Source organism: Microthrixaceae bacterium (assembly GCA_023957975.1).
Classification (GTDB): domain Bacteria; phylum Actinomycetota; class Acidimicrobiia; order Acidimicrobiales; family Microtrichaceae; genus JAMLGM01.
This window is the reverse complement of sequence record JAMLGM010000004.1, coordinates 173,015-288,357: the sequence shown is the minus strand read 5'-3', so window position 1 is coordinate 288,357 and position 115,343 is coordinate 173,015. Positions and strand designations below refer to the sequence as shown.

The following is a 115,343-nucleotide window of genomic DNA, read 5'->3' as shown; positions in this document are numbered from 1 at the left end:
GTCGAACCATCACATCTGGTGCATCGCCGGCGACGGCGACCTGTCCGAAGGCGTGAGCCACGAGGCCGCATCGTTCGCCGGCCACCAGCGTCTCGACAATCTGACGGTCATCTACGACGACAACCACATCTCGATCGACGGTCCGACCGAACTCGCGCTCGACGACAACGCGGTGGGCCGGTTCCGTGCCTACGGGTGGAACGTCGTCGATCTCGGCGAAGCGGCCGAGGACCTCGACGCCCTCGAATCGGCGCTCAACGATGCCCGTGCCCACCGTGGCGGTCCCACGCTGATCGTGGTGCGCAGCCACATCGGGTTCCCCTCGCCCACCCTCACCGACTCGGCCTCGGCACACGGCCTCGCCTTCAAGGCCGCCGACATCGAGGCCACCAAGGCCGTGATGGGGCTTCCGGTCGATGAGTCGTTCCATCTGCCCGACGAGGTGCTCGCCGCCTATCGCAACGCCGGCGTCCGAGGCGGCGAGGCCCGGGCGGCGTGGGAGGCGGCACTTCCGGCAGCGCTCGGCGACCGCCGCGACGATTATGAGTCGCGCCAATCCCTCACCGGTCTCGCCGGCTGGACAGATGCACTTCCCACCTTTGAGGTCGGTGAGTCGGTGGCGACTCGTGTCGCACTCGCGAAGGTCCTCAACTCCCTCGTCGATTCGGTTCCGGCAATCGCCGGTGGTGGTGCCGATCTCACCGGCAACACCGGCACCGAACTCAAGGGGCAGACGCCGATGTCGGCCGAGGCCCCCGACGGCCGTCAGATTCACTTCGGCGTTCGAGAGCATGCGATGGGCGCCACCATGAACGGCATGGCGCTTCACGGGGGTATCTTGCCGGTCGGCGGGACCTTCCTGGTGTTCTCCGATTACATGCGTCCGTCGGTGCGCCTCGCCGCGCTGATGGGAACCAAGGTGCTGTTCGCCTGGTCTCACGACTCGGTGGGCGTGGGCGAGGACGGTCCGACCCATCAGCCGGTCGAACACGTGGCCTCGCTTCGAACCATCCCCGGCCTCGACGTGATGCGCCCAGCCGATGCGAACGAGACGGCCCACGCGGTGCGCCTGATGATCGAGGGCGACGCACCCATGGCGCTGATCATGAGCCGTCAGAACCTGCCGGTGCTCTCGGGCACGAGCTACGACGGTGTGGCGAAGGGGGCCTACGCGCTCCTCGACCCGTCGGATGCGCAGATCACGCTGGTGGCCACCGGGTCGGAGGTGTCGGTAGCCATCGACGCGGCCGCCGAGCTGGCCTCGGCCGGGATCGTTGCCCGCGTGGTGTCGATGCCGAGTTGGGAGCGTTTCGAGGCCGCCGGGCGTGCGTATCAGGAATCGGTCATCCCCTCGGGGGTCCCGTCGTTGTCGATCGAGGCGGGCGTGACCTTCGGCTGGCATCGTTGGGTCGACGACGCGATCGGCATCGATCGGTTCGGCGCATCAGCCCCCGGTGATGTCGTCATGGATCGCCTCGGCATCAACGTCGCCAACGTCGTCGCTCGGGCCACCGAACTCGTCGGCAACTGATCCTGTTCCGCACAGATCTCGCCGCCATAACGCCCAGGAACGGAGCACTACATGGGTCGCCTACACGAACTTTTCGATGAGCAGGGCCAGAGTCCGTGGCTCGACAATCTCAAGCGCGAGTGGTTGCACTCCGGCGAGATCCAGCGTTGGATCGACCGCGGCGTGCGCGGCATCACGTCCAACCCGGCCATCTTTCAGAAGGCGATCGAGTCGGCCACCGAGTACGACGAACAGTTCTCGGCGCTGATCGCTGGTGGGGCGTCGGTGGAAGACGCCTACTGGGAACTCGTGATCAGCGATATCAACGATGCGCTCGGCCTGCTGCGCTCCACCCATGACGCCTCGGGTGGCGCCGACGGTTTCGTCAGCGTGGAGGTTTCCCCGGCACTGGCGCACGATTCTGCGGCGACCGAGGCGGCGGCGCGCGACCTCGCCGAGCGCATCGATGCTCCGAATCTGATGGTGAAGATTCCCGCTACCAGGGCCGGCCTGGCGCCGATCTCGACGATGATCGCCGAGGGCCACTCGATCAACGTCACGCTCATCTTCAGCCTCGAGCGTTACGCCGAGGTGATGGAGGCCTACCTGAGCGGGCTTGAGGCGGCGGTGGCGGCGGGGGTCGACGACCTGTCCACCATCTCGTCGGTGGCGTCGTTCTTCATCAGCCGGGTCGACACCGAGGTCGACAAGCGCCTCGATGCGATCGGCACCGACGAGGCGCTGTCGTTGCGCGGGCACGCTGCGTTCGTGCAGGGTCAGCTCGCCTATGAGATGTTCCGCTCGACGTTTTCGGGCGATCGCTGGGAGGCGCTCGCGGCGAAGGGTGCGCGTCCGCAGCGTCCCTTGTGGGCCTCGACCTCGACCAAGAACCCGGCCTATGCCGACACGCTGTATGTCGACACCCTGATCGGCCCCGACACGGTCAACACCGTGCCGGACGCGACCCTCGACGCGTTCGAGGATCACGGCACGGTGGCGCGCACGGTCGATGGGGATGTCGAGGGTGCACACCAGGTGTGGAAGTCGGTCGGCGCACTCGTCGATCTCGACGCGGTGGCCGAACAGCTTGAGCGCGAGGGCGTGGCGTCGTTCATCTCGGCCTACGACGACCTGCTCGCCGTCCTCGCCGCCAAGGCCCAGCAACTCACGTCCTAGCCCGCCCCGCCGCGAGGGAGAGCCTGCCCCGCCGCCCGTTCTCCGATAACCAGTGGTCGTGATCACGACCACTGGTTATCGGAGAACGGGCGTTTGGGGTGGTTTGCGGGCGCTTGGGCTGGTTGTTGGGGGTGGGTTTGTGAAACGAACCCACTCGGTTCGCTTTTCGAACTATGGTGCGGCCCGTGACTTCAGCTCCCACCATTCGGCCGGGTACCGCCCCGAACACCGGCCTCGACGACGTCGCCGAGATCGCGAACGTCGGCGAGGAATCCGAGGTTGATTGTTCGATCGCTCGCGCCCTCGGGGTGATCGGCGATCGTTGGACGATCCTGATCATGCGCGATGCCTTTCGCGGCATCCGTCGATTCGATGACTTCCGCACCGACCTGGGCATCGCTCGGCCGGTGCTGGCGGATCGGCTCAAGAAGCTCGTCGAAGCCGGGGTGATGGTGCGGCGCCAATACCAGACACATCCGCAGCGCTTCGAGTACCGCCTCACCCCGATGGGCATGGAACTCAGCCCGGCGCTCGTCGCGCTCATGCGCTGGGGCGACCGTTGGCTCAACGACGGGTCGCCGCCGACGGTGCTCGTGCATGAGACCTGCGGGCGCGAACTGGAACAGGGGTTCTGGTGCCGGACCTGCAAGACGACCTTCACCCCTCGCGACATTGCTTCGCTCCACCCCGACCACGACCTGTCCAACCACGAACTGTCCGACCGCTCCCCTGTCGCCACCGGAGACGCCGATGACCACTGAGTCGATGACCACCGAGTCGATCACGACTGAACTTCTTTCCCTGCCGCTTGACGAACTCCTCAAGCGCGCTGCAGCGGTGCGCGACCGACGCTACGGAACTCGGGTGACCTATTCGCCGAAGGTGTTCATACCGCTGACGATGCTGTGTCAGGACAAGTGCGGGTACTGCACCTTCGCCCAGCCGCCGGCCCGGCTCGAGGCGCCCTACCTCACCCCCGAACAGGTACTCGACATCGCCCGAGCCGGAGCGGCGGTCGGATGCCACGAGGCGCTGTTCACCCTCGGCGAGCGGCCCGAGTTGCGCTATCGGGTGGCCGCACAGTGGCTCGCCGATCACGGGTACGCGTCGACGGTCGAGTACCTGGTGGCGATGTGTCGGTTGGTGCGAGACGAGGTCGGGCTCCTGCCGCATGCGAACGCGGGTGCATTGAGCCGGGACGAACTGGCGCTGCTGCGGCCCGTTTCCGCAAGCCAGGGCATGATGCTCGAATCGCTCAACGCCGACCTCGATTGCCACCGAGGATCGCCGGACAAGGTGCCACAGCGTCGTCTCGACACCCTCGAGGCGGCGGGCGAACTGCAGATCCCGTTCACGACCGGAATCCTGTGCGGCATCGGCGAGTCCCGTCAGGACCGCGTCGATGCGCTCGTGGCGATCGCGGAGGCCCATCGCCGCTGGGGCCATGTCCAGGAAGTGATCGTGCAGAATTTCCTGCCAAAGGCCGGCACCGCGATGCACAAGTCGCCGCCCTGCCCTCACGACGACTACCTCGAAGCCATCGCGCTCGCCCGGTTGATCCTGCCCGAGGACATCCACCTGCAGGTGCCTCCGAACCTCACCGACGACTTCGGTGAACTGCTGAACGCTGGCATCGACGACTGGGGCGGCGTGTCGCCAGTGACGGCGGACCACGTCAATCCCGAGCGACCGTGGCCGGCGCTCGAACGTCTCACCGACGTCACCGAGGTGGCGGGACACGTCCTCGCTCCGAGGCTCACGATCTACCCCGAATTCGCGCTCGATCCCGAGCGGTGGTTGGCCGAGGACATGCGCTTTGGCGTCCTCGACCGCAGCGACGCCGAGGGCCTCGGCCGCGACCGCGACACCGCCACGGGCGATCCCTCCGCCGAGGTCTGGTATTCGGGGGCCGACACCGAACCGCCACTCGTCGTCGAGGCCCCAAATGTGTCTGCGACCGGCGCACTCGCCGAGTTGATGCGACCAGCCACCGCCGCCGCTGGCTCGGCGGTTCGGGGCGCGGTCGCCGAAGTGCTCGACGGGGTACGGATGGGTCAGGTGCCCGGCGAGGACGAGATCGTCACCCTGTTCGGCGCGCGTGGTCCCGAGGTACGTGCCGTCGCCGCCCTGGCCGACGAGTTGCGCCGCGAGATCGTCGGCGACGAGGTCACCTGGGTCTCGAACCGCAACATCAACTACACGAACGTATGCACCTTCAAGTGCCGCTTCTGCGGATTCTCCAAAGGCCCGCTGTCGCTCAACCTGCGCGGCAACCCCTACAACCTCTCGCTCGAGGAGATCGCCGAACGCGTCGTCGAAGCCAAGGCGCTCGGCGCCACCGAGGTGTGCCTCCAGGGCGGGATCCACCCGAAATTCGACGGCGACTATTACCTGGCGGTCACCAGGATCGTGCACGAGGCCGTGCCGGACATGCACATTCATGGGTTCACCGCGCTCGAGGTCACCGAGGGGGCCAAGCGCAACCAGGAACCCCTGGCCGACTACCTGCGCCGCATGAAAGTAGCCGGGCTCAAGACCCTGCCTGGCACCGCGGCGGAGATCCTCGACGACGAGGTCCGCCAGGTGCTCTGCGCCGACAAGATCAACACCGAGGAATGGCTGCATGCCCACCGCACGGCCCACGAGGTGGGGCTGCGGTCGAACGTGACGATCATGTTCGGTTCGATCGAACACCCCCGAAGCTGGGCCCGGCACCTGCTGATCACCCGGGCGTTGCAGGCCGAGACGGGCGGATTCACCGAGTTCGTGCCGCTGCCGTTCGTCCACATGGCCTCGCCGATCTACCTGCAGCGGGCCTCACGGCGGGGCCCGACCTTCCGGGAGGTGGTGTTGATGCACGCCATTGGACGCATCGTGTACCGGGGAGCGATCGACAACGTGCAGGCCTCGTGGGTGAAGCTCGGCCTTGGCGGGGTGCGCCAGTTGTTGCGCGCCGGAGTGAACGACCTGGGAGGAACGCTGATCAACGAGAACATCAGCCGAGCGGCGGGTGCTGAACACGGGCAGATGGCCACCGAGGCCGACTTCCGGGCACTGGTCGAACCGCTCGGTCGTCGACTGGTCCAGCGCACGACCCTTTATGGACGCGTCGACGACGCTGGCCATGCCCGCATCGACACCGAAGCGTCGCGGAACACCGGGTTGAACAGCGCACTGGTGGCCGGCGCATGAGTGAGCAACGTCATCGCCGCAATCCACCTCCCCGCACCGGCGATCCGACCGCCGATGCCGCCGTCCGCGACCTGGTTGCGGTCAGCGGGGTGCAGTCTGACAACGACCTGCTCACCGAGATGCTGGGCAATGTGGTGCGCCTGTGCCGAGACGGTGCGGACCGGGGCGAGTTGAAACTGATCAGTCTCGCTCTGCGCGACCTCCGCCGCGCCTCGGCCCAGTTCAAGCCGTACATCGGTCAGCCGAAGTGTTCGGTGTTCGGCTCGGCGAGGACGAAACCGGGTGAACCCGCGTACACCGCTGCGGTCGAATTGGGGGCGGCGCTCGCCGCCGACGATTGGATGGTCATCACCGGCGGTGGCCCCGGCATCATGACCGCCGCGGTGGAAGGTGCCGGTGCTGACAACAGCTTCGGGGTCACGATCCGCCTTCCGTTCGAACCGATGGAGGGCGGCGGCATCGTGCCCGACGAACGCCTGGTTCGGTTTCGGCACTTCTTCAGCCGCAAGCTGACCTTCATGCGTCAGTCGGCCGCGTACGTCGTGTTCCCCGGTGGTTACGGCACCCTCGATGAAACCTTCGAGTTGCTGACGCTGATCCAGACCGGCAAGGTGACCCCGGCTCCGGTGGTGTTGTTCGAACCGGATGGCGACGGCTACTGGAAGCGTTGGCGCGACTTCATCGAATACGAACTTGAGGACGCATCGCTGATCTCCCCCGACGATGTCGACCTCGTGTTCATCACCTCGTCGGTCGCCGACGCCGTGCGATATCTCGACGAGTTCTACCGCGTCTATCACTCGATGCGCTGGGTGGGCGACCAACTCGTCATCCGGCTGCGCCGTCAGCTGACCGACGAGGAACTCGCGGCGGTCAACCGCGAGTACGCCGACCTGGTCGTCGACGGGGCGATCGAGCGATGCGACCCGTTGGCACCCGAGGTCGACGACGCAGACCTGCTGCACCTGCCCCGGTTGGTGATGAAGTTCGATCAACGCAGTTTCGGACGGCTCCATCAGATGGTGCGCTCGCTGGGCCGCTGACAAACCGGGCCGAGCAGCGCACTGGGCCGAGCAGCGCGCTGGGCTTCACCAATCGGTGGCGGCAGACCCTGAGCCCCCGCTCTCGAGCAGATTGGCCGCCTTGAGCACCGAGCGTCGAGCCCGGCCGAGCAGCTTGTCGTCGACGGGTAGTTCATCGCCTCCGGCGTCGATGGCGTCGCGCAACCGAACGATCGACAACTCGGCCAACTCCTCGGCGATCTCGTGCAGACGTGTCGCGATCTGTTCGAATTCTCCAGCCATCAACCCACACTAGGCGCCGCTCGCAGTGGCGTAGATTCAACCCATGACCTCAACCGGTGCGAACCCCCATCTCGCTGTCGACGGATCGGTCCCCCTTCCCGTTCCGGTGCGAAGCGAGTGGATCAGCTTCGAAGACGAGGATCACACGACGTGGCTGTTCGACCTGTCCTTTCTGCTCAGCTCCTGGAGCTGCATCTTCGGCGCCGGCTGCCAGGGGGTGCTCGACGCCGACGCCACCGATCTCGAACAGGGATGTTGTTCCTACGGTGCACATTTCGCCGACAAGGCCGATCGCGACGTGGTCGTCCGTGCCGCCCGGCGCCTCACCGCATCGCAGTGGCAGTTCGCTGCGGAAACCAAGTCGGCCGGCGGGCCGATCGTCAAGAATGACGACGGGGCATGGGTGACCCGGGAGATCGACGACGCCTGCTGTTTTCTCAACCGCCCGGATTTCGCCCGCGGCGCGGGCTGTGCACTTCACATCGGCGCCCTCGACGCTGGCGAACGCCCCCTCGATTGGAAGCCCGACGTGTGTTGGCAGGTGCCCCTCCGGCTCATCTCGTCCACCGACGAGTTGGGCGCCGTCACGAACACGCTGCGCGATTGGAAGCGGCGCGACTGGGGCGAGGGCGGCGACGACTTTCACTGGTGGTGCACCGAGTCGCACACCGCCTTCGTGGGCAACGATCCCGTGTACGTGACGATGCGGGACGAGATCATCGAGCTCGTGGGCGAGGAACCCTACGCCTGGCTCGTCGAGAGCATCGAATCCGCCGACGCCGGTGCGATCAGGCCTCACGCGGCGGTCGAACGAGGCCGAGCCGAAGGCGTGTCGCTGCCCGATCCGGTACGCCGCAGGCGCGCCTGACCGTACCGCTGCGTCGCCGCGCGACAAAGGCGGCTCTGATGGGCCGCCTTCGTATCTCTGAGTTATGTTCGCTCGCCAACCTGTGGCGAGCGAACCGCACGGCAGCTGCGCTCGCGGCTGCTATTCAGCTTCAGGACTCACCCAACCGCCGGGTTGATATTCCTCGTAATCGTCATAGTCGTCGTCGGCGTCGTCCAAGGCCGAGGACGGCTCGTCGAGAATGGCCTCGATATCGATGTCGGGACCCCGTTTCAGGGCCCGAGCTTCTTCGAATCGACGGTGGCGACCCTTCTTCACGTTGTCTCCCAATCACTGCCGGATGACTCGAAATGCCATCCTACTGCGGCGGACCCCGCACGAACCAAAGCGCAAATATAGCCGATCGGGACGCTCGGATCAGGTCATGCCCTGTCGCCGGAACGGCGCTCCAGCACGAGTCCTTCGGCGGGGTCGAGGGCCAGGGATACCTCCCCCGAAACGAGGCGGCGCAACGGGGTTCCGACCAGATCACCGCGCCATCCGCTGAGCAGGCGACTCTCCGCGTCTCCGCGCAAAAACGCCTCGAGATCGGAGCGGGTGGCCAACAACGCCGGGTCGATCTGTTGGTTCTTGGCCAACTGAGCGACCCAGGCCGACACGAGTGGAACCGCTGGGCGCATGGCGGCGGGCAACTCGTTGTTCACCGGTCCGCGATCGCGCCGGGGGCGTTTGTCGGCCGCGGTTGCGATCACCTCGATGAGTTCGTCGACCACCGGGCGCAGCGCACGTTGATCGACGCCGCGTATGTCTTTGAGTTGGTCCGCGCCGGTCGGTTTGGCGACGGCCAGCCCGACGAGCGCAAGGTCGGCGAGCACATAACGCGGGGTCAGGTCGAGGTGCTGCGCGCGCCGCTCACGCCACGCGGCCAGATCCTGGGCGATCGCCAGGTCGGCCCCGCGAAGGTGGCGGGCCTCTTTGATGCGGCGCCACGCCTCCAACGGGTCGCGGGGACCACGGTATTCAGCCTGCAACTCATCCAGGGCCTCGGTCAGCCAGCCCATCCGTGACCGTGCCGTCAACTCGGCGCTTTGGCGGCGATGCAGTTCGCGCAGATTCGCGACGTCGGCCGCGGCGTAGTTGCGTTGGCGCTCGCTCAGCGGCCGGCGCATCCAATCGGTCAACCGGTCGGCCTTCGGCACCCGCACTCCGAGTTCGCTCTCCAGCAACGACGACAGCGAAGGGGTCGACAAGCCCAGGAAACCCGCTGCCAGCTGCGTGTCCCAGAGCCGTCGCGGCGCGGCGCCCACGGCGTGTTCGAGGACCTCGAGATCCTGGCGGGCCGCGTGAAGGACGGCGACGGCATCGGATTCGAACATGGGTCGCATCACGCGAATGTCGAACGCCAGCGGATCGATCAGGAAGATCGAGTCGTCGACCTGGATCTGGATGAGCGCAAGCTGCGGGAAATAGGTCCGCTCGCGGTGAAATTCGGTGTCGATCGCGTACTGACCCGCGGTGATCACGCGTTCCACCACGGTCAGGGCTTCGTCCGCCTCGCCGATCAGGACCGCGTCGAGGTCAGCGCTCATCGAATCGCCGCACCCCCGCCAGAACGATGCGACCTCGCCTCGAACCGGTCACGGCTGGTTGCCGGTGTTGACCTCGAATCCGGCCTCGATCCAAGCGAGCGTGCCGCCGGCCACGTTGACAACGTCGCGGCCCTCGCCGATCAGGAATTCGCCGGCTTTGGCCGAACGGGCCCCGGATCGACAGATCATCAGCACCTGTTCGCCCGCCGGAACCTCGGCGACGCGTCCTGGCAGTTCGCCGAGGGGGATGAGGCGCGCGCCGGGCACGTGGCCCTGTTCGTATTCGTCGACCTCGCGTACGTCGACGAGGGCGGCGCCGGCGGCGAGGCGCTGTTGGAGCTCTTGCACGGTGATCTCGGGCAGCGTGGTCATGGCTGCCACGCTACCGGAACTTCGCCGATCACCCGGGACCGCCGTGCTGTCGAAACGCCCCCTGCCCGTCGACCCACAGCACCGGGACCTCCGCGATGAGGTCCGAAACCGAAAGTGCGCCGTCGGCAAAGCGTGCCTCGAGCGTCGGCAGGAGCCTCATCGCATATACCCCGTTCGGAAAGCGCGCAGTGCCATCCTCTTTGACCATCACGACCTGCGGTTCAGTCGATCCCGAGGTGGATCGGGCGGTATCGATCAGCCGAGCCACCGCCGCCGAGGACACCGCGGGGAGATCACATGCGAGCACCACGACGGTGGACGCCCCGGACAGGAATCCGTGGTGAAGCGCCGTCAGGATCGCTCCGGCCGACCCCTCCCCCGGCCACACGTCATCGACCGGTTCGCCGTCGAGCGCCGCGGTGTGGGCGTCGGTGGCCCCGACGAGCATCACGCGTTCGATCCCGGCTCCGTGCAACGCGTCGAGCGCGATCGAGCCGATCGGAACCCCGTCGACGTCGACGAGTGCGCGCTCGGTGCCGTCGCTCGAGGGGTCACCGCCGACCAGTACGGCACCGATCCACCCGTCGAGCGCCATCACACGACCCCGCCATAGGTGTGCCCGGCACCCCGCGCCGGCGCGTGATCGCTCGCCGCCTCAGCGAGATCGGCGCAGAACGCGTCGACGACCTTGTCGTGACCCGGGGCCAGCATCAGGTGAAGCCCGCCCTGCTGGCGGTCGAGGTTCCAGCCGCGGTCGTCCATCCGGTCGCAGATTCCGTCCATGTCGTGCACGGTGGATCCGAACTCGAACACCGACATGTCGGGGTTCGAGAACACCTCGAGCCCGTCGATCGCGGAGATTCCGGCAATCATGCGGTCGGTGGCGTCGGCAACCCGGGCGGCGAGGCGAAGGTAGCCGTCGGCTCCGAGGTGATTGATCGTCGCCCACGCCGAGGCGATCGGGGGGCCCGGGCGGGTGCCGGCCGACGAGGCGCTGGCGTAGAGGCCGCCGGGCCAGTCGTCGAACATGAAGATCTGCCGCTGATACAGATCCGGGTCGGCGTACAGGACCACCGATGCGCCCTTGAAGGTGTAGCCGTACTTGTGGATGTCGGCCGACATCGAGGTCACCCCGGGCACCCGGAAGTCCCACGGCTCCACGTTCCGGCCCAACCGTTCCCACCACGGCAGGAGCCAGCCGCCCAGGCAGGCGTCGACGTGGCACAACACCCCGGCGTCGAGGGCGACCGCCGCAATCTCGGTGACCGGGTCGATGACCCCGAAGGGGTAACACGGCGTCGACGCGACCACGATCGCCGTGCGGTCGTCGATGGCCTCGCGATATGCGCTCGGCACCGCTCGTCCGTCGGGCCCGTGTGCCAGTCGGATCTCGGTGACCCCGAGGTAATGGCACGCCTTGGTGAATGCCGGGTGGGCGGTGTCGGTGCACAACAGCGTCGGCGCCGTGTTGCCCGATGCCCTGGCGTGTTCACGGGCCGTGTAGACGGCGAGGAAGATCGACTCGGTCCCGCCCGAGGACAACGAACCCGCCTGGGCGCCGACCAGTGCCTTGGCGTAGCCGATGACCTCGGTCTCCATCTGCAGCAGCGACCGGTAGCGAAACGGGTTCAAGGCGTTCTCGTGGAGGAACGACAACGCGACCTGCTCCTGGAGATGTTCGAGTTCGGGGTCGTCGTAGTTGTAGACGAGGCTGAACGCCTTGCCGCTTCGCCAGTCGATGTCGTGGGGTCGAAGCTCCGCCACCTCCGACAAGATGTCGTCGGCCGACCGGCCGTGCTGTGGAAACGCTGGTGGGGACTCGAGAGATTCGGTCATGACACGACTGTAGGAGCCCTTCAGCGGTTGTCGTCGCTCCACTCGGGATCGAGCTGGCGAAGAAACGTCGCCAACCGCTCGACCTCGTCGGTCTCACCGATCTCGTCGGCCGAACGCATCAGCCCGGCGAAGCACGCGAGGACGCCTCGGTTCGACGGATGACGCCAGCGCAAATAGCCGCTGCCGCGCCAGCCGTTGGCCCGCAGCGAGTCGAGGCCGCGGTGATAGCCCACCCGATAGGCGGCGTAGCGCTCGATGGGGTCGCGTCCCGCCGATCCCAGCGCAGCCCACGCCGCGCTCGACCGTGGGGCCCGGGCGACGACCGACGCGAGGGCGTCGCGGCGCTCGTCATCGGCACGCTGTTGCGCGGCTGTGATCGCCTCGGTCAGCGCTGCGGGCTCGTCGGGCAGGATGGTTTCGGGGATCCCCGACGGGATCAGTCGTACCTCGCTCATGGCGCCGATGCTACGTCGCCCCGGTCGGGGTCCCCGTCGTCGTGAGCGACATCATTGTCGTGGGCCGCGTCCGGGTCGACGAGCTCGGCGTACCCCTGTGAGCCGCGTGCCGAGCGGAGCGACGGCACCTTGTCGCGGAGTTCGTCGATGACCCGGCGGGTCTCGCGCCGGAGCCGTTCGGCGCGCACCGTCGTGGTCTCCTCGCGGTGGCGATCCTGGTGGGCGAAGAACTCGACGGCGTTCACGTAGCCCTGCTCGATGAGCGCCGCGGTCTGGCTGAAGTCGTCGTACTTCAGGTCCGGGCGTTCTCCGGGCGGGAGCACGAAGGCCTCGACGTGTGGCGGCAACGTGGCCAGGTCGCGGGCGAAGCGGCCGTTGCGGGCGATCCAGTAGGCGATCATCGCGGCGTCGACGGGCCGTTTGACGGTGTGGCTCGGCTTGCCGTGCTGGCCCATGTGCAACACGTAGATTCGCGTGGCCCCGAGTTCGATGGCGCGGTTGATCGGGACGTTGTTCAACACGCCGCCGTCGAGGTAGCGCCGACCCTCGATCGTCACCATGGGAAACACCGAGGGAAGCGCCGCCGAGGCCATGATGGCGTCGAGCAGTTCGCCGCTGTGGAACCAGGCCTCGGAATTGGAGTCGACGTCGGTGGCGACGCATTCGAAATGGACGGCCAGTTCCTCGAAGGTGCGCACTGGCCCCAGAAACATCTCGAGGCGCGAACGCATGTTGTCGGCCGACACGATCGCCGGGCCCTTCCGCAGCAGTTGGACCGGGTTCGGAATCCACGAACCGGGCAGAACAAGATCGGGCTGTCGGGCGAGGGCGTCCCATACCTCTTCGAGTCGAGCGACGCCGACGGGTCCGGGGTCGATCGCATAGCCAACCCCGTTCATCGCGCCAGCGGAGCACCCGACGATGAGATCCGGCGTGATGCCGCGTTCGGACAGTGCGCGGAGCTGGCCGACCTGCAGCGCTCCCAGGTTGCCGCCCCCGGCGAGTACGAACGCAACCCGGTGGCGCTTTCGAAGTGGATTCGACACCTTCGCCACCCGGCCACCCTACCGCCGTGCTGGTGGATGCCGCTTGGCGATTACCCGGGTGGCGGTTGGGGTGGGTCGTGTGGTTGGGGTGGTTGTCTGTAGCGGGCGATGTTGGTGATGGAGGTGCCGTCGGGTCGCGTGGCTTGCAGTGGTTGGTTGGGGTTGCCGGCTACGGTGGCGTGGCCGTTGTGGTGGTCGTGGTGGTGGCGACGGCAGCAGTTGGCGAGGTTGTTGGGGTCGGTGGTTCCGCCGTTGCTGTAGTGGGTGAGGTGGTGCAGGTCGCAGCCGAGCGGGTCGTGTTCACATCCCGGGAAGCGGCAGCCGCGGTCGCGGTAGGCGAGGATGTGGCGTAGTGGCTCGGGGGCGAGTCGCCGTGTCCGTCCGTAGGACAGGGGTGTGCCGTTGCGGGTGAAGGTGGGGATGATATCGGCGTTGGCGAGCAGGGCCCAGAGGGTGTCGTCGGTGATGTCGAGGTTGGTTTCGGTGTGGGCTGGGCCGGAGACGTCGGGTTCGCCGTGGCGCTCGCCAAAGAGTGCGGCGAGGCCTTCATGGGCGCGGTTGAGTTTGTCCAGGTCGAGGTGGAGGTAGATGCCGACGCGGCCGGGTTTTGTGGTGCCTGCGGCGGCGAGAAGGGCGTCGCGTAGGGCGTTGGCTCTGCGTTGGGCCATGGTGGGCCCGCGCTCAGGCTCCGCAGGTTCCGCCGGTTCGGGTTCGCCCGGTCCGGGTTCGGGCCCTGGCTCGTTGGTTTCGTTGGTTTGGTTGGTTTCGTTGGGGGCGGTGTGGAGTTGGCGGTTGATGAGATCTTGGAGGATGGTGGCGAGCAGCGCGCCGTCGTCGGCGGTGAGATCGCCGTGGAGGCGCCAACGTCCTCGAAACGTTTTCGACAGGGTGACTCGTGATGGGTCGGTGTTGGGATCGGCGGGACCGTCTTGGTCGAGACGGTCACGGACGCGTTTACAGAAGTTTTCGAACTGGTTGAGTGAGCAACGTGAAGCGGTGTCGAGCAGCACCGCTTCGATGTCGCGAACCGCGTGGATCGCAGCATCGAGACGTTCACCCGAATAGGCGCTTGGGATGATCGTCGCGATGGCATCGAGGTGTCCCAAGGTGATCTCACCGGTTTCAAACGCGGCACCGACCTGTTCGAAACGTTCAGCGGCCGTGTTGGCGCGTAGGAGCCGGTTGGCGTCGCGGCGGGTGATGCCGTGATGTAGAGCAAGCCAGTAGCCCATGGTGGGGACACGGTCATGCACATTGACGTGTTGACGTTGCGCCAGATCGACACTGGCCACATGAAGGCGTTGAGCGACATGGTTGATCCGCGCTGCAGTCAACGACAGTTCACGGGCGATCGCTTGACGCTGTTGTTCACCAGCACCGTTCGAGACCGCAGTATCGAGCGCTGCGATACCGGCAGCCACCTGTTCGACAACACCGGCCAATTCGGCCGCAACACACTCCCCGGCATCGATGGCCCCAGCGAGCACGGCCCAGCCATCGGCGTCGCCGCTGTCGGTGCCAGCGTGGTGTGATGCCCCGTCATGCTCAAACATGTAGTCATAATAGCGAACAGGTGTTCGTCTCGCAAGCCGAAAAACTGGAATGTTCAAACGAGAACGACACGTTGTTGCCGCGAACCCCGTGCCACCTCCACGCACACCCACCTCCCTGCGCACCCACCTCGGCGACGTGACGCCGCGGAGCCAGATGGAGCCAGATGGAGCGGGGGTCACCAGCTCTCGATGAACGCGGCGAAGGTCGCCGGTTTCGACAGGTGGATTCCGTGATCGGCACCGTCGATCTCGACGACGCGGGCATCGTTGAGCGATTCGGCCATGGTGATCGCCGAGCGGCGGTGGTTATCGCTCGACCGGCTGCCATAACCGATCAACACCGGTGCCGAGATCCGGTCGAACCGAACCACCGATTCCGCAGCGGCGCTGTGGCGAAGATCGGCCTGCAGCGCAGCCCCCTCAGCCCGACGTTGGTTGCGCATGGACTCGGGCAGCCGCTCCCAGAGTGGGTCGCCGATCATCCGACGCATGAACGACTCGGCCGCCTCGGATTCGGGTAACGACATCAGGTCGCTTCCCTTGGGCTCATACCACGGCTCCCACGCCATCGGCGCCTCCCAGATCACCGCGCCCAACACGTCGTGTTCGAGCGGTGGGGTCGCCAGCGCCCAAAGCGCGATCACGCCGCCGAGGCTGTGGCCGACGAGCAACGCCGGCTCCTCGACCAGGGAGAGCACGACCGCCATGTCCTCGAGGTGATCGGTGAGGCGGGATGCGACCGGACGCTCGCCCGAACGTGCATAACCGCGGCGGTCATAGGCCAGCACCTCGCGGTCCGGCAGATGCCCGATCGTGCGCCGAAAGCCAGCCGCTCGGTCCATGGTTCCGTGCACGATCACGATCGGCGGCCGATCGGGCCCCTCCACGACCGGTCGGTAGCGGTCGATCACCACCCCATCGTGTTCGAGGACCTCGGGCGGCCCGCGACGGATGTTACGGCTCACGCTCGACCCCGGCCCACGTTCGAACCCGGCCCACGCGCCAGCGCCTAGGGCACCCGGACCAGACGCATCTGGTCGGTCGCCTTGGCCCGGTTCACCTGGGAACCGCTGATGACGGCGACGATATCTCCCGAGCGGACATCGCCGTGGTCTCGGGCCGCGATCACCAGGCTCGTCATGAGATCCTCGTGATTCGCGGCCACGGGGTCATGAAGCGGCGTGGTGCCCCAACTCAGACACAGCTGCCGGGCGGTGCGTTCGTTCGGCGTGAACCCGAGGATCGGCATGCTCGGGCGGAACCTGGCGATCGACCGCACGGTGAACCCGGTGTCGCTGACCGCGATGATCGCCGACGCGCCGACCTCGGTCGCCGCGCGCCACGCCGCTCCGGTAATCGCGTCGGTGAGGCGACCGTCGCTGTCGTTGCTGTGGAACTTCCGAAGCGCCCGCAGGCGATGCGCCCACCCGTCGAAATCGAATTCGGTGTCGGCCTTGGCACAGATGCGCGCCATCGTGGCCACCGAGTTCACGGGGTCGACGCCGATGGCCGACTCTGCGCTGAGCATCACCGCGGAGGAGCCGTCGAAGATGGCGTTCGCCACGTCGGAGACCTCGGCCCGGGTCGGGGTGCCGGCGGTGATCATCGATTCGAGCATCTGGGTCGCCGTGATCACCGGCCGTCCGTACGCGATGCAGTCGCGGATGATGCGCTTTTGGATGTGGGGCAGGTCCTCGATACCCATCTCGATGCCGAGATCGCCTCGGGCCACCATGACCGCGCCCGATGCCTCGATGATGCCTTCGAGATTGTCGACCGCCGCACGAGTTTCGATCTTCGCCACGATGAGCGGGCCCCGTGGCGACGGTTCGGTTCCGACCCGGCGGATGTCGTGGGCCGACCGCACGAAGCTGACCGCGACCATGTCGACGCCCTCCTCCACGAAGGCGTCGAGTTTGTACAGGTCCTCTGCGGTCGGCGTGGCGAGACCGAGACGGTCCGACGGGACGTGCAAACCGGGACGGCCTTGCACCGTTCCGCCGTAGGTGACGACCGCCCGCGCCGAGGATGCGTCGACCGAGGTGACCTGAAGGCGAACGGTTCCGTCGCCGAGGGCCAGGTTGTCGCCGGGATGCAGGTCGGCGAGCAGATCGCCGTAGTCGACCCCCAGCGAGGTGGCGGTGGACGACTCCGCACCGGGGCACAACTCGACCTCGCCACCCACCGCGAGAACGGCACCGTCGTCGACGAACGAAGCGAGCCGGACTTTGGGTCCGGGGAGGTCGCCGAGGACGCCGATCTCCCGGCCGGCGTCCGCCGCCACGGCACGGATTCGCCGGTACCGCTCGATGGCGTCGCCGAGCGAACCGTGGGCGAGGCCGATGCGAAAGACGTCCGCTCCGGCGGCGATCATGCGCCGGATCACCGCCGGATCATCAGAGGCAGGTCCGATGGTGGCAATGATCTTGGTGCGTCTCGACATGACGTCGAATCTACCGACCCGGAGACTCAGCTCCGCGCCACTCGGCTCCAGGGGACGTCTTTGTCGACCCGCACGTCGCCCGGCAGGCCGAGTACCCGTTCACCCAGGATGTTCTTCATGACCTCGGTGGTGCCACCCTCGATGGAGTTCGCACGGGCGCGCAGGAAATTCACGCTGAGGTCGTCGCCGAACATCGCCTGCTTCGCCGGCGGGAAGTCATAGGTGGCGTACAACATCCCGGCGGCGCCCATCAGGTCGACCGCGAAGGAGTAGATCGCCTTGTTGAGTTCGGCCATCGCCAACTTGGCGACCGACCCCTCCGGGCCGGGGGTGCCGAGCTTTCGATTCTGTGACGCCCGGATATTGGTCAGGCGGTTGATCTCGGCTTGGGACCACAGCCTCATGAACTGGTCGCGGTCGACCACTCCGCGCTCGCCGGAGCGGTACAGGTCGAGGAGTTGCCCGATCGGTCCGCTGTTGCGCGGCGGTGTGCCACCCCCGATCGACACCCGTTCGTTCATCAGGGTCGTGAGCGCCACCGCCCAGCCGCGGCCCACTTCATCGACGCGCATCGAATCGGGGATCCGTGTATCGGTGAAATAGACCTCGTTGAACTCGGCGTCGCCGGTGATCTGGCGAATCGGACGGGTCTCGACCCCCGCCGCATTCATGTCGACAATGAACGCGGTCATGCCGGCGTGTTTGGTCTGTTCGGGATCGGTTCGTGCGATCAACAGCCCATAGGAGGAGATGTGCGCGAGGGTGGTCCACACCTTCTGTCCGTTGATGACCCATTCGTCGCCGTCCCGTTCGGCTCGACACGCCAAAGACGCGACGTCGGAGCCCGCACCCGGCTCGGAAAACAACTGACACCAGATATGCTCATTGCTAAACAGCGGACGAAGGAAGCTGCGGTGCGCCTCGTCGCCGTGTTCGAGGATGGCGGGGGCGCACATGCCGTAGCCGATGGGGTTTCGTACCCCGCCGATCGGCCCGCCGGCCTCGGACACCCGCCGGATGACGTTGCGCTGCAACTTCGGGCTGACCCCGAGGCCGCCGACGCCCTCGGGAAAATGCACCCACGCGAGTCCGAGGTCGTACTGGGCCTCCAGGAATCGCTGCGGTTCGGTGTCGGCAGGCGGGTGTTCGGCCAACAACTGCTCGAGACGCTCCTCGACCAGCGCCTCACTCGGATCCGGCACGGTCATCGTTCACACTCCCCTCATGGGCGAACCCACGACCCGCACCGCCCCCCGGCGGCGCTCCTGTGGTCAAGGTAGCTCAGTTGAGATTCGCCTGGAGACGCCGCAACAACAGCCAGTCGCGGCGGGTCGTCAACACGTTCTCCGAAGGATGGCGCTCGTCCATCACAACGCGAATCTGGCGGATCCCCTCAGCAAAGTTGCCGGAGCGCTCGAGGATCTCCGCATATCGACGTCGGGTGGCAACCGTCGCGCTCGGCAGTTCGACACGGAGGCGATACACCAACTCGAGACCCCGCGGCGCGCTGCGGCGCAGGTAGATCTGTTCGAGGTTGTTGAGGATTCGTTCGACGATGTCCACCGGCCCCACGGGCCACAACACCTCGGGGGCGGTCACGAGGCCCTCCTGGTTGGTCTCGCGCCAGAAACGATGCAAGCCATCGAGGTCGAATGAGCGCGATCGGTACGGATTGTGAAACCTTGCGGCAGCGGCGCCGTGTGGCCGCCGCCGGCCGACCGGTGGCGGATTGAGAGCTGGGGGTTCGCACACGAGCGATTCTCCGACGATGAACTCGCCGGGGACACCGATTCCGGTGAGCCCGAGGCCGTGGCGTCGCCCGATCTCGATGGCGACGATGCTGAGCGTGATCGGAATGCCCAGGCCGGTGCGCAACACCCGAGGAAGCATCGAATTGTCCGGGTGGTAGTACTCGCGGGCGTTCCCACGGAATCCGTGACGAGCCATCCACCGAATCAGATCGTCGCCGTTGCGTCCCCCTTCGGCGCCGAACCGGGTGGCGAGGCGGTCGAGTCGAGCGAGTTCGGCGTCGAGGTCGACACGCGGGTCGGCCACCCCGGCAAGCGCGATCGTCAGTCGATCCAGACGCGCTTGGCTGCCGTTGGACACCTCTTGTCGAAACGCCTCGAGGCAACGCATCGCCACGACGGTAACCCGTGAGGGGGCTCGCGTGCGTGCTGTCTCGCCGCGATGGGCCGGGATGTCTCGCCGGCGTTGTCGCCGCGGAGTAGAAAGAACCCGATGGCCAGCCGATTTGCCGTACTCGATCATCCTGGCCCACTCGCCTTCGCACACCGAGGGGGTGCAGGCGAATGGCCCGAAAACACCATGCCGGCGTTTGAGGGTGCGGTCAGCCTCGGCTTCCGCTACCTCGAAACCGACGTGCACCGCACCGCCGACGGTGTCCTGGTCGCCTTCCATGACGACCGCCTCGACCGTGTCACCGACCGGGCCGGGCTGATCTCGCAGCTCACCTGGGATGAGGTTCGCCGCGCCAAGGTCGGCGGCCGCGAACCCATCGTGCGGTTCGAGGAGTTACTGGAGGCGTTTCCCGCGGTGCGGTTCAACATCGACCCGAAGGCCGATGACGCGGTCGAGCCGCTTGCGAGGGTTCTCCGCGACGCCAAGGCCATCGACCGGGTGTGCATCGGTGCCTTCAGCGACGCCCGCCTGGCCGAGATGCGCGAGCGATGTGGGCCCGCGCTGTGCACCTCGCTCGGGCCGAAGCAGATCCTGCGCCTTCGTGTTGCTGCGACACGGGGGTTTCGATCGCTGGTGAGGCCGGCGTTCGTCCAGGGGGCCGCTCAGGTGCCGGTCTCCCACAAGGGGGTACCCCTCGTCACCCCAGCCTTCGTGGACACCGCCCACCGCCTGGGGATGCAGGTCCACGTGTGGACCATCGACGACCCGGTCGAGATTCACCGGCTCCTCGACCTCGGGGTCGACGGCATCATGACCGATCAACCCCTCGAACTCAAACGCGTACTGACATCTCGCGGGCAGTGGGTTCACCCCGCGCGATGACGCTTGCGGCGACAGTCCGGAGGGATCAGCCCGGGAGAATCACCCCGGGATTCAGAATCGATTGAGGGTCGAACGCCGCTTTGATCGCCCGCATGTGCGCGATCTCGGTGGCGGAACGGGCGAGATGAAGATACGGGACCTTGTGGACTCCGATTCCGTGTTCGGCACTGATCGACCCTCCCGCATCGACCACGACGCCGAACACCAGCTCATCGAGCGATCGCGGAGCCACCGTCGACTCGTCCACCCGCTCGGCGCCGTGTGCGACGCCGAGTTCTGGACCGGTGAGGTTGAGATGCACGTTGTCGTCGCACACGTGACCGAACCACCAGGCGGTGCTGCGCGGAGCGAGGCGGGCAAGTCCGGCTTCGGTGCGCTCCCGGACGTGGGATATCCGATCGTGAGGGACCGACACGTCGTACTTGTGGACGGTTCCCAGAGCCGCCAGCGCAATCGTGAGCTCGTCGCGCAGCCTCCACAATTCGCGTCGCTGCGATGGCTCGATACCGAAGGCGACATCGTCGGGCCGCGACCCGGCCGCGGCGATCCCCGCCGCCAGATCGTCGAGCGGCGCCACGGATGCGGCCGCCTCGACCAGGATCATCGCGGCGCCGCGAACCGGCAGGGCGACACGACGCGTCATGGCGACGAGATCGGCACAGGCCCCGTCGAGGTACTCGATCGCTTCGCTGCCGGGCACCCGCTGACGGATCTCCCAGGCGAACCCGATCGCCTCGTCGAGGTCGGCAAAGGAACACAACGCGACCACCGACTCGCCCACCTCGGGAATCAGCCGCAACCGGACCGCCGAAATGACGGCCAGGGTTCCTTCGGACCCGCACAGCAACGACTTCAGGTCGTAGCCGGTGTTGTCCTTCGCCATGGCGTCGAGGTGTCGGGCGATTCGACCGTCCGCCGCGACGTATTCGAGCCCGACGACTTGTTGGCGTGTCGACCCGTGCCGAAACACCCGGATCCCACCGGCGTTGGTGGCGACCATCCCACCGATCGTCGCGCTGTCGCGAGCTGCGAAATCGACGGCGAAACGCCAGCCTGAACCGCGCAGGGCCGAGTTGAGTTCAGCCAGCGTGACCCCGGCTCCGACCGTGATCTGGCCGGTCACCTCATCGATTGGGCCGATCTGGCGGCAGCGCCGGGTCGACAACACCAACGTGTCGTGGCGGTTCGGAACCGAGCCGCCCACCAGGCCGGTGTTGCCCCCTTGGGGGACCACCGCCACGCCGTGGGAGGCCGCGGCGTCGAGGCACAGCGCAATCTCCTCGGCGTTGGTGGGGCGTGCCACCACGGCGCGTTTGGGCCCGTAGCGTCCGGTCCAATCTGTGGTGTAGGTCGCCGCGACCTCAGGATCTCGAACCACCCCGGCGGACCCGATCGCCAACTCAAGGTCGGCGGCAAGCGATTCGAGCCGGGCTCCGAGACGGCGACCGCGCGGGTCTGCGGGTGGGTTTTGTCGTGGCACCACGTACGATTATCGCGCTCATGCGTTCGCGACTGCCGAGGTGCCACCGAGCGTGAAACCCGCCCACCGACCGCAGCGACGTACTCCCGGTCGTTCGCCCGCATACCTGGCCGGACGCGGCACGATCGCGGTGGTGTTGGCCGCGTCGCTCGCGGTCGCCACCAACCCGACGACAGCCGACGCGTCGAGCACCGTGCGCTCCCAGAGCGTGGAGGTTGACGATGCGACGCGTCCCACGCTGGCCGAGGTCGACCCGTTCGCTACGACCTCGACCACCACACCGGGGTCCGGCGCCAACGGGTCGGGCTCGCAGATCCCGTCTCCGGACACGACCGTGCCCGCTCCGGCCCGCCCGGTTCGCCCGCCGCGGCCGGCGGTACCGCCGGTGATCGGGCCGGTCGACGGCTCGGGACGCGACACCACCGGTCGCGTCGTCGCGATCTCGCCGGCACTCGGTGCGGTGCCCGCTCACAGCACCGAAAGCGAGGACCTCGACTCCCTGCATGAGCAGGAGACGACCCGGCTCGCCGATGCGTGGAACCGCTCGGCGTCCGCACAACAACTCCTCGCCGAAGCCACAGCCGACCACGCCGCGTTGGAGGATCTGCTCGAACGCAACCGCCGACGCAGCGGCAAGTACCACAAGTTCGAACAGCGTTGGGCCGAGGCGCGGCGCGAGCTCGCGGTGCGCTCGTACACCGGCGATCGTCTCGGTGAGCTGCTCAGCGTGTTGAGCGAGACGACCGAGGAAGGCTTCGAGCGGCTCCTCCAACAGGGTTTGACCGAGCGTGCGACCTCGATCGTCAACGCCGGGGTCGAGACGATGGACGCTCGACGCTCGGCACTCGACGACAAACTGGAACGGCTGTCGAGCGACCTCGACGAGTCGGCGGAGGTCGGCGAGGCGCAGGCTGCGGCGCTGGGTGTCGCGCAATCCGATGCCGAACGGCTGACGGTGACCATCGCCGATCTCGACGAACGAATCGCGGCGCAGCGGCCGAACTCGATCGTCGACGGCAGCGACCTACCGCTGTTGGCCCTCGATGCGTACTGGCGCGCCGCGAATTCCCTCGCCACCTCTGCCCGCGCCTGTCGCCTCGGCTGGTGGGCACTCGCCGGGGTGGGGCGAACCGAGTCGAACCATGGCCGCTTCGGCGGAGCGCATCTTCGGCCCGACGGATCGGTGTCGATCGAGATCATCGGAATTGCGCTCGACGGCACCAACAATACCCGTGCGATCGGCGATTCCGAGGGCGGGACCCTCGACGGCGACTCGACCTGGGACCGAGCGGTCGGACCGATGCAGATCATCCCCACGACCTGGAAGCGTTACGGCGCCGACGGGTCGCTCGACGGCGTGTCGGACCCCCAGAACCTCTATGACGCTGCGCTCGCCGCCGGTCGGTTGTTGTGCTCGGTCGGGGTCTCGTTGGACAACGCCGAGGGCTTGCGCCGGGCCTTTCGCCGATACAACAACTCGGGTTCGTATGTGGAGACGGTGTTGAGCCGATCCATCGCTTATGGCGAACTGCCGGTTCCGGTCGGCTTCGGTGCTCCGCCGATTCCGCCGCTCGCCGAGGTCGTCGAACCCACCGCCGTTTCGCCGTTCGTCGTCCCCGCCAACTGAGGTGGGGCGAACCTGCGGTTAGGGCTCCGGTCGCTGCCAGAGAAACTCGCGGTGAGGCGGGCGCTTTTCGAGGGCCGAATTGAACTTCTCGACCCGAAACCCGCGAAGCGTCGCAAGCCGCTCGAGGACCTCTCGTTCGAGGCCGACCCCGAGCGGCACCAGGCAGCCGAGTTGCGCCGTCTCGGCGAGGATCAGAAACGACGAGGCGCCATCTGCGGTCTTGACCGGGGTGCGCACCAACTCGACCGACTCCAGCGCCGACCAACGCGCCGACTCGACGCGACCGTCGCCGAGGGTCCGGGTCACCGACCGGTCATCCACCGTCAGGTCGGTCGTCGCGGCGGCGCTGTTGCGCAGGCCGCGCTGGCGGCGTCGGGGGGCGGCCGCCACCACGACGACGCTGACGAGAACGGCGACGAGGGCTGCTTCGGGCACGGTCGACATCGTAGGCCCGAAGGTTCTCCGTATCGTTGCGCCGACCCGCCGCGGCGATCCGCGCTGCTCCCCACCACCAACCGAGTTGCTACAGTGCTCCCCTACTTGATGTGCCGACCGTCACAAACGCGACGGGAAGCACACGGTCGCGGAGGGTGACCTCCCGAACCGACCTCGGCGCCGCCCCGGCGGCACGACCATCTGGAGATACAACGTGCAGAACCGATCACGGCGAAGCGTCCGAATCGCCGCTCTCCTCCTCGCCTCCTCGCTCGTCATGAGCTCGTGCGGCGGCAGCGACAGCGGAAGCGACGACGACGGCGACAACAACGAGACGACGATCGCCAACGGCACCCAGGATGAGGGCACCCCGACCCCGGGCGGGTCGTTGACCTACGCCATCGAGGCTGACGCCTCGGGTGGTTACTGCCTCGCCACGGCGCAGCTCGCCGCCGGAGGCATCCAGGTTGCGAACGCGATCTACGACTCGTTGTTCGCGCTCGACGAGAACTACGAGGTTCAGCCCTACCTCGCGGAGTCCTATTCCTGGAACCCCGAGTACACCGCGCTCAGCATCAAGTTGCGCGAAGGCATCACCTTCCACGACGGATCGCCACTCACCGCGGACGTCGTGAAACTCAACATCGATTCGTGGCGTGGCGATGCGGCGGCCAAAGAAAAGACCAACCTCAACTCACTGTTGTTCCTGTTCGTGTTCATGAACATCGCAGAGGTCACGGTCGATGATCCGCTGACGGTGACGATCCACACGAAGACCCCGTGGATGGCGCTGCCTCAGTTCCTCGCCGGCGGCCGCAACGGCATCATGGCCGAGTCGCAGATGGTCGGTGGCGAGGAGCACTGCAAGGAGAACCTCATCGGAACCGGACCGTTCAAGGTCGACAATTGGACACCGAACTCGGAAATGAAGCTGTCCAAGAATCCGAACTACTGGCGTACCGACGCCGAAGGCCGCCAGCTTCCCTACCTCGACTCGCTGACGTTCAAGCCGATCGTCGGTGGAACCGATCGTGTCGATGCGCTCGAAGCCGGGTCGATCGACGCCGGGCACTTCAGTGGCCAGGACCAGTTCGACTCGATCACCGACAACGATGCTCTCCAGCTGTTGAAGGAAGCTCCGGGGCACATGGAGATCGGCTACGGCTTGGTCAACAACGCCAAGGCCCCCACCGATGACATCGAGATCCGTGAACATCTGGGCATGGCGATCGACCGCGAGGAACTCAACGAAATCAACTCGGGTGGCAAGTTCCGAACCGCCGATCAGCCATTCGACACCGATGTCCTCGGCTACCTCGAGGACATCGAGACGCTCGAGTACGACCCGGATGCCGCCGAGGAGTTCTTCGCCGGCAAGAACCTCAGCGTGAGCATCAAGTATGCGACCGACCCGACGGTGAAGCTGCTCGCCGAATCGGTTGCGGCCCAGCTCAAGGACGTCGGCGTCGACTCCGTCGTCGAGGTCATGGACCAGGCGGCGCTCATCGACCAGGCCCTCGGCGGCAACTTCAACATCATCTTGTGGCGTAACCACCCGGGCCTCGACCCCGACACCGAGTACAACTGGTGGCATTCCGATTCCCCGGTGAACTTCGGCAAGATCAACGATCCTGCGATCGACGATGCCCTCGATCGGGGCCGGGTCTCGACCGATCCGGCTGAGCGCAAGACGATCTACGAAGACCTGAACCGGGCGTTCGCCAAGGGCCGCTACAACCAGTGGAACTGGTATACCGAGTGGGCCGTCGGAGCCTCGACGAAGGTGCACAACATCACCGGGTCGACGCTTCCGGACGGATCGGCCACCCCAGGGGTGACGTGGGGCTGGCATTCCCTCGCCGAGACCTGGGTCGATCAGTAGGTAAGGCGAGCAACGGGGTCTCCGAGGCCACTCCTCGGAGACCCCGTTTCTCCATCGGTGGCGATTCTTCGCCGCCCACGGTTCGAGCGTGAGGAACCCCACATGAGACTTCTGGGACGTCGCTTCCTGCAACTCATCGTCGTCATCTTCTTGTTGTCACTCGTCGCGTTCTTCTCGTTGCGTTTGATCCCCGGCGATCCCGCGGAGATCATCGGCCTCGGCGCCGACCCCGCGACGATCGAACAGATCCGCGACGACATCGGACTGAACGAGTCGGTGGTCACCCAGTACACGCGCTGGGCGGGCAACTTCGTTCGAGGCGACCTCGGCAAGTATTACCACGCAGCCGGCGACCCGGCCGCCGATGTCCGGCGCACGTTGCCGATCTCGCTGCAACTCATGGTGTACACGCAGATCGTCGCGTTGGCCTTCGCCATCCCGCTGGGGGTTTTCGCCGCATACCGCGCCGACCGCCTCTTCGATCGGATGTCGAACATCGGAGCGTTCTTCGCCATTTCCATCCCGGCCTTCGTCCTGGCCTACCTCGCCAAGCAGTACTTCGTCTTCAAATGGAACCTGCTGCCCGAACGCGGATGGCCACCCCTCAGCGAGGGGGTCGGCGATCATTTCCGCCATGCGGTGTTGCCGGTCGCCGTCATGTCGGTGGCCCAAATCGCGGTCTACTACCGCCTGTTGCGTAGCGACATGATCTCCACGCTCCAGGAGGACTACATCACCATGGCTCGGGCGAAGGGCCTCGGATCGCAACGCATCCTGTTTCGCCATGCACTACGGCCGAGCTCGCTCACCCTGCTCACCGTGGCAGGCCTCAACGTCGGGTCCATGATCTCCACGGCGGTCATCGTGGAGAAGATCTTCGGCATCGACGGAATGGGGCTCAAGCTCGTGACGGCGGTGTTCAGCCGCGAATACATCGCGGCGCAGAGCTTCATCGCCGTGATCGGCATCTTGTTCGTGCTCATCAATTTCCTGGTCGACCTGCTCTACACCGTCCTCGATCCCCGGATCCGACATGCCTGACACGATGACTGACCCTGCAGCCGAGACCGCCGTCGCGGTCAAGGCCTCGAAACAGAAACTCGGTGCGGTCGGCTGGGTGTGTGCCGCCTGGCTCATCCTGCTCGTCCTGGTGTCCCTCTTCGGCGGGCTCCTCAAGGCCACACCGATCGAGGAGGGATCACGAGCGCTGCGGGCGTGCGGCGATGGCAGCGGGCTGCCGATCTACGATCCACTCGGGTGTCGCGACACCAAGGCGGCACGCGAACAGCGCGACTCGGGCCGCGCCGAGGGAAAGGTGCGCCACCTCGCCGGGGTCGACGACGCCGGACGCGACGTGTTCAGCATGGTCTTTCTCGGCACCCGCACGACCATCACCATCGCCGTGGTGTCGATCGCCGGCGCCACGCTGCTCGGCGGGCTGCTCGGGATGCTGTCGGGGTATTTCCGCGGTCGTGTCGACACCGTCGTGTCGATCCTGCTCGACGTCATGATCGCGTTCCCTCCGTTGGTGCTGGCGATGCTGCTGGTCTTCAGTTATTCGGCGGGCGCCCCTGAACGTCGGGTACGCGCCATCATGATCGCCGTCACCGTGGTCGCCACACCGATCCTCGGCCGGATCGCTCGAGTGTCGGCGATGTCGTGGTCCCAGCGCGAATTCGTCATGGCGGCGAAGGCGCTCGGAGCCCGACCACATCGGATCATCCTTCGCGAGGTGCTTCCGAATGTCGTTCCGGCGATGATGTCGATCGCGCTGCTCGCGGTCGGCATCGCAATCGTGACCGAGGCAGGGCTTTCGATCATCGGCATGGGCGTGGGCGGCGACGATGTGAGTTGGGGTGCCGTCATCGCCGCTGGAGCCGACAGTTTCCGGAAGATGCCGCACCTGGTCTTCGTGCCGACCGTGCCGATCGTGGTGACCGTGTGCGCGCTGAACCTGCTCGGAGACGCGCTGCGCCGCAAGTTCAACGTCCGGGAGAGTGCGCTGTGAACGACGTCATTTCCGTGCCGGAACCCGCTCAGGCGCGCATCAAGGGCGATCACCTGCTCGAGGTCAAGAACCTGTCGGTGTTCTTCAACACCCCGCGCGGCAAGGTCCGTTCCGTCGACGACATCAGCTTCACCCTCGGACGAGGCAAGACCCTTGGCATCGTCGGCGAGTCGGGATCGGGCAAATCGGTGACCTCCAAGGCGGTCATGGGGCTGCTGCCCCGACGCACGCTCGAGATGTCGGGCAGCATCCTTTACGAAGGATCGGAGCTCGTCGGGCGCTCCGAGGCCGACTACCGCAAGCTGTGGGGCACCGAGATGTCGATGGTGTTCCAGGATCCGATGACCTCGCTGAATCCGGTCATGAAGATCGGTCGCCAGATCACCGAGTCGCTGCGCCTGAACCTCGGGATGGACCGTCAGACCGCCAAGGACACGGCGATCGCCCTGTTGAAGGCGGTCAAGATTCCGGCCCCCGAGAAGCGCTTCAACGAGTATCCCGGGCAGCTCTCCGGCGGCATGCGCCAACGCATCGTGATCGCCGTAGCGCTCGCCTGCGGACCGAAGCTGCTGTTCGCCGACGAGCCGACCACCGCCCTCGACGTGACGGTTCAGGCCCAGATCCTCGATCTGCTCGACGATCAGCAACGCGAGCGTTTCATGGCGGTCGTGTTGGTCACCCACGACCTCGGGGTGGTCGCGGGACGTGCCGACGAGATCGCGGTCATGTATGCCGGCCGTATCGTCGAACATGCGCCGACCCGGTCGCTGTTCGGACGCATGCGCCACCCCTACACCGAGGCGCTGCTCAAGTCGATCCCGACCCTCGATGCGCCGAGCCACACCCGACTCGCCGCCATCGGTGGGGCGCCGCCGGTGCTGATCAACCCGCCGGCAGGCTGCGCCTTCGCTCCGCGCTGCTCCTACGCGCAGGATCGTTGCCATACCGATCGGCCCCCGCTGGTTGCAGATCCTGCGGATCCCGACCACCTGTTTGCGTGTCACTTCCCCGTCGCATTCACACCGAAGCCGACGTCGGCTCCCCACACGGTCGGGGCCCCGGCAGGTCCAACACCGGGTGACATGGCATCGTCCGGTCCGGCACCGGGTGGTCAGGCGCACGGCGGCACCGCCATGACCGTGACCACCGCAGAGGCCGCATTCGCCCCGAACCCGACGACCGGAGGTCAGTGATGGCTGGCAGTGGAACCGCCCACCTTCGCGACGATGTGCTGTTGCGTGTCGAGAACCTCGTCATGGAGTTCGCCGTCAAAGGGACCCGCGACAAGGTCCAGGCCGTTTCCAACATCAGCTTCGATGTGGCCGACGGAGAAACCCTCGGGCTCGTGGGCGAATCCGGGTGCGGAAAGTCGACCACCGGCAAGGCCATCATGCAGCTTCCGAAGCCGACCTCCGGACGTGTGAGCTTCGATGGCGTCGACATGACGTCACTTCGCGGGGAACAACTGCGCTCGACGCGGCCGAAGATGCAGATGATCTTCCAGGATCCCATCTCCTCGCTGAACCCTCGACGCACGATCACCCAGATCGTGTCCGAACCCCTCCGGATCTGGAAGCGCGGATCCGACACAGACCGGGCAGCGAAAGTTGACGAGGTGCTTTCCGCGGTCGGCGTCGATCCGGCGGCCGCCGCGGTTCGCCGTCCCCACGAGTTCTCCGGCGGTCAGTGCCAGCGGATCTCCATCGCCCGGGCGGTGGTGACCGACCCGAAGCTCATCATCTGTGACGAACCGGTGTCGGCGCTTGACGTCTCGGTGCAGGCTCAGGTCCTCAACCTGCTCGAGGACATGAAGGCCCGCTATGGCCTGACGATGGTGTTCATCGCGCACGACCTCGCCGTCGTGAAGAACATCTCGGATCGGATCGCGGTGATGTACCTGGGCAAGATGTGCGAGGTCGCCGCTCCTGATGCCTTGTTCAGCGCACCGGCGCATCCTTACACCCGAGCGTTGATCAGTGCTATCCCCCACCCGGACCCGTCGCTGTCCATCGACACGACCTGGCGTCTGGAGGGCGACCTTCCGTCCCCGCTCAATCCCCCGTCGGGGTGCCGGTTCCGAACCCGCTGCCCGAACGCGCAGGACGTGTGTTCGTCGGTGGAGCCGCAGATGACCGCCGTGGCCAACGCCGACTCACCGCATTACGTGGCCTGCCATTTCCCGTTGCAGCCCGTCACCACCCCGGTGACCATTGGGCGCTGACCGCCCACGGCACTAGCGGTTCGAAAAGCGCGGTTCGCGTTTTTCGAAAAACGCCCCGACCGCCTCGCCGGTGTCCTCGGTGAACGAGGCCAGGATCTGGGTGCGGTTTTCCAGGTCGATCGCGGCGCGCATCGACGAGATCGCCTGATTCGCATAGCTGACCTCCTTGGTCATCCACACGCCGAAGGGCGAGTTGCGCCGAATCATCCTGGCGACCTCCACTGCCCGCTCGACGAGTTGATCGGCCGCCACGACGTCGGTGAGCAATCCGATGGACTGCGCTTCAGCCGCGTCGATGATGCGCCCCGTCAACATGAGCTCGTGCGCGCGGCCGGCGCCGACGATTCTGGGCAGCATCCAGCTCACTCCGACGTCGCAGCCACTGATGCCGATCCTCACGAAGGCATCACCGAATCGTGCGGATTGCGATCCGATCCGGATGTCGGAGGCCAACGCGAGGGCGAGTCCGCCGCCGACCGCAGCGCCGTTCACGGCGGCGATGACCGGCACCGGTTGTTCGCGCAACGCCAGCATCAACCCGGCGATGCGCTTTTGCAGCGCCATGCCGAGCTGAGCGCGTCCCGGCGGTTCTGCAGCGGCCGGGTCGAGGTGGGAATCCTCAGGCCGGACTTCCGACTCGAACGCAGCAGAGGGATCGATCGCCGCCAGGTCCAAACCAGCGCAGAATGCTCGCCCGGCCCCGGTCAGGATCACCGCACGGAGCCCTCGCATCCGGCCAAACGCCGCGAATCGGCGCTCGAGGTCGGCGATGAGCGCCAGGTCGAGGGCGTTGAGCGCATCGGGTCGATCGAGGGTGAGCTGGAAGATGCCGTCGTCGATCTGTTCGAATCGAGTGACGGACGATGAGGTCTCTGGCGTCGTCATGGCCACCATGTTCGCAGGCCGCTAGGTTCCGAGCCCGGCAGGTTGAAGCGGCCCTGCCGCCTTTCGATCCGACCGGCCATCACCGTGGAACAGACCTGGAGCTGACGTGGAGCTGACGTGGAGTTGAACATCGCCGACATGTGCGCAGCGATCGCGCAGGCCTACCCGGATCGTGACGCACTGCTGTTTCGCGACCGGCGGTTGTGTTGGGCACAGGTCGATGCCCGAGCAGCGGCCTTCGCCGAGACGCTCCACGGGGTGCGCCCCGGCCGCCGCCGGGTGTTCGAGGGTGCCAACGGATGGGAAAGCACCCAGGAACACGTCGCGCTGTACCTGCACAACGGAAACGAGTACCTCGAAGCGATGCTCGGCGCCTGGCAGGCATCGTGGGCACCCGTCAACATCAACTATCGGTACCTCGCCGCAGAGCTCACCTACGTCCTTGCCGACAGTCGTGCCCGCGTCCTGGTGTTCCACTCTGCCTTCGCCCCACTCGTGCAGGAGGTGCGCGCCGGGCTGGAACATCTCGAAGCGCTCATTCAGGTGGCGGACGAATCCAGCAACGATCTGGTCGACGGGGCCCGGTGGTACGAAGACGTGGTGACCCAACCCGCCTCGGAGGCGTTGAGAGCCCGCCTCGCGGATGAGCGCTCGGGCGACGATCTGTACGTGTGTTACACCGGCGGCACGACGGGACTGCCCAAAGGGGTGTTGTGGCGTCAGGCCGACTTCGTGGTCTCCGCGCTCGGACTTCGGCGCAAGGACCGAACCGACTTCGATTCGATCGACGAGATCGTCGCCGCCGCCGAACACAGCCGGTTGCGGGCGCTCCCGGCCCCACCGTTGATGCACGGGGCCGCCCATTGGAACGCCCTGAGCTGCTGGTTGGGCGGTGGGACGGTGATCATCCAGGATCACCCCGAGCACTTCGACGCCGCGGACGTGTTGGACTGTGTCGAGCGACACCGCGTCACCAGCCTGCTCATCGTCGGCGACTCCTTTGCTCGGCCGCTGCTGGACCAACTCGAGGCGAGCCGGCGCGCCGGACGGCCGCGCGACATGTCGAGCCTTCGCCACCTGCTGTCGGGAGGGGCCGTGCTCAGCCCTCACGTGAAGGCCGAACTGTTGGGTGCTCTCGACGGGGTCACCATCGTCGACGTGCTCGGCTCCTCCGAAAGTGGACGCCAGGCCGTGGCGACCTCGGCGGTGGCGAGCTCGGCTGCGGCGCCAGGCCCATCTCCAGCAGGCCCATCTCCAGCAGGCCCACCTCCAGCAGGGCCATCTGCGACAGGACCGTCGACGACAGGCTTTCGCTCGGAATCGACAGCCGTCGTGCTCGCCGATGGATTGGACCGTCCGCTCAACGCCGACGACCCCGCGGATGTGGGGGTGGCCGGGTGGCTCGCTCAGACCGGCCGCATGCCGCTGGGCTACCTCGGCGACGAGGCGAAGACCGCGGCGACCTTTCCGGTGATCGGCGGGGTCCGCCATGGCGTCGCCGGGGACCGTGCCGCGCTGCGCACCGACGGCACGATTGAGTTGTTGGGACGCGACTCGGTGTGCATCAACACCGGCGGCGAGAAGGTCTTCGCCGAGGAGGTCGAGGTGGCCCTCACCGCTCACCGGGCGGTCACCGACGCCATCGTGTGCGGGCGTGCGAGCGAGCGATGGGGTTCGGAGGTGGTGGCGGTGGTGTCGTTGCGACCCGACGCGACGGTGAGCGACGACGAGCTCATCGCTCACGTCAAGGCGCGCCTCGCCTCCTACAAGGCCCCGAAGTCGATCGTCCGGGTCGCCGGCGTTCGACGAAGCCCTTCGGGCAAGCCCGACTACGCCTGGGCGCGTTCGCTGGCCGAGGGCTGAGACGCCGCCTCCGCCACCTCCACCGGGCATCCACCGGGCATCCACCGGGCATCCACCGCCAAGGGGCCGTGTCCACAGTCCGCACCCAGGAAAGACCCAACGATGCTGCCCTGGTTCCCCACAGGCCTGCGGGTGCACGATGCCTACATGGCTTTCGAAATCACCCTCACCGACCATCACACCGAGGTCGTCGCCGACGCCGACACCTTCGCCCACGACAAGACCATGACCACCTTTTACCGCACCGGTAACGCTCGCCAGACGATCGACTGCTGGTCGGTTCCCGTCGCGAGTATCCGCACCGACAACATCTTGATGGTTCGCATGGTTGCCGGGGCCGATGTCGCCTGTGAACCGATAGCGAGCGTTCACCATCTCGCCACGGCGTGAGAACTAGCATCGGCTCTCGTGAATTCTGAGTCCGACCCCGTCGCCCCCACCGCCGAACCCGCCGCGCCATCGGGAGATGTCGTGATCATCGGCGCCGGGCCAGCCGGCCTCACCGCTGCCTATCAGCTCGGCAAGGTTCAACGTCACGCCACCGTGCTGGAAAGCGACGACATCGTCGGTGGCATCTCCCGCACGGTCGAACGCAACGGATGGCGTTTCGACATCGGTGGTCACCGTTTCTTCACCAAGGTTCCTGAGGTGTCGGCCCTGTGGCACGAGATCCTTCCCCAGGGCGACTTCCTGTTGCGGCCGCGCAAGAGTCGGATTTTCTACAACGGCAAGTACTTCGATTATCCGCTCAAGGCGATGAACGCGTTGACGAACCTCGGGCCGATCGAGGCGATCAAGTGCGTCGCCTCCTATGCCGTCGCTCAGGTCCGCCCACCGAAGGATCAGGACAACTACGAGGGGTGGCTCGTCGCACGGTTCGGTTGGCGCCTCTACCGCACGTTCTTCAAGACCTATACCGAAAAGGTGTGGGGGGTTCCGGTCAGTTCCATGCCCGCCGACTGGGCTGCGCAACGCATCAAGAACCTGTCGCTGTTCAATGCCATCGTGAACGCGCTGTTGCCGAACCGGAACCAAAAAGACATCGCCTCGCTCATCGAAGAGTTCGAGTACCCGAAGTTCGGCCCGGGCATGATGTGGGAGCGTTGCACCGATCTGGTCACCGAACAGGGTGGCGACGTGATCATGCAGACCCGAGTGGTGGAAATTCGCCATAGCGACGGTGTCGCCCACACCGTGGTCGCGGAATCGACCGACGGCGCCCGCACCGAGTACCCCGCCGAACACGTCATCAGCTCGATGCCCATGCCGGCGCTGCTGCGCTCGATGGACCCGCCGGTCGACGAGGTCACCCGGCGTGCCGCGGATGACCTGCAGTTCCGCGACTTCCTGACCGTGGCTCTGGTGGTCAAGGGTGAGGAGACCTTCGACGACAACTGGATCTACATCCATGACCCGAACGTGAAAGTCGGTCGAATCCAGAACTTCCGCTCGTGGTCTCCCTACATGGTCAAAGACGGCTACACCTGCCTCGGCCTCGAGTACTTCGTTTTCGAGGGCGACGGAATGTGGACCTCGACCGATGAGGACCTCATCGAACTCGCCAAGCGCGAGCTCGCCATCCTCGGACTCGCCGACCCCGCTCTGATCACGGAGGGCTACGTCGTTCGGATGCCCAAGGCGTATCCGACCTACGACGAGCACTATGCCGCCAACGTCGAGGTGATGAAGGCATGGCTCGCCGCCAACGCCACCAACGTCCATCCCGTCGGACGAAACGGCATGCACAAGTACAACAACGCCGATCATTCGATGCTCACCGCCATGTTGACCGTCGAAAACATCGCCCAGGGTGCCCACCATGACATCTGGGCGGTCAACGTCGAAGAGGAGTACCACGAAGAAAAGGCGGCGTCGTCGCCTCAGGGAACCGGGCGTGACGCTCCGGTGATCCCCTCGACCGCGCCCTCCCTTCACCAGCGCTGAGCCGACCAGGGGCCGCTGACACCGTGGCGAGCCACTCCTCGACCGGATCACCACCGAGGGGTTCGACCTCCGACCGCACCCGTGCGGATCACCCGCGCTCCGGCCCATCGAGCGCGGATCGACGTCGTGGCGATCCCAGCGGCCCATCGCCGAGCGCTGCTCGTCGCGCCCACACACCTCGGCGCGCGTCGTTACGCCACATCGCCGGCCTCGACGGGTTGCGCGGCGTCGCGGTGGCGGTGGTGGTGTTGTACCACCTGGGCCAGACCAACGACCTCGGTTGGTTTCACCGATTCACCCAGGGCGGATTCCTCGGTGTGTCAGCCTTCTTCACGCTGTCGGGGTACCTGATCACCTCGCTGCTGATCCTGGAGTTCGAAAGCGTCGGTTTCGTCAACCTCGGCGGGTTCTGGCCTCGGCGTTTGCGGCGGCTGATGCCGGCATCGCTGCTGACGCTCGCCGTGGTTCTGGTGTTGACCCCGTTGATCGGCACCGCCAGCCAACTGCAGGTCCTGCCCGGGCAGATCTGGTCGGCGATCGGCTACGTGTTCAACTGGCATCAGATCCTCTCGGGTAACGAATACGCCGCCTCGTTCAACGCTCCGTCGCCGCTGAACCACTTCTGGAGTCTTGCGGTCGAGGAGCAGGCGTACCTCGTGGTGCCGTTCGTTGTGGCGATCACCATGAAGCTCGCGCACCGGCGCAGCGCGGTGGCCGGAGTGTTCTCGGTGATCACCGCGCTGTCCTTTCTCGCCATGGTGGTGCTCGGGGGCGGCGAATACTCGAACCGGGTGTATCTCGGCACCGACACCCGCGTCGGCGAGCTGGCGATCGGCGGGGTGCTCGCGGCGCTGAGCCTCGGTGGCACCGGCAGACTCATCGACCGTTTCCGGTCGTTGCTGCCCGTAGCGTCGATCATCGCGACGGTCGGATTGGTGCTGTCCTGGTCGCTGGTGCCGATCGAGAATCCCTGGCTGTATCGAGGCGGGTTCTCCATTCACGGCGCGGCGATCTGCGTGATCATCGCGGCGATCACCTCGGGCACCTACCCCCTGGCGCGAATCCTCGAATCCTCGGCGCTGGTCGAACTCGGCAAGATCTCCTATGGGGTCTACCTGTTCCACTGGCCGATCATGTTGTGGCTCACCCCCGACGTCGTGCCGCTCGCAGCGGTCGTCATCGCTGTGATGCAGGTGGCGTTGACCATCTCGTTGGCCATCGTGTCGTACCACGTCTTCGAACGGCCGGTGCGTTTCAGCCGCCTCATCACCGGCAATCAGCGCGCGGTCGTGCCGCTGGTGGCGCTGGCCGTGCTCGCCGCAGGCGCAGCCGTGTTGCCCGACCCCGACGACAACGACCTCGTGGCGCTCGAGTCGGTCGGCGGGGTCGTCGATGCGGCCCCACAACAACGCGACTCCGCCGAGGCCGCCGCGGCGACCCGTCCGCTTCGCCTACTCGTCATGGGCGATTCCTTCGCCAAGTCGATCGGCATCGGGTTCGAGCAACTCGCAGCGCTCGATGCGACGGTGTCGGTGTACAACCGTGGCCTCGTCGGCTGTCCGTTCGGCACCACCGGTTGGAACCGCGGGATCGGCCTCGAACGACAAGCCGACCAGGAGTGTCTGGGCCGACCCGGAAACTTCGAGGAGTCGACCCAGCTTTTCGAACCCGACGTGGTGCTGGCCGCCGGCGGCATGTGGGACATCGCAGATCGTCGTCCCGATGGGTTCGCGGACTGGACCCATGTCGGCGATCCCGCCTACGACGACTTTCTCCGCCAGGAACTCGGTGCACGAATGGACGAGTGGTCGGCGCACGGTGCGATGGTGGTCTGGCTGACGGCGCCGACGTTCTCGCCGATCTACAACCCCGAGATGTACATGGCGAAGCCTCCCTACTCCGAGGCCGAGCCGGGTCGCTCGGAGCGCTTCAACGAGTTGGTGAACGAGGCCGCCGCGCTGCGCACCAACGTCGTGGTGGTCGACCTCGCCACGTGGATGAAGAACTCCCCCGGTGGTGAGTTCTCCCCCGACCTGCGCATCGACGGTGTGCACTTCACCCGCGCCTCCTCGGTGACCGCGGCGCGTTGGTTGCTCGGCGAGATCGAAACCGCATGGAAGGCCAAACACCCTGAGGGGCTGCCCACCGTCGAGTCCTCCGGCGATTGACGGCTGCCGGCTATCCCAAGTGGTGATGGAGGAAGGGTCAGGGCCGTGAGGCGAGTTCGACCAACTGCGGTCCCAACCACTCGGACACGCCCACGAGCGCCTCGTCGGTGAAGTGCAGTCCGTCGGTGAGATTGGCCGGGTCGACCATCCCGTTCGGACCGGTCTGCACCCCGGCGGCGAAGTCGACCACGCTCACGACCCCGGGGCGAAGTGCCGCGGCCTCGTGCAGCAGTTCGTTGTACCGGTCGACGCGGGCGTGTTCCGACTCCGGCAGGCCCTGGAAGCCCTTCTGGGCGCCGCTTTCGATGTAGTGATGGGTCAGCAGGGTGACCCGTGCCCCCTGGGAACTGAAGACGTCGATCGCGGTGAGCAACTCGCGCAGGAAATATGCATCGAGTACCGGATCGCCCATGTGGCGCCATTTGCGGTCACCCGGCAGGATGCGATCGACGATGTCCCAGACCCCGTTGAAGATCGTCACCTCGTGGGGCCGTGATTCAGCGACCCAGGTCAGGAACTGTTCCCCCCAGTCGCAGCGGTCGGGGAACTCGGCCACCTCGGTCTGGAAGCGATAGCTGCCGCCGCGGGCGATCGGACAATTGAACTGCCCGCGCTGCAGGAACTCCGCTGTGCCCGAGGCCGCGGCCCAGTTCTGCAGTGCGTACCCCAACCCGAAGGCCACCGAATCGCCCGCCACCATGATCCGGGGCCGCTCGTTCGGCGCCAGCGTCAACGGAGTCCACGCGGGGGCGGGCGGAAGATCGCCCGGGGTGAAGGGATCGACCATGCCGGTGCCGCCGAGTGCGCCGGCATCGATGACCCGGCTGATGCCGGCAACCTCCTCGAGCGCCCATGCGAGGACCTGGGCGGCGGCCGGCGGCGACAGTGCGGCGCCATCTGGGCGAATGGTCGGGTCGAACGGATCGCTACTGAGCGAGGCGATTTTGGTGGCGACATCGAGCACCCGTGCCCGCTCGCTCGACTCGACGACCTCGTTGAGGCGAGCGTTATAGGCACCCGCACGGGCCGGGTCGTTCTCGGGCACGAGTTCCGGGGGTAATGCAACCCCCGGCAACTGTCGACGCTGAGGGGCCATCGTCGCCCAGGCGACGGTCGCTCCGCCCGAAGCCAACTCCTCGGTGCGGCCGAACATCTCGGTGCCCAGGAAATCGTCGAAGGTCTGCTCCCCCGGATGGCGAATCGGGTCCTCGGACCAGAACTGCCGGTCGGTGACGTCCCAGAAACCGGCCATCACCACCACCACGTCCGGCTGAAAACTCGCGACCGCCTGCGACCAGACCTCGGCCGCCCCGGCACAGTTCGGCGGGTTGACGGCTTCGGTCGATTGCCCGCTCACCACCCGGGTCCCCCCGAACGACACGCCGCATCCGGGTGCGGTCGAGGACTCGACGACGACGTTCGCCGCGGCGATCACCCCGTCGGTGGTGGTCGGATCCGCGATCAGCGACGCGGCGGTCTCGTCGCCGACGATCAACACCCGTTGTGGTGGGGGCGGCGCGGTCGTGGTGCTGCGTTCGAGACCGGCGAGGCTTTCCTGCGCCGGTGCAGCCGTCGCGGCCACCAGGGTCGACGACACCAACAGCAACACCGCCGCGCCGCCGAGCACCGCGGCCAGCGTTCGTCCGCGCAGCGCGGTACCCGTCCGGATCGGGTGTTCGAGGAAGCGGTAGCTCACGACGGCGATCACGATCGTGATCGCCATGCGAACGCCGAACAGCGGCCACAACGTGAGTCCGGTTCGCCGCGGGGTCAACCACTGAAAGATCGGCCAGTGGTACAGGTAGAGCCCGTAGCTGATCGTGCCCACCCACGCGAGCGGCTTCCAGCCGAGCGCCCGGGCGAACGCCGAGGCCTGCATCGCCGACACGATCAACGCCGCGGTACAGACCGCCACCAGGAGGAATCCCCAGGGGTACATCCATTGGGTGGAAAACGTCGCGTTGGCGGTGATGAACCCCAACGTCGCCAACGCTGCGACGCCGACCAGCGTCGTCACCTGACGCAGCCACCAGTTGGTGATCTGGGTCCGGTAGAGCGTGGCGCATGCCAGCAGCGCTCCCAGCAGCAGTTCGGACATGCGCGTATCCAGACCGAAATAGGCCCGGTTGAGGTCGGTGCCGGCCAGGTGTGCGTTCCACCAGGCGGAACCGGCAGCCAACACCATCAACACCGCGACCAGCGGCGCCCGCCGTCGGCGCGCAACGGCCAGCAGGCCCGCCGCGAGCAGCGGGAACACCACGTAGAACTGCTCCTCGATCGCCAGGCTCCAGAAATGGTTGAGCGGCGAGGGTGCGGTGGTGGCTCCGGCATAGGAGGTGCCCTTGGCGATGAACACCCAGTTGAGTACCTGACCCAGGGCGCCCGGAACGTCGCTGCGAAGGGAACGGAGTTGGTCGCCGTCCCAGATTCCGACGGCTCCCATGACGACCACGAGTGCGATCGTGGCGTACCCGGCGGGCAGGAGACGGCGGAATCGGCGCGACCAGAATCGCCCGAGGTCGACTTTGCCGTTGCGGTCGAACTCGCGCAGCAGCAGCGAGGTGATGAGGAATCCCGACAGGGTGAAAAACATGGTGACGCCGACGAACCCGCCGGTCGCGAACGACATGTGAGCGTGGTAACAGAGCGCCAGGATGATCGCGATACCTCGAAGGCCGTCGAGGCCCGCCACGTGCCCGAACGGGGCGGGGGTGCGCGCCGTTGTCGGGGCGCCGGGATGGGTGGGTATGGGTTGATCTGGAACCGCTGGCATCGTGTATCGCTCAATCGCCGAAGCTGAACGGCCCGCTATCGGTCACCGTCGAGGCCGAGTTGCGGCGCCCGCCAGTCGCGCCAGAGACGAAGCAGTTCGGGGCCGAGAAATTCCAAGGCGACCGATTCCGCACCCTCCTTGTTGAAGTGGGATCCGTCGGCCCGAAGGCTCGTGTCATCGGTCTTGTCGGCCATGTAGGTATGCAGATCCAACAGCCGCGAAGTGTCCGGGAACTTCGCGGTGAGCCGTTCGAGCACAGCGTTGAACGCGTCGACCCGCGCCGGGTCGTGGCTCAGGCGCAGGTTGGCGTTGAACGACTCGCTGTCGAGGTTGCTGTAGTAGGGAAGGTTCACCCACAACACCAGCGCGCCGCGACGCGACAGCAACTCTTGAGCTGCCGACAGCTCTGCGAGCAGGTAGTCGTCGTAGATCTGATCTCCGACGTTGCGCCACACCTCATCGATCTGCGTTGGCACGGGGGTGCTCAGCAGCGCGGCGTCTTCGCCGACGACGGTGTGATTCATCCCGAGTGGGATACGGCGGTCGACCAGTTCCCACTGTCCCGTGTGCACCATGGCGATGTCGAGACCGTCGACGTCGGTGATCGGATACCAGCGCTGCGGCCAGTTGTCGCACTCGGCACGACGAGGAACCACCCCAAAGGAGCGTTCGTAGCCGCCGCGACCGATGCCACACCCGATCGTGGTGTCGCCTCCGAGGAAGAACCCACCCTGGGTTTCCACCGCCCAGGCGGCCAGCGGGAACGCCATGCTGAGGGCCACCGAATCGCCGAAGTGCATGATCGCCGGTGCGCGTTCGGCCTCGCGTTGCGCCTGGGCCGCGGCCAACTCGGACAACCCTTCGCCCGGCGAACCGTCGGCGGAGGTTCCGGACTCCCCTGACGTCGCTGCCGGAAGGCTGCCCATGACGAGGGTGTCGAGTTGAGCCGACGCGGCCTCGGCATCGAACACCAGCGAGGTGGTGGTGGGCATGATCAACGCCAACACCACGACGATGACCGCCGCGGCCGACGCCATCGTCGGCAGGGCGGGTTTCGGGAATCGACGGCGTCGCATCGGAATCTCGACGTGACGGCTGCTGAGGACCGCCAGCACCAGCGTCAGCGCCACGAGCACGACGAACCGCGGGAAATGGCCGAGTCCGGTGCGGCGTTCGGTCAGCAGCGCGAACAGCGGCCAGTGGAACAGGTACACGCCGTAGGAGATTCCGCCGAGCCACCGCAGCGGTCGCCATTCGAAGATGAACCCGATGATGCCGATGCCCATCGCGGCGTTCAGGATCAACGCCGCCGATCCAACGGCGATCAGCACCAGACCGCCCTTGAGGACGAACGCACTTCCGACCTCGACCCGGACGCAGGCCACCAGGAAACCCACCAACGACACGACCCCGGCCACCACGACGACGCTTCGCAGCACCCATCGTCGCAACAGATGCACCCTGGTCTTGGGGTGGGCGACCATCGCTGCCAGCAGTGCGCCGATGAGGATCTCGGCCGAGCGGGTGATGGTGCCGTAATAGACGCGATCGACAGAGTCAGCGGTCAACGTCGTCCACATCGACAGCGACAAGAGCACCCCGAGAACGCTCGCCAGCACGCTCAGCGAGCCTCTCGAGACCCGCAGAGCCACCCACACCAGCACCGGCAGCGCCACATACGCCTGTTCCTCGATTGCGAGGCTCCAGAAGTGCCGAAACGGAGACGGCGTGGAAAACAGGTCGTTGTAGGACGACCCGGTCGCCAGGAACCGCCAGTTGGCAACGTTCAACAACGAAGCGATCGCGTCGCCGCGATCCTGTGAACCGAACGCCGACAGCGCCGAGGCCAACACGACGGTGACCGCGATGGTGAGCCAGGCGGCCGGGAGCAACCGCCGGAAACGCCGAGCCCAGAACGAACCCAAACTGAGCGATGCCGTGCCGTCGTACTCGGTGATGAGCAGCGAGGTGATGAGGAATCCCGACAGGGTGAAGAACAGCGACACCCCCAGGAACCCGCCTCGCACCCACGACCAGTTTCCGTGGAACAGCACCACGACGACGACCGCGGCGCCGCGCAATCCGTCGAGCGCCGGCAGGTGAACGAGCCGGGACCGGTCACGGAATTGAACGAACGGGTGTAGCCGTGTCCGCGGCGGGTGCGTTGAGGTCACGGCGCTACGACCGAGTGGGTACGTCGTCGGCAGCTACGTCGGTGGGCGCGATCTCAACCATGGATGCGTCGACGGCGGGTTCGACGGCGGGTTCGGCCGGCGCCGGCTCGGTCGGAGTTGTCGGCGGGGTCGCACCGCTCGAGTCGGCGAGCCGCTCGCCCAGGCGGGTGGTGCGGAATCGTCCCGTGAGTTTCGGCGCGCGCCGACACAGACCCCACCACGTCACCATCGACATGGTCTCGACCATCGTCGGGATCGCCATCTTCGACTCGCCGACCGTGCGATCCCGAAAGATGATCGGCACTTCGGTGACCGTCGCCCCCGCGTCGCTGAGCCGAAATCCGGTCTCGATCATGAATCCATACCCATTGGCGCGAGTGGTGTGAAAGCTGATCTGTTCCAGAACCGGTGCGCGGTAGGCGCGAAAACCAGCGGTGGCATCGTTGAACACCAGCCCCAGCATGACCCGGGAATAGGTGTTGCCGTACTTCGACAACATCCGACGTCGAAGCGGCCAGTCCGGGGTGGCGCCTCCGGGCACATACCGCGACCCGACCGCGACATCGGCGCCGTCGAGGATCGCCTGACGAAGCCGGGGAAGCACCGCCGGGTCGTGGGAGAAATCGACGTCCATCTGCATCACGATCTCGTAGCCGAGGCCGAGAACGTGGGAGATTCCGTGACGGTACGCGGCGCCGAGGCCCTCCTTGGACGGTCGGTGCACCACGTCGATCCGGCCCAGTTCCTCAGCGACCCGCTCGGCCAACTCGCCGGTACCGTCGGGGCTGTTGTCGTCGAACACGAACACGTCGGCTTCTGGCAACGCCGCGCGGACCTCGCGCAGGAAACGTTCGATGTTGCCGGCCTCTTGGTAGGTTGGCACGACCAGAGCGGTACGCATTCGGGCAATGCTACTGATGCGCCCCACCCGATACATGCACCCACCGGATACATGCACCCACCGGATACATGCACCCACCGGATACATGCACCCACCCGTTGGCGGGCACAGGCGGGGTCACGTGGGGTCGGTCACGATCCTCGCCGGGTCCGGTCACAACGTTGAAGCAACCGGAACGGCGCTGCGTCGAGCACCTCGCAATAGTCCCGGGCGACGATTTCGTTCGGTCGTTCGTCGCCACGCTCGACGCTCGAGTTGGGTTCCTCCCAGCCGCTCCAGACGTCGGACAGGATCAGCCAGTCGTTGTTCGCCAACTCCTCGGCAAGTCCTGAACCCACCGCATCCGCGAGCCCCGGGTCCATTTCGATGTATCTCGTGCCGGGAACGAGTTCGGGGAACAGGTAGTAGAAGAACGCGTCGCTGTACGGCGTGAGCGCCAGATCATAGGGAGCGACGATCAGCCGTTGCCCTGCATTTGACTCCTCGTCGAGCCGGTCGACGATGCGTTGTGCGGACGCTGCCGCCTCCTCGCTGCCGTAGAAGAAGCGTCGGTCTCCGCGCACGATCTCGTAGCCGAACACGTTGTGGCCGAAGCTCTGCCCGACGAGGTCCGCGTAGGTTCGCAGCGGGTAGAACGGAATGACGGCCACGAGCACGAACAGAATCGGCAGCACGGCGGCCACCGGCCTGGCGAGCGACCGTCGAAGCGCCGGGACGAGGCCGACGATGCCCTGTTTCACCGTCACCCCGGAGGGGACCTCACCAGCGAGCGGGGTACGTATGGTCCACAGTTCCAGGATCGCGAGCGGCACGAGGGCGAAGCTCACACACGACACCCACGACAGGTGGGCGGTGTCTGGCCGTTGGAACGCCTGGGGCAACAGGCCGAGTGCAAACGCGGCGCCCACCGCGAGCCCCCGAGGCCGCAGCCGTTCGGGTTGCACCTTGCAACAACGCCATGCGGCGAACACCACGAACAGCACCGAAACCGGCACGAGCCAGAACCACAGCGCGATCTGTGGGCCGATCTCCAACATCGGCAGCGGCCACCTCGACACACGCAATCCCCCGGCCTTTTGCAGGTAGCCGTCGGGTTCCGACCAGCTTGGGGGAACCGGCAGCGTGCGTCCGTCGCGCAGGTCGAACACGGGTTGCAGGAACATTCCCTCGATGGCCCGTTCGAATCCGACGGCGATCAGGAACGGCACGATCAATGCCGATGTCACCACCGCTCCCGCCAGGCCGTACCACCGATCGCGGCGGGCGGCGGGGTCTCGGCCGAGCATCAGCCAGGCGATCACACAGGTCAGCCCGATCGCCACGATCATGTCGGGCCGGTACAGCAGTGCAGCGCCGAAGCACACGCCCGCCGTCGAAAGCCGCACCCGCCCGCCACCGTCGAGGCCGGGGACCAGCACCGCGATTCCCGCCATCGCCAGACCGAGCGCCCCGTTCCACGCCATGGCGCTCAATCCGAGCGGAGAGATGGTGATCACCAGGGTGATGAGGCCGGCGAACAACGCGGAGACCCGCCCCCAGGGCCTGGCGAACCAGAACATCGCGAAGATCAACAGGCAGTGCTGGACGATGCCGACGATGCGTTCGACCTCGAGGGTGTCTCCGAACACCTTGTAGACACCGGCGAGCACGTACAGCGATCCCGGCCCGTAGAGGTGCAGGAAGTCGACGTGGGGTACTGCGCCGGCGAGGATCCGTTGGGGGAAGGCCAACATGAACCCCTCCTCCATCGGCGGTCCCTGATAGCCCATGAGACCGGGTATGGGCAGCGCCACGGCGACGGCCAGCAACAGCAGGGCGATCGTGGTCTGCAGATCGAATCGGCGCCTCATGGTTCGCTTCCTTGCACGGCTGGCTCGGTTGGCAGGTCGTCGACCGTATCGGACCGGCCACGACGGTGAAGGTCCGCGCGGGCGATTGCGTAGCCGACCATCACCGCGAAAAACGGAGTCGTGGGCACCTTGAAACGGGCCTCGCCGAAGAAGGCGATCGGCAACACCGCCGACGCAGCACCCCCCACGAGGATCAACACTGCCAGCGACCGCTCAGGGTCGTTGCGCCGGATCGCCCCAGCCAACCCGACGGCGCCAACGACCACCCCGACCATCAGAACCACGTAGGTGCCGTTGCTGATCCACGTGAGTGCGGTGCGCGCCCCGGACGACAGAAACTCGTCGTCGCCAAAGGATTCGATGGCCTTGAGCGCGTCGTCGTCCCGGTCGTAGGTGTAGCGCAGCTTCTTGAGGCTCAGCAGCGGCAACTCCCCGGCATGGTCGATCGCCCAGGCTCGGGCGCGCCGGGCGGTCTCGGCGTTACGCCGCGCCTCGGCCTCCGGGCCGTCGATGTAAAACTCGCCGGTGTCGCAGTGCTCGGGTACGCCGAAATGCCCGGTCGCACTCGGGTTGAACCCGATGCAGAGGTTGTCACCGCCATTGGTCGACACGGCGACGAAGCGGTCGAACACGATGACGTTGCGAACGCTCCACGGCAGCACGACGACCGCGGCGATCAGGCAGGGAGCGACGATGAGAGCGATCCGTCCCCGCGCCGTTCGCCGGGTGGCGAACGCTGCGAGGCCCACGGCGACGACCACGGTGAGCACCTGCGGTCGGGTCAGCGTGGCCACCCCGAGTGCGACCCCGGCAATCGCGGCGTCGCCCCACCAACCGCGGGTCATCGTCGAACGCCCATCTGCCCGGTGGTCGCCGAGAAGACGGGCGAAGCCGAGCAGCGACACCGAAAAAGCGGCCACGAAGAGCCCCTCGGACAGCAGCACGGCGCTGTGCAACACCAGGTTCGGCCACAGCGCGATCACCAGGCCGGCACCCAACCCCGCCACGCGGGCGCATCGGCTCCGAGCGGGCCGTTGCGCATCGTGGCCGACGACGCGAGCTGCGACCCCGACGATCGCCCACGCGGCGATGCCGCCGAGCACCGCCTGGACAAAGCCCACGATCATCACAAAGTGGGCCTCGAGGCCCACCGCGGTCACGACATGATGCAGGACGCCGAGAAACCACGGGTACCCGGGCGGGTAGTACGAGGTCTTGTGGCCGTACCAACTGACGTAACCCTGGCCGTTGGAAATACCTTGAGCGAACCGCAGGTACAGCAGCGAATCGTGAAGGCCCTCAGGGGGACGCGACAGCGCCACGACCGCGCCGACTCGCACCGCGATCGCGCCGAGGGCGACCGCGAGCCGGGGACGGTCGAGGCTCCGATCACGCAACATCACGCGGCGAGGTTAGTTGGCACCGCATACGACTTCGTCGACCGGGTGCCACCGCGTATGCGCGACGTGGTCGACTGGTTCTGCGAGAATCGCGGTCGTGCCCGCACTGCCCTCACGGCCCCACCGCAGCGACCTCGTCGCGGCGGTGATCCTCGCCGCAACACTGCTGTGGGCCGCCCTGGCCGGTCGTCGGCTCTGGTTCTTCAGCGACGACTGGAACATCATCGCCCAGTTTCCGAGCGGAGACCTTCTCGAGCCGTTCAACAGTCACCTGTCGCTGGTTCCGATCGGGATCTACCAACTTCTGTTCCACACGGTCGGCCTCGAGTCGTACCTGCCGTACCGCGTCGTCGGCCTGGCCGCCTACGCGGTGCTGGGACTCATGGTCTGGCGCTATGCGAGTCGGAACCTCGGTGCGGTCGCCGGAGCCGCAGCGCTGACGTTGGTGCTGTGGAACGCGGCCGGGGTGACCAACGTGATGTTCCCGTTCCTCATGAACTTCTCGATTCCCGTCGCGGCGCTCGCAGCGGCCTGGTGGCATCTCGACCGCACCTCGCTCCGGGGCGAGGTCGCCGCCTCGGTCTGGCTCGGTGTCGCCTTGGCGACGAGTGGGCTCGGGTTGATGGTGGCGGCCGCCCTGGGTGCCGAACTGTTGTGGTCGCGTGCACCCGTTCGCCGCTGGCTGATCCTCGCCCCCGGGCCGGTGCTCTGGCTGATCTGGTATCTCGCTGCTGGCACCTCATCGCCGAGTTCGGGCGGGTTGCGCGCCGTCGCGATCTATGCCGCGCGAATGCTGATCGCCGGCGGAAACGGACTCACCGGCACGGCGGGGGTGGGCGGCTGGTTGGCGTGTGCAGCGTTGGGTGCGTTGTTGGCGACGTGTCTCGGTTTCGGGGTGCTGAACGGGCGCATCGTCGGGGCGTTCGTCGCGCCGATCGTGTTCGCCGTCCTGACGGCCTGGAGTCGCCTCGGCGTGGTCCCCGCCATAGCCCCCGATGAACTGCGATACCGCTGGACGATCGGTGCGTTCTGGGTCTTGGCGGCGGCGTCGATGCTGCACGCGTTGCGCGACCACCCGCGGTGGGAGCCGATTCGCGAGCGGGTTCAGGTTCGGGTCGCAGCGGTTGTGCTGGTCGCCGGCGGGGCGATCGCCGGTGCCGCCGTGCTGGTCACCACCGACGTGCCCGAGTGGGTCGATACCGTCGAGGCCTCGGTCATCGGCGTGCGGGCGAACCTCTGGGTCGCCGAACAGGCGGGCCGAGACGGCACGGTCGAGCGTTCCCGCGCATTGCCGGTGTCCTACGTCCGGGTGGAGGCCGGCGAATACCTCGATGCGGTCGCCGAACTCGGCAGTCCGCTCGTCGGATTCGAAGCCGACGCATTCTCGGGATCGGCGGAGTCCATCGTGGCTGCCAACGAGGCGTTCATCGCCCAGTTCGACCTCGGACTCGACCCGGTCAAGGTCGACCCGGTCAAGGTCGAAAGCGGCGATGTGAACGACGGCGGAGCCACCGACGGCGATGAGCCCGCGAACTGGCCGCCTCGTGGCTGTCGTCCGTCCGCCGTGCTGATCGATGGCACGCACGGGGCGACGGTGAGCGTGCCGTTCGGCGCCACGGCCCGGGTGGATGCCGACGACGACGCTGTGGTTGCGCTCGATCTGTTCTCGGATGGAGATCGAGCCGCCGTGATCCCGCGTCGAAGTCCTGGCGGCGATCACGACGTCGTGGTGAAGATTCCTTCACTCACCCGACCCGAGCCGATCGCCGACGCGACGATCTCCGTCGATGGCCATGCGGCCGTCACGATCTGCGTTCCCTGACACACCGCCAGATCCCACACCGGCAGATTCCACGGCTGCGGCGTCTCGTCGTGCCGACACGACCCGGCGTTCGACGAGCGCGTAGCTGATCGAAGCCACCGCAACCGACACGACCACGGCGACGGCGTAACGAAGCGGACCGTGCATGTCCGGCAGACCCCGTGCGAACCACACAAAGATCGGAAGGTGCCACAGGTACAGCGAGTAGGAGATCCGGCCAAGCGACCGAAGCGGCGCCCAACCGGCGATCGCTCCGATGACCGAACCGTCGGCGTCGACGACGTCGAGCGCCACCGCTGCCGAGGCCGCCGCGACCAGCGTGAAACCACCGGCGAACAGCCAGGCGCTGCCGGCGCTCGTCCACATCCAGGCTCCGAGCAGGAAGACCCCGCCGATGAGTCCACAGGTCGAAGCGACCCGCTTGGGAACCAGCCGAGCGCGCCACGCCACCGCGGCCATGGCGCCGATCACCATCGAATCCGCACGCACGTCGGTGCGTTCGTAGAGGGCCTCAAGGTCGTGTCCCATGCGAAACGACAGGTACCTCCAGGCCATCACGGCGGCTGCTGCTGCGCCCAGGGCCAACAGCACCTCGCGTGTGCGGTCCAACCATCGATGTGCGATAGCGACCGCCACACCGCACAGCACATAGAGCTGCCCCTCGACCGCGAGCGACCACAGGTGCACGAGATCGAACGGCGGGTGGTGGCCGAACGAGAGCTGCCAGTTCGAAATGAAGGTCAGCGCCGTGGCCGCCTGAATGGCCTCCTCGCGCAGCGAATCACCGATGACGGCCGTCACCGTCGCGTGGACGAGGAAGAACAGCACCAACGGCGGCAAAAGGCGGCGGGCTCGTCGGGTCAGGAACGCTCCGAGGCGCACGGTGCCGGTTCGGTCGCGTTCTCGCAACAGGGTCGCAGAGATCAAGAACCCCGACAGCACCAGGAACACGTCCACGCCGAGGAAGCCACCGCGAAGGAACCGATGTTCCGCCCCGGGCACCGCGAAGATGTAGTGGGTTCCGAGCACCGCCGCGATCGCCAGACCGCGAAGCCCATCGAGTGCCGGGGTCGCTCCGAGCAGGCGCGGGCGGGGCGCCGTCGCCGAACCATCGGCCGAACTGGCGCCGGTCGAACTGGCGCCGCTCGAACTCGAGCCGACCGGACTCGACAAGACCGGTGCCGTCAGCACCTTCGACAATGCCGGCAACGACCAACGCTCCACGGCGTGATAGGTCAACGCTGCAAGGGCCGCACTCACCGCGACGACCACGAACAGTGCCGTCGGAAACGGTGCGTTGAAGTCGGCAAGGTCGCGCCAGTCGAACCACCACTCGGTCACCACCTGATGCCACAGATAGACGCCGTAGGTGCCGAGGGCACCTACGCGCACCCACGACGCAAGGCGAACATCGAGCGCGCCCCACCTCCGCGAGGGGCCCTGCAAGGCCGACGGGGCGACCGCAAGGGTGGCGGCCACCGCGAACAAGCCGTGGCGCAAGACGGTCTGTCGGCCGTCGAACCCGGTGTGCAGGGGTGGAAGGTCGAGGCCGGTCGAGGCGATCAACAAGGCGAGGGTGGCGCCGAAATAGCACCACAACCGGGCCGGAATCGAGGCCACCCACGGCCTGTCCTCCACCCGCTTGACCAGCACGGTCTCGCCGAGTCGACGTCGCTCCAACAGCACCGCAAACCAGACTCCGGCTGCGAAGACGTCGAGGTGGTTCGGCAACCAGGTCAACAATGCACCCCGGAGGTCGACCGCGCTCGGATCCTCGTAGTCGTACACGTTCGTTCCGGCGATGACCGCCAATCGAAACACGAGTGCGATCAGCGCCCAACCGGCCAACGAACGTCCGATCCACCGCGATCGCTGCAACTGGTCGGTCACCGAGACCATGCGCCGCCGCATCCACCAGGCCCACAGGGGCATAAACGCGTAGAAGGAAATCTCGGAGGCGAGGGTCCACGACTGGGTGATCGGCCCGATCGCCCAACCGGGGACATAGATATGCACCAGCGCCATCGTCGCGACCAGCCGCTGGGGCGAGGGCGCCGCGCCGGCGCCGAACGCGAGGGTCGCCGCCAGCACGACCCAGTAGAGCGGAAAGATCCGAGCGAAGCGCCGCAAGGTGAACGTGGCGAGATCCGGCGGGTCGGTGTTGCGCACCAGCGAACGCACGAATGGTCGCCCGACGAGCAGGCCTGACAACACGAAGAACACCGGCACGCCAACGTCGAGGCGCGGCAGGATCAGTCGAAGCCACGAGTCCCAACGTTCGGGGTTGACCACGCCGGTCACGAACGCCACGTGGGAGATCAACACCGCGATCGCCGCCAGCACGCGAGCGATGTCGAGGCCGAAACTGCGCTCGCTGCCTGCTGTGCGGTCAACTGTCACATCGCTAGTGTGGACCAATTCGAGGACCTGATGGCTGACGCTGACCGACCGCACCCGACTTCCCCCCCGGACGAACCGGTCGAGCGCAGCGATCGCTCGCTTGCGCTCGATGCGGTCGATGGCCCCGGTCGAGCCCGGCGGGGCACCCTCGACCCCGTGCGATGGACGATGGTGGTGTTGATCGCCCTGGTCGTCGGGCTGGGGGCGGCGGCGTCGATCCGCGGATGGATTCCGGTCGGAGACAACGCGTTCTTGTCGTACCGGAGCCGCCATGTCGGGTCGAGCGATCCGATCCTGCTGAACAATGCGTCCTCGGGCGGCACCGACAACTCCGAGCCGTACAACCATCCGGGGGCGTTCCCACTGACCCTGATGGCCCCCATCACACTCATCGGTGGCCCCGGTTCGGTACCACTCGCTGCGGCGGTCTGCACCGCAGCGTCGATCGGGCTCATCTCCTCAACCGTGCGACGCGTCGCCGGACGTGGGGCACAGCTGTGGTCCCTCGTCGTCTCGGCGGGGTTGCTGGCCACCCAGTCGGTCACGATGTTCGCGGATCCGTGGAATCCCAACTTCGCCATGTGGCCCCTCGGCCTGGCGGTGATCGCTGCGTGGGCGGCGTGCCAGGGCCATCGTTGGTCGTTGGCGGTTGCCGGACTTGCCGCATCCGTCGCCGTTCAGAGCCATCTCGCGTTCATCGCTCCGGGCGCTGCCGCGTTCGCTGCCGGGTTGGCGGGAACCGCGATCGTGTGGCGTAGGGATTCCCGCCGGTTGCGCGTCGAACTGGCCGCCACCGCGATCGCGTTGTCGGTCGCCAATGCGCAGCTTCTCGTCGATCAATTCTTTGGCACCGGCAACCTCGGCCGCCTGCTCAGCGCGCGAGACGCGGGGGCCCAGCGGGTGAGCGTGCACGATGTGGGCGCGGTGCTCGTGTCAAAGCTGTCGCCCAGCGTCTTTCGCCGTGACGGGTGGTTCGCCCCCGTGTTTCCCGCGGATCGAGCCTCCCCTGTCGCCATCGTCGTCGGGCTGGGTGCCCTGGCCGTGTTGTCGATCGCCGCGGTCGCCTTCAGCCGTTCCGCCGATGACCTCGACCTCGCGGTCGACGTCGACAGCACCTCGCCGCACCGTCGCAACCATCGTCGTCTCCTCGCGACGCTTTTCGGCATCGTGGGGGTGACCGTGGTCGCCGGGTCGGTCCTGGCGTTGCGCTACCCGATGCGGATCGGAATTCCGTTGCCGTATTTCCGGTGGGTCTGGCCGCTCGGCGCCATCCTCACCGGAGCGCTCGCCGCCTCGGCGGTGCGCATCGGAAGCGAGCGTCTCGCCGCCCCTCGTGGCGGGCGGGTGACCACCGGTGGCCGCTGGCCGCTGGCCTTCGGCGCCGCGAGCGTCATGGTGCTCACCGGCGTTTCGGGGGTTCCCATCGGCGAGGAGATGTCGCCCAATCCCCAGCGGTACCAGGACCTCGCAGGACCGCTGTCGTCTGCGGCGATCGAGGCCCTGACCCGGTTCGACGACGGGCCGATAGGATCGGTCTTCGTCGAACAGAGCCACCTTCAGGCGGGACTGTGGGTCATTCCCGCGCTGATCGACCAACTCGATGCCGCCGGAATCGATGTCGCCGTTTCCGACCCGATTCTCGACCAACAAACCGGCGGACGACTCACCAGCGACTCGGCACCCCACACGCAGTTTCGGCTGATACTGCGCGGAGGTCTCGACTCCACCGACGACCTCGAATCCAACCCCGGAGCCCTCCGACTCGCCACCCCCGTGGAGCTTGCCGACCGCGAGATCGACGAATTCCACCGCCTGGTCGACGCGCTCGCACCGGTGATCTCGGACGGGGCGAACTTTCGGGCCGACGCCGACATCGTCGACGCGGAAGGACTCGCCCTGGTCGAGTCGCTGCGAACCGACCCGCCCGATCCTCAGTACTTTTTCAGCGCTCCGTCGATTCGCGACGCTTGGCAGCAGGGCTGGCTCGTGATCGACGGCGCCGATCGCGACGACCTCGAACGCGCCTTCGAACTCGGTACCCGCCTCGGGGCCATGTCGGTGACGTTGTGGCTCGTCGCGCCCGACGGCTGAGGCGGCGCCGTCGCTCTTGCGCCGTCGCGTTCCCGGAGCCGGTGTCGGTGTCGGTCAGAGTCTGGTGAGGACGACGATCGCCGTGAGGACGATAACGAATGCGATCGGACCCTGTGCCCCTTGCAGCCTGGCGCGGGTGCGAATCGGGGTTTCGATCCAGCGCGTGAGCGCAAACGCCACGGCGAAGGATGCGAGGATCCGGATGCCCAGCAGCGGCCAGCCGCCGAATCCGACGTTGTCCGGGCGCAGTGCGAGGGCGACGGGCCAGTGGCTGACGTAGACCGCGTAACTCATCTTGCCGAGCTCGACCAACGGGGGCCACGAGAACGCTGTGGCGAACCAACCCGTACCCGGTGCCGCGCCGAGAATCAGGCCGACGGTCAGCAGCGACATCGCCGACAGCCCGCCGCGCAACACCCAACGGTCGTGTTCGGTCACGGTCGACCAGAACCACAGCGTGCCGAGGAGCGACGCCCAGCCGACCCAACTCCATCGGGGTGAACTCGGCCAACCCCAGCGGTCGATCGCCAACGCCAACAGGCAGCCGACCACCAGCTCAGCGGCGCGGGTGTCGGTGCCGAAGAACTCGCGGTTCAAGGTCGACTCGATCGTGATCATCGACCACACCGAGTACGCCCCGACCACCACGAACGCCGCGGCCAGCCAGCGGCGCCAGTGGACACTGAACATCGCCAATCCGATGACGATCGTCATCCCCAGGTAGAACTGCTCTTCGATCGACAGCGACCAGAACGGTGACAGCGGCCCGAGCGTGCGCATGCCAGTTTCGGCATTCGAGGCGAAATGGATGTCCTGCCAGTTCTTGAAGCTGAAGATCGCCGCTAGGGCCTCGATCGTGCGCACCTCCCCCCACACACGCTCCACGACCTTCGGAGCCGCGACCGCCACCAGGACCACCGTCATCGAGGCCGGCAACAAGCGGCGGAACCGCCGACGCCAGAACCCGAGCCAGTCGACGCGTTCGTCATTGTCCTTTTCGACCATCAACAGCGAGGTGATCAAAAAGCCCGACAACGTGAAGAACGCCGTCGGCCCGATGAACGAACCCGGGGCGAGGGTGGTCATGTCTCCGGTGATCGAGAAATGGAACAGGATCACCGGGATGGTGATCAGCCCCCGGATTCCGTCCAAGGACACGACATAGGGGAAGCGCCGACGTTTCGGCGCGGCGGACGCCACGGACTCCACAACCACGACCAGAACCTACCTGCTCGACGCGACTACCTTTGGCCCGTGCCCGGCTCGACCCTCACACGAATTCGCGCCTCGCGCACCTTGCCCCAGATCGCGTTCGGCGACGTGCTTTTGGCCGTCGTCGCGTACGTCCCGTTGCTGTTGACCCATCGGGGCATGCTGGGAGCGGATACCAAGGCCTATCTCTATCTCGATCCCGGACGCCTGTTGTCCAAAGCCGTTTATCTGTGGGACTCGTCGGTCGCCTTCGGCACGGTCACCCACCAGAACATCGGGTATTTGTTTCCGATGGGCCCCTACTACTGGCTCATGGATGCGGTGGGGATTCCAGACTGGATCGCCCAGCGAATCTGGCTGGGTTCGATCATCTTCTTGGCCGGGTTGGGGGTGCGGTACCTGCTGAAGACCCTGTCGTGGGACGGCCCCGGGGTGACGGTCGCTTGTTTCGCCTACGCGCTCAGCCCGTACCTGTTGCATTACTTCTACAAGCACTCGGTGATTCTGTTGCCCTTCACCGCGCTGCCGTGGCTGGTGGCCTTCACGGCCAAGTCGCTGCGACAGCCCGGCTGGCGGTATCCGGCGATGTTCGCCCTCGTCGCGCTCGCCGCCGGCGGAATCAACGCCACCAGCCTGTTCCTCGTGCTGTTCGGTCCACTGCTGTGGGTGCTGCATGCGGTCTTCGTCGAACGCGAATTGAGTATCCGCCAGGCGATTCCTCCGCTGTTGCGCGTCGGCGTACTCGGGGTGGCGACATCGCTGTGGTGGGTCGTCGGCCTCATGGTGCAAGGCGGGTACGGCATCGACGTATTGAAGTTCACCGAGACCTATAAAACGGTGTCGGATGCGTCGTCGTCCACCGAGGTGTCGCGCGCTCTCGGATACTGGTTTTTCTACGGCACCGACTCGTTCGGCCCCTGGTTCAAAGCAGCCGACAGCTACACCCAGAACACCTGGGTCATCGCCTTGTCCTATCTCGTGCCGCTCCTGGCGGTGGCGAGTGTGTTGTGGACCCGCTTTCGATATCGGGTGTTCTTCATCGGGCTGGCGGTTCTGGGTCTGGTGGCCTCGGTTGGCGCATATCCGCTCGACGCACCCTCGCTGTATGGACGGCTGTTCAACTCCTTTGTCTCGAGCGGTGCAGGACTCACCCTGCGTTCGACCCCCCGTGCCATTCCGTTGTTGGCCCTCGCGCTCGCGGTGTTTCTCGGGGCCGGGGTCGCGGCGCTTTCCCGACTTCGCCCCGAACGCCGACTCGTGTTCGCGTCGGTCGCCATCGTGTTGGTGATGGCCAACCTGTCGCCGCTCTTTCTCGGTCGCATGATCGACCCGTATCTGGAGCGCCCCAACGACGTTCCGCGTTACTGGACCGAGGCCGCAGCCCACCTCGACCGCGGGGAACAACAGACCCGCGCCCTCGAGATCCCCGGAATCGACTTTTCCAACTACCGCTGGGGAAGCACCGTCGAACCGATCACCCCCGGGTTGATCGACCGCGATTTCGCCGCTCGCGAGTTGGTGCCATACGGCTCGGAGGCCTCGGCGAATCTGCTCAACGCCATCGACCTCCCCCTACAGAACCGAACCCTCGACCCCGATTCGTTGGCCCCGTTGATGCGTCTGATGAACGTCGGCGACCTCGTCGTGCGCAACGACCTCGAATACGAGCGGTACCGCACACCACGGCCGCGGGTCATGCAGCGTTGGTTGGCGCGAGCGGTCGGGTTCGGTCGGGTTCGCCATTTCGGATCGAACGCACCCAACGTCGCCGGATCCGGATCGCCACTCCTCGACGACCTCGAACTGTCGATTCCCGACGACGACCCCGACCCCTACAACGTCGACATCTACGGGGTCCAGCAATCGATCCCGATCGTGCACACCACCCCGACCGACCGGCCACAGGTCCTCGCCGGCGACGGCGACGGCATCGTCTCGGCGGCGGAGGCCGGGTTGGTCGACCCCTCGCGCCTGTTGGTCTACTCGGGCACCGTGAGCGGTGACGACCGTCTCGACGATCTCGCGGAGGCCGGTGCCGAATTGATCATCACCGACACGAACCGTAAGGCGGGTCGCCGCTGGGGCACGACCAAGGACAACGACGGCTACACCGAGTTGGCCGACGAAGTCCCCATCGATGACCCTGCGGATAACCGACTCGACCTCTTCGGCGGCCGCGGCACCGACGTGCAGACCGTTGCACGTCAGGTCGGCGGTCTCCGTGCGGTGGCCTCCGGCTACGGCAATCCGTTGTCGTTCACCCCCGGCGATCGTGCGTTTCACGCCGTCGACGCCGATCCGGATACCGCCTGGAAGGTGGGAGCGTTCTCGGACGTGATCGGCGAGTGGATCGACCTTCGCCTCGAGGACGAGTCCGCTCCCGGGTCGCTCACTTTGGTGCAGGCCCACCGCGACGTCAATCGCTGGATCACCTCGGTGGTGTTGACCTTCGACGACGCCGATCCGATGGTCGTCGATCTCACGGAGGACTCCCGTGGGGTCGGCCAGATCATCGACCTCGGCGATCGCCGGTTCACGACGCTGCGCATCACGGTACGCACCACCGACGCGGATGGACGTGGAACCTTCGCCAATCTCAGCGGCGTCGGCTTTTCCACCCTTCGACTCGGAGATATCCCTGCCAGCGTCGAACAGATCCGCCCGCCCACCGACCTCCTCGATGCCCTCGGGAGCCGTTCGGACGACCTGGCCCTGTCGTGGGTGTTTCGGCGGCGCACGGCTCCCGCCGACAGCGGGGCACGCGACGAAGAGACCCGCCTCGTGCGGGTGGCGACCATGGAATCGGCGCGCACGTTCGCCGTTTCGGGTGCCATGCGGGTGGATCCTGACGCCGACGACGCACGAATCGACGAACTCGTCGGTGTCGGTGGTGCGACGATGAATTCCTCGAGTGGACTGCGCGGCGACGCCGCCTCGCGGGCATCGAAGGCCTTCGATGGCCGGGCGGCGACCGCCTGGCAGTCGTCGTTGAACCCACAACCGGGCGAGTGGCTGTCATTTGTGACCGCCGAGCCGGTGACGGCGACGGTCAATTCCATCTCGGTCCTCGCCGATGGGCGCCATTCGGTGCCGACCGTCGTCCACTTTGAAGTCGACGGAGTCGCGCTTGCCCCGATACGCCTGCCCGAAGCCGAGGACGGCCCCCGAGGCACGGTGCGGCGGCTGGCCTTCGATCCGGTCGAGTTCACCGGACGCGACGTCCGTTTGGTGATCGACGAATTCCGGTCGGTCACCTCCCCCGACTGGCTCAGCAAGGCACCCACGACCCTTGCGGTATCGGTCGCTGAGGTCGGTTCGACCCAGCTGCGTAGCGCCGTCGTCGCCACCGTTCCCGGACTCGCGACCTGCCGAAGCGATCTCGTCTCGGTCGGGGGCACGGCGCTCGCGGTGGTCGCCGATGGTTTCGCCGACGGTGCCCGTCCCGCCGACGTGCTCGAGTCGGCCGAGCGCGGCGAACTCGTGAGGTTCAGCGCGTGCGACCCCTCAGGAGCCGGCGCTGTCGCGGTAGCCACCTTGGCCGAGGGCGAGACCATCGTGGAGACGTCCGAGGCGGCGGTGGGGGCGCTCAGCGTCGACCGCCTGGTGTTGTCCTCCGGCGTCGACCCCACGGCGACGAGCGACTCCGGTCCGGCGCTCACCGTGTCGCGAAAGAGTCCGGTCCACATCGTTGCAACACCGCGTGCCGATGTCTCCGAACCGTTCTGGCTGGTGCTCGGGCAGTCCTACAACGCCGGGTGGCAACTGCGCATCAACGGCGAGGTCGCCGATCAACAGATGTTGGCGAACGGGTTTGCGAACGCGTGGTACATCGACCCCGCACTTCATGGAAAAACCCTGCGTTTCGAGTTCGTCTGGACTCCCCAGTCTCGGGTGTGGATCGGCCTGTTCGTGAGCGCGTTCGGCCTCTTGTTGTGCATCGGACTCGCCTTTCGGCCACCGGCGCCAAGTCGCTCAAACCCTGCGCCGCTGCAACCGAGCCTCATCGCCTGGAACGACGCCTACGGTCGGGTCATCGCTGCGTTGCCGGCCACCTTGTGGTCCCTTGCGGCAACGGCGTTGGGATTGTTCCTGCTCGGCGGTTGGTGGGGGTTCGTCGTCGGTGCGGCGACCTTCGCGGCGCTTCGCACCGACCTCGGATGGACGGTGCTGCGCTTCGCAACCATCGCGCTCCTCGGACTCGCCGGGGCATATGTCACGGCGAAGCAGGCGGCCAACGGCTACCCGCTCGAGTTCGGATGGGCCGGGCATTTCGACCGCGCCCACTGGCCGACGATGCTGGCCTACTGCCTGATCGGGGTCGAGTGCCTCGTCGAGGTTCTGCGCGGCGGGTGGCGTCGCTCGGTGCTCCGGCACTCCTGAGCGGTCAGGCCCGCTGCCAGCGTCGTCAGTGGACGCTCGACGCCCGTAGCGAGGTCAGATCGACGGCTTGCGAACCACCGCGAGCAGGCACAGCGTCGAGTCGTCGATCGCTTCGGTGGTGAAGAACTCGGCATCGGTAATGCCCGAGTTGCCGCTGCCCTGCTCATCGTCGAGGAACCGGTACGCCACCCGACGGCCGGCCGCATGCAACGCCACGAACCAGTTCCGGGGCAGCTTGTGGCGCAACCCGAGAGGATCGAGCTTCAACAACTTCTTGGCGAGGTTTCGACGCTTCTCAAAGTCGGCCTTCACCATCGGGGTGGCATCGAGGCCGAGGACCTCGACGTCATCGAAATACCGCCCGAGCATCTCGGCGAGATCATCACGCTCGAACAGATACACGTGGTACGGGTTCTCGAAGTCGGCCGGCTTGTTCGGAGTGATGAAGAACGCCGTGCCGTCGGCGGCGAGCACCCGAGACACCTCACGGGCATGAAAGCTGGGGTCGACGAAGTGCTCGATCAGGTGCGAGGAGCACACATAATCGAAGGAATCGTCGGCGATGCACAATGAGCTGCCGTCTGAGCATGCGGTCATCAACCCGACGTCGGCCTTGTCCGTGCTAGCCAACACCGCCGTGTCGATGTCGTAGTCGATGCCGACCAGAACCCGCTCGCCGTCGGCGAATGACGCTGTGCCATCGCCGAGGCCGCAACCGAGATCCAGAAAGGTTCCCGCCGGCTCGAGCCGGTCGCGAACCTCGCGGTATCCCGCCGCATGCAGGGCAAGGAGCGAATCGGGGGTCTTGCCCTCGATGGGGCGTTCGCCAGTGAGCTTCATCAATCCTCGGTTCAGGACCTGCGGGTCGACCGACCCGGCGGGGAACGGATCTAGCATAGGCGCCCGTGGTTGCTGCCTCCGGAGACCGACCCAAAACACCCGTGGCCTCGCCCGACACGATCGCCACGTTGGCCGAGTTGTCACGGCGCAGCGGAATCCGACGCGTGCACATGTTGGCGTGGCGCGATCTCGACGATGTCGAGGCCGGGGGTTCGGAGGTGCATGCGCACAACATCGCCGCCATCTGGGCCCAGGCCGGCATCGAGGTCACCCACCGGACCTCCTATGCCGCAGGACACCCGCAGCGAGCGACCCGCAGCGGATACCGCGTCATCCGCAAAGCGGGACGATACATGGTGTTTCCGCGAACGGTGGCCGCCGAGATCGCCGGGCGGATGGGTCCTCGCGACGGCCTGATCGAGATCTGGAACGGGGTGCCATTCATGTCGCCGCTGTGGGTCAGGGGCCCGCATGCGGTCTGGCTTCACCACGTTCACGGGCCCATGTGGCAGATGTCGTTGCCCCCCGGTTTGGCGGCGGCCGGCAGATTCGTCGAAGAGAAGGTGGCGCCGCGGTTCTATCGCCGCTCACCCATCGTCACGTTGTCGAATTCGTCGCGCGACGAGTTGGTCAGCGAGATGGGATTCGACGCCGATCACCTCACGGTGGTGCCGCCCGGGGTCGATCAGAGCTACTCGCCCGCCGGGATCAAGACCGAGGCCCCCACCGTGTTGGCGGTTGGGCGCCTGGTGCCGGTGAAGAACTTCGCCCGACTCATCCGGGTGATGGCGATGGTGCGCAACTCGGTGCCCGACGCCGTGCTGAACATCGTCGGCGAAGGTTACGAACGCGACGATCTCGAAACGCTGATCGACGACCTGGACGCCTCGCAGTACATCCACCTCCGAGGTCGTCTGAGCGACGCCGAATTGCTGGAGTTGATGCGCTCGTCGTGGTGCCTCGCGTCGACCTCGATTCGCGAGGGCTGGGGTATGACCCTCACCGAGGCCGCGGCGTGTGGGACCCCGTGTGTGGCGACGCGTATCGCCGGGCATCTCGATGCGACCGTCGACGGTGAGGCCGGGCTGCTGGGGACCACCGATGCGGAACTGGTCGACCACCTCGTCGCGGTGCTCACCGACGCGGAACTGCGCGAACGACTCGGGCGGGGCGCCATCAAACGGGCGGGTGAACTGACCTGGGAGGCCGCCGCGATCGCGACCTTTGAGGTGCTCGCCGCAACGGCGACGCCCCGCGGGCCCCACGACCTGGTCGACACGTCCGCCTCAACCGCTCGCCCCAACCCGGAGGATCTCCCATGACCGACACCGTTGTTCTGGTTCACGGCCTCGCCACCAACGCGGAACGCACGTGGCGCGAGACCGGCTGGATCGACCTGCTCGGCGACTTCGGCGTCGACGTCATCGCCCCGGACACGCTCGGTCACGGTTCGGCGCCGCAACCGACCGACCCCGCCGCCTACGACGAGTTCGAAAGCTATCTGCTCGACGCGTTTCCCGACGAAGCGGTGCACGCCGTGGGGTTCTCCCTCGGCGCACGCACCGTGTTGGCGCTCGCCCTCGAACATCCCGAGCGCTTCGATCGCATCGTGTTGGCCGGGGTGGGCGAGAACCTGTTCCGACGCGACGGGTCGAGCGCGGAACTCGCCGATGCGCTCGAGGCGGGCGACGACGGATCGAACCCGATGGTGCAACACTTTCGCCAGCTCGCGGAGTCGAGCGGTCAGTCGATCGAAGCGCTCGTCGCCGCCTTGCGCCGACCTCACCCGCCGCTGATCGACGAGGAGCGGCTTGGCACCCTTCAGGTGCCGACACTCGTCGTCCTCGGCGACGCAGATTTCGCCGGACCGGCAGACCGTCTCGTCGACGCCATCCCCAACGCCGAGTTCGTCTCCCTGCGCGGCGTCGACCACTTCGCAACCCCGAAGTCGATGGGCTTTCTCGACGCCGCGTTCAAGTTCCTCGGCCTGTAGCGCCGCGCCTTGGACTCACAGATCGGCCGGCGGCGCTCCGCTGCGTCCGGCCAGGAAATCGCGTATGCCCAGCAAACGGGCGCGACGGTCGAAAATGTAGGGCGCCTTGTCGGGGTGCACCGTCCATCGCAATGCCTGGCCCAGATGGATGATCAGCCGAATCGTGGCGTGGTACCGGCCCGACATCGACCGGACGAGGCGCAGGGTGTTGCGGGTCTGGAGATACTCGACCAGCGCCACCGACGATCCGATGGTCACGTTGCGGACCCGGGCACCGCGAACCAACCCGCAGGTCCAACCGGCATCACGGGCCCGCAACGCCAGTTCCGCCTCCTCGCAGTAGGCGAAGTAGGAAGCATCGAACAGACCGACCTCTACGAGGCAGTCACGCCGAAGCGCCATCAGCGTGCCGTGGGGGTAGGCCGCTGGTTGCCAGCCGGGGGTCGGGTCTCCGGGCATGGTCATGCCGCCGAAGTACGGGTCGATGTAGGGGGTCATGCCATCGCCGACATCGGCGCATGCCAGCCCGGCCATGGGTTCCGCGCGCGCCGAATCGAGAAGCTGGCGGACACAACCCGGGTCGAGTGCGACGTCGTGAGGGCACAACAAGGCCCAGTCGCTGCCCTCGCGGTCGGCGAGCCAGGCGGACAGGCCCAGGTTCGCACCCCCGCTGAACCCGCCGTTCACCGTGTTCTGCAAGATGGCGATATCTCCTCGGCGGCCGAACTCCGCGCGCAGCTTTTCGAGGTGTTCGGGTCTCGACGCGTTGTCGGCGATCAGGTACCGAAGGTCCACGCCCTGCGCGTCGAAGGCCCGCACCGTCTCGATGCAGGCATCGGACTGATTCCAGTGGACGATGACGACGGTGACCGGAGCACTCATGGCGCGCCGAGTCTCGCACCACCGTGGCCCTCCGGCCAACGTGAGGGGGCCGCCGCCATCGGGCCACCTACGCGACCACGACGTGGTTCTGTAGGTGATTTCGGTTGCCAGACCAACCGAAATCACCTACAGAACGAGCTTGGGCGAGGGTGGCGGACTACGCGCTCGCGGCCGCCATCGCGTGCTGGACCAGCACGATCAACGCCTGTTGCGTGGCGTTTCGCGCCCGGGCGTCGGTCGGGAACAGCGGCACCGCGGGGTTCAACGCCAGCGCGTCCCGAACGTCTTCAAGCCGGTGACGAACGGCGCCGTGGAAGCAGTTGACCCCCACGACGAACGGCAGGCCGCGCTGCTCGAAATAGTCGATGGCGGCGAAGGAGTCGGCGAGGCGGGTGGTGTCGACCAGAACGACCGCCCCGATGGCGCCTTTCACCAGCTCATCCCACATGAAATGGAACCGCTCCTGACCGGGTGTGCCGAACAGATACAGGATCAGCTCATCGTTGCCGAGGGTCACCCGACCGAAGTCCATCGCCACCGTCGTCGCCGACTTGGCGGTTGCAACGTTGATTTCGTCGACGCCGATGCTGCGGTCGGTCATGGCGGCCTCGGTGCGCAGCGGATCGATCTCGGAGATCGAGTTCACGAACGTGGTCTTGCCGACGCCGAACCCGCCGGCGACCACGATCTTCACCGGGATCGGAACGTTCATCGGTTGATGCGGGGCCGACAGTGCCCCCTCGGACCCGTTGGGCGCACCCATGTCGTCAAAGTGCCTGGAGACCATCGAGGACCCTTTCGAGAAGCGAGACGTCGCGATGCGCCTCGACCGCCTGAGTGGCTGGAGAACTTCGATCGAGTGAACCCGAAGTGACGAGATCGGCAACGAGCACCCGTGCGACGCCCAATACGACGCCGAGGTGCGCTGACAGCTCAGCGATCGAGATGGGGTTCGCGGCGTAGTCGAGGATGCGTCGCTCCTCGGAACTGAGCTCGTGGCGAATGGCCCAACCCCGGTCATTGGTCCGCACGAGGGTCTCAAGGGTCAATTCGACCGCTGGACGCGTTCGACCTCCGGTCAACGCGTACGGCCGGATGCGCATCATCCGGTCGTCAAACGAGTCGGGCGAGGTCGTCACCGGGCGAGCGCTCCCTGCAACTCGGCGCGCAGCTCGGGGGTCAACACCGCGCCGCAGCGCTCGGCCAGACGCGCCATCTCATAGCCCACCAGACCCACGTCGCAACCAGCATCGGAAACGACCGCCATCGAACTGCCGTCGCCGATCCCGGTCACGAACATGAAACCGTGTTCGAGTTCGATCACGACCTCGGTCACCCGGCCGCACCCAAACGGCGCCGACGCACCATGGGCGAGCCCGATGAGTCCCGAGGCTGCCGCGGCGAAACGGTCGGCGGACTCGCGTGTCATCCCCGAACTCATCGCCATGAGCAACCCGTCGGCGGACAGCACGATCGCGTCGCGCACGCCCGGCACCCGGTCGGCGAAATTCGACACGAGAAAGCTCACATTGCCGGCTTGTTCGCTGATGATCGTCATTGATGATCTCCTTGATGCTGCGGCGCGGCGCCGTCATGCGGGTTGGAACGGCCCGTCACCAGGCCATTGCGGTACCGGGAGAGCGCTGAGCCTCCCTCGCTCGCCGGTCGAGTCGGCGCTGCGATGTTGTTGTCGCCGCCGATGCTGGACGTCGGGGTCGATGCGCCGGGGCGACGTTGCGGCAGCGGCGGGGCGGAGGCGATCGGCGCCTGCGCACCGACGCCGCTGACGGCTCCCGGCACCGACGGCGGAAGAAACGCCGCGCCAGGCGGGGTTCCCGCGGGATCGTAAGCAGGAGGAACCCACGCGGGTCCCCCACCTGCGGGCCACACCGGTGGTGTCGGTGCGGCTGGCCCGCTCGAGGGCGGTCCTGGCCGGGAGGCCGTCGGGTCGACGTGGTCAGCCTTCGTGCCGGCACCTTCGGCCAGCGTCCTGCCCGGATGGGCGATCGGCGCGGGGATCGACGGAAGCACCGGAGAACCGAGCAGCCCATAAACGCCTTCGTCGAATCGATCGCCGCTCGGCAGAATGTCGACGAGGCGATGCGGAGCTGGGGCATCGGACAGCAGCCGTTCCGGTTCGCGGGGTTCGGCGCTCTCGAGCGAGCCGGCCGCTTCCGACGACCGTGCATCTTCAAACGACCGTGCTTCTTCGAGGACGTCGACATCCTCGAAGGCCTCCTCCTCGAAGGTGTCGGCACGGTTGAACAACGCATCGCGATCGAACAACTCGACCCGCGAAGCCTCGGCCTCGGCAGGAGCGATGAACGCATCGAACGCGTCCGCCCCGGTGAAGGCAGGCGGGGTTGCCAATGGCCCGGGCACGCCCTTTCCCGGAGGGATGGGTGCGGCGCCGGTGTTGAGCGATCCCGGACGGATCGGCACCACGTTTCCCAAAGCCGGCGCGTTCGTTGCTTCACGTGGTCCATCCACCGCGGTCGGCTGGTCCGCCAACAGTGCGGCGGGGATCGACACCGACGCGACCACTCCCCCGTCGAGGCCGACGGCGAGTTCCACCCCGATGCAGTGACGCTGGGCCAACGTGCCAGCGACGACGAATCCGAGCGACCGCGACAGCGCCAGGCCGACCGGAGGCGGTTGCTTCAGCACGCTGTTGGCGGACGCCAGCTGGCTTTCGTTCATGCCGACCCCGTGGTCGGTGATCACGATCGAATAGCCGCCGTTGCGTTCGCGTCGACCCACCACGTCCACGGTGGTGTTCGGCGGGGAGTACTGCGCACCGTTCTCCATGAGTTCGGCGAGCAGGTGGGCGATGTCGACCGCGACCGACCCGAGCGCGATGGAGGGTTCGACGGCCACGAGCTCGACGCGAGCGAAGTCTTCCACCTCGCCGATGGCGACTCGCACGACGTCGCCGATCTCGACGTTGCGGGCACGTCGGCGCGGGGCCTCCGCCCCGGCGAGCACGAGCAGGGATTCGGCGTTTCGCCGCATGCGGGTGGCGAGGTGATCGAGTCGGAACAGGTTCTCGAGCTGATCCGGGTCCTCCTCGTTGGTTTCGAGGCGATCGATGAACTGGATCTGGCGATCGAGCAGGGACTGGTTGCGGCGGGCGAGGTTGACGAAGATCTCGCTAATACCACGCCGCAGCTGCTGGTTCTGTTCACTTGCGACGTGAACGATGGCGTTGCTCAGTTCCGCGAGGGACCTTCCGACCTCCGCGAACTCGTCGTTCGAACCGGTGTCGACCTCGAGCATGGCCACCGAGGTGCCGTCGAAGTTGGGGGTCTTGAGGCTTTCGAGCAGCGTCGGCACCTGGTCGCTGGACAGCGTGTGAGCGGCATCGGTCAGGCGGGTGAGCGACTGGTTGATTCCGCGGGAGATGGCGAACGCCAACAGGGCGACGCCGAGGGTCGCCGCGGTGGCTGCCGCGGCGAACCACGTGACGGCGAAATCGGCCGAATCGACGTGTTGGGCCGTTCGCGCATAGTCGAGATCGAGGAGGTGCGACTCGATCGTGAGCAACTCGTCGGTACGTGCGGCGGCCAGCGTCGCCCATTCCGCCGCCGTCGCCGGCATGGCCACTGCCTCGGCGCGGGTTGCGGGCGGCGCGCTCAACATGGCGATTCCCGGGTCGGAGGCGCGCGAGGCGTCGCTGGCGCGAACGGCGCTCAACATGTCGGCGGTCGCTGGGTCGGCATATTGGGTGAAGGTGTCGAACAACAGCGTCGCCTCGCCGCCGAGGTCCTGGGTCAGCGCCGCCATCGCCTGATATCCCTCCTCCGAGGGGTCGGCGTACCACGACATGGCCACCGCGGACAGCTTCGACTCGGCCTCGATTCCCTGTGCCAACCAACGCCGGCTCAACGCGGCCGACGAGGTCGATCCGGCACTGTTCGACACCTCGATCGTGCCGACCGCACGCTGGGCACGGTCGATGAGACGCCCGTATTGGTCGGCCACCGCGACCGGCGTCTGGCGTTCGGTCGCCGATCGCACCTCGGCGGTGGCGGTCGGAACGGACCGCAGCACATCGATCGACCGCTGGAGATCCTCGCCTGAAAGACCCGCAGACGCACCCGACTCCAAAGTGTCCACGAGTTGCTTCGCCGTGCGATCGGTGGCCTCGCGCTGCTCGGTCAACGCGGCCGCCGTTGCGGTCACCGTCGTTTCGTCGCCCAGGCCGGCACTGGCGGCGAGAAGTCGTTCACGTTGCAGCTCATGCACGAGATCGGCCGTCTGGGCAGACACTACGAGCGCTTCACGCTGCTGTTTGGCCTCGGCCCGGTCGACGAGTCGGGCCTGAATGCCGAACCCGGCGACCACGATGAGCACCATGGTCACGGGGAGCACCATGACGAGCAGTTTCGTGCGGACATTGAGACGGGAGAACATGGGGCCTCTCTGACGTGGAACAAGCCGAGGGATGGCAGGCGGGGCACGAGTCGTATCGACGCGGCACCGCACCGGCTTGAGGATCCCGTCTCAAGTCCTCTCCCGGGCCGACCCGGCAAGGGCGGGAGGAAGTGGGCCGTGTGGTCGATACATTGACCTCGTGAGCGCCGACCCGCAGACCGAGACGCACCCCATCGCCGCGGCGCCCGCGGCGCGGGTCGCCGCAACGTTGCAGGGGTCGCTCGACACCCTGTCGGTTCGAGACGTGCTCGCCCTGTTGGCCGGCTCACGGCGTACCGGCCGTCTCGTCGTACGCCCCGCTCAACCGCTGTGGCTCGTGCTGCACGACGGGCGCATCGTTCACGCGGGGGCCTCCTCGACGATGGTGCTTCCCCGGCACCTGCTCTCGATCGGGGCGCTGACCGCGGGCGACCTTGAACAGATGTTTTCGCTCAGCAACGCCTCGGTGAGCGCGTCGCTGTCCCCTGCCGAGGTACTCGCCATGTTGCAGCGGGCCGCCGAGGACGGCACCCTCGATCCCGAGGCGCTCAGCACCGCGATCTTCGAATTGAGCGTCTCGACGGTGACCGATCTGCTCTCGGTTCCCGAACGCGACCACCGCGGCGAACTCAACACGCTCGTGTTCACCGAAAACGACGGAGTGGCCTTTGCCCCGGACCGGACCGTCGACCTCGACGACGTGGTCAAGGCTGCGGACAGCGACCTGGCATCGCTCGCTGAGGTCGAGAGCCGAATCGGCGACCTCGAATCCCGGGTGCGAAGGGTGCAGCGCCTGCATCGCGGCACCGGCTCGGTCACCCTCGATGCGCTCGATTGGGCCGCGCTGGCCGAGATCGACGGGCGCGCCACACTCGCCCAGCTCGGGCACCGCCTCGGCCTCGGCCGCGGTCGGCTCTACCGGCTTGTCGAGTCGTTGCTCGAACGCGGACTCGTCGAGCCCGCCTGACCGAGCCCGCCTGAACGAGCCCGCCTGAACGGGCCCGGCCCGATCGACCCCCTCGCTACACCAGCGGCCGATCGGTCGGCACGATCGGAGCGGGAAGGTCGGTGCTACCCATGAGATGAGCGTCGACCGCGGCTGCCGCAGCGCGCCCCTCGGCGATCGCCCACACGATCAGGCTCTGCCCACGACCGGCATCGCCGGCGACGAATACGCCGTCGACATTGGTGGCGAACTGATCGTCGCGTGCGATGTTGGTGCGCTCGTCGAGTTCGACACCGAGTTGGCTCAACAGCGGCCCGTTTTCCGGACCGGTGAATCCCATGGCCAGGAACACCAGGTCGGCCTCCAGAACCGTCTCGGACCCCTCGACTTTCTCGAAGGTCATGCGACCATCGACGAAGCGCTGTTCGACCTCGACGAACCGCAGGCCGACCAGGTTCCCCTCCTCGTCCTTCAGGAACTCCTCGGTGTTGACCGAATAGACTCGCTCGCCGCCCTCCTCGTGGGCAGAGGTGACCTTGTAGACCATCGGAAACGTCGGCCACGGGTTGGCATCGGGACGGGTGTCGCTGGGTCGCGGCATGATCTCGAACTGGTGCACCGATGCGGCGCCCTGTCGATGTGCCGTGCCGAGGCAATCCGCACCCGTGTCGCCACCACCGATGATGATGACGTGCTTGCCCTCGGCGTGGATGGGTGACTCCGATGGCTCGTAGTCGCCATACGCGCCACGGTTCGCCGGAGGGAGATACTCCATGGCCTGATAGACGCCGAGCGCGTCCCGACCGGGGATCGGGAGGTCGCGTGCCTGGGTGGCGCCCACCGCCAACACGACCGCGTCGTAGTTGCTGCGAAGGTGCTCGGCGGTCACGTCGATGCCGACGGTGTGATTCGTGAGAAACACGGTGCCCTCGGCACGCATCTGGGCGATACGACGATCGAGGTGACGCTTTTCCATCTTGAATTCGGGGATGCCGTAGCGCAGCAGACCACCCACGCGATCGGCCCGTTCATACACGACGACCTGATGTCCGGCACGGGTCAATTGTTGAGCCGCGGCAAGGCCGGCGGGGCCCGAACCGATGACGGCGACCGACTTGCCGGAGATCTTCTGGGGACGGATCGGCTTGACCCAGCCCTGTTCCCACGCGTGGTCGATGATGGTCACCTCGACCTGCTTGATCGTCACCGGGTCCTGGTTGATGCCCAGCACGCAGGCACCCTCGCACGGCGCCGGGCACAACCGCCCGGTGAACTCGGGAAAGTTGTTGGTGGCATGCAACCGTTCGATGGCATCGCGCCAATGACCCCGGTACACCAGGTCGTTCCAGTCGGGAATGATGTTGCCGAGCGGACAACCGTTGTTGCAGAACGGGATGCCGCAGTCCATGCAACGGCTCGCCTGCTCGCGCAGCACGTCCTCGTCGAAGTCCTCATACACCTCCTTCCAGTCGCGAAGGCGCACGGGAACGGGACGGCGCTGGGGCAGGGTGCGTGGGTGCTGGAGGAATCCGGACGGGTTTCCCATGATGTTTCTCCTCGATCGATCGGTGTGGGTGGCGCAGCGCCGACGGCGGCGCGGCAAGCGGTGGCTGGCAAACGGTGAAGGGCGACGGTCGCTACGCCCGGGCGGCGGCCATGACGGCGTCGTCGACGTCGGCCCCGGTCTGTTCGGCGACGGCGATCGCGTCGAGCACCCGGCGATAGTCGGTGGGCATGACCTTGCGGAAGCTGCCCAGCGCCGCAGGATCGTTGAGCACGAGCTGAGCGACATCCGAGCCGGTCTCGGCAAGATGACGGCCGATCGTGGCGGTGAGGAAGGCCTCGTCGTCGGCCGTGAGGTCTTCGATGGCGACCATCTCGGTGTTGAGGCGCGACCCGAAGGTCGTGTCGGGGTCATACACGAACGCAATTCCGCCGGACATGCCGGCGCCGAAGTTGCGGCCGGTCTCGCCCAGCACGATCACCCGACCGCCGGTCATGTACTCACATCCGTGGTCGCCGACGCCTTCGACGACCAGGGTTGCGCCCGAGTTCCGCACCGCGAAACGCTCGCCGACCCTGCCGCGGAGAAACACTTCACCACCGGTGGCGCCGTAACCGATCACGTTTCCGGCGATCACGTTGTCGGTGGCGACAAAGGTGCTCGACGCCGGCGGCCGAACCACGATCCGCCCGCCGGACAGGCCCTTTCCGACGTAGTCGTTGGCATCGCCCTCGAGGCGAAGGGTGACCCCTCGAGGAATGAAGGCGCCGAAGCTGTTGCCGGCCGAGCCGACGAGGTCGACCTCGATGGTGTCCTCGGGCAGCCCCTCGCCCCCGTAGCGCTTGGTCACCTCGTGGCCGAGCAGCGTGCCGACGGTTCGGTTCACGTTGCGGATCAGGTGGCGAAGCCGAACGGGTTCAGCATCGTCGAGCGCCGGCGCGGCCCCTTCGATCAGCCATTGATCGAGGGCACGGTCGAGGCCGTGGTCCTGGGTGGTGGTGTTGTGAAGCGCAGCGTCGGCACGAACCACCACCGGCGTGAGAATCGGCGTCAGATCGAGCCCGGAGGCCTTCCAGTGGTCGATCGCTGCGGAGGTGTCGAGACGTTCGACCCTGCCGATGGCCTCTTCGAGCGTGCGGTAGCCGAGCGCTGCGAGATATTCGCGCACCTCCTCGGCGATATAGCGCATGAAGTTCTCGACGAACTCCGGTTGGCCACTGAAGCGCTCACGAAGCACCGGGTTCTGTGTCGCGACCCCGACCGGGCAGGTGTCGAGGTGACAGACGCGCATCATGATGCAACCGCTGACCACGAGCGGGGCGGTGGCGAAGCCGAACTCCTCGGCGCCGAGCAACGCGGCGACGATGACGTCACGGCCCGTCTTGAGTTGCCCGTCGGTCTGCACCACGATCCGGTCGCGCAGCCCGTTCAACAGCAGGGTCTGCTGCGTTTCGGCCAATCCGAGTTCCCACGGCCCGCCGGCATGCTTGAGCGAGGTGAGCGGTGAGGCGCCCGTGCCGCCGTCGTGACCACTGATGAGCACGACGTCGGACTTGGCCTTCGCCACACCTGCGGCGACGGTGCCGACCCCCACCTCGGCGACCAGCTTTACGTGGATACGTGCGGCCGGATTCGAATTCTTGAGGTCGTGGATGAGCTGCGCGAGGTCTTCGATCGAGTAGATGTCGTGGTGAGGCGGCGGGCTGATGAGTCCGACACCCGGGGTCGAGTGACGGGTCTTGGCGACCCACGGATACACCTTGTGGGCCGGAAGCTGACCGCCTTCACCGGGCTTGGCCCCCTGAGCCATCTTGATCTGGATGTCATCGGCGTTGGTCAGATACTCCGAGGTCACCCCGAAGCGCCCGGACGCCACCTGCTTGATGGCGGAGCGCCGCACCGGATCGTGCAATCGTTCGGGGTCCTCGCCGCCTTCGCCGGTGTTCGACTTCGCGCCGAGCCGGTTCATGGCGACCGCCAGGGTCTCGTGCGCTTCCTGGCTGATCGACCCGTACGACATGGCACCGGTCGAAAAGCGTTTGACGATCTCGTCGACCGATTCGACCTCGCCGATGGGAATGGAACGGGACTCGTCGACATCGAGTTCGAACAGGCCGCGGAGGGTGGCGAGGTTCCGCGACTGGTCGTTGACCATGCCGGTGTATTCCTTGAACACCTTGTATTGGCCCGTCCGGGTCGAGTGCTGCAGCTTGTAGACCGTCTTGGGGTTGAACAGGTGATATTCACCCTCACGACGCCACTGATATTCGCCGCCGTAGTCGAGGTCGCGGTGGCTGCGTTCCTCGGGCACCTTCGGGTAGGCCGAGGCGTGGCGGGCGGCGACCTCCGCGGCGATGACGTCGAGGTCGATACCGCCGAGGCGACTCACCGTGCCCGTGAAGTACGTGTCGACGAGTTCCTGGCCGAGACCGATGGCTTCGAAGATCTGGGCCCCGGTGTAGGACGCGACGGTCGAGATGCCCATCTTGGACATGACCTTCAGCACCCCCTTGGACACCGCTTTGATGTAGTTGGCGACGGCCTTTTCGTAGGTGATCCCCTCCATCAGACCGTTCGCGATGCGGTGTTCGATGGAGTCGAAGGCGAGGTACGGGTTGACGGCCGCGGCGCCGTAGCCCAGCAACAGGGCGAAGTGGTGAACCTCGCGGGCCTCGCCGGTCTCGACCACGATGCCGACCTTGGTTCGGGTGCGATCGCGGATCAGGTGGTGGTGCACGGCCGAGGTGAACAACAGTGCGGGGATCGGGGCCAGTTCGTCGTTGGAGCGCCAGTCGGACAGCAACAGGATCGTGTAGCCCTGTTCGATCGCCTTGGAGGCCTCGGTGCAGAGCTGATCGAGCGCCCGACGCAGCCCTTCGCCACCTTCGGCGACCGGATACAGGCAGCTCAACCGCTTGGTTCGCTGACCGATGTGCAGCTCCGCGATGTGTTCGATCTTCAACAGCTCGTCGTTGTCGATGATCGGCCGGGGCAACGTGATCAGACGCGCCGACTCGGGCTGGGGATCGAGCAGGTTGCGTTCCGGACCCACGACGCGCCCGACGCTGGTGACGAGTTCCTCACGGATCGCGTCGAGGGGCGGGTTGGTGACCTGGGCGAAGAGCTGAGCGAAGTAGTCGAACAGCGAACGGCTGCGATTCGACAACACCGCGAGGGGCGTGTCGGTCCCCATCGAGCCGAGCGGTTCGACGCCGGTTCGTGCCATCGGGTCGAGGATGATCTTGAGCTCCTCATGGGTGTAGCCGAACTTGCGCTGGTCGCGACGGGTGTCGGACTCGAGTTCGGTCACGTGCGCGACCTCGGGCAGATCGGCGAGGTGGACGAGGTTGTCGTCGAGCCACTGCTGGTAGGGCTTGGCGGCAGCAAGGCGTGACTTGATCTCGTCGTCTCCGATGATGCGCCCTTCGTCGGTGTCGATCAGGAACATCTTTCCGGGCTGGAGGCGCCCCTTTTCGACCACCGACGCCGGGTCGATGTCGAGGGTGCCGACCTCGGAGGCCATCACGACGAGTCCGTCTTCGGTCACCCAGTAGCGGCTTGGGCGTAGGCCGTTGCGGTCGAGCACGGCGCCCACGACGGTGCCGTCGGTGAACACCACCGAGGCCGGGCCGTCCCACGGCTCCATCAGACAGGAATGGAACTGATAAAAGGCGCGGCGGGCCGGGTCCATCGACTCGTGGTTCTCCCACGCCTCGGGGATCATCATCAACACGGCGTGGGGCAACTCGTAGCCGCCGAGGTGCAGCAGTTCGAGGGCCTCGTCGAAGCGTGCGGTGTCGGACGCACCGGGGGTGCACACGGGCGAGATCTTGTCGATGTTGCTCGGACCGATGTCGAGCAGTTCGCTGGCCAGCATCGCCTCGCGGGCGCGCATCCAGTTCTGGTTGCCCTGCACCGTGTTGATCTCGCCGTTGTGGGCCACGAACCGGTAGGGGTGGGCCAGGGGCCACGAAGGGAAGGTGTTGGTGGAGAACCTCGAGTGGACCAGGGCGATGGCCGACAACACCCGCTCGTCGTGGAGATCGTCGAAGAACAATCCGAGCTGCGGGGTGGTCAACATCCCCTTGTAGACGAGGGTTCGACTCGACAGCGACGGAACCGAGATCGCCGCGGTGCCGTCATCGTTGAGAACCTGATGTTCCACCTGCTTGCGCGCGACGTACACCAGGCGGTCGAGGTCGATGCCGGACTCGCCGTTGGGGCCGGACACGAAGATCTGCCGAAAGGTCGGCATCGCCGAACGGGCGGCGTCGCCGAGGTCGGCGCGATCGGCGTCGGTGGGCAGCTCTCGCCATCCGAGCACCGTCAGACCTTCGGCGGCGAAGATGGCATCGGCCTCGGCCGCGGCCTTGTCCGCGGCGGCAGCGTTGCCGGGTAGAAACAGGTTGCCCACGGCATAGGCTCCGGCAGGCGGAAGCTCGAACTCGACGACCTCGCGGAGAAACTCGTCGGGCACCTGCAACAAGATGCCGGCGCCGTCGCCGGTGTTGGCCTCGGCCCCGGTGGCGCCGCGGTGTTCGAGGTTGCACAGCGAGGCGATGGCCTGTTCGACGAGTCGATGGGAGCGTGTGCCGTCGAGTTGGGCCACAAAGCTCACGCCGCAGGCGTCGTGTTCGAAACGCGGGTCGTACAGTCCGGTGGCCGCGGGGAGTCCTGTCGCTGCGGGCAGTCCCGTCGCGGCGACGTCGGCACGGTGCTCGGCCGAACGGCCGATCGTCACGGGTTGGCCGGATGGAAAGGAAACTGCGGACATACAACTGCTCCACTGGTGGACGGGTGAATACACGTCGCGCCAGGGACACCGTTGGCCCTGCGAGATGGGAGTACCTTACTCATGACGGCATCTCGCCCGACAAACATTTGCGACACATTTCGGAAATGAACACGTGACCTCCGACACTCCCGCTTCCCCGCACTCGTCCGATCCTGTACCCGTTGCGCCACCGCCGCCGCAGTGGTCGCCGCCTCCCCCGCCCGGACCTCCCCCGTTGCAACCGGCACCTGCGCCCGCGCCTTCGGCCGCGCCTCCGCACGAATCACCCGCCGACGACCTACCACCACTTCCGCCGGCCGTGCCTCCGAAACTCGACGCGGAACCGCCGTCGAAGCGGCGCCGCATCGCCGTGGCCGCGCTCGGCACCGCCGGGGTGTTGCTCATCGCTGCGGCACTCGTCGGACGTGCGGCCGGCGTGCGCGCGGATGAGGCCGCCATGGACGAACTCGCTGCCCGCGTCGACGCCTCCGCGGATCGCGAGGAGTTCTCACCAACGCCGGAGGAGTCGGCGGTCGCGACCGACGACGACCCGTCGGCCGACGGTCCCGGCGCATCGGTCCTCGGGGCGACCACGCTGCCGCCGGATCCGTCCTCGCCCCGCGCCCAGACCGGTTCAGGCGAAGCCGTCACCTTTCTGTTCGGCGGCGACGTTCACCTCGACGGGCCCTTGGCGACGACCCTGCGCGATCACCCCGAGCGCATCCTCGATGGGTTGCAGCCGGCGCTGTCGGTCGCTGATGTCTCGATCGTAAACCTCGAAACAGCGGTCACCGAACGCGGGACTGCGGCGCCGAAGGCCTTCAATTTCCGCGCACCGGCGTCGATCTATTCGGTGCTCAGCGATGGTGGCGTCGACGTCATCGCGTCGGCGAATAACCACACCCTCGATTACGGACGCGTCGGCTTCGACGACACCCTCGCCGCAGCCGCGCAGGCGGCCGCACCGGTCATCGGCATCGGCGCCGACGACACCGCTGCGTTCGCCCCGTGGACGCGCACCATCAACGGGCAACGGATTGCGGTGATCAACGCCACCGACGTCCTCGACGCGGCATTCACCTCGACCTGGGCCGCATCGCCGACCCAGGGCGGGGTCGCCTCAGCCAAGGACACCGAGCGTCTGCTCGGGGCGGTGCGCAATGCCCGGGCCGAAGTCGACACCCTCGTGGTGTACCTGCACTGGGGCGCCGAGGCGACGACGTGCCCGACCGGACGTCAGGTGAGCCTCGCCGATCAGTTGATCGAGGCGGGTGCCGACATCATCGTGGGCGGGCACCAGCATCGGGTGCTTTCCGGAGGTTTCCGCGGCGACGCGTACGTCGGATACGGACTGGGAAACCTGGTGTTCAAGACCTCGAGCGCCGCGGGCCGCGAGACCGGGCTCCTGCGGGTGACGATCACCGGTCGACGCGTCGACGGCGCCGAGTGGTTGCCTGGGCGCATCGGCCCCGACTTCACCCCGGATCTGTTGTTCGGCGCCGAGGCCGACGCCGCGATGGAATCCTGGAACGCCAAGCGCACCTGCACCAACCTCACCGCCCTGCCTGGGTCCTGAACGGCCGCAGCGCCGCACCCCTTCACACCAGACCGATCGAAAGCCCGGGGAATCACATGGATGCCGCCGACCGCCTCATGAGCTTCATCGACGCCAGCCCGTCGCCCTACCACGCGGCCTCGCTCGGCGCGGAGATGTTGACCGCAGCGGGCTTGGAGCCTGCGAGCGACTCCGCGCCGCTCGCTGAGCGTGGTCACCTCCGCCGCGGCGGCCTGTTGCTCGCATGGGCGCGTCCGGCGGTCTCCAATACGGCTTCGCCGGGTTCGGTGCGGGTGATCGGAGCCCACACCGACTCGCCGAACCTGCGCATCAAACCCGTCGCCGAACTCGGTGGATTCGGGATGCGTCGCCTCGCCGCCGAACCCTACGGCGGAGCGCTGCTGAATTCCTGGCTCGATCGGGATCTCGGAGTGTCCGGTCGCGTGGCGCTGCGCAGCAGTACCGACTCCGGTGTCGACGAGCAGGTGGTCGAGGTGCTCGTGCGTGTCGATGACCCCGTATTGCGGGTCCCGCAGCTTGCGATCCACCTCGACCGCGACGTCACGACCGCGGGACTCGTACTCAACAAACAACAGCACCTCAACCCGGTGTGGGGCCTCGGCGACCCCGAACCCGGCGAGTTCGTCGGCTGGCTCTCCGAGCAGGTCGACGCGGTTCCCGACGACATCGTGGGCTGGGACCTCATGTGTCACGACCTGACTCCGTCGCGGCGCCTCGGGGTCGATCGGGAACTTCTCGCCGCTGCCCGACTCGACAATCTGTGTTCCTCCTTCGGGGCCCTCGACGCGGTGATGCACGCCGCGCAGTTCGGCGCCTCGTCGATCGTTGTGGCGGCCCTGTTCGACCACGAGGAAATCGGTTCAGAATCCGCCACAGGAGCGGGCGGGCCCTTGTTGGGTGCGCTCGTGGAACGGCTGTGGGAAGAATCCGGGCTGAACGCCGCGGAGCGGATGCGGGCGCGTTCGGATTCGCGCATCCTGTCCGCCGACATGGCCCATGGCACCCATCCGAACTATCCCGAACGGCACGAACCGAACCATCCGATTGCTCTCGGGGGTGGTCCGGTAGTGAAGGTGAACGTCAACCAGCGCTACGCCACCGACGCCCTCAGCGGCGGTGAGTTCCGTGCCGTCTGTGAGTCGGCCGGGGTTCCCTGCCAGACCTATGCCCACCGGGCGGATCTCGCGTGTGGGTCGACCATCGGGCCGATTTCGGCGTCGCGACTCGGCTTTGCGACCGTCGATGTCGGCATGGCTCAGCTGTCCATGCATTCGAGCCGTGAACTCATGGCGGTGGACGACGTCGACCACATGGTCCGCTCGTTTCGGGCCTGGGCCGTGGCGTAATCCGGAAGGGGATCTGAGCGTGATCTGAGCGTGATCTGAGCGTGATCTGGGCGTGATCGCGTTACCGTGCAGGGGTGACCTCCGCTGATTCCACCACCGCCGCGCTGCACGCAGGCCAAACAGCGCATCGCGAGCTTCCTCGTGTCGACGCGACGTTGCTGTACAACCTCTGGCGATGGTCACGGTTTCGCGCCTACCGAACGTTATTGGGCCGTCGCTTCGAACACTCCGGGCGCGGCCTGCTCGGGCGACGGTCGCGGCTGCAGGTCAGACCCGGCGGTTCGCTGCGGATCGGCGACCGCTTCGTCACGGGCGACGACGTCCTCATCGGGGCGACGGGTCGTATCCAGCTCGGAACCAACGTGTTCATCAACAGCTTCAGCCGCATCGTCGCGCACGATTCGATCGTGATCGGCGACAACGTGGTGATCGCCTCCGACGTGTCGGTGCTCGATCACGATCACCTCACGCACACACTCGACGGTCACCTGGTGGTCGAGAACGCCAAGTTCGTGTCGAAACCCATTCGCATCGGGTCCAACGTGTGGCTCGGCGACAAGGTGACCGTGCTCAAAGGGGTCACGATCGGAGACAACGTCATCGTCGGGGCGAACGCCGTGGTCACCTCCGATGTCGAACCGGGAACCATCGTGGCCGGTGTTCCGGCCCGCCCGATCCGTTCCATCGATCTCGGCTGAAGTCGAGCGTCTACCGCATCGAGAGGGTTCGAAGCGACCGGCGTCAGGTGAAGGTGCCTGCGTCGGGCAGGTCGGAGGTATCGCCGAAGTCGGGCACGGCGTCCCAATCTCCGTGCAGGTGCCCGTCGGAGGACTCGCTCAGCAGATGGTCGTGCACGAACTGCGGCGGCGTCTCGAATTCGGCCTCCGCCGGTTCGGCCAGCAGCGCTTCACCTTCGCTGCCACGGTGTTGCCACCTCGGATCCAATGTCGAGGCGGTGAGCGCGAACTCGTGCGCCGCGCTGCGACCGCGCCACGGCGTCATCTCCCACAACACGGCGGGCCGTCGCCCATGCCAGCGCAGCGAGTACGACACGATCCCCCAACGGGTCGGTAGTTGGCGCACATCGATCTCGCGGCCGGCGAGGCTCGGTACGTAGCCGCTGAACACATCGAGCCCGTCCGCTCGTTCGACCGCCAACTCGCACGTGGCGCGGATGACGAACGCCGCCGACGCGGCCACGCTCGGCGGTTGCGACGCAGCGTCGAACCCGAAGGAGAACCCGGCCCCCAACGCATGCACCCACTCGTCGGCCCGCTGACCGACCAGGGGCGAACCCACGCCGAGTTCGCCGACCCGGCCGCGCAACCGCTCCGCCAATTCGCCCTCGCCGATATCGTCGGCCAGACCGATGAGCGACTCGAGGGCGAACGACACCTCGCTGCGTCGGGCGGCGACGGCGGCGCGGTTGCGGCGCTTGGACAGATAGTGCACGGCCAGCGCCGCGGCCTCGAGCAACCGCTCCCCCGCGTCCGGGGCGCAACCTCCGCTCCAGGTGGCCGACACGGCACGGATGAACTGCAACGACGCCGAGAACGGATCGGGTGCGTCGAAACTGCCGTTCGGGCGCAGGTCGTTGAGCAGCGCGGTCATCGCGTCGAACAGGTCGACGCGGCCGAGGCGCCCGAGGGCCTCGGCCACCAAGGCGACCTCGACGGCGTCGGTGTTGTCCCAGTCCGGACCGAGCAGCACGTCGGCCGCAGCACTGCGCACCAGCGCGTCGCGCCGGTCGACCCCGCTGTGCAGTTCTGGACTCGAGCCGAGGTGAGCGCTCCAGCCGCGCACCACCTGTTCCACCCTGGGAACGCTTGGTCGATCGAGGGTGGTCGGCACGGTGCCGGTTTCGGGCCGCTGCACGACCGCGGCGAGTGCGTGGGCGGCGTGCGGCAGGGGTATCACGACGGCCGCGGCGCCCGACACCACCGTGCCGTCCGAAATCCGTGTGCTCGCACCCGTGGTCGCCGCGGCGATGCCGGCCTCGACCAGTGCGGTGACCAGCGCATCGGGCGACGATGCGCTGAGCGAGGCCGCCGCGACCCGGGTCAGGCGAAGCGCGCCGACCCCGTCGACATCGATGCCGCCGTCGCGCACCGTGATCGGGCGGTCGGACTCGACGACGAACGCCACCGCAACCGGCACCGCCGAGGCGTTGTCGAGTTCGAACAACAGGGTCGGGCCGTCGAGTGCGTCGAATCTGACGGCGGTCGCCGTGCCGACGAAGTCACCGCCGGGAATACGCGCCGTCGTGCGCAGGCCCGGAGCGCCGTCGAGCGCCGCGTCCTGGGTCGTCGGCTCATGGGCCGGACGATGCCAACCATCCTCGGCCCCGATCCACCAGCTCCAACGGGTGGACGAATCGCCAGGCAGCGTCACCACTCCTCCCGGCGCCACCGTCGCGATCGGCCCGGCCGTCAGGTCTCCCAAGCGCAGCATCGAAACGCCGTGTGGGTTCGCAACGTTCGGGTCAAGCGCTCCAGAGACCATGGCGACGACGCTAGCGCCTCGCCGAATCGTCGTTTCCCGTCCCGATACGTCGAGCCTCGTCAAACACTCGGCAACTTGCGCCGCTCCACGGCTCGGTCGACATCGACGTGGCCATCGACGTGACCTTTTACCGGGCAAGAGTTCTCACCTCGCGCGGCGATGGGTGTAAAACGTCGGCAGGGCTGTTAGGTGGCCTCCGCACTCATCGTTAGGTGATCTTGACATGATGTCGAATTTTCTCATCGGACTGAGGGAAGGACTCGAGGCCTCATTGGTCATCGGAATCCTGTACGCCTACCTCGTCCGAACCGACCGCCGTCATCTGCTCCGCCCGATGTGGGCCGGGGTCGCCATCGCCGTCGTCGTGTCGCTCGGATTCGGCGCCGTCCTCACCTTCGGTCCGAAAGGGCTCAGCTTCACGGCCCAGGAGGCGATCGGCGGCTTCCTGTCGCTCGTCGCCGTCGGCTTCATCACGTGGATGATCTTCTGGATGGCGCGCACCGCCCGAACCCTGAAGACCGACCTCGAAGGTCGCCTGTCGCTCGCCGCAGAGGGCGGGCCCGCCGCCGTCACCATCATGGCGATGCTGGCGGTCGGACGCGAAGGCCTCGAAACGGCGCTGTTCGTCTGGGCCGGCGTCCAGGCGAGCGGCAACAACACCGAACCGCTGTTGGGGGCCCTCATCGGCATCGCCACGGCCATCGTGCTCGGCTTCCTCATCACCCGCGGCGCCGTACGCATCAACCTGTCGAAGTTCTTCACGTGGACGGCGTTCGCCCTCATCATCGTCGCCGCCGGGATCCTCAGTTACGGCATCCACGACCTGCAGGAGGCCGGGATTCTCCCCGGACTCAACAACCTCGCGTTCGACGTCAGCGACCAGATCCCGCCGACGTCGTGGTACGGCACGCTCCTCAAGGGCACCATCAACTTCTCCCCGGCGACCACCTGGCTCGAGGCCATCGCGTGGAGCGTCTATCTCGTGGTCGTGATTCCGCTGTTCGTGCGCACGATCCGCCAGAGCACCGGTCCGTCGCAGACCACCAGAACCAACCCCGCAACACCGACGACAGGCTCCTCGGCTCCGACTTCACCACAATCCTTTCAACCAGAGGTGACCACATGAACCACCGATACCGGGCCTTTGCCGCGGCCGTCGCCCTGTTGGGCGTCACCGCCTGCACCGACAACAACCCCGACACCGCGTCGGGCACCGATGGCACCGCTGGCGGTGCGCCGGTCGCCGTGTCGAGCACCGCGACCGAGTGCACGCTTTCGGCCACCGAGGCTCCCAGCGGCAACCTCGTGTTCGAGGTGACCAACGACGGCGACGACGTCACCGAGTTCTACCTGCTCGCGAGCGACGGTCTGCGGATCGTCGGCGAGGTCGAAAACATCGGTCCCGGCCTCACCCGCAAGCTCGTCGTGCTCGCCCAACCCGGCGACTACATCACCGCGTGCAAACCGGGCATGGTGGGCGAGGGCATTCGCGCCGACTTCACGGTCACCGACTCCGGCAACGAGGTCGGCCCCACCGGCGAACGTGCCGAGTTGCTGTCGGTGGCCACCACTCAATACGCCGCGTACGTCAAAGACCAGGCCGAGCAGTTGCTGGTAAAGACACGAGAGTTCGCCGACCTGTACCGCAACGGTGACGACGACGCCGCCCGAGCGCTGTATGCCAACGCACGTATGCACTGGGAGCGCATCGAGCCCGTCGCCGAGTCCTTCGGCGACCTCGACCCTCGGCTCGACCTTCGCGAGGCCGACCTCGAGGACGGCCAGGAATGGACGGGCTGGCACACGATCGAAAAGGACCTCTGGCCGCCGACCGACGGGTCCTACACCGCCCTCAGCACGCAACGCCGCAACGAACTCGCTGATCAACTCGTGGCCGACACCGAGGAGCTCGTCGAACGGGTCGGCGGCCTGAGCTTCACCGCCGATCAACTCGGAAACGGGGCCAAGGAACTGCTCGACGAGGTGGCAACCGGCAAGGTGACGGGCGAGGAGGAGGCCTGGTCGCACACCGACCTGTGGGACTTCCAGGCGAACGTCGACGGGGCCCGGATCGCCTTCGAGGACCTGCGCCCGGCGCTCGACACCACCGATGCCGAACTCGGCACCACGCTCGAGAAGCGTTTCACCGAGCTCCAGAGCCTGCTCGACCAGTACAAGACCACGGATGGTTGGAAGTACTACAACGAGTTGACCGAAGCCGAGGTCAAGGGGTTGAGCGATGCGGTCAACGCGCTCAGCGAGCCCCTCAGCGAGCTGACGGCCGCCGTGGTGCTGTGAGCGAGGACGTCACCCCGCGCGTCTCGCGCCGTTCGGTGCTCACCGGCGGCGCCGCGGCCGCCGTTGGCCTCGGCGTCGGTGCGGGCGCCGGGGTGGCGATCGCGAAGTCGGGATCCTCCGACGAGGGTGGATCGGGCAAGGGCGGATCGGGCGAGGGCGGCGCTTCACACGACATCGTCGAGTTTCGCGGCGCACACCAGGCCGGCATCATCACCCCCGCCCAGGACCGCCTGTACTTCGCGGCCTTCGACGTCATCACCGACGACCGGGCCGAGCTGGGGGCGATGCTGGCGAAGTGGACCGAGGCCGCCGAGCGTCTGACCCGCGGGGAGGAACACGGGCGCTACGGAGCGACCGGCGGACCGGAACTCGCTCCCCCCGAGGACACCGGTGAGGCGCTCGGCCTCCCGGCGTCGGCCCTCACCCTCACCTTCGGGTACGGCCGTTCGCTGTTCCTCACCCCCGACGGCACCGACCGTTTCGGACTGGCCTCGCGCCTGCCCGAGGCACTCATCGAGTTGCCGAACTTCCCCGCCGATCTGATCGACCGGGCGATCAGCGACGGCGACCTGTGTGTGCAGGCCTGTTCGAACGACCCCCAGGTCGCGTTCCATGCGGTTCGCAACCTCGCCAGAATCGGCTTTGGAACCGTCTCGCTTCGTTGGTCACAGCTCGGCTTCGGGCGGACCTCGTCCACGTCGACCGCCCAGGACACCCCGCGCAACCTCTTCGGATTCAAAGACGGAACGGCGAACCTCAAAGCCGAGGAGAGCGCAGAACTCGACCGCCACCTGTGGGTGCAACCCGACGACGTCGGAGCGGATCAGGCGTGGATGGCGGGCGGCACCTATCTGGTGGCACGGCGCATCAACATGCACATCGAGACCTGGGATCGTTCGTCGTTGCGCGAGCAGGAGACCATCATCGGGCGCACGAAACTGAGCGGTGCGCCGCTGTCGGGCGGCGAGGAGTTCACCGAACCCGACTTCGCGATCACCGGACGCGACGACGCTCCGCTCATCGACATGGCCTCGCACGTCGCGCTCGCTCACCCGCAGAACAACGACGGAGTTCGGATGTTGCGTCGCGGCTACAACTTCACCGACGGCTCCAACGACCTCGGACGCATGAATGCGGGGCTGTTCTTCATCGCATTCATGCGGGATCCGGTGACGCAGTACGTGCCGATGCAAACGACGCTGGCCCGCGACGACCTGTTGAGCGAATACCTCCAACACACCGGCTCCGGGCTGTATGCCGTTCCGCCGGGTCTGTCCGAAGGGGAATCACTCGGCGAGGCACTGCTGTCCGACTGAAGGCGCCGACCACGTTACGTTGGCGTGGATGGACACTCCCCATCCCCGCCAGGTGCTCGATCTGGCTTTGGCGATCGGTGAGATTCTGCTGGCCGAGGGGATGTCGGCCAGCGATCTCGTGGCGTCGCTCACGACCGTGACCAAGGCCTACGGAATCGAGCGGGCCTTCTTCGACGTCACCTACACCCAGCTGTCGGCCACCTGCGTGCCAGACCTCGGCGAGACCCCGATCACCGCGTTTCGCATGGTGCACCAGCGCTCGCTCGATTTCACGAGGGTCCGGGCGCTCGACCAGCTGCTTCAGGACATCGGCCAGGGGATGCCCTTTGGCGACGCCGTCGCCACCTTCGAGGCTCTGCGCGACGCACCCGCCCCGTACGCGTCGGGATGGACCACCATCGGCGACGCCACCCTCGGCGCCGGCGTCGTGTTGCTCTTCACGACCAACTGGCGAGACATCTTGTTGTCGTTCCTCATCTGTTTGGCCATCAGCCGGCTCGTGCGCCTCCTCGACGCCTATGAGGTGCCGGTGCTGTTCCAACAGGGCGCGGGAGCCGCTGTCGCCGGGCTGTTTGCCGCCACCGCAGCGGAACTTGGCCGGCGCGACGTCTGGCCATTCGTCGGCTCGACCCCTGCACTGCTCGTCGTCGGCGGAGTCGTCGTGCTCGTCGCCGGAATCACCGCCGTCGGTGCTGTGCTCGACGCGATCGACGAGTTCTACGTGACCGCTTCGGCCCGGATGCTCGAAACGCTCATGCGCACCGTCGGCATCGTCGGCGGACTGCTCCTGGGGCTGCGCATCGCAGAGGCGGCCGGCTTCGCGATGACGGTGCGCACCGATGCCATCCTCCTCGGACCATTTCCGGCCCAGGTGTTGGGGGCGGCCATGATCGCCTACGGGTTCGCCCTGTTCGCCTATGCGGACCGCACCACTCGCCTGCTGGCCGCGACCATGGGGGTAACGGCGTGGCTGTCCTATTCGCTCGCCGTGTTCGTCGGCGCCGGCGAGACCGTCTCGAACGCAATCGGCGCGTTGGCTGCGACCTTCATCTCCACGCTCATCGTCCGCCACACCACCGTGCCGAGTTTCGCGCTCATCACCGCAGCGTTGCTGCCGCTCGTGCCCGGACTGGCCCTGTACAGCGGCCTACTGATGACGGTCGGAACGACGGCCGACACTGCGAATGTGGCCGGAGGAAGCCAAGGGGTGCTGAGCGCGCTCATGGTCGCCCTCGGCATTGCGGCGGGGGCCTCCCTCGGCACCTTCCTCGGTAGGCCGATCGCCGATCGGGTCCGTACGAGACGACGCCTCAGCGACGCGAACCCGATCTCCTGAGGCGCGTCGCGCACTGCCGGTAGCTCCGCTGATGCCGGCGGGTGGCTACAGGATACCGGCGGGTGGCTACAGGATGAAGAGCATCTCCTGGTAGGTCGGCAACGGCCACAGGTCGTCGGCAACCTCGTTTTCCATCCCATCGACCACCGCCCGCAGACGCTCCATCGCCGGCAATAACCGGTCGCGGCAATGGTCCGCTGCCTGTTGGGTGTCTCCGTGCGGGGCCTCGGCCAACGACGCCGCCAGGGCCGCCGTCGCAGCGCGGAGTTGATGAATGCCGGCCACGACGATGTTGATCACCTCGCGGTCTCCGTCGAGGCCCAAGGCCGCCAGGTCGACCAGGCCTCGGGCGAGTTGGGCCTGGTAACGCGCCGCTGCAGGGTAGATCAGCGTGTTGCACATCTCGAGCAGTTGTCGCGCCTCCACCTCGACGCCCAGCACGTACTGCTCGAGGTACACCTCCTGGCGGCTGGCCAACTCTCGCTCGTTGAGCACCTCGTAGCCGCTGAACAGCGCAATCGCCTCGCTGGTGCCGAACTGCGGGAGCGCATCGGCGCTGGTGCGAAGGTTCAACAGGCCTCGCCGCTCGGCCTCGACCTGCCAATCGTCGGAATAGCCGTCGCCGTTGAAGAGCACGGCGTCGTGGTCGACCATGATCTGTTGCAACACCGACTGAATCGCCGAGTTGAGATCGTCGCCTTTCGACAGCCGCGACTCCAACTCGTTCGCGACGTAGTCGAGCGATTCGGCCACGATCGTGTTGATGGCGACCATCGGACCCGAGATCGACTGCGAGGACCCCGGAGCACGGAACTCGAAGCGATTGCCGGTGAAGGCGAAGGGGCTCGTGCGGTTCCGGTCGCCCGGATCGGCGGGCAACGGCGGCAGGGTGTCGACGCCGACCACAAGTGCCTGACGGCCCTTCGACTCGGTCGCTCCCCCGCCCTTGATCTGTTCGAACACGTCGACGAGTTGGTCGCCGAGGAAGATCGAAATGATCGCCGGCGGCGCCTCGTTCGCGCCGAGGCGATGGTCGTTGCGGGCCGAGGCCACCACGGCGCGCAACACGCCCCCATGGCGGTGCACCCCGCGGATCACCGCCGCGCAGAACACGAGGAACTGTGCGTTCTCGTGGGGCGTGTCGCCGGGGTTCAACAGGTTGCCTTGGGCCTTGTTCCCGAAGCTGAAGTTCACGTGCTTGCCCGACCCGTTCACCCCGGCGAAGGGCTTTTCGTGCAACAGACATTCCAGGTCGTACTTTTCGGCCACCCGGCGCAGCGTCGACATCAGAAGCTGCTGATGGTCGTGGGCCAGGTTGGCGATCTCGAACACCGGGGCGATCTCGAATTGTCCGGGAGCGACCTCGTTGTGGCGGGTCTTTGCGGGAATGCCGAGCTTGAACAGCTCGCGGTCGACATCCATCATGAACGCCAAAACGCGGTCGGGGATCGATCCGAAGTAGTGGTCGTCGAACTCCTGGCCCTTGGGCGGCGGGCACCCCAGCAACGTGCGCCCGGTCGACATCAGGTCGGGGCGTTGCAGGTAGAGGTTGCGGTCGATCAGGAAGTACTCCTGTTCGGCACCCGCATAGCTCTGGATCGGGTCGATGTCGGTGTGACCGAACAGTTCGAGTACCCGCCGCGCCGCGCCGTCGAGGGCCTGGCGGGAGCGCAGCAACGGCAACTTCTTGTCGAGTGCCTCACCGGTCCACGACACGAACACCGTGGGAATGCACAGCGTGTTGCCGTTCGGGTTTTCGAGGATGTAGGCGGGGCTGGTCACGTCCCAGCCGGTGTAGCCCCGGGCCTCGAAGGTGCCGCGCAGGCCGCCGTTCGGAAAGCTCGACGCATCGGGCTCGCCCTGCACGAGGGTCTTGCCGGTGAACTCGGAGATCACGCCACCGTCGCCGTCGGGCTCGAGGAAGCTGTCGTGTTTCTCGGCGGTCAGACCCGTGAGCGGGTAAAAGACGTGCGCATAGTGCGTGGCACCCTTTTCCATCGCCCAGTCCTTCATCGCCGAGGCGACCACATCCGCGATGGTGTGGTCGAGGGGCTTGGACTCCTCGATCGTCGCCACGACCGACTGGTAGATGTTCTTCGGAAGGCGAGAACGCATGACCGCCTTGGAGAACACGTTCGCACCGAACAGCTCACCGGGGGTGTCGCTGTCATTGAAGAACGGCGCCGGAGGGGTCCAATGCGCAATAGCGTTGATCGCGCGCCGACGGTCCGTACTGCCACCCATAGAACACTCCTGTCGTCAGGGACGGCCACAGCCTATGGGCGTTTTGTTAACGCAATGTTTCCGAGGGGAGCCCCATCATGGCCAACGTCTTTGATTTCACCGCCACCGACATCGACGGAGCCGCCACACCGCTGTCGATCTGGAACGGAGACGTGCTGCTGATCACCAACGTCGCGTCCAAATGCGGGTTCACACCGCAGTACGAGGGACTCGAGGCGTTGCACCGCGACTTCGCCGACCGCGGGTTCGAGGTGCTCGGCTTTCCGTGCGATCAGTTCGCCCACCAGGAACCAGGCGACGAGGAGGAGATCAAGAACTTCTGCTCGCTCACCTACGACGTGACCTTTCCGATGTTTTCGAAGATCGACGTGAACGGCCCCGACACCCATCCGTTGTTCGAGTGGCTCAAGGATCAACGTTCCGGATTGCTCGGCGGACGCATCAAGTGGAACTTCACGAAGTTCCTCATCGGCCGAGACGGACAGGTCATCAAGCGGTATGCGCCGACGACTAAGCCCGAACAGATCCGTTCCGACATCGACGCCGCCCTCACCCGCTAGCCGACCCGCCCCACGCCCGGCCCGCCGGCCCGCCGCGCTGCCCCGACCCGCCGGCCCACCCGACGCCGTTCTGTAGGTAATCGCGGTTGCCATGACCACCGGAATTACCTACAGAACGCCCACTGCGGGTGAGATTGGGACGCCAAAGCAACCGGAGTTTCGAGGTGACTCGATAGGGTGCCTGGGTGCTCACTCAACGAATCGCTTCCCCTGCGAGCCGACGACGGTGGCTGCTCGGTGCAGCCCTCGCGGCCCTTGCCGCCTTCGTGCTCACTCGACCGGCGGGCGCTGCGGCGGGTGCCGCCTCATCGGCGGTTGCGGTCGGATCCGAGGCCGCACAGCTGAAGCTGTGGCAGGCCATCGTCCTCGGCGTCGTCGAGGGCGTCACCGAATACCTACCCGTGAGTTCGACCGGGCACCTGCTGATCACCACCAAACTCCTCGGCCTCAACGACACCCAGGCGATGCGCGACGCAGCGGACAGCTATGCAATCGTCATCCAGGTCGGCGCCATTTTGGCGGTTCTGGGCATCTACCGGGACCGGTTCGCACTCATGATCTCCGGGGTGTTGGGTCGCAGCCGCGAGGGGCTGTTGCTGGTGCGGTCGCTCATCATCGCCACCGTTCCGGCCGTCGTGATCGCCTTGATTTTCGACGACTGGATCAAGGCCAAACTGCTCGGAGCGTGGCCGGTCACGATCGCCTGGCTCGTGGGTGGTGTCGTCATCCTCGTCTTCGTGCATTACCAGGACCGGCTCAACGAACACATCACCTCGGTCGCTTCGATTCCGCCGCTGAGCGCGCTCATCATCGGTTTCGCCCAGGCGATCGCCATGTGGCCGGGCACCAGCCGCTCGTTCGTGACACTGCTCGGGGCGATGCTGCTCGGCTGCTCCATCGGAGTGGCGGTGGAGTTCGCCTTCCTCCTCGGATTTGTGACGTTGACGGGTGCGAGCATGTACGAACTCGCCAAACACGGCTCGGAGATTTTCGACCAGTTCGGAGTAGTGAGCCCACTCGTCGGAGTCGTGGCCGCGGGGGTGGCCGCGTTCGCGTCGGTGCGCTGGATGATCGGCTATCTGCAGAAGCACCCGCTGACGATCTTCGGGTGGTACCGACTCGCGATCGGCGCCCTCAGCTTGGTGCTGCTGCTCACCGGAGTCATCGACAACTGACCCGCGCCCAGCTCGTTCTCCCACGCCAGCTCGTTCTCCGATAACCAGTGGTCGTGATCACGACCACTGGTTATCGGAGAACAGGCGGGGTGGGTGGCGCTACCGCAGGAAAAGCCGGTAGGCGGGGTGGTCGGACTCCTCCACCCACGGATACGCCATCGCGTAGAGGAACTTGGCGAACGCCTCGTCGTCCTCGGGGGGAACCTGGATGCCGATGAGCACCCGGCCGTAGTCGGCCCCCTGGTTTCGGTAGTGGAACAGGCTGATGTTCCACTCTGCGCTCATCGCATCCAGAAAGCGTCCCAACGCGCCAGGGCGTTCGGGGAACAGGATGCGAAACAAGCGCTCGTTGCCGGCAAGCGCGCTCGGACCCCCCACCATGTGGCGAAGGTGTTCGGTGGCGAGCTCGTCATGGGTGAGATCGACCGTGTCAAACCCGCTGCGACCGAATTCCTCGGCCATCTCCGCCGAATCCGCCGAACCCGTCGTGGCGATGCCCACGAAGACCACCGCCCGGTCGCGATCAGAGATGCGGTAGTTGAACTCGGTGACCGCCCGGTCGCCGAGCAGTTCGGCCAGATGACGAAAACTCCCCCGACGCTCGGGAATCGTGACGGCGAACAGCGATTCCCGCTCCTCGGATCGTTCGGCGACGAAACGCAGGCGATCGAAGTTCATGTTGGCGCCGCTGGTGACCGCGACGAACGACTTCTTCACGGGCGCGTCGCCGAGGTGCTGATCGGCGACAGGCTGGTCGGCGGCGTAGCGCTTCACCCCCGCAACGGCCAACGCTCCGGCCGGTTCGACGATGCTGCGGGTGTCGTTGAAGATGTCCTTGATGGCCGCACAGACCGCATCGGTGTCGACGGTGATGAACTCGTCGACGACCTCGCGGGCCAGTCGATAGGTCTCGGTTCCGACGGCTCGAACCGCCGTGCCGTCGCTAAAGAGGCCGACGTCGGGGAGTTCGACCAGCTCGCCGGAATCGACCGATCGGGCCATCGCATCGGAGTCCTCGGATTGGACGCCGACGATGCGCACCTCGGGCAACACCGCCTTCACATACGCCCCGATGCCGGCGACGAGTCCGCCTCCACCGACGGGAACGAAGATCGCATCGGGAACGCCGTGAACCTGGCGGAGAATCTCCATGCCGATCGTTCCCTGGCCGGCGATGACGTCGGGATCGTCGAACGGATGCACATAGGTCAGGCCCTCGGCGACGCGCAGTTCCTCGGCGCGTTCGGCGGCATCGGAATAGTTGTCGCCGTGCAACACGACCTCCGCACCGAGCGCCGCGACGGCGTCGAGTTTCACCTGCGGGGTCGTGCGTGGCATCACCACGACCGCTCGGCAGCCGAGGTGACGGGCGCTCAACGCCACCCCCTGGGCGTGGTTGCCAGCCGACGCGCAGATCACGCCGCTGGCGAGCTGTTCGGGGGTGAGCCGGACCATCTTGTTGTAAGCACCGCGCACCTTGAAGCTGTGCACGCTTTGGGTGTCCTCGCGTTTGAGCCACACGTCCGCACCGATGCGCTCGGACAGCGATGGAGCGAACTCCAGCGGCGATTCGACCGCGAGGTCATAGACCCGAGCCGTGAGAATCCGCTGCAGGTAATCCGAGGTCGGTGCCGGTTCCGGGGTCGGCGTGGTCATGCAGGAAAGTATGACCCGCCTGAGCTCGTTCTCCGCTAACCAGTGGTCGTGATCACGACCACTGGTTAGCGGAGAACAGGCTGGGGTGGGTCAGGCGAGCGGTTCGTTGCCCGCGGCGATGCGGCGCAGGTCGATGACCGAGTCATACAGGTCGGCGTCGACCCCGGCCTCGATCGCCACCTCGCGCAACGGGCGCCCGCTGTCGGCCGCAGCCGCGACGATCTTCGTCGCCAGGTCATAGCCGATGTGTTCGTTCAGCGCGGTGGCCACCGCCAGGGTTCCGTGGGCGCCGCGTTCGGTACCGGCGGGATTGACCGCCAGCCCAGCGATGCACTTGTCGGCGAAGGCCGTCGTCGAGTTAGTGAGCAGGTCGATCGACTCGAGCAGGTTCCGGGCGATGAGCGGCACCCGCACGTTGAGTTCGAACTGCCCTTGCATGCCCCCGATCGTGATGGCGGTGTCGTTGCCGATGACCTGGGCCGCGACCTGCAACACCACCTCGGCCATCACCGGGTTGACCTTGCCGGGCATGATCGAGGAACCCTTCTGCAGCGAGGGCAGCACCAGTTCGCCGATGCCCGCTCGAGGCCCCGAACCCATCAGTGCGATGTCCTGGGCGATCTTCGTCAGCGACACCGCCAGGCCCCGAAGCGCACCGGACAGCTCGACCAGTGCATCGCGATTCGCCTGGGCCTCGAAGTGATCGAGCGGCGCGCCGACGTGGCGCAACCCGGTGAGGTCCACCAGCACGCCGCGCACCATCGAGGCAAACTCCGCCGGAGTGTTGAGCCCGTTGCCGACCGCCGTTCCGCCGAGCGGGATCTGCCCGACCCGATCGAGTGTTGCCGAGATTCGCTCGATGCCGAGGCGGACCTGGGCGCCATACCCGCCGAACTCCTGCCCGAGGGTGATCGGCACCGCGTCCATCAGGTGGGTCCGCCCGGCCTTGACGACGTCGTGGAACTCGACGGACTTCGCCTCGAGCGCCGATGCGAGGTGGTCGAGCGCCGGCAACAGGCGTCGCTGCACGGCATCGAGGGCGGCGAGGTGAACGGCCGAGGGGAACGTGTCATTGGAGGATTGGCCCATGTTCACGTGGTCGTTCGGGTGAGCGACGCCACCGGTGAGCGCCGAGATGACCTCGTTGACGTTCATGTTGGTGGAGGTTCCCGAACCGGTCTGGAACACGTCGACGGGGAACTGGTCGTCGTAGCGTCCGGCGACGACTTCATCGGCCGCGGCGGTGATCGCGGCGGCGACGCCGACGTCGAGCTTGCCGAGCCGGGCATTCACCGTGGCGGCGGCCCCCTTGATGCGGGCGAGCCAGTGCACGACCGACATCGGAACGGGCTGCCCGGAGATCGCAAAGTTGTGCACGGCCTTGGTGGTCTCGGCCCCGTACAGGATCTGTGCCGACGTGGTTGATTCGCTCATCTCCGCGCTCCTGATCTGTTGTTCCGGCTACTCGGTTGTTCCGGCTAACCCACCGTCATCCCATTGACGCCGTCGGTGCTGCGACGCAACGGTTGCGCAGGCGACCAATGCCTTCAATCCACGATTCGAGCACGTCTCCGGGCTGAAGCGAGCGCGGCGGAATCTGGGCCTTGCCGACACCCGATGGTGTGCCGGTGAAGATCACATCGCCGGTGAGCAGATCGGTCACCGACGACAACAACGAAACCAGTCGGGCGACGGTGTAGATCATCGCCTCGGTGTTGCCCGACTGCATCGTCTCCCCGTTGACCGAACACCCCAGCTTCAACGAGGTCGGATCGAGCTCGGCACTGGCGAACTCGTCGGGGGTCACCACCCACGGCCCGATCGGGCCACAGCCCCGACGCGACTTGCCGAGACAGAACTGGCCACTCGCCGCCTGCTGCAACACCCGGTCGGTGATGTCCTGGCCCACCGTGTACCCGGCGACGTGATCGAGCGCGTCCGCCTCCGACACGTTGCGCGCCGGTTTGGAAATGACCGCGACGAGTTCAACCTCCCAATCCATGAACTCCCCAGCTAGTGGAACGTCGTCGAACGGTCCCGCCAGACAGGACGGAAACTTGGTGAAAAACGGCGGCATCTCACCCAGCGGCGACGTGAACTCGGCAATGTGTTCCGCGTAATTCAGCCCGATGGCAAACACCTGACGGGGCACCCCGACCGCGCAACCGAGGGTGCGTGGATCGACCGGCTCGGGCGTCGCGTCCGGCGGCAACACGTCACCGACCTCGACCTTGCGCAACAACGCGCTCACCTGATCGAGCACCCCGAAAATCTCCGGGAACCCCGCCGTGATCGCGCCGCCTGTCGCCGCCGCGACACTGATGCAGTCGTGGTCCCCGTTCGGCGTGTTGCTGATCAGGTGGGGAACCCCGTCGATATTGGCGATACGCATGCGACCTCCTCGCGTCTGCGCAATCATCGCACCGATCGCGTGGGCGAGCTCCGATGCGCGCCGGCGAGCGCCGGTGCGCATACCTCAGGCGGAGACCGTCACCACCTGCGCCAACGCAGCGTCGCCGATCGTCAACATGTAGAGGTCCCCGCGACGCACGTTGGCGACGATCGGGGCGTGCAGCACGGCGAGACATACCCCACCATCAAGGCGCACCGACGGGTACCGAACACCCCCGCGATGCTCTGATCGCAACCGGGCACCGAGCGCTTGACCACCCACATAGCTGTCGGGGTCGAGACACGACCTCGCCCGCGAATCGCCGTCGTCAAGCAGGGCGAAATCCTGGGCGTGGATATCTGCCAGAAACAGTCGATACGGAACGTCGGTCTCCTCGGTCACCCCCGTCTCGCGGAGATGAACGATGCGATGATGCGCGACCTCCGCCAGACACGTGGCGACGTCGAGCGCGCAATACCACGCACCCCGAGGCCCTGGCGGATGAAACCGTGCTCCCTGGCCTCCGTAGGCGAACGCGCCGTTGACGATCTTGGAATAGGGCACACCGAACACGAGGTCGCCCCGACCGAGACCGCCCGGGTGGCGCTCCTCCTGGGCGAGCAGCCGACTGTTCGTCGCGGCCGAGAGCCGAACGAGTGAATCCAGGTCGGCCTCAGCACCGGCAAGGTCGCCAAGGACGTGCTCCGCGTCGCTCGCGTAGCGACCCGGGATCAACCGACACGTGTCGTCGTGCGCAACCGCGGCCAGCGGAGGCCATTCGTTCGCCGTACGCCGCTGACCGGTCACAGTCCGCCGCGACGGCCGTCGAGCAGCGCCCGGACCTCGAGCATCGCCGGAATACCTCCGACACGCATCACGTCCAACGGGGTTCGACCGAGGAACAACACATTGGAGTTCGGGCGCCGCACCCACTCGTCGGCGAGCGGCCCTGGATGCAACACGTGCAGCGAGGTGTAGATCCCCAAGAGCAACGAGACGCGCGTGAGCTGATCCACGCTCAGCGCCGCAGGCGCGGAGCGTTGCCACGAGTGCCAACTGCTCTCCGAGATAGCACCGAGGAGACTGCACACGTCACCAACGGTGAGCTTCCAGCGATCCGCCAGGCGAGCCACCGCACGAATCGCCGCCGGGGTGAGTTCGGCACGGACGTCGCGGTCATGCAGGTCGGGCCAGACACCGACCTCGCTCGGCGTCGCAGGCAATCTGACATCCAAAACCGTCATTCGCATCACCTCCAGTTCTACAGGCATAGTACTCCTGAACTGGAGATTCTCCCCGCCCGTCGTCGATCCTCGGCAACCACACTCGGGCTACCGACCCGCACCAAACTGCGGCGACGGTAGGGTTCGGGCGATGGCCGCGGACTTCGAACCCACCACTACCCCACCCCAGAGCGCCGAGTTTGCGTTCTTTCCGGCCGAGCACTGGGAGCGGTTCTGCGAAACGGCGCTCGTTCAGGCCCGAATGGCCGGCCTCGATGTCCACTTCGGCGGTCCCGGGCGGCTCGATTCCAGCGACGGCATCGTCTACAGCCTGTTGCCGCTCGCAAAGCGACTCGCCGACCGCGACGTCGCCACGTGGGATGAGGCGCTGGAAGCCCACTTCGAGGAGATGGCCGACTCGCTGAACGAGCCGGTAGGTCCGCAACACCTCCGCGTTCGACTGATGGCCGCCGGTTCCATGCCGCCCGAGGCGCTCGACACCCCGTTCTGGACCGAGTTCGCACCGGGCATCTGGGCGTGTCTCGTGGTCGAATTGCCGACGCTCATCCGCACCGTCACCCCCGACGATCTCGACCGCCTCGACGATCAGGCCGATCCCACCGGACTCTGGCAGCGCGCCTGGGAAAACGTGCGCGAGGCCGACATCATCGAGCGCCACGACGTCTCGATGGTCGGAAAGGCCGAACTCCACGCGTTTGCCGGGTCGAGTTTCTTCGTCGCCAGCAAGGTCAGCGACCTCGCCGCGGTGCTCGCACACCACCTCGACACCGATGCGGCGCTCGCTGCACCACACGGCATCCTCGTGGCGATCCCCCGGCGGCATACCTTTGCCGCGCACGTCATTCGCGACCTCGGCGTGGTCGACGCGATCAACGCCATGTTGCCGTTCGCCCTCCGGTTGGCCAGCGACGGCCCTGGCCCGATCTCCCCGAACCTGTTGTGGTGGCGTGACGGCACCTGGACCGCGCTGCCGTCACGCGCCACCGACGAGGGCCTCGAGTTCTCGCCGCCGGTGGACTTTGTCGAGATGCTCTCCGCACTCGGAGCCGCAACAACCGACGCGCCAACCACCGACGCGCCAGCCACCGAGGAGGGCTCGTCCGCATGATCCATCAGTCCGAGCCCCACCGCGACGATCTGAACAACCACATGTCGCGGCTGCGTGCCGGGGTGCTGGGAGCCAACGATGGCATCATCTCGACTGCAGGCCTGGTGATCGGCGTTGCCGCGGCCACCACCGACACCTCGGCGATTGCAACGGCCGGGGTGGCGGGGCTCATCTCGGGTGCGGTGTCCATGGCCCTCGGCGAGTTCGTCTCGGTCAGCACCCAGCGCGATGTCGAACGGGCCCTCATTCGTAAAGAACGCCAGGAACTCGAGGAGATGCCAGTTGCCGAACACCAGGAACTCATCGAGATTCTCCGGCAACAAGGACTCACCGCGGCGACCGCGAAGAACGTGGCCGACGAGCTCACCGCCGAGGATCCCCTCGAGGCCCACCTTCGAGTCGAACTCGGCATCGACCGCCACAACCTCACCAGACCGTGGGGTGCCGCCGGTTCCTCCCTGGCTGCGTTCTCGGTCGGTGCGCTGCTTCCGCTCATAGCGGTGTTGGTCTCGGCGGCGTCGATTCGTATTCCTGTCACGTTTGCGGCGGTGCTCCTCGGACTGTGCGCGACCGGATTCATCAGTGCCCGACTCGGCGGCTCCTCACCGGCCAAGGCCGTCGTCCGACTGCTGGTGGGCGGAGCGGCGGCGATGGCCATCACCTATGCGGTAGGCCAGCTCGTCGGCACGTTCAACGGCTGACCGGCCGATCCGCGGCCGACCAAACGCCCGTTTCCCGATAACCAGTGGTCGTGATCACGACCACTGGTTATCGGGAAACGGGCGGGGTGGGAAGCGGGCGGGGTGGGAAACATGCAGGGTGGCCGAAATGCTAAAGAGGTTCCGATGACCACCAACGCCGCAACTCAGCACCCCGCCGACCGCGACCCCGCCGACCGCCACCCCGCCGACCGCCACGAGATCATCACCGTGCGCGGCGCGCGCGAGAACAACCTGCGCAACGTCGACCTCGAGATCCCCAAACGGCGCCTCACCGTGTTCACCGGGGTGTCGGGTTCGGGGAAGAGTTCGCTGGTCTACGCCACCATCGCCGCAGAATCGCAGCGCCTCATCAACGAGACCTACAGCACCTTCGTTCAGGGGTTCATGCCGAACCTCGGCCGGCCCGACGTCGACCTGCTCGATGGCCTCACCACGGCGATCATCGTCGATCAGGAGCGCATCGGGACCAACCCCCGCTCGACGGTCGGCACCATCACCGACGCCAATGCCATGCTGCGCATCCTGTTCAGCCGGCTCGGCGAGCCCCACATCGGCGGCGCCAAGGCCTTCTCGTTCAACGTGCCTACGGTGAGCGGGAGCGGCACGGCGACGACCAACAAGGGCGGAACCCGCAAGGTCGAGCGCAAGACCTTCACCATCACCGGGGGCATGTGCGCGCGGTGCGAGGGAATGGGCCGCATCAACGACATGGACTTCACCCAGATCTACGACGCCACGAAGTCGATCAACGAGGGCGCGATCCTGGTGCCGGGGTTCTCCGTCGACGGCTGGTACGGACGGGTCTATGGCGGGTCCGGCTTCTTCGACCCCGACAAGGCGATCTCCAAGTTCACGAAGCAGGAACTTCACGATCTGCTCCACAAGGAATCGACCAAGATCAAGGTCGACGGCATCAACATCACCTACGAGGGCCTGGTGCCCCGCATCCAGAAATCGATGCTGTCCAAAGACGTCGAGGCGATGCAGCCCCACATCCGGGCCTTCGTCGAGCGGGCAGTGACGTTTGTGACCTGCCCCGACTGCGACGGCACGCGACTCACCGAGGCGGCACGGTCGTCCAAGATCGCGGGCATCAACATCGCTGACGCCTGCGCGATGCAGATCAGCGACCTGGCCACCTGGGTGCGCGGGGTCGAAGACCCCTCGGTGGCGCCGGTGGTCGCCTCGCTCGGCGATCTCCTCGACTCCTTCGTCGACATCGGCCTCGGCTACCTGTCCCTCGAACGCCCCTCAGGAACGCTGTCGGGCGGGGAGGCCCAGCGCACCAAGATGATCCGCCATCTCGGCTCCTCGCTCACCGACGTCACCTACGTCTTCGATGAGCCCACCGCCGGCCTGCATCCCCACGACATCGAGCGGATGAACGCCCTGCTCATGCAGCTTCGGGACAAGGGCAACACCGTGCTGGTCGTCGAACACAAACCTGAGACCATCGCCATCGCCGATCACGTCGTCGACCTCGGCCCCGGCGCCGGAAGTGCCGGCGGGACCATCTGTTTCGAAGGCACCGTCGAGGGGTTGCGAGCGAGCGACACCCTGACCGGTCGCCACCTCGATCACCGCGCTGCGCTCAAGGAGACGACGCGCACACCGAACGGCGCGCTCGAGATTCGTGGTGCCAACACGAACAACCTCCAAGACGTCGATGTCGATATCCCCCTCGGTGTGCTCACCGTCATCACCGGGGTCGCGGGGTCGGGCAAGAGTTCGCTGGCGCACGGTTCGATTCCGACCGACGACGTGATCACCGTCGACCAGGGCGCCATCAAGGGGTCTCGTCGCAGCAATCCGGCCACCTACACCGGCCTGCTGGAACCCATCCGCAAGGCGTTCGCCAAGGCCAACGGGGTGAAGCCGGCACTGTTTTCTGCGAACTCCGAGGGTGCGTGTCCGACGTGCAACGGGGCTGGGGTCATCTACACCGACCTGGTGATGATGGCGGGGGTGGCCACGACGTGTGAGGACTGCGAGGGCAAGCGTTTCGACGCGTCGGTGCTCGACTACACCTTCGGCGGCCGCAACATCGCCGAGGTCCTGGCCATGCCGATCAACGAGGCCCTTGAGTTCTTCGGTGCCGGCGATGCGAAGGTGCCGGCCGCGCACAAGATCCTCCAGCGACTCAACGATGTCGGGCTCGGCTACATCAGCCTCGGCCAGCCCCTGACCACGTTGTCGGGCGGCGAACGTCAGCGCCTGAAGCTTGCGGTGCACATGTCCGACGACGGCGGCATCTACCTCCTCGACGAGCCGACCACCGGCCTTCACCTCGCCGATGTGGAACAACTGCTCGGGCTGCTCGACCAGTTGGTCGACTCGGGCCGCTCCGTCATCGTCATCGAGCACCACCAGGCGGTGATGGCCCATGCCGACTGGCTCATCGATATCGGACCCGGTGCTGGCCACGACGGCGGACGGGTCGTGTTCGAGGGGACGCCGAGCGACCTGGTTGCGGCGCGTTCAACCCTGACCGGACAGCACCTCGCCGCCTACGTCGGCGCCTGACGGCGGCCGCTTGTGGCAGGAGTCACCGGTGATTTTCCTCGATGCCGCCGCCGCACCGTAGGATGATCAGTCAAATCTGACACTTCGTCAGATTTTGACGTACGTCCGGTTCACACCCCGCTCGGAGGCCGCCATGACCCGACCCGACTCCACCTCGCCCGGCAGCGACGCCGGCGGCGCACACGGCACCGATCTCGACGACGCCATCGACTCGGCGAAGTCACGCTACGAGGCCGAACGGGCCAAGCGACTGCGCGACGAAGGGCTTGCGCAGTACCACTCCCTCGACGAGTACGACCTCGACCGTGACCCGTGGGCGGATCCGGACTTCACACGCGACCCCGTCATCGAAGAGACCGAGGTGGTCATCCTCGGCGGCGGATGGGCGGGCATGCTCGCCGGCATCAACCTCACCAAACGCGGCATCACCAGCTTTCGGATCATCGAAAAGGCCGCCGACTTCGGCGGCACCTGGTACTGGAACCGCTACCCGGGCTGCATGTGCGACGTCGATTCCACCATCTACCTGCCGCTGCTCGAAGAGACGGGCTACATGCCCACCGAGCGCTATGCGAGCGCCACGGAGATCTTCGGCTACGCCCAATTGCTCGGTCGCCACTTCGACCTCTATGACCACGCCTTGTTCCAGACCGAGATCGAAGGGCTGGCGTGGGACGACGCCGCCAACCGCTGGGAGGTGACCACCCAGCGCGGCGACCGCATCCGCGCCCGCTTCTTCATCTCCGCCGGCGGACTCATGCACAAGGCGAAGCTGCCCGGGATCGACGGGATCGAGAACTTCAAGGGCAAGGCGTTCCACACGACACGCTGGGATTACGACTACACCGGCGGTAGCCCGACCGAACCGTTGGACCGTCTCGCCGACAAGGTCGTGGGCATCATCGGCACCGGAGCGACCGCCGTACAGGTCGTCCCGCAACTCGCCCGGACCGCCAAGGAGGTGTACGTCTTCCAGCGCACGCCCTCCGCAGTCGGGGTGCGCAATCAGCAGCCGATCGACGCCGAATGGTTCAAATCGCTGTCCCCGGGCTGGCAGCGTGAACGCACCCTCAACTTCACCTCGGTGGCGACGGGCCAACAGCCCGAGGTCGACCTCGTGGGCGATGGTTGGGGCCAGGCGCTGAAGGTCGACACCCAACGCCAGCCGGCAACCGAAGAGGAACGCCTGGAACTCGAACGCATCGACTTCGAGGTGATGGAGGGATTCCGACGCCGCATCGACGAGGTCGTCGAAGACCCCGCCACCGCCGAGAAGCTCAAGCCGTGGTACGGCAAGCACTGCAAGCGCCTCTGTTTCCACGACGAGTACCTGCAGTCGTTCAACCTCCCGAATGTCCATCTCGTCGACACCGACGGCAAGGGCGTTCGCGAGATGAGCGAGAACGGGCCGATCATCGACGGCACCGAATACCCGCTCGACCTGATGGTGTTCGCGTCGGGGTTCGAGGTGACGAGCGGCCTGGTCGGCCGTCTCGGGTTCGACCCGATCGGGCGTGGTGGCGCCAAGCTCAGCGAACGCTGGCACGACGGCACCCACTCGTTGCACGGGGTGCTCACCGCCGAGTTCCCGAACTTCTTCGTCGTGAGCTTCGTTCAGGCCGGGTTCGGATTGAACTTCGTCCACTTCCTGGGCGAGTCGACCAACCACATCGCCTGGATGATCGAACACTGCCGCGACGAGGGCATCGCCACCATCGAGGCGACCGTCGAGGCCGAAGACGAGTGGATGAACATCCTGTGGGAGGCCTCCGGTCCCCTCGCCCGCTACAACCGCACGTGCACCCCGAGCTACAACAACAGCGAGGGTGAACGCACGATGTTGGCCGCACGCAGCGCCGTGTTTCCCGGACCGCTCATGGAATACGTCGAGTACCTCGAAGCGTGGCGCGACTCCGGTGAGTTGAAGGGCACCAAGACCACCCGCTGAGGCTCGGCGCTGGGCGCGTGCTGAGGTACAGCCGCGAACTTTCTGCTGAAAGTGACACGTGATGTCACGTTCTGCACAAAGTTCGCGGCGACGACCGGCCGGCCTCCCGTTCCGAGTACCGCCGTCAGGAGAACTGCAGGGTCCCGTCGTCGAGATCGGCGGCTTCGAGCGCCGCCTTCTCATCGGGGTATTCACTGCCCCACGTCCACGGCTCACGATCACCGCGGCGAGGCATCCGGTCGAGTGACCGCGCCAGGTAGCCCGGGTTGAAGTTCTCGGGATCGACCCACGGCAACAGGGCCATGTCGGCGTCGCTGTCGCGAAGGCGCGGCATCACCGTCGTGTCGCCGCGCTCGTCCATGCGGGTGAGGACGCGGCACACAAAGTCGCTGATGATGTCGGCACGAAGCGTCCAACTGGCCCGGAAATAGCCGAACACATAGGCCAGGTTCGGCAGGCCCGAGAACATGATGCCTCGATAGGACACCAGCGTGGACGGGTCGATCGATTCGCCGTCGACGGTGAAGTCGATGTCGCCGAGTACCGAGAGGTTGAATCCCGTGGCGGTGACGACGACCTCGGCCTCAAGCGTCTCGCCACCATCGGTCTCGATCCCCGTCGGCGTGAACCGCTTGATCGTGTCGGTCACCATCGAGACCTTGCCGCCACGGATCGCATCGAACAGGTCGCCGTCGGGCACCGCAGCGAGACGCTGTTGCCACGGGCGATACGACGGCGTGAAGTGCGTGTCGACGTCGAATCCCTCGGGAAGCTGGTTGCGCACCTCGTCGAGCAGCATGTCTCGCACATAGTCGGGGTGATCGCGTGCGGTCGTGGTCAACAGATCGGTGAGCTGCATCATCTGACGGCGCACGATCTCGTAGGTCCACTCCTCGGGAACGTCGAGGCCGCGCAGCGTGTCGGCGAGTTCGCTCGAGTTGGGGCGGTTGATGAAATAGGTCGGCGAGCGCTGCAGCATCGTGACGTGGGCCGCGTCGCCGGCGATGGCGGGAACGAGCGTGGCGGCGGTGGCCCCCGAGCCGATCACGACGACGCGTTTGTCGGTGAGGTCGAGATCCCTCGGCCAATGCTGTGGGTGGACGAGCGCGCCGGCGTAATCGTCCAGGCCCGGCCAGTCGGGGGTGTAGGGCTCACCGTGGTCGTAGTAGCCCTGACACATCCACAGAAACCCGGCGGTGTACGTCTCGGTCGCCGTGCTCTCGGCGTCGAGGACGGTCACGGTAACCGTCCAACAGGCCTTCTCGGACGACCACGTCGCGTCGGTCACCCGACGGCGATAGCGGATGTGGCGGGCGAGATCGTTCTCGTCGATCACCTCGCCCAGGTAGGCCATAATCTCGCCGCCTGAGGCAATCGGGCGCCCCGTCCATGGCTTGAAGCGGTACCCGAGCGTGTACAGGTCGCTGTCGGAACGAACGCCCGGGTAGCGGTGGGTCAGCCAGGTACCTCCGTAGGAATCCAACGCGTCGAGGATCACGAAGGTGGTGCCGGGTCGCTGGTCACCCAGGTGATACGCGGCACCGATCCCCGAGATGCCCGCACCGACGATCAGCACGTCGACATCGGTCGTCGACCCCGCGCTAGTTGCGTTTCCGGGTGTAGCGGTCTCCATGCGAATGCCCCCTCGCGGTGTGTGTCGCTGACACTATGCGAGCCACCACCCCGCGGCGGTCCGTTGGTGCAGCGTGTTGAGCCTCATCGGCGTCGTCCGTCTCGAAGGCGTAGCGATCGAGGTCGTCCGGCTCAAAGTCGTCCGGATCTGCATGATTCATGGCATTGCGGCCGCCTCGGGGGTGGCGCAGTCTGGACCTATGCCCGAGCCGCACCCCCGTCGAATTGCCATCATCGCCTACGACGGCGTCCAGTCCCTCGACGTGACCGGGCCGCTCGAAGTGTTCAGTACCGCCGATGAGGTGCTGCGCTCCGAGGGCCGCGTCGGCTCCGAGGGCCGCGTCGGCTACGACGTCGGCGTCGCAACCCTTGGGCGAATGCCGGTTCACTGCTCGAGTGGGCTGGGCGTCACCCCACGATGGGCGCTCGAGGACCTCGGCCGCGTCGAACCACTCCCCCACACCGTGCTCGTCGCCGGCGGCCAGGGGAGCCGCACCGAGAGCACCAACCCCGAACTGGTCGGCGAGTTGTGCCGGTTGATGCGCGACTGCGAGCGGGTCGGGTCGGTGTGCACGGGGGCATTCGTCCTCGCCGCGACCGGCGCGCTCGACGGCCGGCGGGCGACGACCCACTGGGCCTGGGCGCAGCGGCTCGCCGCCGAGTATCCCAGCGTCACGGTGGAGACCGACTCGATCTACGTCCGACATGACAGCGTCTGGACCTCCGCCGGGGTCACCGCGGGCATGGATCTCGCGCTCGCGCTGGTCGCCCAGGACCACGACGATGAGTCGGCCCGGCAGGTGGCGCAGTGGCTCGTGATGTATCTGCGCAGGGTGGGTGGACAGTCGCAGTTCTCAACGCCGGTCGCTGCGACGACGGCCAGACGCGACGAGATTCGACAGGCTCAGGATTGGGTTGCGGCCGACCCGGCTGGGGACTGCTCGGTCGCTGCACTCGCGGCGGTGGCGTCGATGAGCCCACGCAATTTCGCCCGGGTCTTTCGCGAGCAGGTCGGGGTGACGCCCGGTCGATACGTGGAGTCGTGTCGAGTGGACCTCGCCCGGTCGCTCCTCGAGACCACCGACCTCACCGTCGCCGAGGTCGCTCGACGTAGCGGACTTGGCGACCCTTCCACCCTGCACCGAGTGTTCGACCGGACGCTCGGCCTCAGCCCGGCGGCCTACCGCCACCACCATGCATCCCACTGAAGGAGCCGTTCCAATGACCGAACAGAGAGCTATTGACTCACCAGCAGCTACCACCGCGATCGCCATCGCGATGTACGACCAGATGACGATCCTCGATGCGATCGGCCCCTACCAGGTCCTGACGTGGTTGCCGGGGGCCGAGGTCGTGCTGGTCGGCGCCGAACGAGGACGGGTGACCGACGACAAGGGCCTTTTGCACCTCGACATCGAGCACACCTTCGACGATGTTCCCACCCCCGACGTCGTGGTCGTGCCCGGCGGCTACGTCACGCGTGAGATGGCCCACGACGGCAACCCTCTCGTCGAGTGGGTACGCACCGCGCATCCGAGCACCACCTGGACGACGTCGGTGTGCACGGGCGCACTGATCCTCGGCGCCGCCGGTGTGTTGGATGGACTCGATGCCACGACGCACTGGATCGCGTACGACGAGTTGGCGTCCTTCGGGGCCCGCCCGACCGAGGAACGGGTCGTGGTGCGAGGCAAGGTCATCACGGGGGCGGGGGTGTCGGCCGGTATCGACATGGCGCTGCGCCTGGTCATCGAGTTGGCCGGAGTCGAGACCGCCCAGGCCATCCAACTCGGGATCGAATACGACCCACAGCCTCCGCTCGACGCCGGATCACCCTCGAAGGCGCCGGATGAGATTCGGGAGTTGGTCCTCGCGCTCAATCGCTGAGGCGACCCGCACCGTTTCAGGCCAGCACCGACGCGGACCCGAAACGAGCGGGCCGGATGGCACAGGTGATCGGGACCATCGCCGGTCGTTCTGCCCGCAACCGTGCCGTAGCGTGAACTCGTCAAGTGACATCGATACGAGGAGAGCGCCGTGGGTGGAGGAATTGGTCGACGAGCAACCGTCGAGTCAGGTGACGTCTTGCAGGTCCGGCCTGGCGACAGGTTGCGGGTCCGTGTCCTCCCGGCGCTACTGCTGACGACGGCCCTCGTCGCCGGTGGGTGTTCCGATGACCAATCCGATTCGGCGGGTTCCGCCAACGTCTCAGCCGAGGCGACAACCGGCACCGACACTCCGGCGGCCGGCGTCGACTCCGCCACGGCCGCCCTGGCCGAAGGCCGACGAGTGATCGACGTGCGCACGGCCCGTGAGTTCGATGAGCAACACGTCGAGGGCGCCGACAATCTCGACATCCAGGGCGGCTCGTTCGACGAACTCATCGCCGAGTTGACGACCGACGGCGCCTACGTCGTCTACTGCCGGTCCGGCAACCGTTCGGCGGTGGCCACCAAGCAGATGCGCGCCGCGGGACTCGACGTCGTCGACGGCGGAGCGATCGCCGACATGGACACGGCCGGCTGGACCATCACGAGCGGCTGACCGGCATCCCGAGCCGGCCTGTCGCCCTGTCGCCCTGTCGCCGCTGTCGCTGCCGGCCCGTCGCACTGTCGCTGCCCGGGCGCCTAGACCGCGGCTCCGGCGCTTTCGAGACGTCGGCTCCTTCGCGCCTGCCACAGCGCCGGGTAGCCGCCGAGCGCAACGTCGCGTACCCGGGTGCCGGCGAGCGGCTCGGTGACGCCGTAGACAACAGGTTCGCTCTCCGGCTCGTAGGTGCCGCAGATGCGGTCCCAAATCATCGTCTGGCCACCGAAATTCTTGTCGAGGTAGCGCTCGTTCGAGCCGTGATGCACCCGGTGATTCGACGGGGTCGCCAGCCATCGATCCAGCACACCGAGCGATCCGACGATGCGGGTGTGTTGGAGTTGCCCGGTGATGAGTCCCCACGCCGCCATCGCGGCATACATCGCAGGTGGGAAGCCGAGGAGCGGGGCCCACAGCCCGGTGAGCGGCTTGTAGAGGATCTCCGTCGGCGGCATACGAATCGCCGTGGTGAAGCCGAAGTCGATGGATGAGTGATGCACGACATGGCTCGCCCACATCCACCGGCTGCGGTGCTCCGCCCGATGCACCCAGTAGTAGAAGAAGTCGCCGACCAGCCAGTAGCCGATCCACGTCAGCGGGTTGTTCAGCGGGAGTTGCCAGGGGGCCCACTGATCGGAGATCCAGCGGTACACCACGATGAGGCCCGCGTATCCGCCGATCGCCTTCGCAGCGAACCACAACGAACCGACGCCCGCCGAGACCCACGTGTCGTGCAGGTCGATGTCCATGTTGCGATGACGGCGGATGACGAATTCCGAGGCGACGAGCACCAGGCCGACGACGAACAAGACGAGGAGTGAACGTTCCATGCACTGACGATCGCCCGAGACGGACGCCGGGACCATCGGGGCAATCCCCCAAACTCGCCTGGGGGTACTACAGAGCTCAACAGGCGCAGGTCACATCATGGTTGAGGCAATTGCCTGTGCCCACACCGATGCTCTTGCCGCAGATTGCGACGGTCGCCAGCCCGGTACCAAGAATGAGCCACCCGAAGGCGCCGAAGGTATTGGCGGCACGGATCGGCCCTGCGATCGGGCTGGTGAGAACCTCCCAGGCCGTTACGACGAATACGACGAAGAACCCAACCGACCCAACGCCAGCGAACGCCCGGCACAGCGACGTGGGATGGCCGTCAATCGATGCGAGATTCGCCCAGCACGCGACGAACCCACCGGCGATCACGAGTCCGAGGTGACCAAGCGTCCGGATTTCGGGGTCCACGGTCGACCACGCCATCCCCAAGGACCCCGATACCGCCATTGCTCCGCCGACCATCACGAAGAAGATTCGAGCGTTGTCGGGGCGATGATGGCGGAAGGCCTTCGCCGCCGCCGCGGCGCCCAATGCCGCCAAAGCATTCCCTGCAGCAGGGCCAACGAGTGGCGCTATTTCGGCTCGATCACGCGTAGCAGCCAGCCATATGACTTCAAGCACGTATGCGGCGACCGCCATGGTGAAGAGCCGTGCGGCCACGTACAGGGCCCAACGAATCGTCGTGTGGTGAGCCTTCGCGTTTCGCTCCTTGATGCAATTCCCGACAAGGGTGCGACCGTTGCGAGCAACCGACCAAGCGGTAACCGTGCCGAACTCATCCGGTCGGCCGGCAAGGCAGCGATGAACGTCGGCACTGACCGAACGCGGATCGAGGTGCGAGATACGACATGATGCCATCACGAAGAGTGCGGCAATTCCACCCGAGCCGAATCCTGGAAACAGACTCCCTGCGCGACATGTCTCGCGAAACTCGTTCCTGAGGCGATGAAACGTCGCCGCGACCTCTTGTTGGTACCCGTTCATCAGGGTCCTGGATAGACCCACTGCCCCGGCGAGGACTATTCCCCCACCAATCGCTACTGCCGTATTCGACTGCATGACTCGCCCCCATATCATCCTTGAATAGGAACCGACGCTCGCGCACTGCGCCGAGCGAACGTAAGGATCCTGGGAGCAGAATGCAAGGAAATGACAGGCACCCGCCGAAATTGGGCAATTTGGCCTACGTCAAATGGTCATTCAAGACCTCTACTCCTCATGGATTTGGCCGATAACGCAACCTGCAAACGCCTGCCGTCATCTGACCATGCCGACCTTGTGGGCGCTCGGATGACCGCTCGTAACACTCTCCAACCCGACCCGGAGCTGCGCTCCCTGGCTCCCCCAACCCCGGTCAGCGGGCCTCGTCGATGGCTCTCAACACGAAGTCGGTCTCACTTGTCGCCGGCTCGGCATGAAACCCCCACGTCACCTCGGCCTCGTATCCGACCGCCTCCGCCTGACGCTGCAACGCCCTGGCGTGGTACCCGTGGTGAAACAACAGGCCGACCGATACGGGCAACACCTCCTCCTCACGGGTATTGCGCACCCATGCCGGCGGGTCGTTCGGGTCCATGAGGGCCAAGATGTCGACGTCTGCGCGGTATGCCTCGATCTCGGGTGTGGCGAGTTGGCTGGAGTCGCTGATGCCGTAGAACGACAGGAGTCGGTCTGCGAGGCCGAACGCCTCGGCGAGTTGCACGAGCGTCTGGTTGGCGAACAGTTCGGTGTAGTCGCCGAAGACATCGGTACCCCACCGGTCGAGGTCGTAGGTGGCCTGGGTTTCGACCACCGCGACAGCGATGGGTTTGGTCGACTGTTGTTCGATCGGATCCGAACTCGTCGGATCCGCGAGATCGTCATGGGTCGCCAGCCACAGCGATGTTCCAGCGCCAGCACTTCCGCCGCGCAACACCACCAGATCCGGGTCGATCCCGAACGTGGCCGAGCCGTTGTATCGCAGGAACTGCAGACATGCCGCGGCGTCGCCCATCGAGGTCTTCACGCCACCGTCAGCAGCTGAGGCCAACAGCGTGTAATTGAGCGACGCGACGGCGACACCGTTGGCCAGGTAGGTCGTGATTTCCTCGGCATCCTCGGTCCACACCTCCGCCTTATCACCGCCGATGAAGCCGCCCCCATGGATGTGGACCACGAGCGGGAGATCGGCCGATCCCTCAGAGCGCGCCGCCTCGATCTCGTCGACACTTCGGGGAACGGCCACGTCGACGAGGTTGCGCTCGGCAGGACCACAACGCAGATCCGACACGAACGACACATCTCCGTCGTAGGCGAACGGCGCCTCGGTGAAGCTGATGTCGAGGGCGTCGGGCGCCACAGGCGGACCCTGCAGGAGCGTCGTGGTCGTGGTCGTGGGCTCGTCGGCGCTGGCCCCGGCCGAGTCGACCGTCCCGCCGGGGTCCGACTTGCAACCGGACAGCACCAGAACGGAAACCACGGCGAGCGTCACCAGACGATGTGAATGCTTCATATGTCCGCATACTGGCAGATCGAGCTCACCGACATTGCCGACGTTGCGGCCGATGGGCGGGTCACCCCAGCCACGGTCCGACGAGGTCGGCCAGGCGCGGCGCCAGCGATTTCTGCAACAGCGGCCCCATCGACACGCGATGCACCCCGAGGGCCTGCAGGTCGGCCAACGATCCCGCGGCCGATCCGTCGACCGGGTTCGCCAACACGTTGACCGGTCCCGACAACTCCGAAAGTAACGACTCGATGGCCTCGCGGCTCGGGGCCTTCACCGGATAGACGCACCGCGCTCCCGCCTCCTCGCACAGCTTCAGGCGGGCGATGGCCTCCGCAAGGGGGTCGGCGTAGCTCTCGACGGCCCCGATGAACGCATCGGTGCGAGCGTTGATGACCAGCGCGACCCCGGCGGAATCGGCCGCGGCGCGAATCGCTCCGATGTACTCCGCGTGCTCGGCGGGCGACCGTACCCGGCCCTCGCTGTGCACGGTGTCTTCGACGTTGATGCCTGCCACACCGGCCTCGAGAACCCGGTCGACGAGTTCGGCCGGGGCCAGCGCATAACCCGATTCCATATCGGCACTCACCGGCACGTCGACTGCGGCGGTGATACGACGAACGCTGTCGAGTGCGTCATCGATCGTCATCCCTTCGTTGTCGCGCTGCCCTCGAGAATCGGCGACGGGGTGACTACCGATGGTGAGCGCACCGAATCCGGCGTCGACGACCGTGCGGGCCGACCACACGTCCCACACGGTTGGAAGCACCAGCGTGGCTGGCGAATGATGCATGTCGAGCAGGGCCTGTGCGCGACTCGCGAGATCGGTCATGGTGACTCCTTTGTTCTAGACAACGACGGAATTACTCCGGTGACGCGACCGTACCCTCAACGCGACGTCGCCGCGGGCATGAACACAGCTTGCGCCGGCGCCTCGCTGTCGGGGGTCCGCTCTAGCATCGCCACCATGGGAACGAACAACCGGGCGCGCCGCGCCGCGAAGAGCAAGGCACGCCAACAGGCCCGCCGCGAGCATGCGCAACGCGACCATGGACTACGCGACCGGTCGGGCCGCGTCTCGGGCGGGGCAACGGGCGGCACGGGCGGCAACTCGTACGGCGGGCGACAGCACGACCACGACACCTACGACTTCAACGATCCGTTCGCGCGCGAGCGGATCCTGACCGAGCAGGTCGACGCGTTATGGCACGAGGTCTACGGCGCTGTGTCGAGGGATCGGAGCAGCGAACCGGCACGTCGACGGCTCGCTCAGCTTGATGCCTCCGCCGTCAATCGGGGCGCAGAGCGACTGCTCCTCCTCCAAATCGACCAGGTGTGGGCCCACGGATGGCAACCCGCAGAACTTGTCCGCCACGTCACACGCGTGACCAAAAATCGCACGACCCGCGACATCCTCAGCGCCCTGGTCGCCGCCGACTACCTGAGGCGCCCGCCAACCAGCATCGATGCTCGGTGGCGCGCCCAGATCGAGTCCCTCGACATCGTCCAAGGGGCGACGACACGCGACTGGATCACCACCGCGCTACGCGGCGCAGCCACTCGCGCCGAGGCGCTGCTGTCGATCAGTGAGACCTTCGCAACACTGAGGCTCGGCCGCCTCGATGTCCTGATCCCCCCTCCTGGCGCCGACAGCTCGACGACCTGGCCGCCGGGCGGTGGCGCCGTCGCACCCGACACCGCCGCCGACCCGGTCATCGAACGAGTCCGCAATCTGCTGGCGAAGGCAGAGTCGACCGAGTTCGAGGCCGAGGCCGCAGCGTTCACCGCCAAAGCCCAGGAACTCATCGTCCGCCATGCCATCGATCAGGCAATGCTCACGGCCGGCGACCGCCGTTCGCCCGAGGACCGTCCGGTCGCCATCCGGGTCTTTGTCGATGCGCCCTATGCCGATGCCAAGTCGCTGCTCCTGCAGATGATCGCCCGACAGTCGCGCTGTCGAACGGTGTTTCTCACCGGCCTCGACATGTCGACCGTCGTCGGGTTCCCTGCGGACGTCGCTGCGGTGCACGTGTTGTTCACCTCGCTGCTCGTGCAGGCTCAGGCGGCGCTCAACAACGCGGCGCGCACCGCTGCGCCCGGCACCCGAACGCGCTCAGCCGGATTTCGAGCAGCCTTCTACCAGGCCTTCGCTCAGCGCATCGACGAGCGCCTCAGCGAGGCATCGAAACACGCCGCCGACGCGGCGGCCGCCGAGTACGGCGATGCGTTCCTTCCGGTGCTCGCCGGTCGCCAACAAGAGGTCGACGACCTGTTCAACGATCGATTCACGAACCTCACTTCCGGTTCGATGCGCCGCTCCTACGATCGGGCGGGGTGGGCGAGTGGGCAACTCGCCGCTGACACCGCCAAGTTGCACCGCGGCGACCTGACCGACGAGGCCACCGACGATCCAACCCCACCCGAGCCGGCCGCACTCCGCCCGTTCTCCGATAACCAGTGGTCGTGATCACGACCACTGGTTATCGGAGAACGAGTCGGGCGGAGAACGCTTGGATCGACGCGTAGGCTCGCGGCCCGTGAATCCCGACCTTCCAGACGACCTCCGCAGGGCTGTCGACGCCGTGACCGACGAGGTGCTGCATCGCACCTACTCCGACGCGACGATCCAGCGGGGTGTGCGCTATGCACGCCAGGACCGGGCCATGGTCGACATGGTCGAAGACGATTTCGGGGCGTATTTGGGCCGGGTCCAGGGCTCGGATCGCGAGCCGTACAACACCTGGTTCTCGGTGGACGACGTCCGCGGCTCCGTGCGTGTCAGCGATGATTGCGACTGTCCGCTCGGTGGCCGTTGCAAACACGTGGTAGCGCTCATCTTGTCGGCCCGCGGTTACGGATACGGATCCCGACCCTCCGATACCGCAGCGGGGGCCACGCAACTCGCGCTCTCTGACGACACCACCCTCATCTCCGGTTCCGGCCTCGCCGTCCCCGCCCCCTCCGTGTCCGCGGCATTCAGGCGGCCCACGTGGCGAGGAGCGCTCCAGGACTTCGCCAGGGCCGCGTCGGCGAACGCCACCCCCACCGACCTTGCACTGCAGTTCTCCGTCGAGCAGCGAACCAAACGCTTCGGCAGCGAGGTCCGCGCATCGATCGCAGTTCGCCCCGTCCGCACCGGGGCCCGGGGAACCTGGGTCAAGACCGGCGCCTCGTGGCGCGACATCACCGACATGTCAAAGCCAGGACTGGCTGGCGCCGATCACGAACAGCGCCAGGCTCTGGCCGCCATCGTCTCCAACCTGCCGTCCAATGCGTTCGCCTACGGCTCCCATGACGCATACTTCGACGCGCTCGGCCACGCCGTGTGGAAGCAACTCGACGACGCACAAGCGGCCGGCGTCGCCTTCATTCGCGACGATACGACAGCTCCACCGGTGCGGCTCCTCGAACGCAGCGCATCGGTCGTCGTCGACCTGACGCTCGTGGAGCAGGGACTTCTTGTGCGCCCCACGATCGACCTGAGCGACCCGCTCGTCGAACTCGGATGGGAGTCGTCGTCGGTCCGGGAGTGGGCGCCGATCGGCCGGTCAGCCCACGGCGTCTTCCTCGACGACGGCACCACGCTGGCCCTCGCCCGAATCGATCCGGTGCCGGCTACCGCCGTCGGGGCACTGCTCGACGTCGGCCCATTCCTCGTCCCGACGCCGGAAATCGACGACTTCCTCGACACCTACGTGCCGCGAATCGCCCGGTCGTGCACCGTCGCCTCCTCGGACTCGACGGTCGACCTTACACCGCGGCGACTCGACGGGTTCGTGGCCGTCGTCAACCGCACGACCCTCAACGAGGCATCGCTGCAGTGGCATGTCGTGTACCGGCGCGGAGCCGTCACGTCGCGTTTCCCCCTGCACGGCGCGCTCGGCGCCCCGCGGGACCGCCGTGGCGAACTCGCCATGGCTCAGGCCCTCGACCTGCCGACCGACCGCTTCGAGCGCCTGGCCGATGGACAGGGCCATCTACAGGATCTCACCGTGCGCGGCTCCGAACTCGTCGTGTTCATGACCGAGGTTCTCGACGCACTCGGGGCCGCCGAACACATCACCGTCGAGGTGTCGGAATCGGTGCCTTCCCTGCACGAGCTGTCGGGGGACGCCCTCGTCTCGCTCACCGTCAGCGACAGCCGAAGCGACGCCGCGGGCTCCGGCGACTCGACGATCATCAGCCCGTTCAACGACTGGTTCGACCTGTCCATCGAGGTCACGATCGACGGTCACGAGGTGCCATTTGCCCAGCTGTTCACGGCGCTGGCACTGGGAGAGGCGACACTGATTCTCGACGACGGCTCATGGGTCAGCACCGATCGCCCGGAGTTCGAACAGCTGCGTGCCCTTATCGAGGAAGCCCGAGGCCTCGACGGGCTCGCCGATGACGCATCGTCGGTGCGTATCAACCGGTTTCAGACCGACTGGTGGGACGAGATCACCCGGCTCGGAGTTGTCGCATCGCAGTCCGACCGATGGCAGCGCAGCGTTGCCCAACTCGGCGAGCTGACCGCGCCGACACCGGTCCCGACCCCGCTGTCGCTCGACGCCAAGCTTCGCGACTACCAACACGTCGGCCTCGACTGGCTGGCTTTCCTGCAGCGATCGCACCTCGGCGGGGTGTTGGCCGACGACATGGGCCTCGGCAAGACCGTGCAGGTCCTGGCGCTGTTTCTCCACCTCCTCGAGGAGCACGAATTCGCTTCCGCCGAGTTCGCGTCCGGCGGGATTGAGGCCGACGCCGGTGGGAGCCCCGGCTCGAAGACCCCTGAGCGTCCGCGTTTCCTCGTCGTCGCCCCGACGAGTGTCGTTCGCAACTGGCAACACGAGGCCGAGCGATTCGCTCCCGACCTCGTCGTACGCTGCGTGACCGAGACCGAGGCCCGCCGCCTCGCCCCGCTGAGCGCCGTCGTCGATGGGGCAGACGTCGTCGTCACCTCCTACACGCTGTTTCGTCTTGAGTTCGACGACTACGCCGAACATCGCTGGACCACGCTCGTGCTCGATGAGGCGCAGATGGTCAAGAACCACCGTTCCAAGGCGTACCTCTGTGTGCGTCGACTCGAGGCCGATACCAAGATCGCCATCACCGGAACGCCGCTCGAAAACAGCCTGATGGACCTGTGGTCGTTGCTCTCGATCACCGCTCCGGGGCTCTACCCGGATCCGAAACGATTCGCCGAGGTCTACCAACGCCCGATCGAGCGCGGGTTCGCGCCCGAGCGGTTGGCGACGCTGCGGCGGCGAATCGCCCCACTCATGCGACGTCGCACCAAGGACGAGGTACTCGCGGAGCTCCCACCGAAGACCGAACTCGAGGTACCGGTCGACCTCAGTCCGAAACACAAGAAGCTCTACGACACCCAACTGCAACAGCAGCGACGAAAGGTGTTGGGTCTCGTCGGCGACATGAACAAGAACCGGTTTGAGATCCTGAAATCGTTGACGTTGCTGCGCCAGCTGAGCCTCGCGCCGGGCCTCATCGACGACGAGTACGACTACATCGGCTCGGCCAAGATCGACCGACTCGTCGAGGACCTCGGACAGATTCTCGCGGAGGGGCACCGGGCGCTGGTCTTCAGCCAGTTCACGAGCTTCCTGTCGAGGGTCCGGGATCGCCTCGACGACGAGGGCATCACCTACGCCTACCTCGACGGCAGGACCAGACGTCGAGACGAGGCGATCTCCTCGTTCAAGAACGGTGATACCCCGGTCTTTCTCATCAGCCTCAAGGCGGGCGGGTTCGGGTTGAACCTCACCGAGGCCGACTACTGCTTCGTGCTCGACCCCTGGTGGAACCCGGCGACCGAGGCGCAGGCCATCGACCGGACCCACCGCATCGGCCAGACCAACCCGGTGATCGTCTACCGCTACGTTTCGGTGGGCACCATCGAGGAGAAGGTCATGGAGTTGAAGGAGCGCAAGGCCGCGCTGTTCGACAGTGTCATGTCCGACGACGGGCTGTCGGGCGCGTTGACGGAGGCGGACATCCGCAACCTGTTCTCCGACACTTGAGCCGCCCCAAACCTGTTCCCCGGAGCCGCCCTACCTGTTCTCCGATAACCAGTGGTCGTGATCACGACCACTGGTTATCGGAGAACGGGCAACTCGGGTGGCCTGGGCGCTGGTCAGCCGGCGAGGTACGCCGACTGGACCTTGCCGATCTGCTCGCTGACCTCGGCTGCGGTACCGCTCAACACGATGCGTCCGCGCTCCATCACATAGGCACGATCGGCGATTTCCAACGCTTGGCGGATGTGTTGTTCGACAAGCAACACCCCGATCCCCTGCTCGTCGGCCACGCGACGCAGCGTCTCCAGCAGTCCCCCCACCACGAGGGGTGCGAGGCCGAGGGACAACTCGTCCGCGAGGAGCACCTTCGGGTTACGGCCGAGGCAACGCGCGAGAGCCAGCATCTGCTTCTCGCCACCGGAACACAGCCCCGCACGGCGGCCGAGGATCCGTTCCAACGCCGGGAAGTACTCCGTGGCCACCTCCGGCGAGACGTTGGCGAGTCGCAGGTTGTCCTTCACCGTCATCTCCATGATCACCGAACGGTCCTCGGTGAGATAGCTGAGCCCGTTGCGGCAGCGGACGTGCATCGGGTCGGTGCAACTCGAGCCCAAGAAACGCACTTCGCCCTCGGTGGGGGTCAACTCGCCGGCGAGGGTCAACAACGTGGTGGTCTTTCCGGCACCGTTGCCGCCGAGCAACGCCACGACCTCGCCGGCGGCAACGCTCAAATCGACGCCGCGCAACACCGAGACCTTGCCGTATCCCGACGAAACGCCAACCGCTTCGATGAGGCTTCCGTTCATGATCCAACCTCCTCGATCGGCGTGTCGGCACTTGCGACAGCACCGTCGGACTCGGCGCCCACAGCACCCCCGGACTCGGCGCCGGACCCGACGCTTTCCACGTCAACGCTCTCGCCGAGGTACGCCGCTCGAACCGCAGCATTGTTTCGGATCTCCTCGGGCGTGCCACTCGCGATCACCTGTCCGAACTCCAGCACCACCAGGCGATCACAGATCGACATGACCAGATTCATGTCGTGTTCCACCAGCAGCACGCCCATGTTTCGTTGATCCGCCAGTGCCCTGATGAGCCCCGCGAATTCCATACTTTCGTGTTCGTCGAGGCCGGCGGCGGGCTCATCGAGCAGCGTGACCGACGGACCCGAGGCCACCGTGCGGGCGATGCCCACGACCCGCCGGCGACTGTAGGAAAGCTCCTCGGGACTCGAATCGAGATCGGCCTCGAGTTCGAAACTGCGAACCGCAGCGACCGCCGCGGGCGGCAGCTCGTGGCGGGTCGGCCAGAACAGGTCGGTGAACCACGAGTGCAGCGGCTCTTTGATGTCGGCGCCGGCGAGGATGTTCTGTTCGACGCTCACGTCTTCGAACAACTCGAGCGATTGAAACGACCGGCGAAGCCCCAAACGCGCACGCCTGGTGGCGCTCAGCTTGTCGAGGCGATGGTCGCCGAGGTCGATCTGGCCGGCCGAGGAATCGACGAAACCCGTGACGGCGCCGATGAACGTCGTCTTTCCGGCACCGTTCGGCCCGATCAGTCCCACGACCTCGCCGGGGCGGACCTCGAGCGACACGTCGTGCAACGCCTGCACCGTCCCGAAGGTCACCGAAAGGCCCGACACCTTCAACACCGACCCATCGACGGCGACCATCTCCTCGTTCACCGCACCCAACTCGGTGCGTCGTGCCCGCGGCTTGACGAGATGTAACTTCTCCCAGATCTGCCGGCGCCGGGTTGCCACGTCGGCGACACCGTTCTGGTTGAAGATGAGGATGACGAACACCAGGACGGCTCCGACGATCTGATCCCACTGGTTGGCGAGGCCGATCCAGTCCTCCATCACTCGCGTTCCCAGCCCGCCGTTGACCATCGGCGCTGCCATGGGGGCGCCCAGCACATAGCCGAGGCCGCCGATCACCGCATTGCCGAGGCTGCCGATGGAGGCCAACAGGTTGAACTCGTGATAGGTGATGACCTGGCTGCGAAACGCGAACAGGATGCCGGCCACCGCGGCGAGGCCGGCGGACAAGGCGAATGCATAGAGCTTGACCCCGAACACCGAGATTCCCAACGACGCGGCGGCCCGTTCGTTCGTGCGAACCGCCAACAGGCGGTGCCCGGTTCTGGACCGGCGCAGGTTCGCCACCATCAGCGACAGCCCGACGAGGAACACCAGACACACCACGGCCCAGGCGTGTGGATGATCGAGGGCGTCGACCTCCATGCCGAACAGGGTGATGGTGCCGATCCGCGTTCCACCGTCGAGGGGTTCGCCAAGGTAGTTGGGGTTGGCGAACACCACTTCGGACACGAGGAACCCGAGCGCCAACGTGACGACCGCCAGGTTGACGCCGCGGGTTCGCAATGCGGGGATGGCGAACACCAACCCGATCGGGATGGTCAACAAGATGCCGGCGAGGATGGCCAACTCGACCGGCACTCCGGCCCGCACCATTCGCCCGGCGATCAGCGCCCCGATTCCGGCGAAGGCCCACTGAGCCAGCGAGATCTGTCCCGCATACCCGGTGATCACCACGATCGACAGCAGCATCACCCCGGCGGCAAGGGAGGTGTAGGTGGCACGCGCCCACGCCTCGTTCATGA

General features: G+C 66.5%; 86 protein-coding genes (2 of these 86 running past the window's edge). 41 read left to right on the top strand and 45 right to left on the bottom strand.

What is annotated here, in order from left to right; translation table 11 throughout:
* The 5 genes from tkt to M9952_08070 all read left to right on the top strand — a co-directional run.
* Positions 1-1,531: the 3' portion of a transketolase gene (gene tkt / locus M9952_08090; GenBank protein MCO5312877.1), read on the top strand. It extends 434 nt beyond the left edge of the window; only the last 1,531 of its 1,965 coding nucleotides appear in the window; its start codon lies beyond the left edge, outside the window; its stop codon occupies positions 1,529-1,531.
* A gap of 51 nt (positions 1,532-1,582) precedes the next feature.
* Positions 1,583-2,686 (top strand): transaldolase, encoded by a 1,104-nt coding sequence (gene tal / locus M9952_08085; GenBank protein MCO5312876.1) that lies wholly within the window; start codon positions 1,583-1,585, stop codon positions 2,684-2,686.
* A gap of 185 nt (positions 2,687-2,871) precedes the next feature.
* On the top strand, positions 2,872-3,447 hold the full coding sequence (locus M9952_08080) for a helix-turn-helix transcriptional regulator (GenBank protein ID MCO5312875.1): 576 nt from the start codon (positions 2,872-2,874) through the stop codon (positions 3,445-3,447).
* Positions 3,437-5,878 carry a 5-amino-6-(D-ribitylamino)uracil--L-tyrosine 4-hydroxyphenyl transferase CofH gene (gene cofH, locus M9952_08075; GenBank protein ID MCO5312874.1) on the top strand — a complete coding sequence of 814 codons (2,442 nt, stop codon included), beginning with the start codon at positions 3,437-3,439 and terminating at the stop codon, positions 5,876-5,878. Before M9952_08080 ends, cofH begins: the two co-directional genes overlap by 11 nt.
* The gene (locus tag M9952_08070; GenBank protein MCO5312873.1) at positions 5,875-6,921 is read left to right on the top strand and encodes a TIGR00730 family Rossman fold protein; all 1,047 of its coding nucleotides are present in this window, start codon (positions 5,875-5,877) and stop codon (positions 6,919-6,921) included. The genes cofH and M9952_08070 overlap by 4 nt, the downstream gene beginning before the upstream one ends.
* Positions 6,922-6,966: 45 nt before the next feature.
* Here the strand turns inward: M9952_08070 and M9952_08065 are convergent, their stop codons facing one another.
* The gene (locus tag M9952_08065; protein MCO5312872.1) at positions 6,967-7,182 is read right to left on the bottom strand and encodes a hypothetical protein; all 216 of its coding nucleotides are present in this window, start codon (positions 7,180-7,182) and stop codon (positions 6,967-6,969) included.
* 43 nt (positions 7,183-7,225) lie between these two features.
* On the opposite strand from M9952_08065, the gene M9952_08060 reads away from it, so the two are divergent.
* The gene (locus tag M9952_08060; protein MCO5312871.1) at positions 7,226-8,050 is read left to right on the top strand and encodes a hypothetical protein; all 825 of its coding nucleotides are present in this window, start codon (positions 7,226-7,228) and stop codon (positions 8,048-8,050) included.
* A gap of 120 nt (positions 8,051-8,170) precedes the next feature.
* On the opposite strand, the gene M9952_08055 is transcribed toward M9952_08060, so the two are convergent.
* The 12 genes from M9952_08055 to M9952_08000 form a co-directional block, all read right to left on the bottom strand.
* Complete coding sequence (locus M9952_08055; GenBank protein MCO5312870.1) at positions 8,171-8,347, bottom strand: hypothetical protein; 177 nt, start codon at positions 8,345-8,347, stop codon at positions 8,171-8,173.
* A gap of 104 nt (positions 8,348-8,451) precedes the next feature.
* Entirely contained in the window at positions 8,452-9,618 is a 1,167-nt protein-coding gene (locus M9952_08050) for an HRDC domain-containing protein (GenBank protein ID MCO5312869.1), read from the bottom strand.
* A 48-nt stretch (positions 9,619-9,666) separates the two neighbouring features.
* Entirely contained in the window at positions 9,667-9,990 is a 324-nt protein-coding gene (locus M9952_08045; protein MCO5312868.1) for a rhodanese-like domain-containing protein, read from the bottom strand.
* Between the two features lie 28 nt (positions 9,991-10,018).
* A complete protein-coding gene (locus M9952_08040; GenBank protein ID MCO5312867.1) occupies positions 10,019-10,585 on the bottom strand; it encodes an NTP transferase domain-containing protein in 567 nt (188 codons plus the stop codon).
* Entirely contained in the window at positions 10,585-11,826 is a 1,242-nt protein-coding gene (locus M9952_08035) for an aminotransferase class V-fold PLP-dependent enzyme (GenBank protein MCO5312866.1), read from the bottom strand. Before M9952_08035 ends, M9952_08040 begins: the two co-directional genes overlap by 1 nt.
* A gap of 20 nt (positions 11,827-11,846) precedes the next feature.
* Positions 11,847-12,281: a DUF3151 domain-containing protein gene (locus M9952_08030; protein MCO5312865.1), complete on the bottom strand. Its 435-nt coding sequence runs from the start codon at positions 12,279-12,281 to the stop codon at positions 11,847-11,849.
* Entirely contained in the window at positions 12,278-13,336 is a 1,059-nt protein-coding gene (locus tag M9952_08025; GenBank protein ID MCO5312864.1) for a patatin-like phospholipase family protein, read from the bottom strand. The genes M9952_08030 and M9952_08025 overlap by 4 nt, the downstream gene beginning before the upstream one ends.
* A 41-nt stretch (positions 13,337-13,377) precedes the next feature.
* Positions 13,378-14,880 (bottom strand): HNH endonuclease, encoded by a 1,503-nt coding sequence (locus M9952_08020; protein MCO5312863.1) that lies wholly within the window; start codon positions 14,878-14,880, stop codon positions 13,378-13,380.
* A gap of 176 nt (positions 14,881-15,056) precedes the next feature.
* Positions 15,057-15,845 carry an alpha/beta hydrolase gene (locus tag M9952_08015; protein MCO5312862.1) on the bottom strand — a complete coding sequence of 263 codons (789 nt, stop codon included), beginning with the start codon at positions 15,843-15,845 and terminating at the stop codon, positions 15,057-15,059.
* A gap of 44 nt (positions 15,846-15,889) precedes the next feature.
* A complete protein-coding gene (gene pyk, locus M9952_08010; protein ID MCO5312861.1) occupies positions 15,890-17,323 on the bottom strand; it encodes a pyruvate kinase in 1,434 nt (477 codons plus the stop codon).
* A gap of 26 nt (positions 17,324-17,349) precedes the next feature.
* On the bottom strand, positions 17,350-18,531 hold the full coding sequence (locus tag M9952_08005) for an acyl-CoA dehydrogenase family protein (protein ID MCO5312860.1): 1,182 nt from the start codon (positions 18,529-18,531) through the stop codon (positions 17,350-17,352).
* Between the two features lie 73 nt (positions 18,532-18,604).
* Positions 18,605-19,462 (bottom strand): transglutaminase-like domain-containing protein, encoded by an 858-nt coding sequence (locus M9952_08000; protein ID MCO5312859.1) that lies wholly within the window; start codon positions 19,460-19,462, stop codon positions 18,605-18,607.
* A 102-nt stretch (positions 19,463-19,564) separates the two neighbouring features.
* On the opposite strand from M9952_08000, the gene M9952_07995 reads away from it, so the two are divergent.
* Positions 19,565-20,347 (top strand): glycerophosphodiester phosphodiesterase, encoded by a 783-nt coding sequence (locus M9952_07995; protein ID MCO5312858.1) that lies wholly within the window; start codon positions 19,565-19,567, stop codon positions 20,345-20,347.
* 25 nt (positions 20,348-20,372) lie between these two features.
* Here the strand turns inward: M9952_07995 and M9952_07990 are convergent, their stop codons facing one another.
* Entirely contained in the window at positions 20,373-21,827 is a 1,455-nt protein-coding gene (locus M9952_07990) for an FAD-binding oxidoreductase (protein MCO5312857.1), read from the bottom strand.
* Between the two features lie 52 nt (positions 21,828-21,879).
* Between M9952_07990 and M9952_07985 the strand changes: the two genes are divergently transcribed.
* Positions 21,880-23,454, top strand: a complete 1,575-nt coding sequence (locus M9952_07985) for a hypothetical protein (GenBank protein MCO5312856.1) — start codon at positions 21,880-21,882, stop codon at positions 23,452-23,454.
* A gap of 18 nt (positions 23,455-23,472) precedes the next feature.
* Here the strand turns inward: M9952_07985 and M9952_07980 are convergent, their stop codons facing one another.
* Positions 23,473-23,889, bottom strand: a complete 417-nt coding sequence (locus M9952_07980) for a hypothetical protein (protein MCO5312855.1) — start codon at positions 23,887-23,889, stop codon at positions 23,473-23,475.
* Between the two features lie 214 nt (positions 23,890-24,103).
* Here M9952_07980 and M9952_07975 point away from each other — a divergent pair, with 214 nt between their 5' ends.
* From M9952_07975 to M9952_07955, 5 genes are all read left to right on the top strand, one after another.
* The gene (locus M9952_07975) at positions 24,104-25,771 is read left to right on the top strand and encodes an ABC transporter substrate-binding protein (GenBank protein MCO5312854.1); all 1,668 of its coding nucleotides are present in this window, start codon (positions 24,104-24,106) and stop codon (positions 25,769-25,771) included.
* A 102-nt stretch (positions 25,772-25,873) separates the two neighbouring features.
* Entirely contained in the window at positions 25,874-26,812 is a 939-nt protein-coding gene (locus M9952_07970; protein MCO5312853.1) for an ABC transporter permease, read from the top strand.
* A 4-nt stretch (positions 26,813-26,816) separates the two neighbouring features.
* On the top strand, positions 26,817-27,779 hold the full coding sequence (locus M9952_07965) for an ABC transporter permease (protein ID MCO5312852.1): 963 nt from the start codon (positions 26,817-26,819) through the stop codon (positions 27,777-27,779).
* Positions 27,776-28,972 (top strand): ABC transporter ATP-binding protein, encoded by a 1,197-nt coding sequence (locus tag M9952_07960; GenBank protein ID MCO5312851.1) that lies wholly within the window; start codon positions 27,776-27,778, stop codon positions 28,970-28,972. Before M9952_07965 ends, M9952_07960 begins: the two co-directional genes overlap by 4 nt.
* Positions 28,972-30,000, top strand: a complete 1,029-nt coding sequence (locus tag M9952_07955; GenBank protein MCO5312850.1) for an ATP-binding cassette domain-containing protein — start codon at positions 28,972-28,974, stop codon at positions 29,998-30,000. The genes M9952_07960 and M9952_07955 overlap by 1 nt, the downstream gene beginning before the upstream one ends.
* A gap of 12 nt (positions 30,001-30,012) precedes the next feature.
* Here the strand turns inward: M9952_07955 and M9952_07950 are convergent, their stop codons facing one another.
* A complete protein-coding gene (locus M9952_07950) occupies positions 30,013-30,885 on the bottom strand; it encodes an enoyl-CoA hydratase/isomerase family protein (protein ID MCO5312849.1) in 873 nt (290 codons plus the stop codon).
* Between the two features lie 117 nt (positions 30,886-31,002).
* Here M9952_07950 and M9952_07945 point away from each other — a divergent pair, with 117 nt between their 5' ends.
* The 4 genes from M9952_07945 to M9952_07930 all read left to right on the top strand — a co-directional run bounded on the left by M9952_07945 (position 31,003) and on the right by M9952_07930 (position 36,860).
* Positions 31,003-32,748 (top strand): AMP-binding protein, encoded by a 1,746-nt coding sequence (locus M9952_07945; protein MCO5312848.1) that lies wholly within the window; start codon positions 31,003-31,005, stop codon positions 32,746-32,748.
* Between the two features lie 147 nt (positions 32,749-32,895).
* Positions 32,896-33,138 carry a hypothetical protein gene (locus M9952_07940; protein ID MCO5312847.1) on the top strand — a complete coding sequence of 81 codons (243 nt, stop codon included), beginning with the start codon at positions 32,896-32,898 and terminating at the stop codon, positions 33,136-33,138.
* Positions 33,139-33,156: 18 nt separating this feature from the next.
* A complete protein-coding gene (locus M9952_07935) occupies positions 33,157-34,692 on the top strand; it encodes an NAD(P)/FAD-dependent oxidoreductase (protein MCO5312846.1) in 1,536 nt (511 codons plus the stop codon).
* A 23-nt stretch (positions 34,693-34,715) separates the two neighbouring features.
* Positions 34,716-36,860 (top strand): acyltransferase family protein, encoded by a 2,145-nt coding sequence (locus M9952_07930; protein MCO5312845.1) that lies wholly within the window; start codon positions 34,716-34,718, stop codon positions 36,858-36,860.
* A 37-nt stretch (positions 36,861-36,897) separates the two neighbouring features.
* On the opposite strand, the gene M9952_07925 is transcribed toward M9952_07930, so the two are convergent.
* From M9952_07925 to M9952_07905, 5 genes are all read right to left on the bottom strand, one after another.
* Positions 36,898-39,489 (bottom strand): acyltransferase, encoded by a 2,592-nt coding sequence (locus M9952_07925; GenBank protein ID MCO5312844.1) that lies wholly within the window; start codon positions 39,487-39,489, stop codon positions 36,898-36,900.
* Between the two features lie 179 nt (positions 39,490-39,668).
* Positions 39,669-41,807: an acyltransferase gene (locus M9952_07920; GenBank protein MCO5312843.1), complete on the bottom strand. Its 2,139-nt coding sequence runs from the start codon at positions 41,805-41,807 to the stop codon at positions 39,669-39,671.
* Between the two features lie 4 nt (positions 41,808-41,811).
* Positions 41,812-42,708, bottom strand: a complete 897-nt coding sequence (locus M9952_07915; GenBank protein MCO5312842.1) for a polyprenol monophosphomannose synthase — start codon at positions 42,706-42,708, stop codon at positions 41,812-41,814.
* A 131-nt stretch (positions 42,709-42,839) separates the two neighbouring features.
* Positions 42,840-44,558, bottom strand: coding sequence for a hypothetical protein (locus tag M9952_07910; GenBank protein MCO5312841.1), 1,719 nt, complete (start codon positions 44,556-44,558; stop codon positions 42,840-42,842).
* Positions 44,555-45,961 carry a glycosyltransferase family 39 protein gene (locus M9952_07905; GenBank protein MCO5312840.1) on the bottom strand — a complete coding sequence of 469 codons (1,407 nt, stop codon included), beginning with the start codon at positions 45,959-45,961 and terminating at the stop codon, positions 44,555-44,557. The genes M9952_07910 and M9952_07905 overlap by 4 nt, the downstream gene beginning before the upstream one ends.
* Before the next feature lie 94 nt (positions 45,962-46,055).
* On the opposite strand from M9952_07905, the gene M9952_07900 reads away from it, so the two are divergent.
* Positions 46,056-47,780, top strand: a complete 1,725-nt coding sequence (locus tag M9952_07900) for a hypothetical protein (GenBank protein MCO5312839.1) — start codon at positions 46,056-46,058, stop codon at positions 47,778-47,780.
* Here M9952_07900 and M9952_07895 read toward each other — a convergent pair.
* Positions 47,700-50,180 (bottom strand): acyltransferase, encoded by a 2,481-nt coding sequence (locus M9952_07895; GenBank protein ID MCO5312838.1) that lies wholly within the window; start codon positions 50,178-50,180, stop codon positions 47,700-47,702. The two genes, M9952_07900 and M9952_07895, sit on opposite strands and share 81 nt — an antisense overlap.
* Positions 50,181-50,210: 30 nt before the next feature.
* Between M9952_07895 and M9952_07890 the strand changes: the two genes are divergently transcribed.
* Positions 50,211-52,271: a hypothetical protein gene (locus M9952_07890; GenBank protein MCO5312837.1), complete on the top strand. Its 2,061-nt coding sequence runs from the start codon at positions 50,211-50,213 to the stop codon at positions 52,269-52,271.
* Between the two features lie 54 nt (positions 52,272-52,325).
* Here M9952_07890 and M9952_07885 read toward each other — a convergent pair whose 3' ends face one another.
* On the bottom strand, positions 52,326-53,486 hold the full coding sequence (locus M9952_07885) for an acyltransferase (protein MCO5312836.1): 1,161 nt from the start codon (positions 53,484-53,486) through the stop codon (positions 52,326-52,328).
* 39 nt (positions 53,487-53,525) lie between these two features.
* Here M9952_07885 and M9952_07880 point away from each other — a divergent pair, with 39 nt between their 5' ends.
* Entirely contained in the window at positions 53,526-57,863 is a 4,338-nt protein-coding gene (locus tag M9952_07880) for a DUF3367 domain-containing protein (GenBank protein ID MCO5312835.1), read from the top strand.
* A gap of 54 nt (positions 57,864-57,917) precedes the next feature.
* On the opposite strand, the gene M9952_07875 is transcribed toward M9952_07880, so the two are convergent.
* The gene (locus M9952_07875) at positions 57,918-58,703 is read right to left on the bottom strand and encodes a class I SAM-dependent methyltransferase (protein MCO5312834.1); all 786 of its coding nucleotides are present in this window, start codon (positions 58,701-58,703) and stop codon (positions 57,918-57,920) included.
* Positions 58,704-58,768: 65 nt separating this feature from the next.
* Here M9952_07875 and M9952_07870 point away from each other — a divergent pair, with 65 nt between their 5' ends.
* Together M9952_07870 and M9952_07865 are read left to right on the top strand one after the other, a co-directional pair.
* A complete protein-coding gene (locus tag M9952_07870) occupies positions 58,769-60,025 on the top strand; it encodes a glycosyltransferase family 4 protein (GenBank protein ID MCO5312833.1) in 1,257 nt (418 codons plus the stop codon).
* Positions 60,022-60,696 (top strand): alpha/beta hydrolase, encoded by a 675-nt coding sequence (locus tag M9952_07865; GenBank protein MCO5312832.1) that lies wholly within the window; start codon positions 60,022-60,024, stop codon positions 60,694-60,696. The genes M9952_07870 and M9952_07865 overlap by 4 nt, the downstream gene beginning before the upstream one ends.
* A gap of 15 nt (positions 60,697-60,711) precedes the next feature.
* On the opposite strand, the gene M9952_07860 is transcribed toward M9952_07865, so the two are convergent.
* From M9952_07860 to M9952_07840, 5 genes are all read right to left on the bottom strand, one after another.
* Positions 60,712-61,578: a glycosyltransferase family 2 protein gene (locus M9952_07860; protein ID MCO5312831.1), complete on the bottom strand. Its 867-nt coding sequence runs from the start codon at positions 61,576-61,578 to the stop codon at positions 60,712-60,714.
* A gap of 157 nt (positions 61,579-61,735) precedes the next feature.
* The gene (locus M9952_07855) at positions 61,736-62,365 is read right to left on the bottom strand and encodes an ATP/GTP-binding protein (protein ID MCO5312830.1); all 630 of its coding nucleotides are present in this window, start codon (positions 62,363-62,365) and stop codon (positions 61,736-61,738) included.
* Positions 62,346-62,717 (bottom strand): DUF742 domain-containing protein, encoded by a 372-nt coding sequence (locus tag M9952_07850; GenBank protein MCO5312829.1) that lies wholly within the window; start codon positions 62,715-62,717, stop codon positions 62,346-62,348. Before M9952_07850 ends, M9952_07855 begins: the two co-directional genes overlap by 20 nt.
* On the bottom strand, positions 62,714-63,136 hold the full coding sequence (locus M9952_07845; protein MCO5312828.1) for a roadblock/LC7 domain-containing protein: 423 nt from the start codon (positions 63,134-63,136) through the stop codon (positions 62,714-62,716). Before M9952_07845 ends, M9952_07850 begins: the two co-directional genes overlap by 4 nt.
* The gene (locus tag M9952_07840; GenBank protein MCO5312827.1) at positions 63,133-65,991 is read right to left on the bottom strand and encodes a hypothetical protein; all 2,859 of its coding nucleotides are present in this window, start codon (positions 65,989-65,991) and stop codon (positions 63,133-63,135) included. Before M9952_07840 ends, M9952_07845 begins: the two co-directional genes overlap by 4 nt.
* A gap of 160 nt (positions 65,992-66,151) precedes the next feature.
* Between M9952_07840 and M9952_07835 the strand changes: the two genes are divergently transcribed.
* The gene (locus M9952_07835; protein MCO5312826.1) at positions 66,152-66,958 is read left to right on the top strand and encodes a DUF4388 domain-containing protein; all 807 of its coding nucleotides are present in this window, start codon (positions 66,152-66,154) and stop codon (positions 66,956-66,958) included.
* Between the two features lie 55 nt (positions 66,959-67,013).
* Here the strand turns inward: M9952_07835 and M9952_07830 are convergent, their stop codons facing one another.
* Positions 67,014-68,483, bottom strand: coding sequence for a glutamate synthase subunit beta (locus tag M9952_07830; protein ID MCO5312825.1), 1,470 nt, complete (start codon positions 68,481-68,483; stop codon positions 67,014-67,016).
* Between the two features lie 91 nt (positions 68,484-68,574).
* Positions 68,575-73,215, bottom strand: coding sequence for a glutamate synthase large subunit (gltB, locus tag M9952_07825; protein ID MCO5312824.1), 4,641 nt, complete (start codon positions 73,213-73,215; stop codon positions 68,575-68,577).
* 319 nt (positions 73,216-73,534) lie between these two features.
* Here gltB and M9952_07820 point away from each other — a divergent pair, with 319 nt between their 5' ends.
* From M9952_07820 to M9952_07810, 3 genes are all read left to right on the top strand, one after another.
* Positions 73,535-74,791, top strand: a complete 1,257-nt coding sequence (locus tag M9952_07820) for a CapA family protein (GenBank protein ID MCO5312823.1) — start codon at positions 73,535-73,537, stop codon at positions 74,789-74,791.
* Positions 74,792-74,847: 56 nt separating this feature from the next.
* Positions 74,848-76,137 carry a M18 family aminopeptidase gene (locus tag M9952_07815; GenBank protein ID MCO5312822.1) on the top strand — a complete coding sequence of 430 codons (1,290 nt, stop codon included), beginning with the start codon at positions 74,848-74,850 and terminating at the stop codon, positions 76,135-76,137.
* A 74-nt stretch (positions 76,138-76,211) separates the two neighbouring features.
* Positions 76,212-76,835, top strand: a complete 624-nt coding sequence (locus M9952_07810) for an acyltransferase (GenBank protein ID MCO5312821.1) — start codon at positions 76,212-76,214, stop codon at positions 76,833-76,835.
* 43 nt (positions 76,836-76,878) lie between these two features.
* On the opposite strand, the gene M9952_07805 is transcribed toward M9952_07810, so the two are convergent.
* Positions 76,879-78,639, bottom strand: a complete 1,761-nt coding sequence (locus M9952_07805; protein MCO5312820.1) for a hypothetical protein — start codon at positions 78,637-78,639, stop codon at positions 76,879-76,881.
* Between the two features lie 223 nt (positions 78,640-78,862).
* On the opposite strand from M9952_07805, the gene M9952_07800 reads away from it, so the two are divergent.
* From M9952_07800 to M9952_07785, 4 genes are read left to right on the top strand one after another with little or no spacing between them, the layout of a single operon-like run.
* Positions 78,863-79,765: an FTR1 family protein gene (locus M9952_07800; protein ID MCO5312819.1), complete on the top strand. Its 903-nt coding sequence runs from the start codon at positions 78,863-78,865 to the stop codon at positions 79,763-79,765.
* On the top strand, positions 79,762-80,937 hold the full coding sequence (locus M9952_07795) for a hypothetical protein (protein MCO5312818.1): 1,176 nt from the start codon (positions 79,762-79,764) through the stop codon (positions 80,935-80,937). The genes M9952_07800 and M9952_07795 overlap by 4 nt, the downstream gene beginning before the upstream one ends.
* Entirely contained in the window at positions 80,934-82,253 is a 1,320-nt protein-coding gene (efeB, locus tag M9952_07790) for an iron uptake transporter deferrochelatase/peroxidase subunit (protein ID MCO5312817.1), read from the top strand. The genes M9952_07795 and efeB overlap by 4 nt, the downstream gene beginning before the upstream one ends.
* 28 nt (positions 82,254-82,281) lie before the next feature.
* Positions 82,282-83,589 (top strand): threonine/serine exporter family protein, encoded by a 1,308-nt coding sequence (locus M9952_07785; protein MCO5312816.1) that lies wholly within the window; start codon positions 82,282-82,284, stop codon positions 83,587-83,589.
* 66 nt (positions 83,590-83,655) lie between these two features.
* Here the strand turns inward: M9952_07785 and M9952_07780 are convergent, their stop codons facing one another.
* Complete coding sequence (locus tag M9952_07780; GenBank protein ID MCO5312815.1) at positions 83,656-85,833, bottom strand: glutamine synthetase III; 2,178 nt, start codon at positions 85,831-85,833, stop codon at positions 83,656-83,658.
* 77 nt (positions 85,834-85,910) lie between these two features.
* On the opposite strand from M9952_07780, the gene M9952_07775 reads away from it, so the two are divergent.
* Complete coding sequence (locus M9952_07775; GenBank protein ID MCO5312814.1) at positions 85,911-86,393, top strand: glutathione peroxidase; 483 nt, start codon at positions 85,911-85,913, stop codon at positions 86,391-86,393.
* Positions 86,394-86,578: 185 nt separating this feature from the next.
* Complete coding sequence (locus M9952_07770) at positions 86,579-87,568, top strand: undecaprenyl-diphosphate phosphatase (protein ID MCO5312813.1); 990 nt, start codon at positions 86,579-86,581, stop codon at positions 87,566-87,568.
* Between the two features lie 99 nt (positions 87,569-87,667).
* Here the strand turns inward: M9952_07770 and ilvA are convergent, their stop codons facing one another.
* The 5 genes from ilvA to M9952_07745 all read right to left on the bottom strand — a co-directional run bounded on the left by ilvA (position 87,668) and on the right by M9952_07745 (position 92,860).
* Positions 87,668-89,224, bottom strand: a complete 1,557-nt coding sequence (gene ilvA, locus M9952_07765; protein MCO5312812.1) for a threonine ammonia-lyase, biosynthetic — start codon at positions 89,222-89,224, stop codon at positions 87,668-87,670.
* A 90-nt stretch (positions 89,225-89,314) separates the two neighbouring features.
* Positions 89,315-90,658, bottom strand: coding sequence for a class II fumarate hydratase (locus M9952_07760; protein MCO5312811.1), 1,344 nt, complete (start codon positions 90,656-90,658; stop codon positions 89,315-89,317).
* Between the two features lie 55 nt (positions 90,659-90,713).
* On the bottom strand, positions 90,714-91,616 hold the full coding sequence (locus M9952_07755) for a fumarylacetoacetate hydrolase family protein (protein MCO5312810.1): 903 nt from the start codon (positions 91,614-91,616) through the stop codon (positions 90,714-90,716).
* 84 nt (positions 91,617-91,700) lie between these two features.
* A complete protein-coding gene (locus tag M9952_07750; protein ID MCO5312809.1) occupies positions 91,701-92,423 on the bottom strand; it encodes an RES family NAD+ phosphorylase in 723 nt (240 codons plus the stop codon).
* Complete coding sequence (locus M9952_07745) at positions 92,420-92,860, bottom strand: DUF2384 domain-containing protein (protein ID MCO5312808.1); 441 nt, start codon at positions 92,858-92,860, stop codon at positions 92,420-92,422. Before M9952_07745 ends, M9952_07750 begins: the two co-directional genes overlap by 4 nt.
* Before the next feature lie 130 nt (positions 92,861-92,990).
* On the opposite strand from M9952_07745, the gene M9952_07740 reads away from it, so the two are divergent.
* The 4 genes from M9952_07740 (at position 92,991) to M9952_07725 (ending at position 99,161) form a co-directional block, all read left to right on the top strand.
* On the top strand, positions 92,991-93,968 hold the full coding sequence (locus M9952_07740) for a hypothetical protein (protein ID MCO5312807.1): 978 nt from the start codon (positions 92,991-92,993) through the stop codon (positions 93,966-93,968).
* Entirely contained in the window at positions 93,965-94,669 is a 705-nt protein-coding gene (locus M9952_07735) for a VIT family protein (protein MCO5312806.1), read from the top strand. The genes M9952_07740 and M9952_07735 overlap by 4 nt, the downstream gene beginning before the upstream one ends.
* Positions 94,670-94,813: 144 nt before the next feature.
* Positions 94,814-97,213 carry an excinuclease ABC subunit UvrA gene (locus tag M9952_07730; GenBank protein ID MCO5312805.1) on the top strand — a complete coding sequence of 800 codons (2,400 nt, stop codon included), beginning with the start codon at positions 94,814-94,816 and terminating at the stop codon, positions 97,211-97,213.
* Positions 97,214-97,346: 133 nt separating this feature from the next.
* Positions 97,347-99,161, top strand: a complete 1,815-nt coding sequence (locus M9952_07725; protein ID MCO5312804.1) for an NAD(P)/FAD-dependent oxidoreductase — start codon at positions 97,347-97,349, stop codon at positions 99,159-99,161.
* A gap of 124 nt (positions 99,162-99,285) precedes the next feature.
* Here M9952_07725 and M9952_07720 read toward each other — a convergent pair whose 3' ends face one another.
* The gene (locus M9952_07720) at positions 99,286-100,794 is read right to left on the bottom strand and encodes an NAD(P)/FAD-dependent oxidoreductase (protein ID MCO5312803.1); all 1,509 of its coding nucleotides are present in this window, start codon (positions 100,792-100,794) and stop codon (positions 99,286-99,288) included.
* A gap of 73 nt (positions 100,795-100,867) precedes the next feature.
* Between M9952_07720 and M9952_07715 the strand changes: the two genes are divergently transcribed.
* The 3 genes from M9952_07715 to M9952_07705 all read left to right on the top strand — a co-directional run bounded on the left by M9952_07715 (position 100,868) and on the right by M9952_07705 (position 103,337).
* Positions 100,868-102,001 carry a DJ-1/PfpI family protein gene (locus M9952_07715; protein ID MCO5312802.1) on the top strand — a complete coding sequence of 378 codons (1,134 nt, stop codon included), beginning with the start codon at positions 100,868-100,870 and terminating at the stop codon, positions 101,999-102,001.
* A gap of 13 nt (positions 102,002-102,014) precedes the next feature.
* Entirely contained in the window at positions 102,015-102,680 is a 666-nt protein-coding gene (locus M9952_07710) for a DJ-1/PfpI family protein (GenBank protein ID MCO5312801.1), read from the top strand.
* A gap of 150 nt (positions 102,681-102,830) precedes the next feature.
* On the top strand, positions 102,831-103,337 hold the full coding sequence (locus M9952_07705; protein ID MCO5312800.1) for a rhodanese-like domain-containing protein: 507 nt from the start codon (positions 102,831-102,833) through the stop codon (positions 103,335-103,337).
* A gap of 83 nt (positions 103,338-103,420) precedes the next feature.
* On the opposite strand, the gene M9952_07700 is transcribed toward M9952_07705, so the two are convergent.
* The 4 genes from M9952_07700 to M9952_07685 all read right to left on the bottom strand — a co-directional run bounded on the left by M9952_07700 (position 103,421) and on the right by M9952_07685 (position 107,533).
* The gene (locus M9952_07700; GenBank protein ID MCO5312799.1) at positions 103,421-104,209 is read right to left on the bottom strand and encodes a sterol desaturase family protein; all 789 of its coding nucleotides are present in this window, start codon (positions 104,207-104,209) and stop codon (positions 103,421-103,423) included.
* A gap of 76 nt (positions 104,210-104,285) precedes the next feature.
* Complete coding sequence (locus M9952_07695; protein ID MCO5312798.1) at positions 104,286-105,200, bottom strand: hypothetical protein; 915 nt, start codon at positions 105,198-105,200, stop codon at positions 104,286-104,288.
* A 370-nt stretch (positions 105,201-105,570) separates the two neighbouring features.
* Positions 105,571-106,707: an alpha/beta hydrolase fold domain-containing protein gene (locus M9952_07690; protein ID MCO5312797.1), complete on the bottom strand. Its 1,137-nt coding sequence runs from the start codon at positions 106,705-106,707 to the stop codon at positions 105,571-105,573.
* Between the two features lie 61 nt (positions 106,708-106,768).
* Positions 106,769-107,533, bottom strand: coding sequence for an isocitrate lyase/phosphoenolpyruvate mutase family protein (locus tag M9952_07685; protein ID MCO5312796.1), 765 nt, complete (start codon positions 107,531-107,533; stop codon positions 106,769-106,771).
* Between the two features lie 135 nt (positions 107,534-107,668).
* Here M9952_07685 and M9952_07680 point away from each other — a divergent pair, with 135 nt between their 5' ends.
* Positions 107,669-109,168: a DUF2786 domain-containing protein gene (locus M9952_07680; protein MCO5312795.1), complete on the top strand. Its 1,500-nt coding sequence runs from the start codon at positions 107,669-107,671 to the stop codon at positions 109,166-109,168.
* A gap of 70 nt (positions 109,169-109,238) precedes the next feature.
* Complete coding sequence (locus tag M9952_07675; GenBank protein ID MCO5312794.1) at positions 109,239-112,718, top strand: DEAD/DEAH box helicase; 3,480 nt, start codon at positions 109,239-109,241, stop codon at positions 112,716-112,718.
* Between the two features lie 113 nt (positions 112,719-112,831).
* On the opposite strand, the gene M9952_07670 is transcribed toward M9952_07675, so the two are convergent.
* Both M9952_07670 and M9952_07665 read right to left on the bottom strand, forming a co-directional pair.
* A complete protein-coding gene (locus tag M9952_07670) occupies positions 112,832-113,521 on the bottom strand; it encodes an ABC transporter ATP-binding protein (GenBank protein MCO5312793.1) in 690 nt (229 codons plus the stop codon).
* Positions 113,518-115,343, bottom strand: partial view of an ATP-binding cassette domain-containing protein gene (locus M9952_07665; GenBank protein MCO5312792.1) — the 3' portion only. Its footprint extends 994 nt past the window's final position; the window shows 1,826 of its 2,820 coding nt (coding positions 995-2,820); its start codon lies off the right edge, out of view; the stop codon is at positions 113,518-113,520. The genes M9952_07670 and M9952_07665 overlap by 4 nt, the downstream gene beginning before the upstream one ends.

Excerpts from the sequence above, each read along its gene's own strand:
- tal (MCO5312876.1), top strand. The coding sequence starts at position 1,583 with ATGGGTCGCCTACACGAACTTTTCGATGAGCAGGGCCAGAGTCCGTGG.
- cofH (MCO5312874.1), top strand. The coding sequence starts at position 3,437 with ATGACCACTGAGTCGATGACCACCGAGTCGATCACGACTGAACTTCTT.
- M9952_08070 (MCO5312873.1), top strand. The coding sequence starts at position 5,875 with ATGAGTGAGCAACGTCATCGCCGCAATCCACCTCCCCGCACCGGCGAT.
- M9952_08065 (MCO5312872.1), bottom strand. The coding sequence starts at position 7,182 with ATGGCTGGAGAATTCGAACAGATCGCGACACGTCTGCACGAGATCGCC.
- M9952_08060 (MCO5312871.1), top strand. The coding sequence starts at position 7,226 with ATGACCTCAACCGGTGCGAACCCCCATCTCGCTGTCGACGGATCGGTC.
- M9952_08050 (MCO5312869.1), bottom strand. The coding sequence starts at position 9,618 with ATGAGCGCTGACCTCGACGCGGTCCTGATCGGCGAGGCGGACGAAGCC.
- M9952_08045 (MCO5312868.1), bottom strand. The coding sequence starts at position 9,990 with ATGACCACGCTGCCCGAGATCACCGTGCAAGAGCTCCAACAGCGCCTC.
- M9952_08040 (MCO5312867.1), bottom strand. The coding sequence starts at position 10,585 with ATGGCGCTCGACGGGTGGATCGGTGCCGTACTGGTCGGCGGTGACCCC.
- M9952_08035 (MCO5312866.1), bottom strand. The coding sequence starts at position 11,826 with ATGACCGAATCTCTCGAGTCCCCACCAGCGTTTCCACAGCACGGCCGG.
- M9952_08030 (MCO5312865.1), bottom strand. The coding sequence starts at position 12,281 with ATGAGCGAGGTACGACTGATCCCGTCGGGGATCCCCGAAACCATCCTG.
- M9952_08020 (MCO5312863.1), bottom strand. The coding sequence starts at position 14,880 with ATGTTTGAGCATGACGGGGCATCACACCACGCTGGCACCGACAGCGGC.
- pyk (MCO5312861.1), bottom strand. The coding sequence starts at position 17,323 with ATGTCGAGACGCACCAAGATCATTGCCACCATCGGACCTGCCTCTGAT.
- M9952_08005 (MCO5312860.1), bottom strand. The coding sequence starts at position 18,531 with ATGACCGTGCCGGATCCGAGTGAGGCGCTGGTCGAGGAGCGTCTCGAG.
- M9952_08000 (MCO5312859.1), bottom strand. The coding sequence starts at position 19,462 with ATGCGTTGCCTCGAGGCGTTTCGACAAGAGGTGTCCAACGGCAGCCAA.
- M9952_07995 (MCO5312858.1), top strand. The coding sequence starts at position 19,565 with ATGGCCAGCCGATTTGCCGTACTCGATCATCCTGGCCCACTCGCCTTC.
- M9952_07970 (MCO5312853.1), top strand. The coding sequence starts at position 25,874 with ATGAGACTTCTGGGACGTCGCTTCCTGCAACTCATCGTCGTCATCTTC.
- M9952_07965 (MCO5312852.1), top strand. The coding sequence starts at position 26,817 with ATGACTGACCCTGCAGCCGAGACCGCCGTCGCGGTCAAGGCCTCGAAA.
- M9952_07955 (MCO5312850.1), top strand. The coding sequence starts at position 28,972 with ATGGCTGGCAGTGGAACCGCCCACCTTCGCGACGATGTGCTGTTGCGT.
- M9952_07950 (MCO5312849.1), bottom strand. The coding sequence starts at position 30,885 with ATGACGACGCCAGAGACCTCATCGTCCGTCACTCGATTCGAACAGATC.
- M9952_07940 (MCO5312847.1), top strand. The coding sequence starts at position 32,896 with ATGGCTTTCGAAATCACCCTCACCGACCATCACACCGAGGTCGTCGCC.
- M9952_07925 (MCO5312844.1), bottom strand. The coding sequence starts at position 39,489 with ATGTCGTTCGCGACCGGCGGGTTCGTCGGCGTCACCATGTTTTTCACC.
- M9952_07915 (MCO5312842.1), bottom strand. The coding sequence starts at position 42,708 with ATGCGTACCGCTCTGGTCGTGCCAACCTACCAAGAGGCCGGCAACATC.
- M9952_07910 (MCO5312841.1), bottom strand. The coding sequence starts at position 44,558 with ATGAGGCGCCGATTCGATCTGCAGACCACGATCGCCCTGCTGTTGCTG.
- M9952_07890 (MCO5312837.1), top strand. The coding sequence starts at position 50,211 with ATGGCTGACGCTGACCGACCGCACCCGACTTCCCCCCCGGACGAACCG.
- M9952_07875 (MCO5312834.1), bottom strand. The coding sequence starts at position 58,703 with ATGAAGCTCACTGGCGAACGCCCCATCGAGGGCAAGACCCCCGATTCG.
- M9952_07865 (MCO5312832.1), top strand. The coding sequence starts at position 60,022 with ATGACCGACACCGTTGTTCTGGTTCACGGCCTCGCCACCAACGCGGAA.
- M9952_07860 (MCO5312831.1), bottom strand. The coding sequence starts at position 61,578 with ATGAGTGCTCCGGTCACCGTCGTCATCGTCCACTGGAATCAGTCCGAT.
- M9952_07855 (MCO5312830.1), bottom strand. The coding sequence starts at position 62,365 with ATGGTCTCCAGGCACTTTGACGACATGGGTGCGCCCAACGGGTCCGAG.
- M9952_07845 (MCO5312828.1), bottom strand. The coding sequence starts at position 63,136 with ATGACGATCATCAGCGAACAAGCCGGCAATGTGAGCTTTCTCGTGTCG.
- M9952_07840 (MCO5312827.1), bottom strand. The coding sequence starts at position 65,991 with ATGTTCTCCCGTCTCAATGTCCGCACGAAACTGCTCGTCATGGTGCTC.
- M9952_07830 (MCO5312825.1), bottom strand. The coding sequence starts at position 68,483 with ATGGGAAACCCGTCCGGATTCCTCCAGCACCCACGCACCCTGCCCCAG.
- gltB (MCO5312824.1), bottom strand. The coding sequence starts at position 73,215 with ATGTCCGCAGTTTCCTTTCCATCCGGCCAACCCGTGACGATCGGCCGT.
- M9952_07815 (MCO5312822.1), top strand. The coding sequence starts at position 74,848 with ATGGATGCCGCCGACCGCCTCATGAGCTTCATCGACGCCAGCCCGTCG.
- M9952_07805 (MCO5312820.1), bottom strand. The coding sequence starts at position 78,639 with ATGGTCTCTGGAGCGCTTGACCCGAACGTTGCGAACCCACACGGCGTT.
- M9952_07800 (MCO5312819.1), top strand. The coding sequence starts at position 78,863 with ATGATGTCGAATTTTCTCATCGGACTGAGGGAAGGACTCGAGGCCTCA.
- M9952_07795 (MCO5312818.1), top strand. The coding sequence starts at position 79,762 with ATGAACCACCGATACCGGGCCTTTGCCGCGGCCGTCGCCCTGTTGGGC.
- M9952_07785 (MCO5312816.1), top strand. The coding sequence starts at position 82,282 with ATGGACACTCCCCATCCCCGCCAGGTGCTCGATCTGGCTTTGGCGATC.
- M9952_07780 (MCO5312815.1), bottom strand. The coding sequence starts at position 85,833 with ATGGGTGGCAGTACGGACCGTCGGCGCGCGATCAACGCTATTGCGCAT.
- M9952_07775 (MCO5312814.1), top strand. The coding sequence starts at position 85,911 with ATGGCCAACGTCTTTGATTTCACCGCCACCGACATCGACGGAGCCGCC.
- ilvA (MCO5312812.1), bottom strand. The coding sequence starts at position 89,224 with ATGACCACGCCGACCCCGGAACCGGCACCGACCTCGGATTACCTGCAG.
- M9952_07760 (MCO5312811.1), bottom strand. The coding sequence starts at position 90,658 with ATGAGCGAATCAACCACGTCGGCACAGATCCTGTACGGGGCCGAGACC.
- M9952_07755 (MCO5312810.1), bottom strand. The coding sequence starts at position 91,616 with ATGCGTATCGCCAATATCGACGGGGTTCCCCACCTGATCAGCAACACG.
- M9952_07745 (MCO5312808.1), bottom strand. The coding sequence starts at position 92,860 with ATGACGGTTTTGGATGTCAGATTGCCTGCGACGCCGAGCGAGGTCGGT.
- M9952_07740 (MCO5312807.1), top strand. The coding sequence starts at position 92,991 with ATGGCCGCGGACTTCGAACCCACCACTACCCCACCCCAGAGCGCCGAG.
- M9952_07735 (MCO5312806.1), top strand. The coding sequence starts at position 93,965 with ATGATCCATCAGTCCGAGCCCCACCGCGACGATCTGAACAACCACATG.
- M9952_07730 (MCO5312805.1), top strand. The coding sequence starts at position 94,814 with ATGACCACCAACGCCGCAACTCAGCACCCCGCCGACCGCGACCCCGCC.
- M9952_07725 (MCO5312804.1), top strand. The coding sequence starts at position 97,347 with ATGACCCGACCCGACTCCACCTCGCCCGGCAGCGACGCCGGCGGCGCA.
- M9952_07720 (MCO5312803.1), bottom strand. The coding sequence starts at position 100,794 with ATGGAGACCGCTACACCCGGAAACGCAACTAGCGCGGGGTCGACGACC.
- M9952_07710 (MCO5312801.1), top strand. The coding sequence starts at position 102,015 with ATGACCGAACAGAGAGCTATTGACTCACCAGCAGCTACCACCGCGATC.
- M9952_07700 (MCO5312799.1), bottom strand. The coding sequence starts at position 104,209 with ATGGAACGTTCACTCCTCGTCTTGTTCGTCGTCGGCCTGGTGCTCGTC.
- M9952_07695 (MCO5312798.1), bottom strand. The coding sequence starts at position 105,200 with ATGAACGGGTACCAACAAGAGGTCGCGGCGACGTTTCATCGCCTCAGG.
- M9952_07690 (MCO5312797.1), bottom strand. The coding sequence starts at position 106,707 with ATGAAGCATTCACATCGTCTGGTGACGCTCGCCGTGGTTTCCGTTCTG.
- M9952_07685 (MCO5312796.1), bottom strand. The coding sequence starts at position 107,533 with ATGACCGATCTCGCGAGTCGCGCACAGGCCCTGCTCGACATGCATCAT.
- M9952_07680 (MCO5312795.1), top strand. The coding sequence starts at position 107,669 with ATGGGAACGAACAACCGGGCGCGCCGCGCCGCGAAGAGCAAGGCACGC.
- M9952_07670 (MCO5312793.1), bottom strand. The coding sequence starts at position 113,521 with ATGAACGGAAGCCTCATCGAAGCGGTTGGCGTTTCGTCGGGATACGGC.